The organism is Aliiroseovarius sediminis (assembly GCF_022678485.1).
Lineage (GTDB): Bacteria > Pseudomonadota > Alphaproteobacteria > Rhodobacterales > Rhodobacteraceae > Aliiroseovarius > Aliiroseovarius sediminis.
The window spans coordinates 1-115343 of sequence record NZ_JALBYP010000028.1 but is presented as its reverse complement, the minus strand read 5'-3'; the positions used below and the strand labels follow the sequence as shown (position 1 = coordinate 115343).

Here is a 115343-nt window from a genome sequence, read left to right as displayed (position 1 = left end):
ACCCCGGCCCATGATGGGTTGAAGCTGAGCATTCAGCCCTGAAAAACGTCGCATCTGCCCCCGGGCTTCCATTGATCGTGGGCCGATATCGCGCGGAATCGCACCCTAGCCGATCTTCTCCAGCAAGCGCGTCTGCACGCTGGGGGTTACGAATTTCGAGATATCGCCCCCCAACTTGGCAATCTCTTTCACCAGCTTTGACGCAATTGCCTGATACTTGGCTTCAGCCATCAAAAAGACGGTTTCGACACTGTCGTCCATCGCTCGGTTCATGCCGACCATCTGGTATTCGTACTCGAAATCGGTGACGGCCCGAAGACCGCGAATTATAATCTGTGCACCCACATCATGGGCGCAGTCGATCAGCAGGTTCTCGAAAGGATGGGCGACGATCTCGGTGTCTGTTTCGCGCGACAGGACCGCACATTCCGCTTCGACCATCGCGACCCGCTCCTCAAGCGAAAACATCGGCCCCTTTCCCGTGTTCACGGCTACGCCGATCACCAGCCGATCCACCAGCGCACAGCCGCGCCGAATGATGTCAGTGTGACCCAGCGTGATCGGATCGAAAGTGCCAGGGTAAAGTCCGATGCGCATGATCTAATCTCCTTGCAATGGATGGCACGCAACAATATTGCATCCTCCATTGCAAGTTTTTTCTGCAATGCGGCGTCTTGTAACCTATTGCAGTGGGGCTGCGATCAATAGCCCATGATCATGTTCTTCAAAGCATCCGCTTGCTGAGACAACTCGTCCAGCCGCGCCTTCACCACATCCCCGATCGACACCAAACCGATCATTTTGTCGCCTTCCATCACCGGCATGTGACGGAACCGACGCTCTGTCATGGTTTGTAGAACCTGAATGGCCCGATCACCCGGCAGGCAGGTCACAAGCTCAGCCGTCATCAAATCATCCACGGACTGATCCAGACACCCCGTCCCAATCTGACCCAGCGCGGACACAATATCACGCTCCGACAGAATGCCATCCGGACGCACACCGTCCGCCGACACGACCACGGCACCGATCTTCTTTTCAGAAAGAAGGTTCGCGGCATCGGACACTTTGGTGCCCGGCTTGACCGTCGCAACACCCGCCAGTGGTTTGTCTTTAAGGATCTGGTGAATAAGCATACGGCCCTCCTGCCTGATGAAATGCGTGCATTTTTCTGTCTTTAGCGTCACCCCAAGCGCAACAATATGTCAAGGCCTGTTTGCAAGTGCAGCAACGGAAAACGCGGTTTACGCAAGCGCCTCCAGCCGGGCCACCTCGCCGCGGATGCCACGCGCCAGTGCTTCGGCGACACGGGCAAACCGCTCGACCCGCACATCGCCTTCATGTCGGATCAGATAGAACGCGCGGGTAATCGACAGTTCGTCGATCAGAACACGTTGCAGGTTAGGCGCAAACGGCAATATGAAATCATGGGTGATCCCGACCCCGCCCCGTTCGCGCACCATACCTAACTGCACCGACACAAGGTTCGACGCTAGCGCAACCCGCTCGATCCCCATACCGGTCAGGAAATCCAGCTCGGGATAGAAAATCATGTCCTGAATATAGCCCACTATGGGATGCACCCCCAGATCTTCAAGCGTGTTCAGCGGTGGCGCATCGGCAAGATATTCTTTCGCTGCCGCCAGATGCAGATGATAATCCGTCACCTTCTGAACCGTTATCCGCCCGGTCTGCGGCGGCGACACGGTAATCGCCATGTCCGCCTCGCGCTTGGACAGGTTGATCACACGCGGCAGGGCAACAATTTGCAGTTCAAGATCGGGGTGTTGCTTTTGAATGGCGGCACAAACTTGAGGCAGAATATAGCTTGCACAGCCATCCGTCGCCCCGATACGAACCTGCCCCGACAACCGCCCCGATTGGCCCGACAATTCATCAACCCCGGACAGGACCGCCTGCTCGGCCCGCTCAACATGGGCCAGAAGCCGCGACCCCACTTCAGTCAGCGCATAGCCTTGCGGCGACTTGGTGAACAAGGGCTGGCCCAGATCTCCCTCAAGCTTGGCCACCCGACGGCCCACGGTCGCCGCATCCCGCCGCAACACCCTGCCCGCCCGCGACAGGCTTTCCGCCCGCGCCACCGCCAGAAAAATCCGTAAATCATCCCAATCCATCGTCGATCCACCTTTCAAGCACTGCCCTGATCGCGTTTCTTCTGGCCAGAAATATCCCCGCCGGAGGCATCCAGCCTCACAGCCCTCACCACCCTTTGCAAATTTGCAAACCCTTTTTGGCAAACTGCCCCTTTTACTGGCATAAATGCAAGGCTATCCTCGTCGCGAACAGATGGGAGATCTATCATGAAAACACTTGGACATTGGATCAACGGCCAGATCGTTGACGGAACCTCGGGTCGCACTGCAGACGTCTTCAACCCCGCCACCGGGGAAGTGCAGGCAAAGGTCGCACTGGCCTCGCAAGCCGAGATGGACGACGCGGTAGCCAAAGCCGCCGAGGCGCAGAAAGCCTGGGGCGCAACCAACCCGCAAAAACGCGGTCGTGTGATGATGGCGCTTGTCGGCCTGATCAACCGCGACATGGACAAATTGGCCGAGGCATTGTCGGCAGAACACGGCAAGACCATCCCCGACGCCAAAGGCGACGTGCAGCGTGGACTTGAAGTGATCGAATACTGCATCGGCGCAGCCCAGATGCTGAAGGGTGAATTCACCGATTCAGCTGGCCCCGGCATCGACATGTATTCCATGCGCCAGCCGTTGGGTGTCGTCGCCTCGATCACGCCGTTCAACTTCCCGGCCATGATCCCGCTTTGGGGCATGGGGCCTGCGCTGGCCTCAGGCAACGCGATGATCCTGAAACCGTCCGAACGCGATCCCTCGGTCCCGCTCATGCTGGCTGAACTGTGCAAGGAAGCCGGCCTGCCGGACGGTATCCTTCAGGTCGTGAACGGAGACAAAGAAGCCGTAGACGCAATCTTGGACAACGAAACAATCCAAGCCGTGGCATTCGTCGGGTCGACGCCGATTGCGCATTACATTTATTCGCGCGCCACAGCGAACGGCAAGCGCGCGCAGTGTTTCGGTGGCGCAAAGAACCACATGATCATCATGCCCGACGCGGATATGGAAAAAGCCGCGGACGCGCTGGTGGGGGCAGGCTTCGGTGCCGCCGGCGAACGCTGCATGGCGATCTCGGTCGCGGTGCCAGTGGGGGACGAGACCGCAGACCGCCTGCGCGACGCCCTTGTGCCGCGGATCGAGAAGCTGAAAGTCGCGCCCTATACCGCAGGCGATGATGTGGATTACGGCCCGGTCGTGACCGCTGCCGCCAAGGAAAACATCCTGCGCCTGATCAACTCGGGCGTTGAACAGGGCGCAGATCTTGTCGTCGACAACCGCGATTTCAGCCTGCAGGGTTATGAAGATGGCTTTTTTGTCGGGCCGCACCTGTTTGACAACGTGACCACCGATATGGACATCTACAAGACCGAAATTTTCGGACCCGTCCTGTCCATGGTGCGCGCCCAGAATTACGAAGAGGCGATCGGCCACGCGATGGATCACGAATACGGCAACGGCACCGCGATCTTTACCCGCGATGGCGACACCGCGCGCGACTTTGCCAACCGGATCAACATCGGCATGGTGGGCATCAACGTCCCGATTCCGGTGCCGCTGGCCTATCACACCTTCGGCGGCTGGAAGAAATCCGGCTTTGGCGATTTGAACCAGCATGGCCCGGACGCGTTCAAATTCTATACGCGCACCAAGACCGTGACCTCGCGCTGGCCGTCGGGCATCCGCGAAGGGGGCGAGTTCCACTTCCGCGCCATCGACTGATCGGCCACATCTAATGAACAACAAATGCCCCGGTTTCTTGACCGGGGCATTTTCTTTTGTGGGGGTTCAATCTTCGGCCTATCCCAGCCGCCGCCCCTCGCCCAACGACGCGATGAACGTGTCCACGTCATCGGCGCAGACGCCAAGAAATGCCAATGCCTCGGCGGCTTCGCGGAACACCTCGATCTCGGTCGTAATGCTGTCCTGCGCGATCTGCTCGAACACTCGCGCTTGAACGAAAGTGAGTGGGCCGGGTGCCAACAAAGCCATCTTGCGGGCCGGGGCATAGTCTGGGTTCAGCTTACTATGCAGGTTCACATATTCATGTGCGCCATCAGCCGGGCGGTCGATTGTGTGCATGGCCCGCAAATCGACCAGCACCAACCGTTCGTGGCGCGCACCAATAGAAATGATCCATTCGGCCCAGCTCGCGACATCAATATGCTCGCTACAGCGAACAAACAGCAGCTCGTGATCTTCATAGTAGGTCGCAGTACTCATGTTTATTTAATCCCGGCGCGGATGCTCCCATACCAACAAATCTACACCTTGACCCAAGGTCAAGCAACAATACTGGTTTCGATTTGTCAGCCTCTCATCGAACCAAAACCGGCGCCATGCTTGTCGCATTCGCCTTTTGGTGCAAAACTGATCGCCAAAGACACAGGCGAAAGGACACCCGGATGGCCCCCAAGGAACCGCCTTTTTCGATTGGTGTCGAAGAGGAGTATCTGCTGGTTGACTGTGAAACCTGTGCCCTTGCGCAGGCCCCCGCCGGGCTGATGGACGATTGCACAGCCGAGCTTGAGGGTCAGGTTAGCCCGGAGTTCCTGCAATGTCAGATCGAGATCGGGACCCGCGTCTGCGCCAATGTCTCTGAGGCACGCGAGGATTTGAAATATCTGCGCGCGACCGTCGCAAAACACGCCAAGACCTATGGGCTGGCCCCCATCGCCGCGTCCTGTCACCCGTTTGCGAACTGGAAAGAACAGCATCACGTGGACAAGGATCGCTATAACGACCTCAGGCGCGATCTGGCGGGAGTAGTGCGGCGAATGTTGATCTGCGGGATGCATGTCCATGTGGGCATCCCCGACCCGGACACACGGATCGATCTTGTCAGCCAGCTCAGCTATTTTCTGCCTCATCTTCTGGCTCTGTCTGGCAGTTCGCCATTCTGGCAAGGTGATGACACCGGCCTTGCATCCTATCGGTTGACCGTTTTCGACAACCTGCCCCGCACCGGTCTGCCCCCGCATCTGTCCGGCTGGTCCGAATTCGAAAAGTCCGTCCAGGCGCTGGTTGATATCGGCGTGATCGAGGACAGTTCAAAAATTTGGTGGGACCTGCGCCCCTCATCAAGATTTCCCACGATTGAATCGCGCATTTGCGACGTTCAACCCCGTTTGGAACATACGCTCAGCCTGACCGCACTGACGCAATGCTTGGCCCGGATGTTGTGGCGTCTGAAGGCCCGCAACCAACGCTGGCGGCTATATGATAACTTTCTTGTGGCCGAAAACCGTTGGCGCGCGCAGCGCTATGGCGTCAATAACGGGCTAATCGACTTCGGCATCGGCGAAATTGTCGATTTTCCACAACTTCTGTCGGATATATTCCTGTTGATTGAACAAGACGCCGACGCCCTTGGCTGCACGATCGAGGTCGAAGCCGCGCGCAGCATCCTTGAAACCGGCACTTCCGCTGATCGGCAGCGGGCCGTGTATCACGACAGCATCCAAGCCGAAAAACCGAAAGATCAGGCACTTCAGGACGTTGTGCGGCATTTGATCGACGAATTCCACGCCGATCTCTGACCCAAACCAGTCGCAATTGACGTAACGGCAGATTACGACGCGACGGAATGCTCTACCCCGTTGAAAAACTTCTGTAAGAATCGCGCCATAACGTATCCACAATCACGTGGACGGGAGAGATACATGGATTTCGCGCTTTCCGAGGAACAGACCCTCATCTTCGATATGGCTAAGGGCTTTGGCGAGGAGCACATCGCCCCCAACGCCGAGAAATGGGAGGCTGAGGGCACAATCCCGAAAGACTTGTGGCCGAAAGTGGGCGAACTGGGTCTGGGCGGCATCTATGTCTCGGAAAAATATGGCGGATCGGGCCTGACCCGGCTGGATGCAACGTTGGTGTTTGAGGCACTGGCGATGGCCGACCCAGCCGTCGGGTCGTTTCTCTCGATCCACAATATGTGCGGCGGCATGATCGACAAGTTCGGCAAGGAAGAAGACAAGCAAAAATGGCTGCCCGCCCTGTGCTCCATGGAAAAGGTGTTCTCTTACTGCCTGACCGAACCGGGGTCAGGCTCGGACGCGGCGGCGCTCAAGACCCGCGCTGACAAGCACAACGACGGCTATGTTCTGAACGGCAACAAGGCGTTCATTTCGGGCGGCAATTACTCGGACGTTTACGTTACCATGTGCCGCACGGGCGAAGACGGCCCCAAGGGCATTTCCACCGTGGTAGTCGAAGCCGGCACGCCGGGGCTGAGCTTTGGCGCGAACGAGCGCAAGATGGGTTGGCGCGCGCAGCCCACGTCGCAGGTGCAGTTCGACGATTGCAAAATTCCGCTGGAAAACCTGATGGGTGAAGAAGGCAAAGGCTTCGTCTATGCGATGGCCGGGCTTGACGGCGGGCGGCTGAATATCTCGGCGGGTGCGCTTGGTGGCGCGCAGAAGGCGCTGGATTTGACCCTGCAATATATGGGCGAACGCAAGGCGTTTGGCAAAACCATCGACCAATTTCAGGCGCTTCAGTTCAAACTGGCAGAGTATGAGACCAAGCTGCAATCCGCACGCACATTCCTGCGTCAAGCAGCTTGGAAGCTGGACCAAGGCGCGCCCGATGCACCCAAGTTCTGCGCAATGGCCAAGCTGATGGTGACGGATGTTTCGTTCGAGGTCGCAAATGGCTGCCTGCAACTGCATGGCGGCTATGGCTATCTGGCGGATTACGGCATCGAAAAGATCGTGCGGGACCTGCGTGTGCACCAAATCCTTGAAGGCACGAACGAGATCATGCGCCTGATCGTCGCCCGTCAACTTTTGGCAGAACGAGACCGCGGCTAATGTCTGACATATCGATCCGGAAAGAGGGCAAAGCCGGGCGGATTACCCTGACCCGCCCTGACGCGCTGAACGCGCTGACCTATGATATGTGTCTGGCCATCGACGCTGCTCTGATCGACTGGGTGGACGACGACGAGGTTGCATTGATCCTGATCGACGCCGAGGGCGACCGCGCCTTCTGCGCCGGTGGCGACATCCGCGAGATTTACGAAATCGGAAAGTCCGGCGACCCAACCCGCGCCCGGAATTTCTGGCGCGACGAATATCGAATGAACGCGCGGCTGTTCGAATATCCAAAGCCCATCGTCAGCTTCATGCAGGGCTTCACGATGGGCGGCGGTGTCGGCGTGGGCTGTCATGCATCCCACCGGATCATGGCGCGGTCGTCGCGCATGGCAATGCCTGAATGCGGTATCGGGCTGGTGCCGGATGTGGGCGGCTCGCTGATCCTGGCGCACGCGCCGGGGCAACTGGGCACCTATATCGGCATGACAGGCGCGCGCATGGCGCCTGGCGATGCGATCCACGCAGGCTTTGCGGATTATGTGATCCCGCAAGCCAAATGGCCAGCATTGAAGGCGGACTTGACGCGCAGTGGCGATCCCAACTCAATCAATGAGGCCGCAATCCCGGCCATTCCGGGCAACCTCTCTGCGATGCAACCCATGATCGACGCCCATTTTGGTGGTGGTAGCCTTGGCGAAATACTGCATTCGTTGCGCAACGAAGACAGCGTATTCACCACCAACGCGCTTGAAGTCCTGGGCCGCAACTCCCCCCTGTCTATGGCCTGCACAATCGACATCGTCCGCCAGCTATCCACCACCTATGACGTGCGTGCGTCGCTGGAATTGGAATACCGCTTTGTTTACCGTGCGCTCGAACACTCGGACTTGCTGGAGGGCATACGGGCCGCGGTCATCGACAAGGATCGCACCCCCCACTGGAAACATGATCTGGACGCACTGCCCGCAGACGCGGTCAAGGCCATGCTCGCCCCGCTGGGCGACAACGAATTGACATTTTTAGGAGACGAGCCATGAAAATCGGATTTATCGGACTGGGCAACATGGGTGGCCCGATGGCCGCGAACCTTGCCAAAGCGGGTCACGAGGTCACAGGCTTCGACATGGCGCCAGTCGAAATCGCGGGCGTCAGCATGGCCGCATCGGGCGCTGAAGCCGCCAAGGGGCAAGACGTGGTGATCACCATGCTGCCCAATGGCCAGATCCTGCGCGCCGTCGCAAACGAGATCGTGCCTGCGATGAACAAGGGCACCGCTTTCGTCGACTGCTCGACCGTGGATGTGGAAAGCGCCCGCGACGTGGCCCAACAGGCCGTAGATGCGGGGCTTTTGCCTGTCGATGCGCCGGTGTCGGGCGGTGTTGGTGGCGCGTCAGGCGGCACGCTGACTTTCATGGCAGGTGGATCTGCCGACGCATTCGCCAAGGCCGCCCCCCTGTTCGACATCATGGGCCAGAAGGCCGTGCATTGCGGTGAAAGCGGTGCAGGTCAAGCCGCAAAGATCTGCAACAACATGATCCTTGGTATCACCATGATCGGCACCTGCGAAGCCTTCGCGCTTGCCGACAAGCTGGGGCTGGATCGACAAAAGATGTTTGACGTCGTGTCCACCTCGTCCGGTTACAGCTGGTCGATGAACGCCTATTGCCCCGCTCCCGGAGTTGGGCCGCAATCGCCCGCTGATAACGAGTACAAGCCCGGTTTCGCGGCCGAATTGATGCTGAAAGACCTGCGCCTGAGCCAACAGGCCGCCGAGGCCGCCGATGCAGACACGCCGCTGGGCAAAGCCGCGACCGCGCTTTACACCCAATTCGTGGACGAAGAAGGCGGCGAAGGCATGGATTTTTCGGCCATGTTGCCACGGTTTGAAAAACGCAGTCGCCGCTAGGGCCAAAACACTCTAACCTGCCGGTATGAGCTGGACCAATAACACCGCCGAAATCGCCGGGCTGGATGCGCCTGCCCGCGCGTTGCTTGGCACCTTGACCCCGGTCGAGGTGCCTAAAGGTGCTGTGCTCTTCTGCCCTGGCGAAGCGGTCAAAGGCTATGTCGTCATGCTGTCGGGCCAGGTGGATGTAAACCTTGTTGGCCCAACTGGGCGCGATATCCTGCTGTATCGCGTTGAGCCGGGGCAAAGTTGCATCCAGTCGACACTGGGCCTGCTGGGTGGCGATGATTACACCGCCGAGGCAACCGCAGAAACCGCCGCGCGGCTGGTTCTGATCCCGCGCGATGTGTTTTTCGCGCTGATCGACAGCTCCCCAGCGTTTCGGCGGCTAGTGTTCTCGGCCTTTGCCGAACGTATGCAAGCCATGATGCAGTTGATTGAAAACGTATCCTTCATGTCGGTCGAGTCACGTCTGGCCGCACTGATCCTTGACCGTTCCGACTCCGACGGGTGCCTGCACATGACGCAGGCTGAAATGGCCACCGCCATCGGCACCGCGCGCGAGGTCGTGTCGCGGAGGCTTGAAAAGCTGGCGCGATCGGGCTGCATCGCCCAAGAACGCGGCGTGGTGACGATCCTTGACCGCAAAGCATTGAACCAGGTCGTGCGCGGCGCGGCATTTTGACCCTTTTTCTGTGTGACCTCGTCACACGCCTTTGTCCGCACCCCATGTTACATGTGGGACAAGCAGAAAAGGAGAACACCATGTTCAAGCAAAACACGGGTAATATTGATCGCATCATTCGCGTCGTCGTCGGCCTTGCCCTTCTGGGCTGGTATTTCTTTGCGGGCGGCCCGATCTGGGCTCTGATCGGGATTATTCCGCTGGTCACGGGCGCTTTGGGATATTGCGGCCTGTATACGCTGTTGGGAATCAACACCTGCAAACTGAAAAGCTGAGTTCAATGTTTCGCAACCTTTGGCCGCTAGACCGAAGGCGTAACGAGTGAAACGGTAAACGCCGGGCGATTTACGCCCGGCGTTATATTTTGAAGGGTGGGCCGCAGATGCAGCCCGCCCTTTACTTCGTGATGATCTCTGGCCCCATCAACATGGTCGGCAACCATGTGGACAGGAAGGGGATATAAGTCACCATGATCAGGAACACGAACAGCACGGCAAGGAACGGAGCCGCTGCGCGCACAACCCGCATCATCGGCATCCCGGCCACACCCGAGGTCACGAACAGGTTCAATCCGACCGGCGGCGTGATCATCCCAATCTCCATGTTCACCACCATGATGATACCAAGGTGGATGGGATCGACGCCCAGTTCGATCGCAATCGGGAACACCAAGGGCGCAACGATCACGATCAGGCCCGATGGCTCCATGAACTGCCCGCCGATCAACAGGATGATGTTCACGATGATCAGGAACATGATCTTGCCAAAGCCCGCCGACAGCATCGCACCTGCGATCTGTTGCGGGATTTGCTCATCCGTCAGCACGTGTTTCAGGATCAGGGCGTTGGCGATGATGAACATCAGTGTGATGGTCAGCTTTCCCGCATCAAACAGGGTCTTGCGGGTGTCAGCATGGAAAAACGCCGTGATCAGCGCGTGTGGCTTTTGCAGCAGGTTTTTCTTTCCCTCGCCCTTGTCCGCCAGCGGCCCCATGTCGCGATAGATGAACGTGGCGACAAGAAACGCATAGACAGAGGCAACCGCAGCGGCCTCGGTCGGGGTGAACAGCGCGCCGGTGACACCGGGAATGCCGTAGATACCAACCATGATGATCACGATCAGCAAAAGCCCCCAAAGCGCGTCCGAGAAGCTGGCGATGATCTCTTTCCAGCCCGCGAAATCACCCTTTGGCATGTCCTTGATCGTGGCAATCACATAGATCGCGATCATCAGCATGACACCGGCCATGATGCCGGGGATGACACCAGCCAAGAACATGCGGCCGACCGAAACTTCCACCGCCGAGGCATAGACCACCATCACGATTGAGGGCGGGATCAGGATACCCAACGTGCCAGCATTACAGATGACGCCCGCCGCGAAATCCTTGGTGTAACCGACCTGACGCATCGCCGCGATGACGATTGTTCCGATGGCGACCACCGTTGCAGGGCTTGACCCGGACAGGGCGGCGAACAGCATACAGGCAAACACACCCGCAATCGCCAAGCCACCGCGAAAGTGCCCCACACAGGCAATCGAGAAGCGGATGATCCGCTGCGCCACGCCGCCCGTCGACATGAAGCTTGAGGCAAGGATGAAGAACGGGATCGCAAGCAGCGTATAATGCCCGGCCTCGGCCTGATAAAAACTCTGCGCGACCGAGGCGAGCGAGGTGTCTGAAAAGACCAGCAGGAAGATGATCGAGCTCATGCCAAGGGCAACTGCGATCGGCACACCGATCATCAGAAGCCCGATGACCATGGCGAAAAGGAATACGACGTCCATGGGTTAAGTCTCCGACCGGGTGTCTTGCAGGTGGTCAATCTCGTCTTCTACCTCGTGGCTGACGATCAGGCTGTCTTGCTGCCCACGCCAGATACGGAAGGTTGCCTGAATAAAGCGAAACAGAAGCAGGGCCATGCCCACAGGCAGGATGGCATAGGGGATCACGCGGGGGAATTTATCGTAAGCCTCGCCTTCGTTGATCCAGCCTTCCAAGAAGCGCAGGAAATCAAGCATCGGCACCTGATCGGTGATGTACCACGCCTGTGACCGCGTTTTCTCGAAGCCCGTCGGAAACCAACGCCCCGATGTGCGATCAAGCGCAGCGTAGGGCGCCCAGTAATCCCATGCCCCTTTTAGTAAAAGGAAAGCATAGGCGATGCACACCACCGCTGCGACCAGCGCCAGAAACCTGCGTGCGGGGGTGGGCAGAATGTTGGTCAAGGCATCAACACCCAGATGGGCCGTAACCTTAACGCCGTAACTCACGCCAAAAAGCACAAGCCAGGCAAACAGGATCAGTGTGACTTCCAACCCCCAGATCAGCGATGAATTGAAAACATATCGCATGACCACGTTCACGAAGGTGATCATCGTCATGAGGCCAAGAATGATGGCGATTGCCGTCTCTTCGAAGCCTTTGGTCGTTTGGTTGTGTGTGCTCATGACTGTCCCCTCCGCATGAGGCCGGGCGCGGGTTCGGCCTTGTCCAGGGCCCGTCGCATCAATGGGATAGGTCCGGGGCCCAACGCGCAGGCCAGGCCCCGAAACGATCTGCTTAGTGCTGCGCGTTGATATCTTGCGCAGCCGCGATGTTCTCGGCGCCCACGTCACCTTCGAACTCTTCCCAGACCGGCTTCATTGCATCCACCCATGCCTGACGCTGCTCGTCAGTCAGCTCGCGGATTTCGCCGCCTGCGTCCAGAACGGCCTGACGGGCTTCACCGTCCACCTCTCCCACGGCGGCGTTGCGGGTTTCCGTCACTTCACGCAGGATCGTTGCAAGCTGGTCGCGCACCGCACCGTCCAACCCTTCCCACCAGTCCACGTTTGTCACAACCATGTAGTCGAGCAGACCGTGGTTGGTTTCGGTGGTGCCATCCTGCACTTCAAAGAACTTCTTGCCATAGATGTTTGACCAAGTGTTCTCCTGCCCGTCCACAACGCCGGTTTGCAGCGCGCCGTAAACCTCGGAAAAGGCCATGGGCTGCGGGCTTGCGCCCAGCGCTTTCATCTGCGCCACCAGCACGTCCGAGGGCTGCACGCGGAATTTCAGACCAGCCGCATCGGACGGCAAAAGCAGCGGTTTGTTGGCCGAAAACTGCTTCAGACCATTGTGCCAGAATTCCAACCCTTTCAGCCCGCGGCGTTCCATCGTCGCTTTCATCGCCTCACCGATTTCAGATTGCTGGAACGCATCGACCGCTTCCATGTTCTTGAACATGAAGGGCAGATCGAAGATGCGGAAAACCTTGGTGAACGCTTCGAATTTCGACAAGCTGGGCGCAGCCAGTTGCACATCGCCTTGCAGCATCGCTTCGAGCACCTGGTCGTCATTGTAAAGGGTCGAGTTCGGATAAACCTCCATACAGGCCGTGCCGTTCATCTCGTCGTTGACGCGTTCAGCCAGAAGCGAGGCAGCGATGCCTTTTGGGTGCTTGTCCGCGTTGGTCACGTGGCTGAACTTGATGACAAGTTCGCCTTCATCACAGGCGGCAGTCGCAGTGGTTACAGATGCCGCCAGCGCGATAGCAGATGCGGCCATGGTCAGGAATTTCATAGAGTGTCCTCCCAGACAGATAAGCTTGGGCGACCCGGGCGGGTGCCTTGCGGTATTGGGCACGAATTAGCCGATGCCTCCAAGAAAAACGATCACGGAGGCGTGACTTTTATTCTTTTATATTTATTTACAATAGATTGAGAGAAGAACGTGAAGCTGCGCATCAACAACCCGAAAGATCAATGGGCGAAATATCACACAGTATATTCCAGCGTTGTGCGAAAATCCGCACACCCTTGGGCCCCTCAGTCGCGGTAAGTTTCTGGCCGAATCCCATGCCGCGCCATCTTGTCATAGAAGGTCTTGCGCGGCAGTTGCAGCTCGCGCGCCGCCGCCGTCGCCCCGCCCCGGTGCCGCCTGAGCGCGTCGATCAGAAGCGAGCGTTCGACCTGCGCCAGCTGCTCGCTCAGGCCGGGGCGTGCGCCTGACATAGCCCCGTCCACATCCCCCAGACCCAGCCCCATAGAAAAGCGCATGGCCGCATTCATCAGCGCCCGCGCGTTACCCGGCCAGTCCTGCGCCATCAGCTGCGCGATCACGTCCTGTCCGATCTCAGGCGGGCTAAGCGCCGCCTGTTCGCTGGCGATCGAGACATAATGCCGAAAGAGGGCCGGTATATCCTCCTTCCGCTCGCGAATGGCAGGAATACGGATACGCAAGACGTCCAGTTTATAAAACAGATCCGGGTTGAAGCGGCCCACCGCAACGTCTTCGTCAAGGTCGCGATAGGTGCCAGCAACCACGCGTGTTTTGGGTGCGCGGTCCAGAAGCTCCAACAGCAGATATTGCGTGCGGCCTTCCAGCGCGGCGACCTCGTCCAGAAACAGTGTGCCGCCCTCGGCCCGCGCAAAAGCTGCCGTCAGAGCGTCGGCGGTCAGCCCGGCGGCAGGCAGCTTGACGAAGGGGCGCGTCGCATCGCCAGATAACAGATGCACCACCTCCGCGACCTTTGAAGTCCCAGATCCCGGCTCACCACAGATCAACACCTCGGCTTGTGCACGGGCCGCGGCGCGGACGCGATTGCGCAAATCCTCGGCCAAGGCGCTGTCACCAAAAAGCAGACGCGCCGCCGCATCGCCGGTTTCCGCGCGCGCCTTCAGTGCCCGGTTCTCAAGCACCAGCGCACGGGTGCGCAAGGCCCGCCCCACCACGGCCAAAAGCGCGGCCGGCTCGCATGGCTTTTCAAGAAAGTCGAACGCACCTTCGTTGATCCCCCGCACAGCCGTCGGAATATCGCCTTCGCCGGTCAGCAGGATCACTGGCAGTTCCGGATCCACCGCCTGCGTCCATGACAGCAGCGCAAAACCATCTTTCCCCGGCATACGAATGTCAGACAAGATGACCCCGTCAAAGCCTCGTGTGATGTGGTCTTTAGCTTCGATATAGCTGCCGGTCGGGATGGCGGTCAGGCCGTCCAGTTCAAGCGTCTGGCTAAGTGCTTCGCGCACGATTGGGTCATCATCGACCAGAAGGACCGAATTTGTCATGCAACCTCCTGTCGGTGGGCGCGGTCAAGTTCCACGGTGAACACCGCGCCGCCGTCCGGGTGGTTACGACCCCGGATTGCGCCACCGAAGCTTTGCACCAAGCCATAGGAAATCGACAGGCCAAGCCCCATCCCTTCGGTCGCGCTGACCTGTTTTGTCGTGTAGAACGGGTCGAATAAACGGTCGGGCTGGTCGATGCCCGGTCCGGTGTCGCGCACCGACAGGATCACGCGATCCGTTGACGGCACTAACGAAATCTCGATCTTTCTGTGAACCCGATCCGCCATCGCGTCCATCCCGTTGGACATGAGGTTCATCACCACCTGCTGCAATCGCACCTCGCCGCCTCGCACCCAAGCTGCCACATGCGGTTGCGCCCATTCCACATTGACCCGGTCGGCCTTGATGCGGGGGGCCAGCATCTCAAGCGCCTGATCGACCACCTGCACCAAGTCAACATCGGTGATCGGTTCACTTTCCTGCCGCGCAAAGGCGCGTAAGTTCTTGATGATGCGGTCCATCCGGCCCGCCTGTTGCGAAATGCGGCCAAGGTTCTGACCGGCCTTATCGGCCTGCCCACGCTGCAGAAACACAGTGCCATTGTCGGCAAAGGACCGGATTGCCATCAGGGGTTGGTTCAGTTCGTGACTGATGCCTGCCGACATTTCGCCCAATGCCGCCAGCTTGCCCGCCTGCACCAGATCGGCCTGCGCCTGTTTCAACGCCGCTTCGGCCTCGCGCCGTTCGCGGTTTTCACGCAGAAGGTCGGCGTTGGCGGTGGACAGCGCCTTGGTGCGTTCCGCCACTCGCGATTCCAGCCGGGCATTTGCCGCCGCCTTCAGGCGCAACTGCTTGTTCAAGGCGCGGCGCCGTTCGCCAACCGCCAACAACAGCGCCCCGATGCCAAGGCAGATCGCCGCGGCAATCCCGGCCAACAGCGCGGCCGTGCGTTCGGCGGGGGCCGTGTCCAGCAATATCTCTCCGGTCAAACCGATCACCGGCAAGTCGCGAGTCAGATGAAGCGCGCGGTCGGGCAGATAGGGGCCTGCGTCCATCGTCCAGACCTCGTGCCCGGTCCAATGGCTGGCCGAGCTTTTTAAGAAGCCTTCGCGTGGGCGGTCGGCGTTCACCAGTTCGGACCGATTGGCCGCAAAGATACGTTTGCCGTTCAAGGTGAAAAACAGCGCTGCAGCGGTCGAGGGCCAGTTCTCCTCGAAATCCAGCAAATCGGTACGCGCGACCACTGCGCCCAACGTCCGGTCTGCGGCGCCGTGCATGGGCGCCGCGAATGAGAAGATGCGCTGCGTCGGGCGCCTTGGCACCGGCTGAAACCGCGCCTCGGCCCCCAACGCGCCGGTCAATGCGCGGTGAATCAGTGGTGCGCGCGGGTCAAGCTGCGCCTTGGCCTCGCCGGAAGCCGCCAGTACCTTGCCATCCGGAGCCACCAATGACAGATGATGCGCCCCCGTCATGTCGGCCATGGCTTGCAGCAGCCTGTCCGCATTCCCGCTACCATCGGCCTTGCCACCCAGACGGTCGCGCAGAACGGGATGTTCGGCCAGCACCACCGCCAGCTCGCGATACCGAAACAGATGCCGCGTCAACTGGTCGGACGCCAGCGCCAGCTCGGACGCGGCCTGTTCGGACAATGGCGACAGAGCGGCGCGCCAAGCCATCGCCCAAACGCCCGCGCTGATCGCAACGGTGGCAAGAAGAAAGGGAAAGACCCATTTCGTGCGCAGGTATCGAAACATGGCCGAAGAATAGAAAGCTGCGCTTGCAAAGGCCAGCGGCTTTGACGACCATGCGCGGATGTTGCACCTGACCCAGTCCCCTACAGACCCCGACTTCATCCAGAATCCCTATGCGTTCTATGATCACGCCCGCACGGGGGGCGATATCTTCTGGTGGGACGATTACGACCTGCCAATGGCCGTCAGCTTTCGGGCCGTGAACGCACTTTTGCGTGACCGCAGGTTCGGCCGCGAGCCCGTTGAACAACTTAAGTTTGCCGACCACCTCGCCCCCTTTTATGCCGTCGAGGCACATTCCATGCTGGAACTGGAAGCGCCCCGCCACACGCGCCTGCGCAAACTGGTGCTGCGTGCTTTTACCAGCCGTCGCATCGCCGGGCTGGGGCCAGAGATTGACACGTTGTCTCACCAATTGATCGACGGCTTTCCAGGCGGCGAATTCGACCTGCTGCCCGCCTTTGCGACGCGCATTCCAGTCATCATCATCTGCCGCCTGCTGGGCGTGCCCGAAGATATGGCGGATGATCTGCTCAGATGGTCTAACGCCATGGTCTCGATGTATCAGGCCCGGCGCACCCGCGCGGTCGAGGATGAGGCAATTGCTGCAACGGAAGCCTTCGTGGCCTTCATGCGCGACTATGTGGATCAGCGTCGCAATGACCCGCGCGACGACCTGATCACCGAACTGATCGCAGCAGAAGCAGAGGGTGAGAAACTGTCCAGCGACGAGCTGATATCGACCTGTATTCTGTTGCTGAATGCAGGGCACGAGGCAACAGTGCACGCTATGGCGATTGCAGTGAAAACACTGTTAGAGCAGCAGACACCCGCATCAGCCCTAGCCCCAGAAGCGCGCGATGCCACCATAGAGGAAACCCTGCGCTTCGACCCGCCACTGCATATGTTCACACGATATGTTTACGAAGACACAGTGCTTTACGGGCAAAAATTGAAGCGTGGCGACAAGATCGGGTTGCTTCTTGGCGGGGCCAATCGCGACCCGGATATTTGGGACGATCCCGACATCTTCGATCCCAAGCGACCGAGCAAACCCAACACGTCGTTTGGCGCAGGCGCACATTTCTGCATCGGCGCGCCACTTGCGCGTCTTGAACTGACCCGCGCGCTACCCATCCTGTTTGAGCGTTGCCCGAACCTGCGTCTAACCGCCCCGCCGAAATTCGGAAATGTCTACCACTTCCACGGTTTGGAAACGCTTATGGTCAGCGCGTGATCAGATCGGAAGCTCGGTTGAAAACTTGATTTCTTCCATCGACAATAGCGCCGTGACGTTGAATATCTTCACCTCGGAGATCAGCGCCTGATAAAACTCGTCATAGGCGCGGGCGTTCTCGACGCGGACTTTCAGGATATAGTCAATCTCGCCTGCCAGCCGGTGCGCCTCCATCACTTCCGGTCGAGCCATGAGGGCGTTCAAAAAGTTCTTTTGCCAATCGGCGTCGTGTTCCGAGGTGCGAATCAGGACAAAGAAACACGCCTCGAACCCAAGGCTTTCGGCATCCATCACCATCGTGTTCTTGCCGATCACGCCACCTTCGCGCAACTTGCGAATCCGGTTCCAGACAGGGGTCTTGGATGACCCGACTTTCTTGGCGATCACGTCCAACGATTGCCCCGCATCGCGTTGAAGCTCGCGCAGGATTTTCCGGTCAATCTCGTCCAGCCGAACAGACATTTCGCTTTTCCCCTTCTTTTGGTCCATACGTTTCGCAACCCAGAAAAACCAAAACAATATTCCTTATCTGGCGCGGCATATCGCTGTTGGATAGAAAATTGTCCTATAAACAGCCAGAACGCAACAAGAAAGGACCGGCCATGCCCCGCCCCTTCACCCCCAAAGTGGTAACCGCAAACGACCTTGTCGAAGGTGATGTGATTTATCTGGCCCAAAATGGTGCCTGGGTGCGTGACATGTGTATGGCATGGTTGATCGACGATGAGGCCGAGGCTGCCACGCAGCTTGCACTGGCCGAGATCCAGCCTGAAATCGCCGTTGGTGCTTATCTGGCCGACGCCAAGGCTGGCCCAAATGGTCCCGTCCCCACCCATTTCCGCGAAGCGTTCCGCGCCAAAGGGCCATCGAACCGCTTCCACGGCAAGCAGATTGCTCATGCGCAGCTGGAGGCCGCCGCCCATGTATGATTACAACAATTTCGACGAAAGCTTCGTGCGCAACCGTGTCAGCCAATTTCGCGCGCAAGTCGCGCGCCGCATCTCGGGCGCGCTGACCGAGGATGAATTCAAACCGCTGCGCCTGATGAACGGCGTTTATCTGCAACTGCACGCCTATATGCTGCGGGTCGCGATCCCATATGGCTCGCTGAACCCCAACCAGATGCGTCAGCTTGCGATGATCTCCGAACGGTGGGACAAGGGTTATGGCCATTGGACGACGCGTCAGAACATCCAATACAACTGGCCCCGCCTGGCCGATATTCCCGACATGCTGGACGCGCTGGCTGACGTTGGGATGCACGCCATCCAGACCTCGGGCAACACGATCCGCAACGTAACGGCAGACCATTTCGCAGGGGCCGCAGCGGACGAAATCGAAGACCCCCGCCCGACCGCCGAGCTTCTGCGCCAGTGGTCGACCGACCACCCGGAATTCCAGTTCCTGCCACGCAAGTTCAAGCTGGCGGTGACGGGATCAAAAGCCGACCGCGCCGTGACCAAGGCGCATGACATCGGCATCCGCATCGTGAAAAATGACGCGGGCGAGGTTGGCTATCAGATCATCGTCGGTGGCGGCCTTGGCCGCACACCGGTCGTCGGTCAGGTGTTGAAAGACTTCCTGCCCCGCGCCGACCTGCTGCCCTATGTCGAGGCAATCGTCAGCGTCTACAACTCGCTGGGCCGTCGCGACAACAAATTCAAAGCGCGCATCAAGATCACCACGATGGAAAACGGGATCGACAAGATCAACGAGCTGGTCGAAACGCGGTTTGCGCAGTTGCGTCCCCTCTTCTCGGGCGCCGATCAGGAGCATTTCAACGATATTGCTGCGAATTTCCAAGCGCCCGCGTTCAAGACGGCACCGCTCGACACCTACCACGCCGCCCGCGATGCCGATCCCTTGTTCCGGTCGTGGAGCGATACCAATGTCGACGACCACCGCGCCGACGGCTACGGGATCGTCACGATCTCGATGAAGGCGCATGGGGCGACGCCAGGCGATGCCTCGGCCGACCAAATGCGCGTGATTGCCGATCTGGCCGAGCACTTTGGACATGGTGATATTCGCATCAGCCACGAACAGAACGTGATCCTGCCGCATGTGCATCGCGCCGACCTGCCCGCCGTTTTCGCCGCCCTGCGTGAACACGGCATGGCAACCGCGAACGCCGGTTTGATCTCGGACATCATCGCCTGCCCCGGCATGGATTACTGCGCGCTGGCGACCGCCCGCTCGATCCCCGTAGCGCAAGAGATCGCCGAACGTTTCGACGAATTGAAGATCGAACACGATATCGGCCACCTGCAAATCAAGATCTCAGGCTGCATCAACGCCTGCGGGCATCACCATCTGGGGCATATCGGCATTCTTGGGCTCGACCGTGCTGGCGTCGAAAACTACCAGATCACTCTTGGTGGTGACGCCGGCCCCGACACCGTAATCGGCAAACGCGCCGGGCCGGGATTTGCCTATGACCAGATTGTGCCCGCCATCGAGCGCCTTGTGCTGGCCTATCTGGACCTGCGCGACGACGACGGTGAGACCTTCATCGACGCCTTCCGCCGTCTGGGCGAAGCGCCGTTCAAGGCCGCGCTCTATCCCATTGAAGATCAGTTAGGGGAGGCCAAGACCAATGCCGCTTGAAGCCCCCCTTCCCGCCCCCGCCCAGCGGGTCGACGGACTGAATGCGCGCTACAAGCACCATTCGGCCACTTCCGTCATTGAACGCGCCTTAACCGACAGCACTATCGGCGCGCTCGCCATGGTATCGAGCTTCGGTGCGGAAAGCGTCGTGCTGCTGCATATGGTGTCGCGCATCGACCGCACCGTTCCGGTGATCTTTCTGGATACGCAAATGCTGTTTCAGGAAACGCTGGAGTATCAGGTCGAGGTTTCAGAAAAGCTTGGCCTGACTGACGTGCGCGTCGTGCATCCGGATGCAAACGAGCTGTTCAAACGCGATCCCGACAACATCCTGCATCTGGCCGATACCGATGCCTGTTGCGAGCTGCGCAAGGTCGAGCCGCTGGACAACGCCCTGACGGGTTTTGACGGCTGGATCACCGGTCGCAAACGCTTTCAGGGCGGCAAACGCGTCGACCTGCAATTCTTTGAGGCCGAAGATGACCGCCTGAAGGTCAATCCGCTGGCCCATTGGGCGTCCCAAGACGTACGCGATTATATGATCAACAACCGCCTGCCGCGTCATCCGTTGGTTGGGCGTGGGTTCCCCTCGATCGGCTGTGCGCCGTGCACGTCCCCGGTGAAGCCGGGCGAAGACCCGCGCGCCGGGCGCTGGCGCGGGGCAGAGAAAACGGAATGCGGCATTCACTTTGTCGACGGGAAAATGGTGCGAGTAGGAGCAAGCGCATGACTGTAATCGTAACCGACGCGGGCTTTGCCCATGATGATTGGGAACACGGCTTCGCCGCGCCCGAGGACCGCGCCGCCAATGACACGCGCGGGCTGCATCTTGCGTCTGACATTGACCCCGCTACGCTAGCGCAACTGATGGTCGGCGTTGACATGATCCGCATCGACTTTCCATCTTTTGCGGATGGGCGTGGCTTCACGCTGGGTCGCCAATTGCGCCTGCTGGGATACTCGGGACGTCTGCGCGCGCACGGCCATGTGATCTCGGACCAATACACCATGGCGCGCCGGTCAGGCTTTGACGAGGTCGAGATCAGCGAAGATTTGTCCCAACGCCAACCCGAAGAAGACTGGCTGGCACGTGCAGATTGGCGGGCCTACGACTATCGGTCGCGACTGACTGGCTAGACCCTTCCCCTCAACCTCTTTATATACGCAGACAGAAAAAGGGCGGGGCCGTTTGCCCCGTTGAAGCACATGAATGAAGTGACGCCGAAAATGGATGCAGAAACAAAAGTGAAACCCGTGCCCACCCTGCCCGATGCGCAGACCGTAACCGAAGTCGAGCATTACACCGACCGACTGTTCCGGTTTCGCTGTACGCGGCCGCAAACCCTGCGTTTCCGGTCTGGCGAGTTTGTAATGATCGGGTTGATGGGCGATCCGGACCCTAAAACCGGAAAGCAAAAACCGCTTCTGCGCGCCTATTCGATCGCTTCGCCCAGCTGGGACGAGGAATTGGAGTTCTACTCGATCAAGGTGCCGGACGGCCCACTGACCTCGAAACTTCAGCACATCGAAGAAGGCGACCAGATCATCCTGCGTCCCAAGCCCGTGGGTACGCTGGTGCATGACGCGCTGATCCCCGGCAAACGCATCTGGTTCTTCGCGACCGGCACCGGGTTTGCGCCCTTCGCATCCCTGCTGCGCGAGCCGCAAACCTATGAGGATTACGACGAGGTGATCATCACCCATACCTGCCGCGAAGTGGGCGAACTGACCTATGGTCGCAATCTGATCGAGGCGTTGAAAGATGATGAGCTTCTGAACGAGGTGATAGGCGACGGTTTCTGGAAGAAGATCAAATACTACCCGACCACGACGCGCGAAGAGAGCCCCAAAATGGGCCGAATCACCGACCTGATCCGCTCGGGCGAGGTGTTCGAAGAACTGGGCATCGAACCGCTCTGCCCCGAAAACGACCGCGCGATGATTTGCGGCAACCTGCCCTTCAACCTGGAGCTCAAGGAGTTGCTGGAAGAAGCAGGGCTTGAGGAAGGTGCGAACTCGAAACCCGCTCAATATGTGGTTGAAAAGGCGTTTCTGGAGTGACCTCAGAGGGTCATCGACCGGAACAAGTGGATCTTGAAAAGGAGGCGGCCAGCCTCCTTTTTTCATAGCGCGTTGCGTAAGTGGATAAACACCAACGCCGCACGGTTTCCCGCGCGGCGTTTGTCTTTTTGATATGACCGGTGGCTTATTGGCCCAGCGCAGCCTTGACCTGATTGATCGCAGCTTCGATCAGTGCAGGGTTCTGGGCCGCTGCTTCCACCGCAGCTTTCAGGCCCGTCTTCTCGGCCTCGCCCAAGGACGAGCTTTCAATCATGTCGATAACCTTGCTGGCGTCGAAGCCTTCTTTGGTCAGGGCTTCGGCCTCGGCTTGCGTATCGGCAACGGCGGCCGCGTCAGCGTCTGGCGCTGCTTCGGTGGTTGCATCGGCATTCGCGTCAGCGCCCGCGTCCGGTACGACCGCGCCGTTGGCTCCGTTCACCACATCCTTGATCGAGTCCGCCGCCCCATCGATGGCGTCTGATACGGCTTCACCGGCTTGATCAAGACCTTCACCGACCGCGTCCACGGTGTCTTGCGCTGCATCCTCGGCAGCCTGTGCAGCCGCTTCGGCTTCGGCCGCAGCTTTATCTGCCGCCTCTTTCGCGGCGGCTTCGGCTTCGGCCGCCTGTTCGGCTGCGGCGTCAGCAGCCGCTTCGGCTTCTGCCTCGACCTCGGCAGCTTGTTCGGCGGCGGAGTCCTCGGCCGCGTTTGTCTGTTCTGTGATCGCATCGCCTTGCGGGGCGACCGCTGGCTGGGTGCTGTTATACCAGAAATACCCCCCCACAACCGCGACGAGCAGGATCACCAGTGCAATAGTGCTATTCTTCATGTCGACATCCTCAACTTGTCCATACATGCGCCACGCAGACCTGCGCGGCATCCAGAAATGATGTGAGGGTTGTGCCCGCACAGCACAAGGGGACACCCCCGCGATGCGCGTCAAGCCGCCAATCCGCTTGAAAACCCTTCGAAAAAACCCCGGCCATCGGCGAACATGCGCGCAATCGCGGCTGGACCTACCTGTCGGGCGCGCCGCACGTGCCGGTTACAACGCAATCGCCGGGCAAAAAACGCTTTATCGGGTTGAATCAGCCGGGGTTGGGCCTTACGCTCTGCCCGAAATATTATCGAAACGTCAGAAGGAATGACACAATAGCCCGCAGACCTCACAACGCGCCGCCAACCCGTGACACCGGCCCGCGCGTCAATGAACGTATCAAAGCCCCCGAAATCCGCCTGATTGGCGCCGATGGTGAAAATGTCGGCGTTGTTACACCAGCGCAAGCCGTGGTTATGGCACAAGAAGCTGGCCTTGATCTGGTCGAGATTTCGCCCAATGCTTCGCCGCCCGTGTGCAAGATCATGGATTTCGGCAAATTCAAATATGAACAGCAGAAACGCGAAAGCGAAGCGCGCAAGAAGCAAAAGACCATCGACGTAAAAGAGGTCAAGTTTCGCCCCAACACCGACACGCATGATTACGACGTAAAAATGCGCAACGTGGTCAAGTTTCTTGAGGCGGGCGACAAGGTCAAGGTGACGCTGCGGTTCCGTGGCCGCGAAATGGCGCACCAAAACCTTGGTCGCGAACTGCTGCAACGTGTTGCCGCTGACACGAAAGAGATTGGCAAAGTCGAAAACATGCCGAAGATGGAAGGCCGTCAGATGGTTATGATGATTGGCCCCGTTACCAAGTAAGTATATGACGAATGAAACACCCGGAACGCCTCGCATTAGCGGGGCGTTTTGCTTTTTCGGGTCGGAAGGTTACGTGCCCTGCCCGCGCCGTGCTACGATATAGCGGCGCAGCTCGCGATCGGGGAAATGGCCACTTTCGATAATGTCGAACCCGTGCTCGGTGATCATCTGCTCTAACTGCCGGGTCGTCATGAAGGACACGGACGGCGCCTTGCCGATCAGTTGCAGAAGCGGCAGAACCGCGCGCGCCACGTAGTAAACCCACGGTCCGCGCCCGACCGGCTTGCACAGGGTTTTCGAGATGAAGATGCCGCCGGGTTTCAATATCTCATGCAGGCGATCCAGCGTCGCAGGCAGATCACCGACCAGATGCAGAAGGTTATGGGCCAGAACAGCATCGAAGGGCCCGGTCAGCGCCCCGACTTTTGCGTCATCCACGTGAAACTCGACATTCTTGATGCCTTGCGTCTTTGCCCGCTCCTGTCCGATCCGGATCATTTGCGGCGCGACATCGGTGATCGTCACATGACCGACCGAGGGCGCCAATTCCAACGCGGTCGTGGCGGTGCCCGCGCCGACCTCCAGCACGCGGTCTTGCGGACCAAGGTAGGACCGCGTGCGCGCCATCGTTTGATGATATCCATCCGGGTTTCGGATCGAGGATTTCGCATATTTCTCGGCAATCCGGTCCCAGAATTTAGCAGGGTTTGTCATGCGCTGTCTCCTTCACGCCTTGTTAGGGCGATATATAGACAGGCGCTAAGACAATGGAAATCGTCAATAAGTGCGCCGATATTGCGACCGCCGTGGACTTGCGCTTGCCGGTCATGTGTCGCACACACGCCGGGCTTACCCCTTGGTACGTCCCACTCAAGAGCTGCATTCATGGAAACGCTGTCCTTTCTGTTCCTGCCCCTATCGCTGTTGGCAACCGGCGTGATGGCCGCGTCGGCGGGTATTCAAGCCCACCGGGTGCATATGGACCCGTTCGGCGCCACGGTGCTGGCCATTGCAACCTCAATGGGCGGAGGGACGCTCCGCGACCTGTTCTTGGGCCTGACGCCAGTTTTCTGGATCATTGACACCCGCTATCTGGCCGTCGCGGTGCCGGTGGCGTTGGTCAGCTTTGCCTTTGCCACACGCATGTCGTCGGGCAACGGTCGCAGGTTGCAGACCCTGATGCGGTTTGACGCGATCGGACTTGCGTTGTTTACGTTGACCGGCGTGCAGGTTGCACTGGATGCAGGCATTGCACCCGTGATGGCAATCGTGATTGGTTGTGTGACGGGGACGGCGGGTGGCATGATCCGCGACCTTCTGTGCAACATGACCCCCAGCCTGTTGAAAGAGGATCTTTATGCCACGCTATCTCTGATCGGGGGTGGCGTGTATCTGGCACTGCTAACCTATCTGGGCGACGCATTGGCGGCAGGGGTCGGGTTTGCTTTCATCCTGACCGCGCGCCTCATAGTCTTGCAGGTCAAGCCCCCGCGGGACGTGTTCTAGCGGCGACTGTCACGCAACGTCTTTCCCCGACGCACCGCGATCAGTTCCGACAGAATCGAGACCGCAATCTCGGCCGGACCCTCGGCACCGATATCCAATCCCACAGGGCCGTGAAGTCGCGCCAGTTCAGTGTCCGGCACACCCGCCGCGCGCAACCTCTCCAGCCGCGCGGCATGAGTTCGGCGCGAGCCGAGGCAACCGATGTATATGGCCCCAGCAGCAAGTCCCCGTTCGATGGCCGGGTCGTCGATCCGGGGATTGTGCCCAAGCGTGACGATGGCCGTGCGCGCATCAACGCCCAGCGCATCCAAAGCATCATCGGAATCATCACAGATCACCTTGCACATCGGGAACCTGTCCGGCGTCGCAAAGCTGGGTCGTGGGTCGATGACGACAGGATCAAACCCCGCGGCCTGCGCCATCGGGGCCAGCACTTGCGCAATGTGAACTGCGCCCACAAGAAAAAGACGCGGGGCGGGCAGATGCAGTGCTATGAACCAATCTTCTGCAAGGCCGGTTGCTGCGTCCGCGATAGCTTCAGGATGGCTGTCTTGTGTCAACAACCGCCTTGTCCAGTTGCCAAGATGCACCTGATAGGCGACCGGCACACGTGCGGCGCGGTGCGCAACAAGCTCCGACAACATCGCGGCAGACAGACCCAAATTGCTTTCATGCGCCTCCATCACAGGTTCGACCAGAACCCGGATCGTGCCGCCACAGGCCAATCCGGCAGCGAACGCGTCGCCATCCGTCACACCAAAGCGCAAAAGCCGTGGCGTGGCCGTGTCCAGAACGTCCATCGCCTCGGACACCACGGCACCTTCGACACATCCGCCCGACACCGAACCTGCAATCCCGCCATCACCCGCAATCACCATCTGACTGCCCATTGGATTGGGCGCACTACCCCAAGTCTGAACGACCGTGGCCAACGCCACGCGCCTGCCAGCGCTGTGCCACGCCAGCGCCGTCTCGGGACCGAAGGTTGAACTTGCCATGTGTTTCGCTCTCTCTGTTTGGGACGGATGAATAAGCCAATGTCGGCGCACCGCCAATGGCCAGACACAAAAAAGGGCCGCCCGACAAGTCAGACGACCCAATCATGGAGTATACCGCTTACTGCACAAAATAGGATGGCACGTGATTCCATCACGCGGTTGGGCGCTAAATGCCATCTGCACAGCCTGCACCGCAAGTATTTATAGCATTCCGTCGCGTAAGATATCATGTCGCGCGCACGCTCCGTATGGCCACGACACCCAAGGCGGCGTTGACGGGTTTTGCCGTGTCTGTCACAGTCGGATGCATATGACAAAGCGGCGAAGGGCGCAGGCTAACCCCATGTCCAAGAACGATAAACCACGTCTGCGCAACATGCCAGACCACGGGACCACGGCCTGAGCCATGCGCGTCACTGCCGTCACATGCGTCAAAAACGAAGCGGCCTTCGTGTTGGAGTGGATCGCCCATCACAAGGCGGTCGGGTTCACCGATTTTCTGGTCTTCTCTAACGATTGCACCGATGGCACGGACCTGATGCTGGACCGATTGCAGCGGATGGGCGTCGTCACCCACCTGCGCAATGATGGCCCTTATGGGCAGGGTGGCGTTCAGTGGACCGGCTTCAAGATCGCGGACAAACACCCTGTCGTGCAAAACGCAGATTGGTTGATGACGCTGGACGTGGACGAATTCGTTAACATCCATACGGGGGATCATACGCTCGATGCGCTTCTGACCGCGCTGCCCGATGCCGACGCCATTACGATGACCTGGCGGCTGTTTGGCAATAACGGCGTGGTCGACTATCTTGACCGCCCGATCACCGATCAGTTCACCCGCGCCGCGCCCGAGGTCATGACCTGGCCCTGGCGGGCCTTCATGTTCAAGACGCTGTATCGCAATGCGGGAGCCTATGAAAAGCTCGGCGTCCACCGCCCCCGTGCGCCGGTCGACGGGACGGTCGAGGCGACGCGTTGGTTCGACGGGCATGGCCGCGCGCTGGACAAAAGCTTTCAGCGCGGGCGCATCTTCTCGCCGTTTGATCGCCCGAATTACGGGCTGGTGCAATTGAACCATTACCCTTTGGGCGCAATGGAAAGCTTCGTGTTGAAATGTGACCGAGGGCGGGTCAACCGATCGGGTCGGCCCATCGACATGGGTTACTGGTGCGACCGCAACTGGTCCGAGGTCGAGGATTTGACCATCCGGCAAACCCGCGACCCACGCGCGCAGATCCTGGCGCAGTTGATGGCCGACCCTACTCTTGCCGCGCTGCATAACAAAGCCGTCACTTGGCGCCGCGCAAGGTTTCACGACCTTATGCAGGACGAAGGGAACCGCGCGCTGTTCGGTCGCTTGATGATGACACCGCCTGCCCGCCCGCTCTTCACTACGCAGGCACATAAAATATACAAATACGCGCAAGCTACGCGAAATCGTGCCGATTAGAGGCTAGCGGGAAATGGTATTTCGGAAAGGGTTGAACTCTGTCCGTTTTTGCCGCAAAGCCCACCAAACTCCGCATGTTTTATGGCCGAGTGAAAGAGCCCTGCACGAAAAAGAAAGCCGAGGTTTGGGTAATGCAGGACGACCTGCCCGAAAACGACACACCCCCTAAACATTCGGACATATCGCCGCCTAGCTGGTTGCGTCACCTGGAAGACGCAGGCGAGGCGCGCGGGTATTTCGAACCGCTCGGCCCCGATCATTACGCAACGCTGACCGACGCAGGGCGCACCCTTGTTGTCACATTCGAGACAATGGACGACCTCCGCCACTCATCACCTTTACACGAACCTTTGGGCTGGAAGCTGGTGCAAGAAAATGGTTGGTCCAACCTGTGCCTGCTGGCCGACGGGCCGACATGGTTTCGCGACCCGGCGGTATACAGCTATTTCGACCGGCTGGTAGAAGATGGGTTTTTTGAGGAATTTGAAAAGGTTGTGTTTTACGGTGCGGGCATGTGTGGCTACGCGGCGGCGGCCTTTTCCGTCGTCGCACCCGACGTTACTGTGATCGCCGTGCAGCCGCAGGCAACCCTTGATCCGGCGCGAACGCCTTTCGAGGATCGTTTTCCTGCGGCAATGCACCGTGACTTCACCAGCCGCTATGCCTATGCGCCGGATATGGTCGAGCCCGCACAGGATGTTTTTATCCTGCTTGATCCAACAATCCCGCAAGATGTAGCCCACGCTGCGCTGTTTCAGGGCGACCACATTCACCGCATCATCAGCCGGCATTTCGGCGCAAAACTAGGCCGTGCGATGGTCAACATGTGTGTGACGCAAACGCTGGTGGATCAGGCAGGAAGCGACGGGCTGACCGAACTGGACTGCTATCGCGCGCTCAGGCTGCGTCGGCAACATATGCCCTATCTGCGCGCACTTCTGTCCACCGCCGAGGCACGTGGACAGCCCCATCTGGTACAATGTCTCGCCACTTGGGTCATCGCAACCCGCCGCGCACCACGTTTCAAACGGGCGCTTCGACGGGCCAGACGGGTGCTGTCCAAGACGGGTCGCTGAAAGCCATACCCCACCCCTCGTCGACGCGGTCGGGTCGGGCTAGCCGAAGATCCAGGGGAATGGGTGTCGAATCATCTAGCACCGGCGGCAGGGCTGCGCTATGCCCTGTGCCGATGACACAGACACTGACCCTTCGCCGCCCCGATGACTGGCATTTGCACTTGCGCGATGGCGCGATGCTACAAGCCGTCCTGCCCGAAACCGCGCGCCATTTCGCCCGCGCCATCATCATGCCGAACCTCGTGCCGCCGGTGGTGACACGCGCCGACGCGACCGCCTATCGCGGCCGCATCATGGCCGCCCTGCCCGCAGACATGCGTTTCGAGCCGTTGATGACGCTGTATCTGACCGAAGATACAGATCCCGCCGACCTTGCCGCCGCCGCCGAAAGCGGTCTGGTCAAAGCAGTGAAGCTATATCCGGCGGGCGCCACGACCAACTCAGCCTCGGGCGTCAAGGATTTCGACAAGGTCCGCCCGGTGCTTGAGAAGATGGCTGAGATTGGCTTACCCCTGTGCGTGCATGGCGAGGTCACCGACGCAGACATCGACATTTTCGACCGCGAGGCGGTGTTCATCGACCGCGTACTTGACCCGATCCGCCGCGCAAACCCGGCCCTGAAAGTGGTGATGGAACATATCACCACCAAGGACGGCGTCGAATACGCCCGCGCCGGAGGGGACACGCTGGGCGCCACGATCACCACGCATCACCTGATCATCAACCGCAACCACATGCTGGTGGGCGGCATCAAGCCACACTATTACTGCCTGCCCGTGGCCAAACGCGAGGTTCACCGCCTTGCCTTGCGCGATGCCGCAACCTCTGGCGATGCAACGTTTTTTCTTGGAACCGACAGCGCACCGCATATCGACCCGCTGAAGGAAAATGCCTGCGGCTGCGCGGGATGTTTTTCGGCGACCAACACCCTGTCCTGCCTTGCTGAAGTTTTCGAACAAGACGGCGCGCTGGACAAGCTGGAAGCTTTCACTTCCCTCAACGGTCCCGCCTTCTATGGTCTGCCAGAGAACGAAGATACGATCATCCTGACCAAAGGCGACCCCGTGACCTATCCCGCCAAGATCGACACAGACGATGGCCCCGTCACCGTGTTCGACCCCGGTTTCGCGCTGCACTGGCAGGTTCAGGCTTAACGACATCAAGGACACCGCCATATGATCCCTTCGACCTTTCCCACCAAAGCCGAGATCGCGCGTCTGACCGCACGGATGCTGCTGGAAATCGGCGCTGTGAACTTTAATACGGACGAGCCCTATACATTGGCCTCGGGCCTGCCTAGCCCGTCTTATATCGACTGCCGCAAACTGATCAGCTTCCCACGCATCCGGTCGACCCTGATGGATTTCATGGCGGTCGAGATCATGCGCGAAGCGGGGTTCGAAGCCTTCGACAACATCGCCGGAGGCGAAACCGCCGGTATCCCCTTTGCCGCGATGGTGGCCGAACGTCTGGCCCTGCCCATGACCTATGTGCGCAAGAAGCCGAAGGGTTACGGCAAGAATGCCCGCATCGAAGGCGCGATGACCGAAGGACAGCGCGTGCTGTTGGTCGAAGATCTGACCACTGACGGCGGATCGAAGCTCAGCTTTGTAGATGCGATTCGGGAAACCGGCGCGTCCTGTGGCGCTACCGCCGTGATCTTCTATTACGACATTTTCCCCGAGACGGAAAAAACCCTTGGCGATCATGGCGTTCAACTGATCCACCTGTGCACATGGTGGGACGTTCTGGCCGAAGCGAAGGCCCAGGGCGTGTTTTCGTCCGACACTTTGGACGAGGTCGAACGTTTCCTGAACGCCCCCCGCGCCTGGCAAGATGCGCGGATGAAAGACTGACAAAACGCAACATCTGGAAGTTTCGCTGCACCACTCCGCCATATATGGTAGAGTCGCGTTATCCACAGGATTCCCACAGGAACATACATTTTGCGTGATCCAACCGGGCGGCGTAGAACCATGTTTACAAAAAAGGGACCCAACAAAGCGGTGGCGAGCAGATGAACGAGATTAGCGGCTTTCAGCAAGGTGGCACATCGGGAAAACCCGCGGATGGGGATGCCGTGCAAGACGCGCTGCCCCATCACATCGAAGCCGAACAACAGCTTCTGGGCGCGATCCTGACCAATAACGACGTCTATGACCGCGTTGCCTCGATCATCAATGCGGGTCATTTTTACGAGCCCGTCCACGCCCGCATCTGGGAAATCGCCGCCAGCCGCATCTCGAAGAATGCGCTGGCCAGTCCTGTGACGCTGAAAGCGTTCATGGAAGATGACGAGGGCCTGAAAGAACTTGGCGGCCCCGCCTATCTGGCGCGCCTTGCGGGCGCTGCAATTTCAAGCTTCGCGGCGCGCGACTATGCGCAGATGATCTATGACCTCGCCATCCGTCGTCAGTTGATTCAGTTGGGTCAAGACATCTCGACCAAGGCGCAGAAGGTCGACATCTCGTCCGAGCCGAAAGAACAGATCGTCGAGGCCGAACAAGCGCTTTATAAACTTGGTGAAGCCGGTCAGACAGACAGCGGATTTCAAAGCTTTCTCAAGGCCGTAACCGATGCAGTTCAAGTCGCCAACGCCGCTTATCAACGCGAAGGCGGGCTGGCGGGCGTGTCAACGGGACTGGCCGATCTTGACGACAAACTGGGCGGGCTGCATCCGTCGGACCTTCTGATCTTGGCCGGGCGTCCTTCGATGGGGAAGACGTCGCTTGCGACCAACATCGCGTTCAATGTGGCCAAGGCTTTCAAGAAAGGCACCCGCCCCGATGGCAGCGAAGGCGCGATCGACGGCGGAGTGGTCGGCTTCTTCTCGCTCGAGATGTCGGCCGAACAACTGGCCGGCCGTATCCTGGCCGAAGCGTCCGAGATCTCATCCCACAAGATCCGTCAAGGCGACATGGACGAAGGCGAATTCCGCCGCTTTGTCGATGCCGCCAAGGAACTGGAAAGTTGCCCGCTGTTCATCGACGACACGCCCGCGCTGCCGATCAGCCAATTGGCCGCCCGCGCACGGCGGTTGAAACGTACCCATGGGCTCGACCTGCTGATCATCGACTACCTGCAACTGTGCCGCGGCACCGCCGAGAACCGGGTGAACGAGATTGCGGAAATTTCGATGGGCATGAAAGCCATCGCCAAGGAACTGAACATCCCGGTCATTGCCCTGTCGCAGCTCAGCCGTCAGGTGGAAAGCCGCGACGACAAACGCCCGCAATTGTCCGACCTGCGCGAAAGCGGCTCGATCGAGCAAGACGCCGACGTGGTCATGTTCGTCTTCCGCGAGGAGTATTACAAAGAACGCGAAAAACCCGGCGATCACGAACTTGACCGCATGGCCGCTTGGCAGGACGAAATGTCCAACCTGCACGGCAAGGCCGAAGTCATCATCGGCAAACAACGCCACGGCCCAATCGGCACGGTCGAACTGTCCTTCGAGGCGCAATTCACGCGCTTCGGAAATCTCGTCCAGAAATGGCAACAAGGCTCTGGCGGCGGGTTCTGATAACGATCACCGGGGTGAACCCCATCATCCTGCAGTGTCAGACCTTCCAACTTCCATTCATTTCTGTATCGAAGCACTGGGTGGACACTTGCGCGCAAGTTGGCAGAACGGGGCATAGCTTGAACTTGGAGATCTTTGGCTTTGCGTTAATCTATCCGCCGAACAGGTAACGCCCTGCACGGGCCATGTCCACATCACCCTATCCTGCTGCCTGACCATTTCGAAAAGGCTCGCCGCCCGGATCAGCCAATCCGTCCCCTTTTTGACGAGAAACACCTCCGAAGGCGTTTCCCTTTATTTCCTCGACCCGGACGGCCACACGCGCGAACTGCATCACAGCGTTCTCAACATCCGCTTTGGCCATTATCGCGCCAACCTGAAAACGGCGCTCAACGTCACGATTGAGCCCGTTTTCTTCTGGCCTAAAATATCCTGGGGTGAATGCGCGTAGCGCAGAGGGGCAACGCCCCTTTACCCTTTGCCCCTTTCCCCACTTCCCCTTTCTCTTGTTCGCTGCATCGCGGCAGTCTATGAAAGCGGCGACTGTTCTCATTGATAAAAGGTCCGCCGATGATCCCTCGCTATTCCCGCCCCGACATGGTCGCCATCTGGTCCCCCGAAACCAAGTTCAAAATCTGGTATCAGATCGAGGCGCACGCTTGCGACGCAATGGCCAATCTGGGTGTGATCCCGCGTGAAAACGCCGAAGCGGTCTGGAAAGCCAAAGATGTCGAATTCGACGTCGCTCGCATCGATGAGATCGAAGCCGAAACCAAACATGACGTCATCGCCTTTCTGACGCACTTGGCAGAACACGTCGGCAGCGAGGAAGCCCGTTTCGTGCATCAAGGCATGACCTCGTCCGATGTTCTGGACACCTGTTTCAATGTGCAACTCGTCCGCGCGTCCGACATTCTGATCGAAGACATGAAAGCCCTGCTCACTGCGCTGAAAAAGCGCGCGTATGAGCATAAGAACACAATCCGCATTGGCCGCAGCCATGGCATTCACGCCGAACCCACGACGATGGGCCTGACGTTTGCCCGTTTCTATGCCGAGATGGATCGCAACCTGAACCGTCTGGAAAAAGCGCGGTACGAAATCGCAACAGGTGCAATTTCAGGAGCGGTCGGGACGTTTGCCAATATCGACCCAGCAGTCGAAGAACATGTGTGCAAGCAAATGGGGCTGGAACCGGAACCAATCAGCACACAAGTCATTCCGCGCGACCGTCATGCGGCCTTCTTTGCTGCGCTAGGTGTTGTGGCAAGCTCGATCGAAAATATCGCCACCGAAATCCGCCATATGCAGCGCACCGAGGTGCTGGAGGCCGCCGAATTCTTCTCGATGGGGCAAAAAGGCTCGTCTGCCATGCCGCATAAGAAAAACCCTGTCCTGACCGAGAACCTTACTGGTTTGGCGCGTCTGGTGCGCATGACCGTGGTGCCCGCAATGGAAAACGTGACGCTTTGGCACGAACGTGACATTTCGCACAGCTCGGTCGAACGCAACATCGGCCCCGACGCCACGATCACGCTTGATTTTGCACTGGCGCGTCTGACCGGGGTGGTCGACAAGCTGTTGGTTTATCCTGAAAACATGATGGCCAACATGAACAAGTTCCCCGGTCTGGTCATGTCGCAGCGCGTGCTGCTGGCGCTGACCCAAGCCGGCGTCAGCCGCGAAGACGCTTATCGTATGGTGCAACGCAACGCGCTGAAGGTCTGGGAAACGGGCTGCGATTTCAAAGCGGAGCTTCTGGCTGATGAAGATGTGGTGAAAGCCCTGAGCGCAGACGGGATCGAAGAAAAATTTGATCTTGGCTATCACACGAAGCATGTGGACACCATCTTCAAACGGGTCTTTGGCAACGACTGATCCCCGCGCGCTGGCCTCAATTTGGGGCTACGCGCGACCTGTGCTATAGTTCGGGCTCGGAAAGGAGGCCCCGAATGCAATTCAAGACCCTTATATGCGCGCTAGTGCTGGCCGTTACACCGACGCTGTCGGTCGCCATGGGCTGCGACCGTGGCAAACATACCGCAGCAAGCTGCGAGGCTGGTCAAGTCTGGGACGCCGGAGCGCAAGCCTGCGTTGACATCGTTTCCAGCTAAAATCGATCGGGCGGTAAGCTCGCCTTAACTCAACCGTGGCAATCTGGACAAAACCAGATGGAAGAGGCTGCGCGTTGACCGCATCGGATATAGCAAATACCAGCGTCATGCCGACAGATGTGGGCATGGCCGCTGAAGGGCATACCCCAAGCGTTAGGCGCGCGCCGCCAGATCGGTCGCGTCGCTTGTCTGCAGGTCTGTCGCGCAAACAGAAAGCCGCGATCATCGTGCGACTGCTTTTGGCCGAAGGAGCAGTGCTGTCACTTCAGGATCTGCCCGAGGGATTGCAGACGGAACTAATCCGCCAAATGTCTGATTTGCGCTACATTGACCGCGCGACACTGAAATCCGTGATCGACGAATTTGTACATGAAATCGAAGATATCGGGCTGGCTTTTCCCGGCGGCATTGAAGACACCCTGTCAATTCTGGACGGCTCGATCAGTCCGGCAACGGCAGCGCGGGTGCGCAAACTCGCAGGGGTCAACCTGTGCGGTGATCCATGGGCCAAGATCGCCGCTCTTGATGCACCGCTTCTACTGTCCACATTGGAAGAAGAAAGTACCGAGGTTGCGGCGGTTCTATTGTCCAAACTGAAGGTCACGGTCGCCGCCGATCTATTGGGGCAGTTGCCGGGTCCGCGGGCGCGAAAATTGGCCTATGCGGTGTCGCAAACCGATGGAATATCTCCTGAAATTGTTGAAAAGATTGGCAGATCATTGGCCGATCAACTGGGCACCCGGCCGCCGAAGGCGTTTGACGAGGACCCCGTACAACGTGTGGGGGCGATCCTGAATGCCTCGCCTGCGACCACGCGCGACGATGTACTGGATGGTCTTCATCAAGATGACACTGCCTTTGCCACGGCCGTGCGCAAAGCGATCTTCACGTTTGCCGATCTGCCCGCTCGGGTGCAGCCTACGGACATCCCCAAGATCACCAAGGATATCGATCAAGCGGTGCTGGTCACCGCACTGACCGCCGCGACCGACCAACTGGAAGATGTGGTCGAGTTCATACTTGGAGCAATGTCCAAGCGTCTGGCCGAACAGATCCGTGAAGAAATGAGCGAACGCGGAAGGGTAAAGGCGAAGGATGGCGAAGCCGCCATGACCGACATCGTGAACCAGGTCCGCGCGCTTGAGGTAACGGGCGAACTGACCCTGATCGAGGAAGAGGAGCAATAGTCCTGCCCCGCAGTCTTGCGGGCATCCACAGCTGCGGTTATGTCTGTGCCGATATGGAAGGCCCCGCGCGCAATGCCCGATCACCGCGCTTTTGGAGACAGGCAAGATGGTGCAAGAGAAACGAGGTGTAGGGCCATATCTGACCCACGTGGCGCTGTCTGCCGTCCTGAACCTGCCTCGCCTGTTGCCCTATCACTGGCGCTTACCTGCCGTCGGCTGGCTCGCGGCGCATGTGGTTGGTCCGATCGCGGGGTATGACAAGCGCATCCGCAACAATCTGGCACTAGCCTGTCCTGAGATGCCCACCGCCGATGTCGAAAAACTGGTGTCAGCGGTTCTGACCAATGCCGGGCGCTTTCTGGCCGAGATGTGGTCAGGTGATGCTTTTTTTAAGCGGTTGGAAAACACAAAATTGTCTGGTCCAGGCTTGGCCGCATTGGAACAGGCAAAGGCAGACGGCCGACCAACGATCGTGATCTCGGGGCATTTCGGAAATTACGACGCTGCCCGCGCTGTTGCATTACAAGCTGGGTACAATACGGGCGCGCTGTATCGCCCGATGTCCAACGCCTATTTCAACGAAAGTTACAAAGCCCGAATGGAAGGGTTTGAAGGCAAAGCCTTTGAACAATCCCGCCGTGGTATGGCCCAGATGGTCAAACACCTGCGCAAAGGCGGGCTTCTGGCTATTCTTCCAGATCAGCGCGAAGATCAGGGGGCGAAGCTCAGCTTTTTCGGGCGCCCCGCCATGACGACGCTCGCGGTTGCCGAAATGGCATTGAAATACGACGCGCTGTTCATACCGGCCTTTGCCATCCGGCAGCAGAACGGTTTGGATTTCGACATCATGATCGAAGAACCGATCGCCCACAGCGATGCGGAAACGATGATGCAGGAATTCAACGATCGGCTTGAGGCCCGCGTGCGTGCGAACATGGATCAGTTCTTGTGGATACATAACCGCTGGCAGCTACCCGACGCGCGCTGATCACGTTCGAGGATTTCATAACAGGACGGCGTGGGTCATTCCAGCCTGATCGCAGCCAGAATCTCGCCGGGGTATCCACCGGATTTGGCGGCCTGCACGATGACAGCCGCCGCCTGCCCCTTGGGCGCGATGGGGTCGGGCAGTTCATACTCGACCGCTTCGGCCCCGTCCCAAATGCCGAAGGCGACGATCTCGGTGACAACGTTGGTTGATGTGATCGACAAGCCCGCATTCTCACCCCTGCCGATATCGACCTGTGCAATCGGCATGAACCGCACAAGCTGCACAAGGATCTTGCCCGGCAGATCCCGGCGCGTCATCCCCGCGACACGCAATAAGGGGGTGCCACTTTCGGTCTGGTCAGTGCGCAGCACCACGCCCGGCGTTTTTTCCTGATGGCGGTGAATGACATCCATCACCTTGACCACATGGCTACCAACCGCCTGGTCAACCCCGCCAATCACCATTTGCGGCGTGTAGATCGAGCGTGTGCCGAAGCTGTAAGCATAGGCCTTTTGCCGCTTGGTATGGGCAGGTTGGGCAAACGTGTCTTTCCAGCCGATATAATCCCAATAATCCACGTGCAGGGCCAATGGCAGAATATCGTCGTATTCAGACAGCTTTCCCAACAGAGCATCGGCAGGCGGGCAGGACGAACACCCTTGCGAGGTGAACAATTCGACCACCGTTAGCGGTCGGTCTTGTGCGGTGGCGGGGAAGGTGCCAAGCCATATTGCGCAGACTAGGAACAGGGTCAGAACAGCTCGCATCGGGTCTCTTTTCCGTCGGGATCACACCCTAGATAGCGCGCCCACCCTAGCGCCGCCAATCAACGTTTTGCGAGGGGTATGTTACAGTATTCCCGTATATGTCGGGATTGGGGTCGATTTCTGGTGTGCCATCGTATACAACGACTTGGAATCCCCTTGCACCGCGCCCGCTTTTGGGGGCAAATGCAAGCAGCCCAACCCTGTATCCTCACCATAAGGGAGCCATTTTATGACCATCATCGTTGGACAAGATACCGCCAAGGCGCGCAAGACGCTAAAGGCCGGAGGCACCTCGATTGCCTACTACTCTATTCCCGCTGCCGAAGCCGCAGGCCTTGGCGATTTTTCCCGACTGCCGGTCGCGCTGAAAGTCGTTCTGGAAAACATGCTGCGGTTCGAAGACGGCGGTCGCACCGTCAGTATTGATGACATAAAGGCCTTTTCTGAATGGGCCGATAAAGGCGGCAAGAACCCCCGCGAAATCGCCTATCGTCCGGCCCGCGTATTGATGCAGGATTTCACCGGCGTTCCCGCCGTCGTTGACCTTGCCGCGATGCGTGATGGCATCAAGGAACTGGGCGGTGATGCGCAAAAGATCAACCCGCTGAACCCTGTCGATCTGGTCATCGACCACTCGGTCATGATCGACGAATTCGGCAACCCACGCGCGTTCCAGATGAACGTGGATCGCGAATATGAACGTAACATGGAACGCTATCAGTTTCTGAAATGGGGTCAGTCGGCCTTTAACAACTTCCGTGTGGTACCGCCCGGCACCGGCATCTGCCACCAGGTGAATCTGGAATATCTGGCGCAAACCGTCTGGAGCGATGAAGACCAGAATGGCGAACAGGTCGCATACCCCGACACGCTTGTCGGCACCGACAGCCACACCACCATGGTCAACGGCTTGGCCGTTCTTGGCTGGGGCGTTGGCGGGATCGAGGCCGAAGCCGCGATGCTTGGCCAACCCATTTCCATGCTGATCCCCGAGGTTATCGGGTTTGAGCTGACCGGGGAGATGGTCGAAGGCACGACTGGCACCGACCTTGTGCTGCGGGTCGTCGAGATGCTGCGCGCAAAAGGTGTTGTGGGCAAATTTGTCGAATTCTATGGCGAAGGTCTGGACAAACTGCCGCTGGCTGATCGGGCGACGATTGCCAACATGGCACCTGAATATGGCGCAACATGTGGTTTCTTCCCCATTGACGATGAAACACTGCGCTATCTGCGCACCACTGGGCGCGACGATGATCGCATTGCGCTGGTTGAAGCCTATGCCAAGGAAAACGGTTTCTGGCGCGACGCCAACTACAATCCGGTTTATACCGACACGCTGTCCCTTGACATGGGCACCGTCGTTCCAGCGATCTCGGGACCCAAACGCCCGCAGGATCATATCCCGCTCGACGAGGCCGCAAAGACCTTTGCCGAATACATTGAGGGCGAACGCGCAGGCATCCCTGCAAATAAAAAGCAGAAGGGTCGCTGGGAAGCCGAAGGTGGTCAGCCCGCGCCGCGCGCGATCCCCGGCGATGCCGGCCATCACCGTCGTGGCTTTGTCTGCCAAACCGATGAAAATCAGAATTATCAGTTGCATGACGGTTCCATCGTCATCGCGTCGATTACGTCGTGTACCAATACGTCGAACCCATATGTAATGATCGGCGCTGGTCTGGTTGCACGCAAAGCCCGTGCACTTGGCCTGAACCGCAAACCATGGGTGAAAACATCGTTGGCGCCAGGGTCGCAGGTTGTGTCCGCTTACCTTGAAGCCGCCGGTCTGCAAGAAGATCTGGACGCAATCGGTTTCAACCTTGTCGGCTATGGCTGCACCACTTGCATCGGTAACTCTGGTCCGTTGGAGCCTGAAATCAGCAAGGCGATCAACGATTGCGACCTGATTGCGACCTCAGTCCTGTCGGGCAACCGCAACTTCGAGGGGCGGATCTCGCCCGATGTGCGCGCCAACTATCTGGCATCACCCCCCTTGGTCGTCGCATATGCGCTGGCAGGTGACATGAATATCGACATCGCCAATGATCCGATCGCGCAGGACAAGGACGGCAACGACGTCTATCTGAAAGACCTGTGGCCAAGCACGCAAGAAATTGCGGATTTGGTCGAAAAAACCGTCACCCGCGAGGCGTTCCAGTCGAAATATGCCGACGTCTTCAAGGGCGACGACAAATGGCAAGCGGTCGAAACCACGGGCGACGAAACCTATGATTGGCCGGCCACGTCGACCTATATCCAGAACCCGCCCTATTTCCAGGGCATGTCGAAGGATGCCGGCGTGATCTCGGACATCGAAGGTGCGAAGGTGCTGGCGGTGCTGGGTGACATGATCACCACCGACCACATCTCGCCTGCTGGGTCGTTCCCGGTATCGTCGCCTGCCGGTCAGTATCTGACGGAACGTCAGGTCGCCCCGCGCGAATTCAACTCGTATGGGTCGCGTCGCGGCAACCACGAGATCATGATGCGCGGAACCTTCGCCAACATCCGCATCAAGAACGAGATGCTGGACGGAGTCGAAGGCGGCTATACTAAGGGGCCGGATGGCAAACAAACGTCGATCTTTGACGCCTCGATGGCCTATCAGGACGCAGGCACGCCACTGGTCGTCTTTGGTGGCGAACAGTATGGTGCCGGATCGTCACGTGACTGGGCAGCCAAGGGTACAAGCCTGCTGGGCGTGAAAGCCGTAATCGCCGAATCGTTTGAACGTATCCACCGCTCCAACTTGGTTGGCATGGGCGTGATCCCGTTCGAATTCACCGGCGGTGACACGCGCAAATCCTTGAGCCTGACCGGGGATGAGATCGTATCGATCACAGGGCTTGAGGGCGAGCTGAAACCCCTGTCAAACGTACCGTGTGACATCACATATGCCGATGGCAGCACCAAGACCATCGAGCTGAAATGCCGGATCGATACCGAGGTCGAAATCGACTACGTCAAGAACGGCGGCGTCCTTCACTACGTGTTGCGCAACCTTGCCAAGTCGTAAGGTTTTCGGAAGGTAACGAATTGAACGCGCCCCCTTCGCGGGGCGCGTTCTTTTGTTTGGCACGGTGAATTCTGAACGCCTTGGCTGACTCCACATCGGACAAGCCATATCCCATGGCGGGCACGCTTCAATTCGGGCAAGTTTCCGCCCATGGGCGCCCACATCCACGGCATCTTTGCCAGGCCACTGGCCAATACGGAAGCGATCTGCTTCACTGTGTCATACATATTATTTTGGTTTTTTCAGGAAGAGTTATTCGGGCAGTACCGAACGATACTTGCGAACGCATACAGCAAAAGAAATTCGATGTATAAATATCTGCGCCATATCCCACAGCCGATCCTTGAAGCCATCGCATTCAGCGTGTTCATCCTGCTGCTTGCGATCTCGGGCTAGCGGCTGGCAGCTTCTTCGATCGCGGGGCGAATTACGCTTTCCAGAATACTTTCGGTGATGGGGCCGGCAAAGCGTTTCACCACGGTGCCATCTGCGGCAATGATGAAAGTTTCAGGCACGCCATACAATCCCCATTCCAACCCCGTGCGCCCGTCCGCATCTGCCATCAACTTGGCATAAGGGTCGCCCAGTTGGGCAAGGAAGCGGCGCGCGTTGGCCGGGTCATCCTTGTAGTTGATGCCGTTGATCACCACACCTTCGTCCGCCAACGTTTCTAGCTGCGGGTGTTCAGCACGGCACGGGCCGCACCAGCTGGCCCAGAAGTTCACCAGCTTCACACCGCCCGAGGTCAGGTCTTCTTGGGTGAACCCCTCGCCCCCCTCAAAAGCGGTAAGTTGCAGCGCGGGTGCCATATTTCCTTCACGGGTTGACGGCAGGGTATTGCGATCGCTCTGGTTCATGCCCCACAGAAACATCACCGCCAGACCGATGAACAGCACCGGTGGCAACAGCATCAGCCACGAAATCCCTTTTTTCTTTTCTTCAGCCATTGCCCGACGCCCTTTTCTCAGCCGTATGAAGTGCTTTCTTCACTTGGACCGAACGGCGCCAAGTGACAAGGATTAAGGCGATCAAAAGTGCGAGAGTAGCGCCCCAAGATGACAGGATCGCGTCTGCGTATTTGCCAAGCTCAAGCATCTTTCATCCTTTCACGGATTTCCAAACGGTGCAGGCGGACCAAGCGCAGTTCAGTGCGGGTGCGGATCAGAACAAGCGCGATGAACAGCAGGACAAAGCCCGCGAGGCACAGCAGTAACGGCAGGTAATAGACATCCGCCACGTGTTCTTCCTTATCCATAGACAGGGATGCGCCCTGGTGCAGGCCTTGGTTCCAGAAGTTTACCGCATAGCGACTAAGCAAGGCAAAGACCGACCCCACAATACACAGGACCGATGTCAGATCGGCAGCGGTATCCGGGTTCTCGATCGCGGCCCACAGCGCCATGTAGCCCAGATAGAACAGGAACAGGATCAGGAAACTGGTCAGCCGCGGGTCCCACGCCCAATAGGTGCCCCACATCGGTTCGCCCCAGATGGCGCCGGTGATCAGCGCGATCACAGTCATGGTGACACCAATCAAAGCCGCCGCTTTGGCGGCGCGCACCGAGACATGGTGACGGCGCACGATCCAGATCAGCGATGTGACAAGCATCATGACCCAGATGTTGATGGCCATCATCGCGGACGGGACATGAACATAGATGATCTTGACTGAATTGCCGAAATTTACGGCTTCTGGTGTAAAGAAGAAACCCCAGATCAGGCCCGGTATCAACGTCAACGCGGTCAGACCGATGACCCAGGGCAGAACCTTGCCGCTGAGCGCCATGAACCTGACCGGGTTTGCGAATTCCCAAAGTGACATTTGCTTCCTCTATTCGGTGGCGTTTGGGTGAAGGTTGTTTTTCGCGACCATAGCGCCTGTTTCCTGATCGCGACTTGACCTATCTCAGGTTAATACGCAAAGCCGACGCCGCCGCGAAGGGTAATAATGCGACCGAGCCCGCGGTGATCCCCGCCATGATCAGAAGGGGCGTGAGCGCCGACAGGCCAGCGGTGCCGCGGGTTGCGGCCTCGGCTCCGAAGATCAGTGTCGGGATGTAGAGTGGCAGGACAAGCAGCGACAACAGCAGTCCACCACGTTTCAGCCCGACCGTCAGTGCCGCCCCAAATGCGCCGATCATCGACAGCGCAGGCGTGCCGATCAGAAGGGTTACGAAAATCCAGTAATGTCCCGGCGATTGCAGGTTCATCAACGCCCCAAAGGCGGGCGCGGCCAAGGTTAGGGGCAGTCCCGTGACCAGCCAATGGGCCAGCGCCTTGATCGCGACGGTGCCTTCCATCGGGATCGGCGCGGTGGCCAACAGGTCCAGGGATCCATCCTCGAAATCCAACTGAAAAATACGGTCCAGTGACAGAAGGCAAGCCAGCAGCGCGCCGACCCACAGAATGCCGGGGGCGATGCGCGACAGGATAGCGGCCTCGGGTCCTACGCCGAACGGGACAAGGGTCGAGACGATCAGGAAAAACGCAAGCCCAAGGCCAAAGCCGCCGCCCGCACGCATCGCAAGCCGCATGTCGCGCACCAGAAGGGCAATCATGTAAATGCCTCGTCGAAATCGGCATAGCCATCGCGATTCTGGCCGCTGCGTCCACGCACACCGTCGGCGCGAAACGGGCCGATGTCGAACGTGTCAGCTTGAAGCCCCAGGTCGATATGGGTGGCGATCAGGGCCGCCCCGCCGCCTGCGACATGCGCGCGGACCGCGTCGGCAAATAGCCCGACGGATGCCACGTCAAGTGACACGGTCGGTTCGTCCAACAGCCAGATCGGGCGGCCTGTGACCAGAAGTCGCGCCAGCCCCAGCCGCCGCTTTTGTCCCGCCGACAGGTTGCCTGCGGGCCGGTGGGTCAGCCCCTGAAGATTGAAGTCAGCCACAGCGGCGGAAATGCTGTCGATCCCATGAACCGAGGCCCAGAAGCGCAGGTTTTCCGCGACCGTCAAGGTGGCCTTCAAACCGTCCGCATGGGCGCCATAAGTGATCTGTTCAGGATCTGCCGACACGCGCCCGGCCAAGGGCGGTTGCAGCCCGGCAAGTGTGCGCAACAGCGTCGTTTTTCCCGATCCGTTCGGCCCGCGCAGGATCATGACCTGCCCGGCCCCCAGCGTGAAGTTCACCCCTTCGAGCACCGGAACACCGCCGCGTGCGACGGATAGGTTGTCGACCTTCATTTCCATGTCAGAAGCCTTAGACCGGAAGGGCGGCCAGCGCAATGCGCCGCCCCTCGGACAATAGCACATTATAGGTGCGGCAGGCTGGCGCAGAGGCCATTGCCTCGACCCCGATTCCGGCGTCTTCCATCGCCTCTCGAAGTGCTGCGGGCGGATGGGCGGGGTCGGCCCCGGTGCCGTAAAACAACACGTCAATCTTGCCGACAAGCGCCAAAAGTGGCGCAATGTCATCGGGGTCGTCCCAACTGATTGCCGTATCCTCAGTCACGATCATGGCGCCCTTGATGACCCGACCCGCGACCCGGAAGAACCCCGGGCCATAGCTGTCGACCGGCTGGGCGCTGTCGTATTTAACCTCGTGGAACTGCATATCGAACCTCGTGGATTTGCTTGGTGTCAGGCGTTGACCTCGGCGAATTGGTTGCCTGCGTTGGCGTCAGGCTTCGACCAGTCGCGCTTCACGCCCAGTTTCAGCAGGATTGTCGATGCAATGAAAATCGAGGAATAGGTCCCGACGATCACGCCCCAGATCATCGCGAAAACAAAGCCGCGGATCACGTCACCGCCCAGCACGTAAAGCGCGATCAGCGCGACAAGCGTGGTGATCGAGGTCATCAAGGTGCGCGAGAGCGTTTCGTTGATCGACAGGTTCAGAACCTCCTTCAACTCCATCTTCTTATAGCGGCGCAGGTTTTCACGCACGCGGTCAAAGACAACCACAGTGTCATTCAGCGAATAGCCGACGATGGTCAGAAGGGCTGCTATGATCGCCAAGTCGAACTTGATGCCCAGCAGGCTAAATATCCCGATGGTCAGCACCACGTCATGCACCAGCGCGGCCACCGCCCCAAGACTGAACTGCCATTCAAACCTGAGCCAAATATAAACCAGCACCGCCGCAATCGCTGCGACAACGGATAGCACAGCGGTTGTGATCAGCTCGCCCGAAACTTTCGGCCCAACACTTTCAACGCTGGGGAACGTTATCGCCGGATCGACTTGCATCAATGCCTGTTCGATCATCTCAATGGTCTCAGGCGTAATGGCCTCTTCACCCTCCTGTGCCTCAATGCGGACTTGTGCCACGTGCTGATCCTCGCGGAAGTTCACGTCAAACACTTGAGCAATCGAGATATCGCCAAGACCCAGCGGCGCCAATGCGTCGCGGTATTCGCCCACATCCACCGCCTGCGTGCTTTCCGTACGGATCGTCGTGCCGCCCCGGAAGTCGATGCCGAAATTCAGGCCAATGACCAGAAACAGAATGACCGAGGCCACCATCATCGCACCCGACGCCCCCAGCGCCACAATCGAGCGGCGAAAGAAATCAAAGACGCGATTCTTTGGCGCCAATTGCAGGCCCTTGATTTCAAGCTTGCGGGGGCGTTTACGTTCAAACCACATGACCAGCATCAGGCGGGTCAGGAAGATCGCGGTAAAGACCGACGTGATGATCCCCAACGCCAACGTAACCGAGAACCCGCGCACCGGACCAGAGCCCATGATGAACAGGATAACGGCCGTGATGAAGGTCGTGATGTTGGCATCCAAAATGGCCGACAGCGCCTTTTCATAGCCAAGTTCAATCGCACGCGCCGGACCGCGCCCGGATTTCAGCTCTTCCCGGATACGTTCAAACACCAGCACGTTCGCGTCTACGGCCATCCCGATGGTCAAGACGATGCCGGCAATCCCCGGCAGGGTCAGCGTGGCCCCGATCATCGACAGAAGACCGAAGATCATACCGACGTTTAATATTAAGGCTACGTTGGCAATAACCCCGAACCAGCCATATGAAACGACCATAAAGACCAGCACGCCTACAAACGCCACCACCGACGCGATCTTACCCGCGTCGATGCTGTCCTGGCCAAGTTGCGGGCCGATAGTGCGTTCTTCCACATAGGTCAGTTCCGCCGGAAGTGCACCGGCCCGCAGAAGCACCGCCAAATTGGTCGATTCCTCGATCGAAAAGTTGCCGGTGATGATGCCCGACCCGCCACAAATCTGTTCGTTGATCCGGGGGGCAGAAATCACCTCCTCGTCCAACACAATCGCAAACGGCGCGCCGACATTGGCACCGGTATAGTCGCAGAACGTACGTGCCCCCGACACGTTGAACCGGAAATTCACCGCAGGCTGACCGTTCTGGTCAAAAGCGGGCTGAGCGTCATTCAACTGCTCGCCCGACACGACGGGAGTTTTTTCCAGCACATAGAACACGCCGGTTTCATCCAGTGATGGATAAATCACGTTGCGCGGCCCGGGTGCCGTGTTCGCATCGGTCGTACGGCTGACGACCGGATGGAATGTCAGCTTGGCAGTTTTACCAATGATTTCCTTAAGTTCCGAGGCACTTCCAATCCCCGGCACCTGAATCAAGATGCGGTTGTCGCCTTGCCGCTGAATAGTGGGTTCGCGGGTGCCAACCTCGTCGACTCGGCGGCGGATGATCTCAAGGGTCTGTTGAATGGTGCGGTTGTCAGTGGCGACTTGCTCGGCCTGCGACAGGGCGACGACCAACTCGCCTTCGCGCCCGGCCTTGACCTCGATATCGGTCGAGCCGACGCCCGACAGGCTGACCACGGGCTGGGCCAGTTTCTTGACCGCTTCAATCGCTTTGGGCAGCCCCTCGGGTTGCGAGACCTTGACGCGAAGTTCGTCCTCCGGCCCGTCCTGACGGCGGATCGTGCCGACGGTCGCACGTTCATCGCGCAGGATATCGCGGACCTCGGGCCACAAACTGTCCATCCGTGCGGCATAGACATCGGCAACCTGAACTTCGGCCAAAAGATGTGCGCCGCCGCGCAAGTCCAGCCCCAGATTGACCAGCGAATTGGGCGCCCAGTCCGGCCAGGCCGATCGGTCCGCCTCAAGCTCGGCAGTGGCACCCGTCGTTTCGATCATTGAGACCGCATCGTTATGCTGCTCAACGCGGCTGTAAAAGCCGTTGGGCGCTGCAAAATACAAGCCAAGGGCCGTCAGCCCCCAGATCACAAGACGTTTCCAAGTCGCGATTTGAAGCATAAGCCCCTGCCTTATAAGGTTTGATATATTGTCTGTTCGGCGGCCCTAACCGCCTCGGATCAGCTTTCGACCGGTTCGGTCTTGCCCATCACTTTGACGATAGTTGACCGAACGACACGCACTTTGACGCCAGTTGAAATTTCGACCTCAACCTCATTGTCGTCCTTGATCTTCAGGACCTTGCCGATCAGACCGCCCTGCGTGATCACCTGATCCCCTTTTCGCAACGCGCCCAGCATTGCCTGATGTTCTTTCACCTTCTTCTGCTGCGGACGGATCATGAAAAAGTACATGATCGCAAACACCAACAGCATCGGCACCAGCATTGAATTTAAAAGCCCCCCGGTGGGCGCGCCCGCGGCCTGTGCAAAAGCAGGAGTGGCAAACATGTAGATATCCCTTTTCAAGCGGGCCTCGGCCCCAAAATCGTTGGCGCACACTATATGCGGGTCGGGGGGTTGTCCAGCAAGCGAAAGCGATCATTCCCCCTTCCCCCGCGCGCACCCTTCTGGCATATGCCGGTTAAGCAAAATAAAGGAGCGATCCATGCATGATATCCGTCTGATCCGCGACGATCCCGAAGCTTTCGACGCGGGCATGGCCCGCCGTGGCCTGTCGCCGATGTCGGGCGAAATCCTTGCATTGGACGAAGCCAGGCGCGCCTCGATTCTAGCAGCTGAAACCGCGCAGGCGGACGCCAACAAGGCGGCGAAATTGGTTGGCGCGGCGAAAGCATCGGGCGATGAAGCGGAGTTTGAACGCCTGCGCGCGCTGGTGGCCGACAAAAAATCCGAAATCGCCAAGCTGAATGACGAAGCCAAGGCGCTGGACACGAAGTTGACCGACCTGCTGATGGGTCTGCCCAGCATTCCCGGTGATGATGTCCCCGATGGCAATGACGAAAACGACAACGTCGAAATCAACCGCTGGGGCACGCCCGCCACCTTCGACTTCGAACCGCTGGAGCATTACGAATTGCCCGCGGTCAAATCCGGCATGGACTTCGAGACCGCCGCCAAATTGTCGGGATCGCGTTTCATGGTGTTGTCGGGCGCAGTGGCCCGCCTGCACCGCGCATTGGCCCAGTTCATGCTGGACGTGCACACAGAAGAAAACAACCTGACCGAGACATGGACGCCCGTGCTGGTCAAGGAAGAGATGATGTATGGCACGGGCCAACTGCCGAAATTCGGCGACGACAGCTATCAGACCACCAACGGCTGGTGGCTGGTGCCCACCGCCGAAGTCACCCTGACCAACATCGTGAACGGCGTCACGGTCGAAGACAGCTACCTGCCCCGCCGCTATGTCGCCCATACCCAGTGCTTCCGGTCTGAAGCCGGTTCCGCGGGGCGCGACACCACAGGCATGCTGCGTCAGCACCAGTTTGAGAAGGTCGAAATGGTGTCGATCACCCGCCCCGACACCTCGCAGGCAGAACACCAGCGGATGACACGCTGCGCCGAGGACATCCTGGAACGCCTCGGTCTTCCCTATCGCACCGTCGTGCTGTGCACCGGCGATCTGGGCTTCGGCATGAAACGCACCCACGATATCGAGGTCTGGCTGCCGGGCCAGAACCAGTACCGCGAAATCAGCTCAGTTTCGCTTGCAGGTGACTTCCAAGCCCGTCGTATGAATGCCCGATACAAACCCGCAGATGGCGGAAAGCCACAATTTGTGCATACATTGAACGGCTCAGGCCTCGCCGTCGGCCGCGCGCTCATCGCAGTGCTGGAAAACGGCCAACAGCAAGATGGATCGGTGAACCTGCCGGATGCCCTGCATCCCTACCTGCGCGGCAAAACACGGATCACAGCAGACGGCAACCTCGTCTGAATTCATGTTTCTTCTGGCTGAAAATATCCTGGGGTGAATGCGCGCACGCGCAGAGGGGCAAAGCCCCTGCCCCTTACCCCAGTGCCACGCCTTTGCGCCCGGCCAGATCAACGAAATACTGCCACGCTACTCGACCCGACCGCGCCCCGCGTGTCGCTTGCCATTCAATAGCTTCGGCGCGCAACGTGTCATCATCAATCGTGACACCATAGGCATCGCAATATCCCCGAATCATGGCGAGGTATTCATCCTGATCGCAGGGATGGAAGCCCAACCACAACCCAAACCGGTCGGACAGCGACACTTTCTCTTCCACCGCCTCGGAGGGGTTGATCGCGGATGATCGTTCGTTCTCGATCATGTCGCGGGGCATCAGGTGGCGGCGGTTCGACGTGGCATAAAACACCACATTATCCGGCCGCCCCTCGATCCCGCCATCCAGAACCGCCTTCAGGCTTTTGTAATGCTGGTCGTCATGGCTGAAGCTCAGATCATCGCAGAACAGCAGGAACCGGTGCGGGGCATCGCGCAACAGACCTAGCAAACGACTGATCGAGGGCAGATCTTCGCGCTGCACCTCGACGATCTTCAGCGCCTCGCCCCGTTTCAGAACCTCGGCATGAACCGCTTTGACCAGCGACGATTTCCCCATCCCGCGCGCGCCCCACAGAAGCGCGTTGTTGGCGGGCAGGCCGCGGGCAAATTGCAGCGTATTTTCAAGCAACGTGTCGCGCGAACGATTGACGCCGATCAGAAGCTCGATGGCGACGCGATTGACCCTGGTCACAGGCTCCAATCGGTCAGGCGCCGTGTGCCAGACGAAGGCATCTGCGGTCGAAAAGTCGGGGGCGGACAGTGGCGGCGGCGACATGCGGTCCAGCGCGTCCGCGATACGGCTCAACGCGTCGATGTCGTTCATGATCCCTTCTCCGCCTCGCCCGGATCGTCTTCGTCCACGTCAAATTCGGCCATCAACTCGTCTTCGTCCGCCTCGTCCTCGTCATCCTCGAACCACAAGCCTTGCTCGCGGAGTTCGGCTTCGCGCTTCTTCTCGACCCGTTTCACCAACTGAATCGAGATCTCATAAAGCCCGTAAACAACCACGAACAGGATCGCCTGCGTGATGACGTCCGGCGGCGTGACCAGCGCGGCCAGAACCAGGATCGCCACGACCGCATATTTACGCATGTCAGAAAGTCCCTGCGCGCTGACCAATCCCGCCTTGCCCATTAGGGTCAGAAGAACGGGAAGCTGAAAACACAGTCCGAAGGCCACGATGAATTTGATTGTCAGACGCAGATATTCCTGAACCGACCCCTGAAAATCAATCGAGGCCGCAACATCCGTTTCACCCACTGTTCCCGCTTGCTGGAAGCCCAGGAAAAAGTCGAACGCCAGCGGCATAACGACATAAAAAGCAAAAGACGCGCCCAGAAAAAACATCGCGGGCGATGCGATCATGAAGGGCAAGAAGGCGCTTTTCTCGGACTTGTACAGTCCCGGCGCCACGAACCGCCACAGCTGATAACTGATGTAAGGGAAGGCCAGCACAAGCCCCCCAAACAACGAGATAGAGATTGCGACAAAGAAACCTTCCTGCAGCTTGATCAAGATCAGCCCGCATTGGTCTTGGCCGCGTTCAGCCATGGTCGTGCAGAGCGGTTCGGTCAAAAAGTTGAAGATCGGGTTCCAAACGGTGAAGCAGATCACCATCGCGACGACAAAGGCCAGCGCAGAATGGATCAGACGCGTGCGCAATTCAGTAAGATGCTCGATCAGCGGGGCCGAGCTGTCCTCAATCTGTTCAGTGTCGCTCATCCGTCAGACGTGTCCGTAGGTTTGGCCTTGGCCTTCGCCTTGGATGCGGCCGTCGGCTTGTTGGGGTCCGCCTTTTTCGCGGCGGGTTTCTTGGGGGCAGCTTTGCGAGTCCCAGCGGGTTTCGATACCTCAGGTTTGGTTGCCGGTTGGTTTGCCGGGGCGGCGGCATCGTCCGGTTGCCCAATGGTCCGTTCGGTCGGTCGCTTCGACGGCGGGGTTTTTACCTTCAACATATCCGCCTGGCGCGCCGCGTCCGCGTCTTTCTTCGCGGTCTCGGGATCAGACTTGCGCGACTTCAGGGTGGGATCGTCATCGGTCTTGTCGCGTAATGACTTGGCGGGGTCCCATTTTTCAAACCCGTCGGCGGCTTTGTTCAACGCGTCCAATCCCATCGCTTTTGATGAGGTTGCGGATTTGAACGTATCGGCGATGTCCTTGGCGCCGGATTCATCCGCCGCATCATTCATCGCCTGACTGAACTCACGCCCCATCTGGCGCGCACGCGCAGTGAACCGGCCCAGCGTGCGAAACATGCCAGGCAGGTCTTTTGGACCAACCACGATCAAGGCAACGACCCCGATCAACAGAAGCTCGGAAAACCCGATATCAAACATGGGCTGCGCCCCCTAACGGTCGCGGCTTACGCGTTTTCCTTGTCTTTCTCTGGGGTGACGTCCTTTGCGACGTCTGCGGCTTCATCTTCGATCTCTTTTTTGCCGTCATCAACGCCTTTTTTGAACGCGGTGATGCCTTTGCCGACTTCGCCCATCAGCGACGAAATCTTGCCCCGGCCAAACAGCACAAGAACGACGATCGCGATCAGCAGAAGGCCCGGAAGGCCGATATTGTTGAGCATTGTATTCTCCCTCGACAGAGGGGCACTGAACCCCCCGTGATCTGTAACGCCCACGACATTTATTGCTTCGCGCGGCAAGTTCAAAGCCCCAAAGCGCAAATCTGTCGGGAAAATGATACGCAAAATGCCCGCGCACCGACCGATCAGCCGGGATGCCCCTGCGATTCGGGTGAAAATCTGCCGTTTCGACTGTCACGCGGATGATCCTTTGAGTTCGAACACGACCCTTCACCAGCGGTTCGCGCACGCGGGACCTTCATCAGGACGGCCCCTCATCCACACCCGGTACGTCACCGTGGCGAAACACGAAACACCGGTCGCGCCGGATCGCAATCCAAAGCGGAGTGTCTTTCGCCGGCAGGAATACGGACGAAACCGAGGCGGTCAGGATCGAGCCATTCCCCTCCATCCGGAAATCGACAAGGCTTTCCTTGCCGATGAAGCGCGCCCGATCAACCCGCGCGCGCGCCCAAACACCGTGGTCTGGCGTGGGGCTCGGCCCCCGGCCACTGCGGTCGAAGTCGATCCTAAGATGTTGCGGTCGGATCACAATGTCCACCTTCGCGCCATCTGGCACACCTGGCGCCAGAAACTGCCCGAACGCCGTTTCGGTCAAAGCGCCCTGCACCACCCCGGTGATCACATTCACGTCCGAAAAAAAAGCGGCCGCCTTCAGATCAACCGGCGCGTTATAGAGGTTATAGGGTGCACCGCGCTGCACGATCCGCCCGTCGCGCATCAGGGCAATTTCGTCGGCCATGCGCATCGCCTCTTCCGGTTCGTGTGTGACCAGCAAGACGGCGGCGCCTTCGTCCTTCAAAATACCAAGGGTTTCGTCGCGGATCCCGTCGCGCAGACGATTATCAAGGCCCGAGAATGGCTCGTCCATCAGCATGATCGACGGGCGCGGCGCAAGTGCGCGGGCCAACGCCACGCGCTGTTGTTCGCCGCCCGACAGCTCGTGCGGATAACTGTCGATGAACCGTGCCAGCCCCACCTTTTCCAGCAATTCGCGCACCCGAAGCCGCTTTTCTGTGCGCGTGCCTTTCAGGCCAAATGCCACGTTGTCAGCGACCGACAGATGCGGAAACAGTGCGAAATCCTGAAACATCAGCCCGATATGGCGCTTTTCAGGCGGTTGGAACACGTTGGGGCCAGCGACTTGCTGCCCGTCGATCCACACCTCGCCCGAGGTTTGCCGGTCCACGCCCGCGATAATGCGAAGCGTCGTGGACTTGCCGCAGCCCGACGGCCCCAACAGCCCCGTCACCTGCCCTGCTTGCAATGCAAGCGACACGCCACTGACCACTGGTCGACCGCCAAAACTGCGGTGAAGGTCGCGGATTTCCAGCCGGGCTTTGTTCATTGAGGCGCCATCCATGATCGCGGGCCGGTTCCTTGTTTGTCTCGCGGACGGTGGTGATATCTGATGAATTCCATCAGGCTTTCAGGGGGCATATCAGCCCCCTATAAGACCCGCAAGCCCCACGCCGGATTTGTCGCAGATGCGACACGACACCATTCCCCGCGTCGTTTTCAGCCAAGTCTTACCGGGCAAAACCCCGATGCTGGTCTAAACCTCCGAGGCTTTGATGCGTTTTCTAATCTCTTTCGCGCCGCTGTTGCTCTCTGTGATCCTGCTGCAACTTAGCTCGGGCGGGGTTGGACCGCTGGACGCGGTGTCGGGGTTGGAGCTTGGCTTCACCAAGGCCGAGATCGGGCTGCTTGGATCTGCACATTTCGTTGGCTTTTTCATCGGGTGCTGGTGGGCACCGCGCCTGATGGGCACCGTCGGTCATGCGCGTGCCTTTGCAGGCTTCACGGCGATGGGTGCGATTGGCCTGTTGGCGCATATGCTGTGGATCGCGCCGGTGCCATGGGCGGTCATGCGCATTGCCACGGGCCTTAGCGTCGCCGGTGCATATACGGTGATCGAGGCATGGATGAACGCCAGCATCACCAACGAAACCCGAGGCCGCGCCATGGGCGGCTATCGCGTTGTCGATCTGGGCGGGTCGCTGGCTGCGCAGCTATTGATCGGCGTGTTGGAGCCTGCGCATTACGTGTCCTACAATATGCTTGCCCTGACCTGTTGTGCGGCCATCCTGCCGTTGGCACTGACCCGCGCATCCCAACCCGAAACGCCCAGCGCGCCGCGCCTGCGCCCCGCGCTGGCCTGGACACGTTCGCCCCTAGCGGTGGCGGGGGTGATCGTGGCGGGCATCACCTCGGCCGCGTTTCGGATGATTGGTCCGGTTTACGGCCAAGAGGTCGGTCTGGCCACGGGTCAACTGGCTTGGTTCCTGGCCAGTTTCGTGCTGGGCGGCGCGTTGGCACAGTTGCCCGTGGGCTGGCTGGCCGACCGATATGACCGCAGGGGTGTGTTGATCGGCCTGTCAGCAGCGGCCATCCTGAGCTGCGGCGTCACCGTCATGGCGTCTGGCATGGGGCAAAGCGCTGCCTTCGTGACGGCCGGACTGTTTGGATTTACAACCTTCCCGATCTTTTCTGTCTCGGCCGCCCATGCCAACGATTTCGCCACCCGCGCGGAACGGGTCGAATTGTCGGCGGCGTTGATGTTCTTCTATGCCGTCGGCGCCATCGCCTCGCCTTTGGTAGCGTCCGGATTGATCGAACAGTTTGGCCCCCCTGCCCTGTTCGCCTTCATTGCGGCCGGACATCTTGGCCTGATCATCTTCGGGCTGGCGCGCAGCCACCAGCGCCCGACCCGCGAGGTTCGCACGCCCTACACCTATACACCGCGCACGTCGTTTTCGATGGGCCGGTTGTTTGGAAAATTGCGTGATCGCAACTAGGCGACCACCGCCCGAACCGCATCTGGCCTGCCCCTCTGGCATTGCAGTTTCGCATGGCGTATACGGCGCTCAAACTCACAAGAATACCGCAGAACCGGAGCCTACATGAACCGCGTCCTTATCACCTCGGCAATTCCCTATATCAACGGGATCAAACACCTCGGCAATCTGGTTGGCTCGCAACTGCCTGCTGACCTTTATGCGCGCTATAACCGCGGCCGGGGCCGCGAGGTCATGTTCATCTGCGCCACCGACGAACACGGCACGCCCGCCGAATTGGCTGCCGCCAAGGCGGGCAAACCCGTGGCCGAATTTTGCGCCGAAATGCACGCAGTGCAAAGGGAAATCGCAGACGGTTTCCGGCTGTCATTTGACAATTTTGGCCGCTCGTCGTCCGCGCGAAACCACAAGTTGACACAGCATTTCGCGGGTAGGCTGGCCGAGAACGGTTTGATCGAGGAAGTATCAGAAAAGCAGGTTTATTCAAACGCCGATGGCCGCTTTCTGCCGGATCGCTATATCGAGGGTACTTGCCCCAATTGCGGCTATGATGGCGCGCGCGGCGATCAATGTGAGAACTGCACCAAGCAGCTTGATCCCACCGATTTGATCGACCCACGCTCGGCCATTTCCGGGTCAACTGACCTTGAGGTGCGCGAGACCAAGCACCTGTATCTGCGCCAGTCCAAGCTGAAAGACAAGCTGGATGCGTGGATCGACACCAAGACAGATTGGCCGGTGCTGACCACCTCGATCGCCAAAAAATGGCTGCATGACGGTGACGGGCTACAAGACCGGGGCATCACGCGCGATCTCGACTGGGGCGTGCCCGTGAAGAAGGGCGACGAAGATTGGCCGGGCATGGAGGGCAAGGTCTTCTATGTCTGGTTCGACGCGCCCATCGAATACATCGCCGCCACCGCCGAACTGGCCGACAAGCTGGGCGAAGATGACGACTTCTGGCAACGCTGGTGGCGCACCGATAAAGGTGCAGATGACGTGCGCTATGTGCAGTTTATGGGCAAGGACAACGTGCCGTTTCATACGCTGTCGTTCCCCGCGACAATCATGGGATCGGGCGAGCCTTGGAAGCTGGTCGATTACATCAAGTCGTTCAACTATCTGAACTATGATGGCGGCCAGTTCTCGACCTCAAAAGGGCGCGGTGTCTTCATGGACCAAGCCCTGTCGATCCTGCCCGCCGATTATTGGCGCTGGTGGCTCTTGAGCCACGCGCCGGAAAACTCGGACAGCGAGTTTACGTGGGAAAACTTCCAAGTCAGCATCAACAAAGACCTTGCCGACGTGCTGGGCAACTTCGTCAGCCGCGTGACCAAGTTTTGCCGCTCGAAATTCTCGGAAGCCGTGCCGGACGGTGGCACCTATGGCGACCTGGAAAACGCCCTGATCGTCGATCTGACCGCCAAAACCCGCGCCTATGAAGGTTACATGGAGGCGATGGACATCCGCAAAGCCGCACAAGAACTTCGGGGCATTTGGGTTGCGGGCAACGAGTATCTGCAAACTGCGGCCCCGTGGACGACGTTCAAGACCGACCCGGATCAGGCCGCCGCCCAAATCCGTCTGGCCCTGAACCTGATCCGGTTCTACGCGGTGCTGTCGGCGCCCTTCATTCCCGATGCGTCCGACACAATGCTCAAGGCGATGGGCGCGGAAGATCACGGCTGGCCGAACGATGTGCCCGCTGCACTTGACGTGCTGAAACCCGGTCACGCCTTCACCGTGCCGGAAAACGTCTTTGCCAAAATCTCGGACGAAGACCGGGAAAGCTGGCAGGACCGCTTTGCGGGCACGCGCGATTGATCGCTTTCGGCGCGTGCGAACACAGTTCACATCGGGCGGCTGCTTCCCTCATATGGCTTAGCCGCCTGCGATCCACACTACATCTTGCTTTTTGTTTTATTTCCCGGCGAAACGGGCTATCTTCACCAAAAGGCAATGAAAACCGGATGGCACAACCGGACAGATGGGCATCAAGGGCAGCAAGACGTTGACGATATCCAAGGGTAAGCCCGCGCCAATGCGGCTGTCGCTGGGCGACAAGCGGTCCGTTCGAACGCAGTTCGGCGCGTTGCCCTTTCGCATCAAGAACGGCAAGGTCGAAATTCTGCTGATCACCTCTCGCGGCACCGGTCGCTGGATCATTCCGAAAGGCTGGCCGATGGACGGTGAAACACCTGCCGGGTCAGCCGCCACGGAGGCGTTTGAAGAAGCTGGTGTGGAAGGCACGATCAGCCATGATGTGCTTGGCTTCTATTCCTACACCAAGAACCACGACGGCCAGCGCCTGCCCTGTGTCGTGGCAGTTTTCCCCCTGAAGGTGAAAAAACAGCTCAAATCGTTTCCCGAAAAGGGTCAAAGACGGCGCAAATGGGTGTCGCAGAAGAAAGCTGCACAGTTGGTGTGGGAGCCTGAGTTGCGGCGTATTATCAAAGGGTTCGACCGGTCGGCACTGACGTGACGCTTAACCCGACGCAGCACGAAATCACGGCCAAAGGTTGCACCCTTCATTCGGCATCGCCATATCTTAAAGGCAATGTGTTTAGGGAAAAGACATGATCCGATACGCCTTGAAATGCGACCAGAACCACACGTTTGAAAGCTGGTTCCAAAACGCGGCAGCCTATGATGGGTTGCGCGCGGCGCGGCATGTATCTTGCCCGGACTGTGGATCGACCGAGGTTGAAAAAAGCCTAATGGCCCCAAAAGTGCGCCCCGCACGCAAGGCCGCAGAGAAACCGGAGACCTCAGACCACCCCCCGTCACAGCCGGTCGCCACCCGGCTTGCCGCGCAAAATCCTGAACTTGAAGCAGAAATTTCCAGACTCCGCACCAAGATCGAAGCCGAGAGCGATTACGTCGGCGACAGTTTCGCGCGGGAAGCGCGTGCCATGCATCTTGGCGACGTTCCCCAACGATCCATCTATGGCGAAGCGAAACTGGCCGACGCGAAGGAATTGCTGGAAGACGGCGTACCGTTGATGCCCCTGCCCTTCACACCGACACGCAAGTCAAACTAAAGCCCCCGCCAATTTCCTTGTCCATCCACAGACTTGCGCTTTTGCCGCCCACGCCCTAAACACGCGCGAACACTGCTCAACAGACGAGATTTGGGGCCAAGATGCCAATTCTGGTGATGAAATTCGGCGGCACCTCGGTCGCCACACTGGACCGGATTCACCGGGCCTCGAAACGGGTCGCGCGCGAGGTGGCCAATGGCTATAATGTGATCGTGATCGTGTCGGCCATGTCAGGGCGCACGAATGAATTGGTCGGATGGGTTGAAGAAACCTCGCCAATGTTCGACGCCCGGGAATACGATGCGGTCGTCAGCTCGGGCGAGAACGTGACCGCCGGGCTGATGGCGCTGCGCCTGCAGGAAATGGACGTGCCGGCGCGCAGTTGGCAAGGCTGGCAGGTGCCGGTCAACACGACCAGCGCCCATTCCGCCGCGCGGATCGAGGATATTCAGACCGACAATATCAACGCCAAGTTTGGCGAAGGTATGAACGTGGCCGTCATTGCAGGCTTTCAGGGTCTCAGCCCGGAAGGCCGCATCACCACGCTGGGGCGCGGCGGGTCAGACACGACCGCTGTGGCGTTTGCCGCCGCGTTCGGCGCAGAGCGTTGCGACATCTACACGGATGTGGATGGGGTCTATACGACTGACCCGCGTATTTCGAACAAGGCGCGCAAGCTGGACAAGATCGCATTCGAAGAGATGTTGGAGCTTGCGTCCCTGGGCGCAAAAGTCTTGCAGACCCGATCGGTGGAACTGGCGATGCGCAACAAGGTAAAGCTGCGCGTTCTGTCAAGCTTCGAGGAATACGACCCAAACGCTGGCACACTGGTCTGCGACGAGGAGGATATCATGGAAAGTAAAGTGGTTGCAGGTGTCGCCTATCAACGCGACGAGGCCAAGATGACGTTGATTTCGGTGGCCGATCGCCCCGGCATTGCTTCGGCCATCTTTACGCCCTTGGCGGATGCGGGGGTGAATGTGGATATGATCGTCCAGAACATCTCGGAAGAGGGGCGCACGGACATGACTTTTTCCTGTCCCGTCGAACAGGTGGCGCGGGCCGAAAAGGCAATGGCAAGCGCAAAAGAAGCCGGGCACATCAATTTTCACGATATTGTCGCGGACAAGGATGTGGCCAAAATCTCAGTTGTTGGAATCGGGATGCGCAGCCATACCGGCATTGCCGCCAAGATGTTTCAGGTTTTGTCTGGCGAAGGCATCAACATCAAGGTCATCACCACATCCGAGATCAAGATTTCAGTGCTGATCGACCGCAAATACATGGAACTTGCTGTGCAAGCCCTGCACGACGCCTTCGAGCTGGAAAAAGCGTAAGCGACCCGGCCGCCCGGCACTAGGCTCTGGCGGCAACATAGCCCGCCCCAAATCAAATAGGTCCGTCCGCCGTATCCGTGGGCTGCTGTCTTTTTGACCCCGGTCACAACCACAGGCCACCGAACACAGGGATTTGCGCAGAATGCCGCCGGGCAACAATTTTTCGCCCGAGAAGTGGCAAGGAGTTTCTGGAAAATCCGAAACGCGCCCTTTACGGTGTATCTCGTCCAAGTGGTTCCACGGATTGCCCAATCGCGGGCATCCTGACAACGCCTACAGGAACAGGGAACGGTAAGAATGGCAGAAAGCCAACAAAGTGACAGTCGCAAACTGCTGGTCAAGTTGCGCGAAACGCTCGCCTCTGCTTCTCAGGGGCAGGAACGTCTGGACAGAATCACCACGTTGATTGCCGAAAGTCTTGGAGCTGAGGTCTGCTCGATCTATCTGTTTCGCGACGCCGAAACGCTGGAACTTTGCGCAACCGAAGGGCTGAATCCGGCCGCCGTTCACCAAACCCGCCTGCGCATAGGTCAAGGGCTGGTTGGGCGTGTTGCGCGCCGAGGCCGCCCGATCAATACCACAAACGCCCCGTTGGAACGCGGGTTCCGATACATGCCCGAAACGGGGGAAGAGATTTATTCCAGCTTCCTGGGGGTACCCATTCAACGGTTGGGCGAAAATCTGGGTGTTCTGGTCGTCCAATCCCGCGATGAACGTGTATATTCTGCCGACGAGCTTTACGGGCTTGAAGTTGTCGCCATGGTACTGGCCGAAATGACCGAGCTTGGCGCGTTTTTGGGTGAAAGCGAAGCGATGGGTGCTTTGCATCAGCGTCCCTTTACCTTCAATGGCGGCGTCGGGCAGGAAGGGGCAGCCGAGGGGCATGTCTGGCTGCACGACCCCCGCGTGATCGTGACCAACCCGGTCGCCGACGATCCCGAAGTTGAATTGCAACGCCTGCATGACGGCGTTGAAAAGTTGCGTGTCTCGGTGGATGAGCTTTTGGCCAACACTCTGCCCAAGGACAAGGACCAAATGCAGGTGCTTGAGGCCTATCGCATGTTTGCCAATTCCAAAGGTTGGATGCGCCGGATGGAGGGCAACATTCAGCGCGGTCTGTCCGCCGAAGCCGCCGTTGAAAAAGAACAATCCGCCGCCCGCGCGCGGTTAAGCCAAGTCCCCGATCCCTATCTGCGCGAACGGCTGCATGATTTGGACGATCTGTCCAATCGCCTTCTACGCATTCTGACTGGTCAGGGTCGCAAAAGTGATGGGGAAATGCCCGAAAACCCTATTCTTATCGCCACCAATATCGGCCCAGGCGAGCTTTTGGAATACGGGCGGGGCTTGCGCGGTATCGTGCTTGAGGAAGGCTCGATCGCCAGCCATGCCGCCATCGTCGCCCGCGCCCTTGCGATCCCGCTGATCGTGCAAGCTGGCAATATTTCGACCGAGGCTTTGAACGGCGACCATATCCTTGTGGACGGGGAACACGGCGTCATCCACCTGCGCCCCGAAGAACGTATCGTCAACGCATTTCGCGACAAAATGGCGATGGAAGCCGCCCAGCAGGAACGTTACCGCAGCCTGCGCGACAAGCCTGCTGAAGGGTTGTGCGGGACCGAGGTCAAGCTGCACATGAATGCGGGTCTGATGGCCGATCTGCCATCGCTTGAAAACTCAGGCGCGGCGGGCGTGGGGCTGTTTCGGACCGAGCTTCAGTTCCTGACCGCCGAACGCGTGCCACGACGGGGTGAACTGGCGGCCACTTATGCCCGTGTGCTGGATGCGGCCAAAGGCAAGCGTGTGGTGTTCCGCACACTTGATATCGGATCGGACAAGGTGCTGCCTTACATGAACCCGCTGGACGAACCAAACCCCGCCCTTGGCTGGCGGGCGATCCGGGTCGGGCTGGACAAACCCGGCATCATGCGCATGCAATTGCAAGCACTGATCCGCGCGGCCGCAGGTCGCAACCTGAGTGTGATGTTTCCCTTCATCGCGCAAACGGACGAGTTTCGCGACGCACGTGAAATGGTCTTGGCCGAGTTGAAACGCGAACGCGCGCTTGGCCACATTCTGCCAGAAAACATCGAGATTGGCGCGATGCTGGAAACCCCCTCGATGGTGTTCGCGCCACAGCAGTTCTTCGAAATGGCAGACTTTATCTCGATCGGTGGCAACGATCTGAAGCAGTTTTTCTATGCAGCTGATCGTGAAAATGAACGTGTACGGCGGCGGTATGACACGCTTAACGTATCATATCTGAACCTGATCGAGGAAATTGTGACCCGTTGCAACGCCGCTCGCACGCCACTGAGTTTTTGTGGGGAAGACGCAGGCCGCCCCATCGAGGCGGTGTGTTTTGCCGCGCTGGGAATGCGCCATCTGTCGATGCGACCTGCCTCAATTGGCCCCGTCAAACACCTGATAAGGCGAACAAACATCATGGAACTGAGCGACGTGATAGGCGAAGCGCGCTTGTCGGGTGCGCAATCCGTACGTCCTGCTGTGCTGGAATATCTGACCCGCAAGAAGGCTTCCTGACCCGGCGATACCCCCTGTTCTGGTACAAATTCAAAAGAATTTTAAGTGATTATCACTTTTTTCATGAATTTGGAACAAAGATAGAACGAAATAAGGAGGTCACTTATGCCGATCAGTATCATCATCACTGGGATTTTCACCGGAACCCTTGCCGCGGCCTTTGCCATCAGTCTGGACAGCGGGGTGTTTTGGGCGATGCTTTCATACGCCTCTGCCGGCGCGCTGGCTTTGTTAGGTGCGGGTCTTGTCACAGCGGTCCGTCGCAATGTCTGGTGCCAGCTTGGCGGTTGGGGTTCGTCACGGCGCTCAAACTGGGACACACGTCTGGACCGGATGGCGCATCAGCCCCGGCGCACCGCGACCGTCGGCGTGTTCACGGCGTACAAGCGCGGGTCTGGCACGACGTTGTAACGGGTGTAACCCGGCCCTGAACCCCGCTCCAGGCACCGTCTTGCAGCCGATACGCCAGCACGCGGTCAGGATTTGTCGGCGGTGGCATTTCGACGCTATCCAGCCGGGAAAAGCCGAAGCGCGCGTAGTAGGGAGCATCACCCACTAACATCACCCGCGCCACGCCCCCCTCACGGGCCACCGACAGGCTTTCGCGGATCAAGAAACCGCCTAACCCCTCGCCTTGACGGGTGGGATGAACCGCAACCGGACCAAGCAAGAGCGCATCGTAGCGTGCGTCATCGTCGACAACCATCACCGGCCAATAACGGATAGCGCCCGACAGAATGCCCCCGTCGTCACGTGCAACCAAGGACATATGGGGAACCGGGGGGATACCATCGCGCAGGCGGTAAGATGACAGCGCCTCGCGCCCTGGTGTAAAACACAGGTCGTACAAAGCCTCGACCTCCCACCAGTCGTCTTTGGTTTCTTCGGTCAGGTGATACACTTGCGACCCCTCGCCTTTTGCAGTCGTTTGCTGCTATCACGGCGAAGCGCGGAAAAGGAAGGGAGAAGCGGGTGTTCTACGAACCGAAATCGGGGCATGGGCTACCTCATAACCCCTTTGCAGCACTGATTGTGCCCCGCCCCATTGCATGGATCGCCAGTCGCGACACCGATGGCACCGACAATCTGGCACCCTATTCCTTTTTCAATGCGGTCGCTTACGACCCACCCCAAGTCATGTTTGCATCGACCTCGGCCAAGGGCGACCGCGATCTGGGTAAGGACACGATGGCCAATATTGATGCCACAGGTGTGTTCTGCATTCATATGGTCGGGGCGGAACTGACGGATGCGATGAATACAAGTTCGGCCAGTTTCCCGCGCGAAATCGACGAAATCGACAAGGCCGGGCTTGAGCGGGTCGAATGCACAACGATTGCCGCCGCGCGCCTGCCCGCTGCCCCTGCCGCGCTAGAATGCCAACTGACCCAGATCACCCGTCTGCCGGGGGACGAGAACCTGGTCTGCTTTGGCGAAGTAACGGGCATCCACATGCGCGACGATTGTCTTGTTGATGGTGCTTTCGACATCACCCGGGCGCGTCCGCTGGCGCGACTTGGATATCGTGACTACACCGTGGTTCGGGACAAGTTCAGCTTGAACCGACCCAGCGATTAGACCCAAACGCCAGGATCTAGTATAGTCATGACCAGACTTCGGAGGGTGACATGAACAAAACGGTTTGATTTCCACGTTTTTCTTCAAACCGGAGGTATCATGCCGTTCTTCCTGCCCGACACAACCCGCATCCATCCCGTGACCTTGCCCGACGGCACCACCCATGAAGGTACGGTTTTTCTGTCCAATGTAATCGACCAGCCCAATATCGAGGTGGGCGATTTCACCTATGCCTCGGATTTCGACCCGCCGCAGCTTGACGGCTGGGCCGCGCGGCTGGCACCCTATCACTTCCCGATGTCCGAAGGGCGGCTGACCATAGGCAAATTTTGCCAGATCGCCCACGGGGTGCGGTTCATAACCGCGGCTGCCAATCATGCCTATGCCGGTTTGACCAGCTTTCCTTTCGGCATTTTTACTCTGGATCATGAAGTTATCAGCCAGCCTGACAGCCGCGACACAAAAATCGGCCATCATGTTTGGTTGGGGTATGGCGCGGTGATCTGTCCTGCCGTCACCATCGGTAATGGTGTCATTGTCGGCGCAGGGGCCGTGGTGCGCGACGACGTGCCGGATTATGCCATTGTCGCGGGCAACCCGGCGCAAGTCATAAGGATGCGCTTGCCGCCCCTAGATATCGCCCGGATAAACGATCTGGCGTGGTGGGATTGGCCGATTGATCAGATCGCCCGCACGCGCGACGCGCTGGAGGCGGGCGATCTTGATGCGCTAGAGGCGCTGGCCCCTAGCCCTTAATGGCTGCCCAAAATGCCCGTGCGCACGGAATAGTCTGCCGCGACCTCGTAGTCGGGGTCATCATCGCTGTCGACCATCAGGTGGCCGGCTTTGGTCAGCAAGCGGTGGCAATCGCGGCTCAGGTGGCGCAGTTGGACCTTCTTGCCAACGGCCTCATATTTGGCGGCGACTGCCTCGATCGCTTGCAGCGCGGATTGATCGACAACACGCGAGCGAGTGAACTCGATCACCACCAAGTCGGGGTCGTTTTCCACGTCGAACAGTTCGACAAAACCATCTGTCGAACCAAAGAACAGGGGCCCTTCGACGTCATAAAACTTGGTCCCATCTTCTTCACGCGTCGCGGCCTGGATACGCGCCGCCGCGTTCCAAGCATAAGCCAGCGCCGAGACGATCACACCCACGACCACTGCCACGGCAAGGTCTTCATAGACCGTCACCGCAGTCACCAGCAGGATGACGAATGCATCGGTCTTTGGCACGCGGCGCAGGATGGTCAGCGAGTTCCACGCAAATGTGCCAATCACCACCATGAACATCACGCCGACAAGGGCCGCGAGCGGAATCATCTCGATCCACGAGGATGCGACCACGATGAACAAAAGCAAAAACAGCGCAGCCGCGATCCCCGCAACCCGCGTGCGCCCACCGGATTTAACGTTGATCATCGACTGACCGATCATCGCGCAGCCCCCCATGCCGCCGAAAAAGCCGGTGACGACATTTGCGGTGCCCTGCGCAATACACTCTTGCGAGGCCCCGCTGCGATGGCCTGTCATCTCGCCCACGAGGTTCAAGGTCAGAAGGCTTTCAATCAGGCCGATCGCCGCCAGAATGATCGCATAAGGCAGGATGATCCAAAGGGTCTCAAGATTGAACGGGGCCAACATGGCCGGGGGGTAAATTCCTTCGCCCTGACCGAATGGATTATGAAAGCTGGGCAGGCCGCCTTTGATCGACGCCAGATCGCCCACCGTCGGCACATTGATCCCGAACGCAATGACGATCCCGGCAACAACCCCGATGCCCGCGAGGGGGGCCGGGATCGCTCGGGTCAGCTTTGGAAGTCCCCAAATGATAAGCATGGTCAAGCCAACCAGACCCAACATGCTGAACAGCGGCAAACCGGTCAGCCATTCCTGAGTATTGTCGGGGTTCTTGAACTGCGTCAGTTGCGCCAGAAAAATCACGATCGCCAACCCGTTCACAAAGCCCAGCATCACTGGGTGTGGTACCAGCCGAATAAATTTCCCCCAGTGCATGACACCGGCAAACACCTGTAACAGCCCCATCAGAATGACAGTTGCAAACAGGTATTCGACTCCGTGTTGAGCGACCAGCGCCACCATGACCACAGCCAACGCGCCTGTTGCGCCCGAAATCATACCCGGACGCCCCCCGATCAACGCAGTAATCAGCCCAACAATGAAGGCGGCATAAAGGCCTACCAGCGGGTGAACGCCAGCCACGAACGCAAACGCGACGGCTTCGGGCACCAGCGCAAGAGCAACGGTCAGACCGGACAACAGCTCGATCTTGATGCGGTTGGGGGTCAGTGCCTCAGCTTGCGACAGGCGCAGATCGGGGCGTTCAATACGTTTGGCAAAACTTGCCAGTAGGGCTCGGGCCAAAGGGTTACCTCTTGTGGGGTTTTCTGTTCGCAAGGGCGCGTCTTACATGGTTTTGATCGGTTTGCCCAATGATTCTAGCGGGCAATCGCTTTGCGTGTTGCACATGGCGCACAATTAAAACGCAACGTAAGATGCGCATAAACAACTAACGGAGGCGTCCATGGACACGGTCATCGGAATCATTGGTGGATCAGGCATTTACGACATCGACGGGCTAAGCGATGCAACCTGGGTCGACGTGGAAAGCCCTTGGGGGGCACCTTCGGATCATGTGCTGATCGGCAAGGTAAGCGGCGTGAAAATGGCGTTTCTGCCTCGCCATGGGCGCGGGCATGTGCATGCCCCCAGCGATATACCGTATCGCGCCAATATCGACGTGCTGAAACGGCTGGGTGTCACGGATGTGATCAGCGTGTCGGCCTGCGGGTCGTTCCAGGAAAAGATGGCGCCGGGCGATTTTGTCATTGTGGATCAATTCATTGACCGTACGGTTGCCAGACCGAAAAGCTTCTTTGGGTCGGGCTGTGTGGCGCATGTGGGCTTTGCCCATCCGACCTGCCCGCGCCTGTCAGAAGCCTGCGCAAAATCGGCGCGTGCGGCGGGTGTTACCGTGCATGATGGCGGCACCTACCTGGCAATGGAAGGCCCGCAGTTTTCGACCCTTGCCGAAAGCCGGATGTATCGTGATCAATGGGGCGCGCATGTGATCGGCATGACGAATATGCCTGAAGCCAAGCTCGCCCGCGAAGCGGAACTTTGCTATGCCTCGGTCGCGATGGTCACGGATTACGATTGCTGGCACCCCGACCATAACGAGGTGGACGTGGCGCAGGTCATCGCAACCCTCACCGGCAACGGTGACAAGGCCAAACGAATGGTGGCGGGTCTGCCGGGGCTTCTGGGCCGCACGCGCGCCCCCTGTCCCCACGGCTGCGATCGGGCGCTGGACATGGCGATCATGACCGCGCCCGACCAGCGCGACCCGGCGCTTCTGACCAAGCTGGACGTCATTGCTGCGCGCGTTCTGTGACCATGCGCCGCTTGCACAAGGGATCGGTTTGCGCCAAACCAAAGCCGAGTATTTCTGCGAAAGGTGTTCCATGAACAAGCGCAAGACTGTCAAGGATTACATCCGCACCATCGTTGACTTCCCGCACGAAGGCATACTGTTTCGTGATGTCACCACGATCTTCGCCGACCCGCGCGGGTTTCGCATGGCGGTCGATCAGATGCTGCACCCCTATGCCGGGATGCAGATCGACAAGGTCGTCGGATTGGAGGCAAGGGGCTTCATTCTGGGCGGTGCGATTGCGCACCAACTGACCCTTGGCTTCGTGCCGATCCGCAAAAAGGGAAAATTGCCCGGTGCGACCCTATCGCAAGCCTATACGCTGGAATATGGAGAGGCGGTCGTGGAAATCCACGACGACGCGATCCATCCCGGCGAGAAAATTCTTTTGGTCGATGACCTGCTGGCCACCGGCGGCACCGCCGAGGCAGGTATAAAGCTGATCGAGCGTTTGGGCGGCGAAATCGTTGGCTGCGCCTTCATCGTCGACCTGCCTGAACTGGGCGGCCGCAAACTGCTTGAAGACATGGGAATGGATGTTCACGTCCTTTGCGAATTCGAAGGGTTGTGAACCTATCGAAACCGCCGCGCGCTAAACCTGTTCTTACCTGACACGATCAGACGCTTATTGCTGGAATGACTTTTTCGGACAGCGCCCCGCCCCATTATGGCGAAGAGTTTTCTTTTCCGAAGCTCGCTTGTTCCTAATCACTTTTTGGTCGAAAAAATCACACCGGGGTTCATGATCCCAACCGGGTCCAGCGCATCCTTGATCCTGCGCATCGCCACCAGCCGCGCGGGATCGCCATAGCGTTGCAGCTCGTGCGGTTTCAGCCGGCCAATGCCATGCTCGGCACTAAACGATCCTTCGAACTGCTGCACCAAACCATAGACAACATCGCGGACCCGCTGCCGCATGTCGGCAAAATCGGATGCCACCTGACCTTCGGGCGGAAACACGTTGTAATGCAGATTGCCGTCGCCCAGATGCCCGAAAGCGTTGACCCGAAAGGGACCAAGGCGCGCAAGAGCAGAATCAGCCTCTCGCAAAAAGTCGGAAATGGCAGACAGGGGCAGCGAGATATCATGCGAGCTGATCGCGCCGATGGCGCGGTTTGCCAGCGGTATTTCCTCGCGCAGTTTCCACAGGGCAGCGCGTTGGACTCCGCTTTGTGCAATCACACCATCGTCACTCAGCCCAGCCCGCTCGGCCTCGGCAAACAAAAGGGCCAGTTCTTCCTCGGGGTCTTGGGTCGGGCCAAGGCCAAGGCCGATCAGAACCGACCAGTCAGGGTGCGACGCGAACGGTTGCGGCCCGCCCAGTTCTGCTGTCGCCAGAAAGTCGAAGCCTGTGCCCTTTATCAGTTCGAACGCACTGATCCCCTGCCCAAGCCGCGATTGAGCCATCGCCAGAAGGTCCAGAGCCGCCGATGGATCGCGCACGGTCAAAAGCGCGGTGCCGTGTTGGGCTGGTTTAGGGAAAAGCCGCAGGCTCGCGGCGGTGATGACGCCCAGCGTCCCCTCGGCCCCGCACAGAAGCCCGCGCAGGTCGAAACCCGTGTTGTCCTTGCGCAGCCGTTTCAACCCGTGATGGATGGACCCATCGGGTAACACGGCCTCAATCCCAAGGCAAAGGTCACGCGCGACCCCATATCGCAGCACATTGACCCCACCCGCGTTGGCAGACAGGCACCCGCCGATCCGGCACGAGCCTTCAGAAGCAAGCGACAGAGGGAACAGCCGGTCCGCTCCGTCCGCCGCGGCCTGAATATCGGCCAGCACCGCGCCGGCCTCAGCCACCAGAACATTCTCGGAGGGATGGATGGCGCGAATTTGGGTCATCCGCTCAAGGCTCAGGATAACGGGGGCCGCGCCGGGCATGACCTGCCCACCCACCAACCCGGTGCCGCCACCATAGGGCACCACCGGCACGCGGGAAGTTGCACATTCTTGAATGATTTTCGACACTTGATCGGTCGTGGACGGCGCAAGAACCAGCCCTCCCACCCCATAAAACAACCCGCGCGGTTCTTCCTGATAGGCTGGGGTCAGAGGGCGAAATACCTGATCCGGCAACGCGGTGCGCAGCCTTTTCTCAAACCCGTCATCCACTGATTTCAGATCGCCCATCGCCGCCTCGCTTGCGAACCTTATCCGGCTTGCGTGCGCCCGCGCCGGTCCGATCGAAGGTTGGCATATAGCACATGATTGCGCCAGCGCCCGTTGATCTGCAGATAGCTTTGCGCAACGCCCTCATACTTATAACCGACCTTTTCCAACACCCCGCGCGAGGCGACGTTTTCGGGCAAACATCCAGCTTCCAGCCGCGACAGATCCAGTTCGTTGAAGGCATAATGCACCATCGCCTCGAGCCCTTCGCGCATGTAGCCTTGACGCGCGAAGCATTCCCCGACCCAATACCCTGTGGTGCCCGCTTGCGCAGGGCCACGGCGGATGTGATCCAACGTCACCGCCCCGATCAACACGTTGTCACCGCGTCGAAACATGAACAGGGGCAGCGCTGTGCCCCCCTGAATCGACCGGTTGGCCCAATAGACGCGGTTGGTGAAGCTTTTGCGGCTTAGGTGGTCTTCGGCCCAAGTGGGTTCCCATGGCGTCAGAAACTCCCGCCCGGCGATGCGCAACGCGGTCCAGGCGCGATAGTCGCTATGGACGGGCGGACGCAGGGTCAGCCGCTCTGTCTCGATCCTGACTTTCTTGGACCGGCCTATTATCATGCAGCCCGCCTGTCGTTCAACGCCTCAAGGCTCAGCGCTTTCTCCGCCGGGCCATAGACCGCCATTGCAATATCCCCGGCAATCAGCCCGGTGCCAAAATCACGCAATTCGTCCAGCGTCACGGCGTCGATCTTTTCGACGGTCTCAGAGACGGGCGGCACGCGATTCCAGATCGCAACCAGTCGGGCCATGCGTTCGGCCCGCGACGATGGGCTTTCCAGCCCCATCAGAAGACCCGCCTTCATTTGAACGCGTGCCCGTTCCAATTCACGATCTGACATGTCGCTGGCAGCGCGCTTCATCTCATCGATGCATAGCGTAGATAGGTCAGCTATATCCTCGCCCGAGGTGCCCGCATAGATCGTCATCATCCCCGTGTCGTCATAGGCGCCAAGCTGCGAGAAGATCGAATAGCACAGCCCGCGCTTTTCGCGCACTTCCTGAAATAGGCGCGACGACATACCCCCACCCAAAGCCGAGCTGTAAAGCTGGGCCGCATAGAACGCATCGTCGCGATAGCTGGGGGCGGGAAGGCCAAGGGTGAAATGCACCTGTTCAAGCCCGGGACGCTGTTCGATCCGCGCGCCACTGGCCCAGCGTGCGCCGTCGATCACGCGCGGTTTAGCAGGGGTCAGATGCCCAAACGCAGCCTCGGCCAGACGCAGGATTTGGTCGTGATCCACCGCCCCTGCGGCAGATAGAATCAACTGGTCGGGGCCGTAATGCTGATCGACGAAAGATGACAGGTCGGCGCGGCCAAAAGACTGCACCCGTTCAGCCGGGCCAAGAATGGTGCGCCCCATGGGTTGATCGGGGAAGGCAACTTCTTGCAGCCAGTCAAACACCACGTCGTCGGGCGTATCCAGTGCCTGCCCTATTTCCTGAAGGATCACGCCGCGCTCAACCTCGATCTCGTTCTCGTCAAAGACCGGGTTCAACACAATGTCCGAGATGACATCAAGCGCCAGCGCCACATCGTCCTTCAGAACGCGCACGTAATAAGCTGTCACCTCGCGCGAGGTATAGGCGTTGATATAGCCGCCCACATCCTCGATGGCTTCGGCAATCTCAAGCGCGGAGCGTTTCTTGGTACCTTTGAACGCCATATGCTCAAGAAAATGTGCGATACCGTTCTGGGCGGGGGTTTCGTGCCGCCCACCCGCCGTGACCCACACCCCGATCGAGGCGCTTTCCAACCCCGGCATCGCTTCGGTCACCACGCGCACGCCATTTGGCAGTCTGTCCAGTTTCACGTTCATATAGTCTTACCGTCCTGTCCGTTCGCGGATCAACGCTTCCAGCGCGCCCAGATCATTGGCCACCCGCGTCATGCGCTCGTCGCGGTCAAACAGCCCAGACATATGCGCAGGCAAAGGGGCGTCCTGCCCGCAGGCATCTTTCACCGCTGCGGGGAATTTCGCGGGGTGGGCCGTGGCCAGCGTGATCATCGGACTGTCGCCCAGATGCTCATTCGCGACCTTCACGCCGACTGCGGAATGGGGGCACAGCACTTCGCCGGTACGGGCGAACGAGGATTTGATCTGCGCCATGGTGTCATTCTCGGACGCACGGCCGCTTTGGAAGGTTTCGCGCAGGAACTCCATCGCGCCTTGGCTGATCTTGAACCCACCGTTTGAAAGGTCGGCCATCTGATCCGCGACCACCTTGCCGTCGCGCCCATAGGCGTCAAACAGCACACGCTCGAAATTCGACGAGACCTGAATGTCCATCGACGGGCTGATCGAGGGCGTGACCCCAGCCTTGGTGTAGGCACCCGTTTCCATCGTGCGATGCAAAATGTCGTTTTGGTTCGTCGCGATCACCAGTTGGTCAATCGGCAGCCCCATCTTCTTGGCGATGTAGCCCGCGAATATGTCACCGAAATTGCCGGTGGGCACGGTGAAGCTGACCTTGCGGTGCGGCGCGCCCAGGGCAACCGCCGACGTGAAATAATACACGACCTGCGCCAGCACCCGCGCCCAGTTGATTGAGTTCACGCCTGCCAGTTTAACCGCGTCGCGAAATTCGAAATCGTTGAACATGTCTTTCAGGCGAGCTTGGCAATCGTCGAAATCTCCGTCCATCGCCAGCGCGTGCACATTTGCCTCGGTCGGCGTGGTCATCTGGCGGCGCTGCACATCGGACACCCGGCCATGTGGGAACAGGATGAACACATCGACCGCATCCAGCCCTTTGAACGCTTCAATGGCCGCCGACCCGGTATCGCCCGAGGTCGCGCCCACGATTGTCACTTTCTCGCCCCGACGACTCAGTGCCACTTGGAAAAGCTGACCGATCAGCTGCATCGCGAAGTCTTTGAACGCCAGCGTGGGGCCGTGGAACAGTTCCAGCAGAAAGTGGTTCGGCCCCAGTTGCACCAGTGGAGCGCGCGCGTCGTGATTGAACCCCGCATAGGCCTTGGCAATGATCTCGGCGAATTCCTCGTCCGTAAACGTGTCGCCCACGAAGGGGCGCATCACGCGGAAGGCGACTTCCTCATAGGGCAGCGCGGCCAGGGCCGCGATGTCGCCAGCGCTCATGGTTGGCACGGTTTCCGGCACGTAAAGGCCGCCGTCGCGGGCCAGCCCCGTCAGCATAGCATCTTCAAAGCTCAGCACCGGGGCGTCACCACGGGTAGAGATATAGCGCATTTCAGTCGTTCCTTGGGGTGCGAGTGTCACGTGTTCGCCGCTTCATACGCCAAAGCGCAAAGACTGTCATCACCACCCATGTGGCGGCCAGCAAAAACCACGTCATCGCGTATTCAAGATGGTCATTGGGGATGCCAGCGCTGGTCACCGGCATAGGGGTGATCGTGGGGTCAGACGGCGTGATCTGGCGGGCAGTGATCAGAACAGGGCGCGTCCCCAATGCATCTGCCATCTGATCGATGTCGCGGGCAAACCACATATTATCTGCCGGTTGATTGTCCGGGGTCGCGCTGTTGCGATCATCAGGCCAGTGCAGGTTGCCCAACACCGTCACATCGACCGGCGGCGCAGCGGGCAGCGGGGCAGCGACCGGGATGAAACCGCGATCAACAAGCACCGCGCCGTCCACCATCACAAGGGGCGAGATCAGGCGATATCCCGCGCCCGCGTCCCGGCTGCTGACCAGGACCCTGAGCTTCTCTGCCCCTATCCTGCCCGCGAGCTTGACGGGCAGGTATTGATCGCGCTGCGGGTCAGGCTGGTCGGGCAATACAACGGGCGGGGCGGCGATACGGCGGTCAATCTTGGCCAGCACGTCCTGTTTCCACTGCAAGCGGTCCAGTTGCCATACACCCAGACCGATGAACACCGCAAGAACGGCAACGCTGAAGGTGGCAGTCAGGATCAAGCGAAGGGGCATGCTGGTGTTCCGGCGGGGCGATAGACAAGAAAGGGACGCAAAGGTTTCCCCCGCGCCCCTGATTAGAACCATTTTCCGGTCAGGTTCAACTGCCCCAAACGTAGATCGCAGCGAACAAGAACAGCCACACAACATCAACGAAGTGCCAATACCAAGCCGCTGCCTCGAACCCGACATGGCTTTCGGGGGTAAAGTGGCCCTGCATTGCGCGTATCAGGCAGACGAACAGGAATATGGTCCCGACGATCACGTGAAAGCCGTGAAACCCTGTCGCCATGAAGAAGTTCACGCCATAAATATTGCCTGCGAAATCGAACGAGGCGTGGCTATATTCATAGGCTTGAAACACCGTGAAAATCGCACCTAGCAGCACAGCCAGCGCCAGCCCGGTGACCAAATCCTTACGATTGTTTTCGTGCGCGATCGCGTGGTGAGCCCACGTGACAGCCGCACCCGACAAAAGCAGGATCAACGTATTGATGAGGGGCAGATGCCACGGGTCAAAAGTTTCGATCCCCGCGGGTGGCCAGACGCCGTCGATGGCGGGCGACCCTTCCGTCATGGGATAAAGCGCGTGTTTGAAGAAGCTCCAGAACCAAGCGACGAAGAACATCACCTCGGACATAATGAACAAGATGATGCCATAACGCAGGCCGATTTTCACGACTGAGGTGTGATCGCCAGTTTCGCCTTCATGGACCACATCGGACCACCACGCATACATCACGTAGAAAACACCTGCGACACCCAGGAAAAAGATCCAGGGCAGACCGTTGGCCATCCACTGAACTGCCCCAAACAACATGATAAAGCCTGCCACAGCCCCAAGAAGCGGATTAATCGAGGGGGGCAGAATATGATAGTCGTGGTTCTTTGCTTGTGCCATTTGCGTATCGTCCCTGTTCTTCTTCTGACCGTCAGTTTTTCACCGCAGCCGGGGTTGGCGCGATCTGCGTAACCTCGTCCGGCAGGTCTGTTTCGTGGAATGTGTAAGACAGCGTGATGGCCTTGAGGTATTTCGCCTCGCGGTCATCAAGGATTTCCGGATCAACATAGAAAGTGACAGGCATGGACACGCGCTCACCCGGTTGAAGCACCTGCTGTTCAAAGCAAAAGCAGTCGATCTTCGTGAAATACCCACCGGCCGAAAACGGCGCGACATTATAGCTGGCCGTGCCTGCAATGACGCGGTCAGTGGGGTTATAGGCTTCATAAAAAGCCAGACCTGTTTCACCCAACTTCACTTCCATTTCGTGCTGCGCGGGTTTGAATTCCCACTCCATTCCGCGTTCTTTCGACGCGTCGAAGCGCACGAAAACGGTCTGGTCCAGCACCGTGTCCGATCCGCGCGCCGCGACCGAGGTTTCGCCACCAAACCCCGTGACCCGGCAGAACCAGTCATAAAACGGCACCGCCGCCCACGACAGTGATCCCATCAGGACCACTACGCCGACCATCTGGGCGGCTGTTTTCTGTGGACGCGTCAGATTCATTGGTTCGCCTCCGATGCTGCTGGTTCGGGCGTATAGATATCACTGACCTTGGCCACCGTCAGCCCATAGACGAGTCCGACAAAGCAGATCAGCGCGATGCCGACGCCGACATTCCGGCTGAGCCGACGTTTATGCAATTCATGATCGACCTTGATCGCCATCAGCCCCAACCCCCCAGACCAAACGGTTTCAGCGATGCTTCGACCAAAAGCGCGCCGTAATGAAGGAAAAGATAGATCAGCGATAGTTTGAACAACCCACGCTCGGCTTTGTGCTTGTCGGCGTCCGAAGCGGCATCATCGCGGCGGAACACATCCCATGCGCCCTTGATGAACATCCCGTTCAGCACGACCGCAACCGCCATATAAACCGGCCCGCCGATCGAAGTGACGCCAAGCGCAATCGCCACAACTGCCAACACCAAGGAATAGCCCAATATGTGTGCGCGCGTCGTCTTGCGCCCATGGGTCACGGTCAGCATTGGCACGCCAGCATTAGCGTAATCGCCCTTGGTAAACAGTGCCAATGCCCAAAAATGCGGCGGGGTCCAGGCAAACGTTAGCGCGAACATCAAAATACTTTCGATCGAAACGCCGCCAGTTGCCACGGCCCACCCGATCATGGGCGGAAACGCCCCGGCCGCGCCGCCGATAACAATATTGTGCGGGGTCCAGCGCTTCAGCCAGATCGTATAGACCACCGCGTAAAAGAAGATTGTGAAGGCCAACAGCGCCGCCGCAACTATATTCGCCGCAAGGCCCAGCATCACGACCGCCATGACCGACAGGGTCATACCAAGGGCAAAGGCGTCGCCTTCGGTCACTTTGCCGGCGGGAATAGGGCGCGACTGCGTGCGGCGCATCTTGCGATCGATGTCGGCGTCCCACCACATATTCAGCGCCCCTGACGCTCCTCCGCCCACGGCAATGAACAGGATCGCGGCCAGTCCGACCACGGGGTTCACACCTACAGGCGCAACCAGCAACCCGACCAAGGCCGTGAACACAACCAACGACATCACACGCGGTTTGAGCAGCGCAAAATAGTCGCCAAATCCGGCGTCGCGGGTGTCGGTGGTGGTTTGGATACTGGCGTCGCTCATGTTTTTCTACGTGTCTGGCTAGGATTTCTGGCTTGCAAAAACGGCCCTAAGGGGCGGTGGGCGGATCGGGGGCGCGGGCAATCCACCCAGCCGCCCGGTCTGTTCACTCGGCGTTGGCGACCTGCACGGTCGGCAGCGATTGCGGGTTGCCCGCGTATTCCTCGACCGCGCCCTTCAACCATGCGTCGTATTCGGCTTGAGTGACGGCTTTGACTGTGATCGGCATGTACGCGTGATCCTTGCCGCAAAGCTCGGAGCACTGGCCGAAATAGACACCTTCCATGCCTTCATCGACTTCAAACCAAAGCTCGGCCAGACGACCTGGCACGGCGTCCTGCTTCACACCGAAGGCGGGCACAGTCCACGAGTGGATCACATCCGACCCCGTCACCTGAACCACGACTTTCTTGCCGGTGGGCACCACCATCGCCGTGTCGGTCGCCAACAGGTATTCGCTTTGGCTATACCCGGCTTCCTCCAGCTCATCCTTGGCCAGCAGGAAACTGTCGAAACCAAATTCATGCTCAGGATATTGATAGCCCCAATACCACTGATATCCGGTCGCTTTGATCACAACGTCCCCTTTGGGGATGACCTGTTGCTGAAACAAAACCGGCAGCGAGAACGCGCCGATAAAGACCAGAATGACGACGGGAACCAACGTCCAGATGATCTCGATCGTGGAGTTGTGGGTGAAGGTCGCAGGCTCGGGGTTCGAGCGACGATTGAAACGCACGATCACGATGATCAACAGCAAGGTCACAAAAATCGTGATCCCGAAGATGATGACGTTGATCATGCCATCCAGCCAATGCGTCGATTGCGCGACACTGGTCGCCGAGGGTTGGAACCCCATCGAGCCATCGACCGGCGCGCCAATAATTTTCAGTTTGTCCTGCGCCATTGCCTGACCTGCGGTCAGAATGGCGGTTGCAGTGGCAAAAAGGCTGCTGACACGCATCATATTCGTCTTTCTCTTCCCTGTGCGACGCGACGCGCGGGCAGACCCGTGGTCCGTCGCCGCGATCGCTTGCTCATCCCTGTCCCGTGCTTTGGCGCGGGAATCCTTGTTTCTCTTTGATGAGAAACCATATTACAAAGCTGGGAACAAGGCAAAACCTTCTCAGGTTAAGCAACAAAACCCGCACTAAACGCAAAATTCGAGGCTCCAATGACCGACACCGCACCGTTTCGCCCGTTTGAAACCCATCTGGATGCCGACCGCGCCCGCAAGGTTCTGGCCCGCGTCATCGACGGTGCCGATGACGGGGAACTATTTCTGGAGCGCATGCGGTCCGAGGCGCTGGTGTTTGATGATGGAAGACTCAGAACCGCCAGCTATGATGCGTCCGAAGGCTTCGGGCTGCGCGCCATAAAAGGCGAGACCGCAGGTTATGCCCATTCCTCGGAAATCAGCGAGGCTGCGTTGCAGCGCGCTGCTGCCACGGCCCGGCTGGCCGTGGGGGATGGGGGCGGCACATGGGCCGACGCGCCCGCCCGCACCAACCAACGGCTGTATACCGACGCAGACCCGATGGCAGACGCCGGTTTTGGCCTGAAGGTCGAAGTTCTGCGCGACATCGACGCCTTCACCCGCGACCTTGATCCGCGCGTGGTGCAGGTGTCCGCCACCATCGCCGCCAGTTTGCAAGAGGTCCACATCCTGCGCCCGGATGGAGCATTGGTGTCCGACACCCGCCCGATGGCACGGCTGAACGTCTCGGTCATCGTGGAACAGGATGGGCGGCGCGAAAGCGGCTCGTCCGGCGGTGGCGGGCGCGTGGGGCTGACCGGATTGATGGCCCCCGAGACATGGCAGGCCTCAGCCAGCGAAGCGTTGCGCATCGCTCTGGTCAATCTTGAGGCGGTCCCGGCACCTGCAGGCATGATGGATGTGGTGCTTGGCAATGGCTGGCCCGGCATCTTGCTGCACGAGGCCGTGGGCCACGGGCTTGAAGGCGATTTCAACCGCAAGGGCACGTCTGCTTTCTCGGGTCTTGTTGGCACGCAAGTTGCCGCGAAGGGTGTCACGGTTGTCGATGACGGCACAATCCCCGACCGGCGCGGGTCGCTGACCGTCGATGACGAAGGCACCCCCACGGGACGCGCGGTGTTGATCGAGGATGGTGTGCTGGTCGGCTATATGCAGGACCGTCAGAATGCCCGCCTGATGGGTGTCGCACCGACCGGCAATGGTCGGCGGCAAAGCTATGCCCATGCGCCGATGCCGCGTATGACCAACACGATCATGGAAAGCGGCACAGCCACACCGGAAGAAGTGCTGGGAGAGCTGAAAGACGGTATCTACGCGGTTGGTTTCGGCGGCGGGCAAGTCGACATCACCAACGGCAAGTTCGTGTTCAGCTGCACCGAGGCTTACCGCGTTGAGGACGGCAAGGTGGGCGCGCCGGTCAAGGGCGCGACCCTGATCGGTGACGGCCCCGCCGCGATGAAGCAGATCCGCGCCATCGGCAACGACATGGCGATGGACCCCGGCATTGGCACCTGCGGCAAGGCGGGGCAATCGGTGCCTGTGGGCGTGGGCCAGCCGTCGCTGTTGATCGGCGGGCTTACGGTCGGGGGATCGGCCGCTTGATCTTTGCAGCAGCGCACGCGCCCTGTCACGCCCCACCTGACCGCGCGCATCGCGGTAGGAGCGTAAGTTATTGATTTATTTTCCACAAGTTCGACTCATTTGGCGGTGACTGGAGCGGGTTTTGATTTTTTCGTGGACTGGTTGACGCGTGTTCACCACCCGTTAACCATTTGCATCACATGTTTGACCTGCAAGAGACGGAATCAATCATGCCCCTGGAAATGTCACCTTCCCTGATACACCCCACCCCCTCCCCTCAGTCTGAGGAAGATGAACTGGCGTGGATCCGTCTCTTGCGTTCGCGCCGGGTGGGCGTTGCGACGTTCTTTCGTTTGCTGGCCGAGCACGGATCGGCGCAAGAAGCCCTTCGCGCGCTACCGGATGTGGCCGCCGCGGCTGGCGTCAAGGATTACACCACCTGCGCCGAAGACGTGGCCCGCGACGAACAACGCCGCGCGCGTTTCGCCGGGGCCAAGATGGTGGCGTGGGGGACCCCCGACTATCCTGAACTTCTTTCCGAAATCCCCGACCCGCCGCCGTTTTTCTGGGCAATGGGCGATGTCTCGTTGTTGCACCGCCCGATGGTGGCGCTGATTGGGGCACGGAATGCATCTTCGATCGGGTTGCGGATGGCGCGCAAGCTGTCTCGCGAGTTGGGCGAGGCTGGGTTCACCATCGTCTCCGGCTTGGCGCGGGGTGTGGACACGGTTGCCCATGAGGTTGCACTTGAAGCCGGAAAGACCGTTGCCGTCATGGCTGGCGGCGTCGATGTGATTTATCCCAAGGACAACACCGTTCTGGGGGAACAGATCGCGCGGCAAGGTCTGCGGCTGTCCGAACAGCCCCCCGGACTGACCCCGCAAGCTCGCCACTTTCCACGCCGCAACCGTTTGATCTCGGGTCTGGCGCGCGCTGTCGTCGTGGTCGAAGCTGCCGCCAAGTCAGGGTCGCTGATCACCGCACGCAACGCACTGGATCAAGGTCGCGATGTGCTAGCAGTACCCGGCCACCCCTTTGACGCGCGCGCATCGGGCTGCAATTTCCTGATCCGCGATGGCGCTGCCTTGGTCCGCGGGGCACAAGATGTCATCGAAGCAATCGGCCCAGCAGTCAGCGCGCCGCAGAAAACTGTCCCCGCCCCCGCTCCCGATGCAAAGGTATCCAACCCTCGCGACACCCGAACTCTGACCGAGACATCGAAACTGCACAGTCAGATCCTTGCCCGATTGGGTCCAAGCCCCCTGGCCGAGGATCAATTGATCCGCGATTTGGGTGATCTGACCGGCGCAGGCTCGGGCGACATCCTGCCCGAACTGGTCAATTTGGAACTTGAGGGGCGAATCATGCGCCAACCCGGTGGTCTGTTGTCCAAAGCTCGGTGAGCCATAGGTGAACCATAATGACGTTCACATGCGGGATAGGATAATGAATCGCCCCGTTTTGTCTGCGCATATCCGAAGATGTTACCCTAGCGGATTGATCTCAATCCTTACCCAATCCTTACAAATTCTATTGCGCTGCAATGCAGCACACCCTACCACTTTCACCAAATGCGGCCCGGCCGGCCAAAAAAGCGGGAGAGTGAGATGAAAGACTTTCAGAAAATTCTGATTGCCAACCGGGGCGAGATTGCCATCCGCGTGATGCGCGCCGCCAACGAGATGGGCAAGAAGACAGTCGCGGTCTACGCCGAAGAAGACAAGCTGGGCTTGCATCGTTTCAAATCAGACGAGGCTTACCGCATCGGCGAAGGCCTGGGGCCGGTCGCAGCTTATCTGTCCATTGACGAGATCATCCGTGTTGCCAAGGAATGCGGCGCCGATGCGATCCATCCCGGCTATGGGCTTCTATCCGAAAACCCCGACTTCGTGGATGCCTGCGACGCCAACGGGATCACCTTCATCGGCCCTAAGGCCGCCACCATGCGCGCGCTGGGTGATAAGGCCTCGGCCCGAAAAGTAGCGATCGAGGCCGGCGTGCCCGTGATCCCCGCCACTGAGGTGCTGGGCGACGATATGGATGCGATCCGCAAGGAAGCGGAAAGCGTCGGCTATCCTCTGATGCTGAAAGCCAGCTGGGGCGGCGGCGGGCGCGGGATGCGTCCGATCCACGGCCCGGACGAGCTGGAAGAAAAGGTATTGGAAGGCCGCCGCGAGGCCGAAGCCGCTTTCGGCAATGGCGAGGGCTATCTGGAAAAGATGATCACCCGCGCCCGCCATGTCGAGGTGCAAATCCTGGGCGACAGCCACGGCAATATCTACCACCTGTATGAACGTGACTGCTCGGTCCAGCGCCGCAACCAGAAAGTCGTGGAGCGCGCGCCCGCCCCCTATCTGTCCGAGGCGCAACGCGAAGAGATCTGCGAGCTGGGTCGGAAAATCTGTGCCCATGTGAATTACGAATGCGCCGGCACGGTCGAATTCCTGATGGATATGGAAACCGGCAAGTTCTATTTCATCGAGGTGAACCCCCGCGTGCAGGTCGAACACACCGTGACCGAAGAAGTGACCGGCATCGACATCGTGCAGGCCCAAATTCTGATCGCCGAGGGCAAATCGCTGGCCGAGGCAACTGGCAAGGCCAGCCAGTATGACATTCGTTTGAACGGCCACGCCCTGCAAACCCGCGTGACCACCGAAGACCCGCAAAACAACTTCATCCCCGATTACGGCCGCATCACCGCCTATCGTTCGGCCACCGGCATGGGCATCCGGCTGGACGGCGGCACGGCTTATGCGGGTGGGGTGATCACGCGCTATTATGACAGTCTTCTGACCAAGGTCACCGCATGGGCGCAAACGCCCGAGAAAGCCATCGCCCGGATGGACCGCGCCTTGCGCGAATTCCGAGTGCGCGGCGTTTCGACCAACATCGCTTTTGTCGAAAACCTGCTGAAACACCCCACTTTCTTGAACAACCAATATACGACCACGTTCATTGACGAGACGCCGGAGTTGTTCCAGTTCACGAAACGTCGCGACCGGGGCACGAAGGTTCTGACCTATATCGCGGACATCACGGTGAACGGACACCCCGAGACACAGGGGCGTGCCGCGCCATCCAGCGACCTGAAGCCGCCAAAGGCCCCGGCCCCACGCACAGAACCAGCGGCGGGCACCCGCAACCTGCTTGAGGCCGAAGGTCCACAAGCGGTCGCCGACTGGATGAAGGCGCAGAAGAAGCTGCTGATCACCGATACGACGATGCGCGACGGGCACCAGTCACTATTGGCCACGCGGATGCGCTCGATCGACATGATCGAAGCCGCGCCAGCCTATGCCGCGAACTTGCCCCAGTTGTTCAGCATCGAATGTTGGGGCGGGGCGACCTTTGACGTGGCCTATCGGTTCTTGCAGGAATGTCCATGGCAACGGTTGCGCGATCTGCGCGCGGCGATGCCGAACCTGATGACGCAGATGCTTCTGCGCGCCTCGAACGGGGTTGGATATACGAATTATCCCGACAATGTCGTGCAGGCGTTTGTCAAGCAGGCCGCGTTGACGGGTGTGGACGTGTTCCGTGTGTTCGACTCACTCAATTGGGTCGAAAACATGCGCGTCGCGATGGATGCCGTGATCGAAACCGGTAAGGTCTGCGAGGGCACAATCTGCTACACCGGCGACATTCTGGACCCGGACCGTGCCAAGTATGACCTGCACTACTATGTCGGCATGGCGAAAGAGCTTGAAGCCGCTGGCGCCCATGTTCTTGGCCTGAAAGATATGGCGGGACTTCTGAAACCCGCCGGCGCGCGCGTCTTGATCAAGGCGTTGAAGGACGAAGTCGGCCTTCCTATACACTTCCACACCCATGACACATCGGGCATTGCGGGTGCGACGATCCTGGCGGCAGCCGATGCCGGGGTCGATGCCGTGGACGCGGCCATGGACGCGTTCAGCGGCGGCACATCGCAAGCCTGTCTGGGGTCCATCGTCGAGGCCTTGCATAACACCGATCGTGACACCGGCTTGGACATTTCGGCGATTCGCGACATCTCGTATTATTGGGAAGGCGTTCGCGCCCAATATGCCGCGTTCGAAAGCGGTCTGGCCGCCCCTGCGTCAGAGGTATATCTGCACGAGATGCCCGGCGGGCAGTTCACCAACCTCAAGGCGCAAGCGCGCTCGCTTGGGTTGGAAGACCGCTGGCACGAGGTCGCACAGACCTATGCCGACGTGAACCATATGTTCGGGGATATCGTGAAGGTCACGCCATCTTCGAAAGTGGTGGGCGACATGGCGTTGATGATGGTCAGCCAGGGCCTGACCCGCGCTGAAGTCGAAGACCCGAAGACCGAGGTCGCCTTTCCCGACAGCGTCGTGGACATGATGCGCGGCAATCTGGGGCAGCCCCCCGGCGGGTTCCCGGACGCCATCGTGAAGAAGGTTCTGAAAGACGAAAAGCCCAACACCGAACGCCCCGGCAAACATCTGGAGCCGGTCGACCTGGAAGCCACCCGCGCCAGCCTGTCGAAAGAGCTTGCGGGCCTGACCATCGACGATGAAGACCTGAACGGATATCTGATGTATCCCAAGGTGTTTCTGGATTACATGGGGCGCCACCGCCAATACGGCCCCGTGCGCACCTTGCCCACCCGCACGTTTTTCTATGGGATGGAGCCGGCCGAGGAAATCTCGACCGAGATCGACCCCGGCAAGACGCTTGAGATCCGCCTGCAAACGGTCGGCGAAACCAACGAGGATGGGATCGTCAGAGTGTTCTTCGAACTGAACGGCCAGCCGCGCGTCATCCGGGTGCCGAATCGGCTGTTCAAGGCCACCGCGGTCAAACGCCCCAAGGCCGAGGACGGCAATCTGAACCACGTGGGCGCGCCGATGCCGGGCGTTGTGGCAACCATCGCCGCGATCGAAGGCCAGCAGGTGCGCGAGGGGGATTTGCTGTTGACCATCGAAGCGATGAAGATGGAAACGGGCATCCATGCCGACCGCGACGCCGTGGTCAAAGCCGTGCATGTGCAGCCGGGCAGTCAGATCGACGCCAAAGATTTGCTGGTGGAGTTGGAGTAAACCTGTCCGCCGCCCAAAGGTCGGCTTTTGACGTATTCTGTTACCGTCTCGGCCACAGATCGGTTGGGATAGTGGCAATTCGGGGAAAAATCAGCCCGTTTCGCCATTTTCCCCTTGCAGCCATGCGTGGGATTTCATATCTCACGGCTCACCGAAGGAAGCGGGCGTAGCTCAGGGGTAGAGCATAACCTTGCCAAGGTTAGGGTCGGGCGTTCGAATCGCCTCGCCCGCTCCAATCGGTTCCCCGGTTCGGCCAATGGCTGAACAAACCCATCAGGATGCGGGCGTAGCTCAGGGGTAGAGCATAACCTTGCCAAGGTTAGGGTCGGGCGTTCGAATCGCCTCGCCCGCTCCAATGGGATTTCTCAGACAGATGTAAAGTCGCAGATCGCCCAACATCGGTGCGTCTTGTTGCGTTCCGAGCAAAGAAAAAAGGGACGCGCATCGCACGTCCCCTTTCCACCACGTCCCTTCCCCCTCAGAAAGGTAGTGTTAACTTAGGCGCTTAACGACTGGCGGTTGGCCAGTTCGTGGATCATCGATTGGATTTGATTGCGCACCTTCACATCCTCGATTGAAGACAATGCTTGCGCTGCTTTTGCTGTGCGCTCATCCATCGCTTCATCCGCGGACGTGCCGGCATCCGCCAGCCCTTCGAAGAAATAGCCCGGTTGAACGTTCAATAACTGTGCAATCTCGAACATCTTGCTGGCGGAAACGCGATTATATCCCGTCTCATATTTCTGAAGTTGTTGAAACGACAGCCCCAACTGCTCGGCCACTTTGACTTGAGTGAGGCCGCGTAACAAACGAACCTCTCTTATTTTCTTTCCCACATGGACATCGACTGGATGGACCATTTCTTACACCCTATAGTTGCTTCCCGTAAAAAGAGAATGACAGATTTACGCGCGCCACCCAAGTACTGAGTCTCGCGCAACTCAAATGTGAATTGTGACCCGGTATGAAGGGCTGCCTCGGTAATTTCAGTAAAGCTTTATTTAAAAACGATTTTTTGCAGGCCAAGCAACGTGGATGTTGTGAAATTCCATTGCGGAAACAATTTGGTGAACACCAATTGGGTACACAGACGACCCATGGCAAAAGCCGCGCCCCTTTATTCGCAATGCTGAGCCCGCCCCCTGATCAAAACCGTTCGGAATTGGAAACCGAAGGGCTGCATCCGCTATCGCTCTGCCCGCGTGATTGCCACACCCCGGCGGGGACGATATTTGTCGCCTTCCCCGCGCCGAACTGCCCGCCTATAAGGGGCGCAGATAAAAAGAGGACGATCCGATGCGGTGCGCAAAAATTACCCGCAAGACTGCGGAAACCGAGATTTCGGTCGAGGTAAACCTTGACGGAACCGGCGCTTACGACAACCAGACTGGCGTGGGGTTCTTTGATCACATGCTGGACCAACTTTCCCGTCATTCACTGATCGACATCACGGTGCGCGCCAAGGGCGATCTGCACATCGACGACCACCACACAGTCGAAGACACCGGCATCGCGCTGGGCCAAGCCCTGTCCGAGGCTTTGGGCGACAAAAAGGGCATCCGTCGCTACGGCGAATGTCACCTGCCGATGGATGACGCGCAGGTGCGCGCGGCGCTCGATTTGTCCGGCCGCCCCTATCTGGTGTGGAACATGGACTTCGCTGCCTCAAAGATCGGCACGTTCGACACCGAGCTGGTGCGCGAGTTCTTTCAGGCGCTGGCGACCCATGGTGGCATCACGCTGCATGTTGATCAATTGCATGGCTTCAACGCCCACCATGTCGCTGAGGCAGGCTTCAAGGCCGTCGCCCGTGCGTTGCGTTTGGCCGTTGAAACCGACCCGCGCAAAGCGGACGCTATCCCATCGACCAAAGGCGCGCTTTAAGCCACCATATCCCCGGAGCATCCCATGCTGACCGTGATCATCGACTATGACAGCGGCAACCTGCACTCGGCCGAAAAAGCGTTTCAACGCATGGCGGCCGAGACAGACGCAGGTGAAGTTATCATCACCACCAAGCCCGAAGACGTGGCACGCGCCGACCGCATCGTGCTGCCCGGCGATGGCGCGTTCCCGGCGTGCCGTCAGCAATTGTCGGACCATCGCGGCATCTATGAGGCGCTGGAAGAGGCCGTGATACGGCAAGCTCGTCCCTTCATGGGAATTTGCGTCGGCATGCAAATGCTGGCCACGGTCAGTCACGAATATCAGGACACGAATGGGTTTGACTGGATCAAGGGCCATGTGCGCAAGATCACTCCGGCAGACCCAACGCTGAAAGTGCCACATATGGGCTGGAATGATCTGGTAATCGACCACGTGCACCCGGTATTGGAGGGCGTCCAGACAGGGGACCACGCTTATTTCGTGCACTCGTACCATTTCGTGGTGGACGATGCGGCACACCGTCTGGCCCATTGTGATTATGCGGGCGAAATCACGGCCATCATTGGCCGGGACAACCTGATTGGCATGCAATTTCACCCGGAAAAAAGTCAGGCAGCCGGACTACGAATGATTGCGAACTTTTTAAGTTGGACTCCATAAAAAAGGGCGCTGCGACAGCGCCCTTCTTGTCCCGGTTCAAACGGCTCACTTCACACGGGTCCAGTTCTGCTTCTTGCAGATCGGCCCCACACATCCCGACACTTTCAACGACTCGCCGGACATCTGCATCTTCGAGCGATAGACCTTGCCGGTCGAGGGCTGCCAGATCTTGCCACCGGAATACTTGCCGCCACCGTTGGGTTGCATGTCCCAGACCAGCTTCTTGCCAATATTCTCAGACTTGTATTCGCCACTGGCATTAAACGTCCGCGAAATCACACCGCACAGCGCGGTTCCACATTGCGAAACGGTCACGTGGGCATATGCCCCGTCATCCACCTGCGTTTTCCAGACCCCTTCGACTGCATCTGCCAAAGCAGGGGCCGCCATTCCAACACTCAGCGCAAGCGCCATAACCATACGTTTCATTCAATCCTCCCTGAATTTGCGATTATCCTGACCCCGAGAAACCGTTTATGGCAAGTGTGACGTGACGGGAGGGGCGGCTTGGCAAGCCGGGACTTCCGTGCAAAAAGCACCTAACGCACCAACTATCGGAGCTCACCATGATCCTTTACCCCGCTATCGACCTGAAAGACGGCCAATGCGTGCGCCTGCTCCGCGGCGAGATGGAGGCGGCCACGGTGTTCAACGACGACCCGGCGGCTCAGGCGCGGGCTTTTCAGGATGCAGGCTGCGAGTGGATTCACCTTGTCGACTTGAACGGCGCTTTCGCAGGTGAACCAGTGAACGGCGCGGCGGTCGAAGCCATCCTCGCCGCCATCGACGTCCCCGCCCAACTGGGCGGTGGTATCCGCGACATGGCGACCATCGAAGGGTGGATTGAAAAGGGACTTGCCCGCGTGATCCTTGGCACAGTCGCTGTCGAAAACCCGGACCTCGTGCGCGAAGCTGCGCGCGCCTTCCCCGGCAAGGTTGCTGTGGGGATCGACGCGCGCAACGGTCGCGTTGCCACCAAAGGTTGGGCCGAGGAAACCGACGTGATGGTCACCGATCTTGCCAAATCCTTCGAAGATGCAGGCGTCGCGGCCATCATCTATACCGACATCAACCGCGACGGCGCGATGCAGGGCCCGAACATCGAGGCCACTGCCGCCCTCGCCCGCGCGGTTTCAATCCCGGTGATCGCAAGCGGTGGCGTCAGCTCTCTGGCTGACCTCATTGCCTTGCGCGATTGTGGCGCATCCCTGAACGGTGCAATCTCGGGTCGGGCGCTTTATGACGGCGCGATTGACTTGAAAGACGCCTTGGCGGCGCTCTAACCCCCCGCAGCAGCCGCGGTCAGCTTGTCCAGCGCGCCGGTCATCATGCCGACATAGGGCGCGTCATCTGCGATGCTGAATTCCCCCAGCATGTCAGCGGGCGCTTCATAGGCGAGCCAGACCGCGCCATCGCTATCCTCATAAACCAACACGCGGAGCGGCAGCATCAACCCGGCCAGCGGGTCGTCTTGCATCGCCGGCGTGCCAAGTTTGGGGTTTCCGAAAACCAGAAGCTGCGAGGCCCCAAGCTCCATATCCACCGACGCAGCGCCGCCAGCATGATCAACCCGCGCGAATACGGTTGCACCTGCGTTTCCGACGGCGGCCTCTAAAGCGTCCATTGTGTCAGGAACGGTGCCGGATGCGGGCACTTTCACAATCTCTGCCATCGCCGGCAGGGCAAGCGCCGACACAAGTGTTGCAAGGGTGAGTTTCATCATGGAGCAATTCCTTTAAATCAGGTTCGATGCGACAATGCTCTGGCCAGTTGGGGCTTGAACAAATAAAACAAACCGTGATCAGCCAAGGACCGCGCAAAATATGCTGAAGACCCGCATCATACCTTGCCTCGACGTGGCCGAGGGCCGCACGGTGAAAGGTGTCAACTTCGTCGATCTGATCGACGCGGGCGACCCTGTGGAACAGGCGCGCGCCTATGATGCCGCCGGGGCCGATGAACTCTGCTTCCTCGACATCAAGGCCACGCATGAAAACCGCGGAACGATGTATGATCTGGCAACCCGCACGGCGGAACAATGCTTCATGCCGCTGACGATCGGCGGCGGCGTGCGCAGCCCGGACGACGTGCGCGATCTGCTATTGGCAGGTGCCGACAAGGTCAGCTTCAACTCTGCCGCCGTGGCCGACCCGGACGTGATCGCGCGGGCGGCTGACCGGTTCGGCAGCCAGTGCATCGTGGTCGCTATCGACGCCAAGACCGTGGCACCCGGCACCTGGGAGATTTTTACACATGGCGGGCGCAAACCCACCGGCGTTGATGCCGTCCAATTCGCTCGCTTGATGGAAGCCAAGGGCGCGGGCGAGATCCTTCTGACCTCAATGGACCGGGACGGCACCCGTGCAGGTTTCAACCTGCCCCTGACCCGCGCTATTTCGGACGCTGTGCGCGTGCCCGTCATCGCAAGCGGAGGCGTCGGCACACTCGATCACCTGGTCGAAGGCGTGACCGAAGGCGGGGCAAGCGCAGTGCTGGCAGCTTCCATTTTCCATTTCGGCGATTACACAATCCGCGAGGCAAAGGCACACATGGCCGCCGCCGGCATCCCGATGAGGTTGACATGACCATTCTCACCCACCTCGCCGCCACGATCCAGGCACGCAAGGGCGCCGACCCCGACACCTCGTGGACCGCAAAACTGCTGTCCAAAGGGCCGGAAAAATGTGCCGAGAAATTTGGTGAGGAAGCCATCGAAGCCATTATCGCCGCCGTCAAGAACGACCGCGAAAACCTGACTGCCGAGGCCGCTGACGCGCTTTATCACCTACTGGTCATGCTTGCCTCTCGCGACATACCCCTCGCCGACGTACTAGCCGAACTTGAACGGCGCGATGGCACCTCAGGCATCGCTGAAAAAGCCGGCCGCGCAGACTGACCCTTGTTTCTTCTGGCCAAAAATATCCCGGGGTGAGCGGCCTCGCCGCGAGGGGCAGCGCCCCCCAAGGCTCACGACGTGAGCCTAACCAGTCACGTCACTCAGAACCGCATCCCCAAACAGGCGCGGAAATTCGATCTTGGGGCAACGGTCTTCCACGACCGTGATGCCTTTGGCCTCGGCCTTCGCCCTGGCTTCTGCGTTTTCGACGCCCAACTGCATCCACACAGTTTTCAAATTTGGCAACGCGTCCAACGCCTCATCTACAATGGGGGCAATGGCATCGGACCGGCGAAACAGGTCAATCATGTCAGTCTGGGGCGGCAACTCGCTAACCGAAGCGACAACGGTTTCACCAAACATCTCTTGCCCGGCCAGCCCCGGATTGACACCTATCACGCGGTATCCCTTGCGTTTCAGAAACCCTGCTACCTCGTGACTGGCGCGTTCGGGTTTGTGGGATAGTCCCACCAGGCCAATCACGCGGGTCGAAGACAGAATGGATTTAAGGCGGGTGTCTGTATCGTCATGTGTCATGCAGCACAGATAACGCGGCACACTGACGTTTCCAACCACCTTGCAGAAAAATGCGCCCGAAACCATAAGGTCGGGCGCAAGTTGGTGGAACGAGGGACAGTGAAATGAGACGTCGGGCGTTCCACAGCCCGCTCTCGTTATCTTATGTGGGGATTAATCCTGGCAAAGTAAGGGATGCTCAAGCAGTTGTGATCACGCGGGGCATCACGCACCCGCCTAGCCGCTTAGCACATCCGGCCAGAACGTATCTGCCTGCGCAATATGGCCCGCAATATCTGCCAGCCACAAATCACGGTTTTGCAAGCTGGCGTTCAGAAAAAGCTTTCCCTCGTGGATGGTCCACGCCGCGGGCACAGTAGGGACAATCTGCCCTTGGCTCAGCGCATAGGCGCAATAGCCGCCATATTGCGGGGCATAACGCGCCGGATCATCGGCAAAAAGATCGCGGTTATCCTCGTTGGAAAACAGCACCGTGACCCCGTTATGATCAAACTCCAGATCCTGACGCCCCGGCACCGGTACGCCAGCGGTGAAATAGGCGACGGGGTCATACCCGTTCCAAGCGACACCGTCCTTGATGTAAACAGCCGCCGTGGCAGCCTGCGCGCGCGGCACGCCCAGACCTGCGGCAACTGGTGCAGCAAGCAGACCAGACACGACAAACCGCCGTGAAAATTTGTTCAGGAACCGACCCTTGGTCATGTGGCACCCCTCCACATTTCAATTGGCCCCTATTGGCAGGAAAACACAGGCCCCATCAAGTGGAAGTGATCACCGGCTGGCACGTGTGCAAGAAAGCGCCACTGCGGCTGCATTCGATACGTTCAGCGACCCGAAATCCCGCGCGAACGGGATTTTCACCAGTTGATCGCAGGTCGCTTTGGTCTTTTTGCGCAGGCCCGGCCCCTCGGCCCCCAGCACAAGCGCCACGGGCCGGTCGGGTCGGGCTTGCAGGGTGGCATCAAGCGTTTCCTCCGCTTCGCCGTCCAGTCCAAGGATGATAAATCCCATCTCGCGCAGCTCGACCATCGTGTCGGCCAAGTTTCGGATGCGCAGATAAGGCTGACGCTCCAGTGCGCCAGACGCCGTCTTGGCCAGTGCGCCCGTTTCCGGTGCCGATCCGCGCGCCGTGCCGATCACGGCACTCGCGCCAAAAACTTCGGCTGATCGCAGGATTGCGCCCACATTGTGGGGGTCTGTCACCCGGTCCAACAGCACGACAATCGGCAACCCACCTTCGCCTCCCATCACACGTTCGGCAAAATTGCCCCAAGCCAGTGGCTTGACCTCAAGCGCAGCCCCCTGGTGAACAGAATTGGGGTCCAGTGGGGCCGGAAACTTCCGCGCATCTGCCATTTCAGGCGTCATACCGGATGCATCAATGGCGTCACCCAGCTTGTCCGCCGCGTTTTTCGTCACCACCAGACGCAGCCGCTCGCGGTTCGGGTTCATCAACGCATCGCGCACCGCGTGAAGTCCAAACAGCCACACTGTTTCTGCTGCTGTATCCCGCCGCGCCTTTTCTTTCTGAACCACCCATTTCGGCTTTTTCGTCATGCCGTATGCCCTTCTTTTCGCAAGGCTCGGACAATGGGGCGATTGCACGGGCGAGACAAGGGCATTTGGTCGAATTTTCGTGTTGACCCTTGGCTTCGGTCGGGCTAATCAGCCCCACATTCGGCGTTATACACGCCGGGTAAGTGGGCGACAGGCCGCAAGGTGTGGCAGGGGACTGTAACTCCCTCGCGGAGACGCACGCTTGGTTCGATTCCAAGGTCGCCCACCACTTTCCCCAATTCCCGATAGCGAGTGTTTGCGCATTTCATCAGTGTGAAACACGATCACTTATCAACGCCACGCTCGCGCCTCACGACAGTGTATGATCACTGCATACGTAATAACATCACAACAAATTGAAATTTAACCGAAAACTCAGCTTTTACGGCCCGCCACTGTTCATCCGGAGGATTTGTGGTAACGGTAGGAAGTTCCGATAGCGAGGTTGGGGCATGAACACAGCGTCCGAGCAAGAAAAATTCCTCCGGGTTTCCCTTCGGCATCTGGCGGCATTGCGTGACCCGCAACACGATGGCAATACGCCTGTGCCAGAAGGTTGGTTTGATTTTCCGGATCGACAATTGGCCGATTTAGGTGCCATGACTTTCCTTCTTTCCTTGTCAGAATATCACAAACCGTTGCCGTTCGCGCAGGTGCTATACAGTCTGGAACCGCCATTGCGCCTTGGACAGTATCGGATTTTTCGGTCCAACGGCTATCCAAGAGCATTTGTGACGTGGGCGGGCTTGGGCGATGCCGAGGAAAGGCAACTCGCGGTAGAGCACAAGCCGTTGCAGCCGACGCAATGGAATTCAGGAAGTTCAATGTGGGTCGTCGATCTTGCAGCCCCGTTCGGCCATTTGAAACAGGTCGTTAGAATGCTTGCCGAGAATCGTAAAACAGATCGGGTGCGCACGCTTTGGCACAATAAGGCAAAGACCGGTGTGCGCGTGATCGAGTGGTCACGCCCCGATTGGGCAGGTCCGATCTCGGTAAAATCCTATGGTCGCAACCAGTTCAAGCACCATCTCGCGCAGGAGCATTAGATATGGGCAATCCAATAATCGGAGGCGATCTGACCGGACAGATCGACGTGGGTGATGCAGACGTATTCGGGGATCTGGATGACGTCGGGGATACCGCCGACCAACCCGACAGTTTCACTGTGTCGGATCAAGCAGTTTATGGCTTAGCGTCAATCAACGAGGAAACAGGTGAGTGGACTTATTCTCTCGATAGCACCAATCCAGCCGTTCAAGCTCTGGACGTTGGGGAGACCCTGACCGATACGTTCGAGGTCCGACTTGCTTCAGGTCGACGGACTACTACCGACACGGTCACGATAACGATTACCGGGGTGCCTTGCTTCGCCGCCGGTACATTGATTGACACACCCCACGGACCACGCAAGATTGAAAGTCTAAAGGCCGGCGATATGGTCACGACAGCGACAGGGGTGCAGCCTATCCTTTGGATCGGCTCGCGCGATATAGACAGCGAACAACTTGATGCCGATCCCAAACTACGCCCCGTTCGGATCACCGCGGGCGCGCTTGGTGCCGGATTACCCTTGCGTGATTTGCTGGTGTCGCGACAGCACCGGATGCTTGTCCGTTCGGATTTGGCACGGCAGATGTTTTCGGAAAAAGAAGTTCTAATATCAGCGATAAAGCTTGCGGATCTGCCCAACGTTTTTGTCGACGATAAGGTGCAGTCGGTCACATATTTTCATCTGCTTTTCCAACAACACGAAATCATCTTTGCCGAAGGCGCCCCTTCGGAAAGCCTTCTAACGGGCCCCGAGGCATTGAAAATGGTTGGTCCGGAAAACCGCACGGAAATCTGTGCGATCCTGCCCGACACAACAAAGCCAGCCCGCCAAATTCCGTCTGGCAAAGCGCAAAAACAGCTGGTGGAACGCCATGCGCGAACCCAAGACCCCATCATCAATGGCGTTTGAAGAGTTTTTAGCCGCAAACAACGCGACAGTTGCCGATCGTGATCGCTTGCCCGGCTTACCCGTCGAGGGTCCGTAAAAGATCACTGGACCAAGAACAATCCTGCTCCAGTGAAATCTTAGACCAGTCTTTTCCAAAACCTGCGTCAGTTGCTTCCTATTATGTTCGCCCCGGTCCTGACCGGATCGCGAGGCGAAAACTCACGCGACAGCGGTCGACGGTTTGCTTATCCGAACCGGTATCCCTTGCCGCACAGCAGCGCCGCTGATTGGTTCCAGCCAGGTGCCCGCAACGCGGCGGGTGGGGTCTGCGATACCCAGTTGGTTCAGGGTGACACCTGCCCCAACCCACTGATTTCCGCCATAGGGTTCACCATCAATGCGGTGCGACCCCGCGCCAAGCTCGCGGTGGCCGAAGCCATGCTCGATCCCCAGCGCACCGCGCATCACCCCGTCACTAACCAAAGCAACGCCGATCACACTGCCACCGGGGCTTTCAATCTCGATCATGTCGCCGTGGCTGACGCCAGCTTGGCGCGCGTCAATCGTGTTGATCATCACCGGGTTGTTGGGCTTGATCATACGCAACCGGTCAAGTCCGGCGGAATATGCGCTGAACAGGTTGGATTTGAACGAAAACGCCAGAAGTGGCCAATCGTCTTCCTTGAACACCTCACGCATCGGTGTGCCGTCGGACAAGGCAGCGCGGCGAAGCTCGGGCACACCACGATGGCGATTGCCGGTTTCACTGTCGATCGCCATACCGACATTTTCGTTATGGAGGCACAAGGTGCGGTTCCAACGGTTGCCCAGCTTCTCGCCATCATAGGCTTGCGAGAATTTCTGGAAGCGTCCACCGCGGGAATATAGGTGCGCCACCGCCCCGCGTTCTTCCTCGGGCAGGGTAGCTTCGATATCGGGCATCAGGCGTTCCAGACCACCAAGCGCGACATCATCATCGCTGGCGTCGGGCAGCTTGTCGCCGGTAAAGGCGATGTTGGCACCCGCTCGCAGGAAGAAATCCTCGGGCCGGTTCAAATCATGCGCTGTGCCGTCCGCAGCCTTGATCGCACCTGCGCCAAAGCCGGCAAGTCCCAAGCGTTTTGCTGTGGCGATGAAGAACGTCTCCATGCTGACTGGATCACCTTCGGCGGTCTTGGCCTGACGGGGTTCGACCACCGGCCAACAGGCCGTCGTTGTTTTGGTCAACACACCTGACCATGCATCGACAAAGCCCCAGACCTCGTACATCACCGAGTCGGGGAAGATATAGTCGGCCAGCCGGTTGGTTTCCGTAATGAATCCGTCGATCGCCACATAAAGCCCAAGGCTTTTAGGATCAGCCATCTTGTCACCGATCAGCGATTGAATGCCGGGCTGAGCGTAAAGCGGGTTGGCCATCACGCCGATCAACGCCTTGATCGAATAGGGATAACCATCCAACGCCGAGGCCAGATGTTCCGACAGAACCGGCGGGGCAAGTTTTCGCCATGGCGCTTTTGCCGGATAGGGGTTTTCGCCCGCCGCCTTGCGACGCTTGTATTCCGACGATTTCTCGTAAGGGAAGCGCGAGCGTGACAGGAACACACCCTTGGGTTTGCGCATACCATCGAATTTCGCCAGATCATAGCGCGGCCCCGCACCGAACCCGTTGAACTTGCCGCCGCCATGGGCTGACCCACCTGTGCGGTTCATTGATCCGGCCAGCAGGTTCAGCGTTTGATATCCAAATGCGGCATGAAAGCCTGTTGCCGACATCATACCGCCATGACTGTCGGTGACAGCACGGCGCCCAGCGGCTTTGAAACGCTGCGCGATGTCAATGATGCGGTCCTCAGGAATGCCGCATTCCGCCGCGTAATCGGCAATGTCGTGTTCCTGTGCGGCTTCGCGCAACAAAAACAGGCTAGAGGCCACAGCGACGTCCCCGCCATCCGGCAAGGTCACCGCTTGGGACACAAACAGATCGCCATGCGCCGCATCGTCCGCTGGCTTCAACGTGCCATCCGACATGACCATCGGGCCATCGTCGTCTGACCCTGCTTCCGCAAGACCAAGGTCTGATTTGCGCAAGAAACGCCCCTGCTCCGCGTGGCCTTCTTCGGTAATGACCAGATGCGAGGCGTTGGTGTGGCCAACGTCATCCGCCGCATCCGCCGCTGCCTGTGATGGCAAAGACAGGAAATCGGCGGCGTAGCCATCATTTTCCAGCAGCCAACGGATCAGTGCCATGGCGAATGCCGTGTCAGTGCCAGGACGCACCGGCACCCAGTTCGACCCCTGCGCCGAATTCACAACCGACGCGTTCAGCGCCGGATCGACCACGACATATTCCAGCCCCTTGGTACGGGCATCGGCAATCATCCGGCCCTGCCGTTTGAACGGGCTGCCCGCCTGGCTGGGTGCCGTGCCAACGAACAGCGCGAATTCGGCATTGGCGAAATCGGGCTTGGTGTGGGCATTTGTCATCAGGTCATTCATCACCGCGCCCGCACCCATGCGAAAGGCAAGGCCGCAATAGCTTCCGTGGTGGCCATAGTTGCGGGTGCCGAACGCGTTGAAAGCAAAGCGTTTCAGAATGGCCGAACGGCCATAATCGGTGGATTCCATCACCAGAAGTTGGTTGGTCTTCGGTCCCAGTTCGGGCGCATCGGGGTCAAGCGGCGTGTCATAATCGTTGATCGCACGCAGCCCATCGACATGGCCTTCGTTGAACAGATCGCCGCCTTCGCAAATCTCCTCGATCGCTTGCTCAAAGGGGATCGTTTCCCATTCGCCTGACCCACGCGGGCCAACCCGCTTCATCACGTTCAGAACCCGATGAGGGCTGTCGATCTGGGCGATCATCGCATTGCCCCGCGCACAGGCGGTCGAGCGGTTTTCCTGCCCCTTGTCGCCCAAGGCCGAAACACAGCGCAGTGCCTCACGCACCGGGGCAGTATGGTCAAGATGTTCGTCCGACGACAGCGGGTGATAGGGGTTGCCTCTGACGTTCAATACATTTTCGGTGTTGTTGTCGATCCGCACCCGCACCCCGCATTTGGTAGTGCAACCATAACAAACCGTGAAGGCCATGCGCTGATCTTCGTTCAAATCGAGCTCACCCGTGGCCATGTCCACCCTATATTCAGGTGCGGGCGCATCGCCAAAGATGGGATGCGCGGGCTTTTCGCCCGAACTGCCCGACAGTCCGTGCGCCATCTTTGCAAGCGGTTCGGAATATCCGGCGGCAAAGGTTGCGGCCCCAGCGGCGGCAACACCGCCCTGAAGCAATCTGCGACGTGACTTATCCATGAGAAGGCACTCCCTTCATGTCAGAGGAAAGAGGTTGTGCGGGCGCGCCACCAAGGGCCGCGCGCCACGGCACGAAAATGTCGATCAGCATCAGCACGGCCAGCCAAAGACCGAAGCTGCCAATGATCCCCAGAAGCCCGCCGGACCCAAGGGCCAGTTGGTATTCGCTGAACCCCGCGGTCTGGCGCTGCACCGTCTGCACGTTCATCAGAACCGCCCAGCGAAACATCCACGCGGTATGCAAGGCCAAGAGCCCGAAGACCCAGCCCAGCCCGCGAATTTGCGGACGCAGAAGCAGGACCAGAACACCGATGAACAGCACAACACCCGATGCGACCGCACGGAAGGTCATCGCGCGCCAGTCGGGATTTTCCTGCACCGACTGCAACGCGGCTGCGACCGATGCGTCGCTTTGGCTCAGCCCAACGGCAAACCATCCGGCTGCTGTCAGCCCGGCCAGAATACAGGCGACCAGAAGGACACCCAGAAGCTGGCGCGAGGTGGCGCGGTTGCGCGGGTTGGCTGGGGTTGCCTCAACCGTGCGCAGCTCGGCAGCCCGCGTGCCGGTAAACCGATCCAGCACCAGCAACAGGCCCACCGATCCGATCAATCCGGTCGCAACAAACATAACGGGCAGGAATTGCGTGTTCCACAAGGGGCGGCCCTTAATCACCGCAATCTCGTTCCCCGTATAGACGGCCACGACCAGTGATGCGGCCAATGCCCCCAGCCCGGTTGCAACAATCAGCCAGCGCGGGCTGTCCCAATGGCCCAAAGTGGCAACCCGCGCGACCCAACCGACAAGACCCGGCGCGCCGCGCTGTTCATTCATCGGTTCGCGCCAAACCAACCAAGCCAGAGCAACGGTCAGCAAAACAAAGACGGGCAGGAAGATTGCCCCAATCGACATCCATGACCACGGCGTGAAATAGGCATAGAAATGCCAGAAGCGTAGCGGTTGGTGCAGGTCCGCCAGAAGCGACACAGGTGCCACGATGGCGGTCGTCACGGCGGACAGCAGTGCAAGACGGGCAACGGGTTTCCACCGCTCAAGCCCAAACACAGCCCCGGGGATGGCCAACCAGACAGATGTATAAGACAGCGCAACCAAAAAGAAATATTGGACCGCCCAAGGATACCACGCGATATCATAACGTGGTGCGATAAGCTCAATGCTCTGCATATTCATACCCCAGTTCTGTTCCCGCGTCGTCGCGCACATCCCAAAGGCCCGGCGCGGCTTGCGGTCGGTCGATGAAGCGTTCGTCCATGCCCAGATAGAAGACATGCGGGCTGGTATTCTTGTCGGGCTGCAAGACTTTCAGCTCGTCATGAAACTCGTCGATCATTTTCGCGATCTGGCTATTCGGATCGTTGATGTCGCCGATAATCCGCGCGCCGCCCACGCAAGACTCGACACAGGCGGGCAGTAACCCGGCCTCAAGCCGGTGGGCGCAGAAGGTGCATTTATCCGCCGTTTGTGTGCGTTCGTTGATAAAACGGGCGTCGTAGGGGCAGGCTTGCACACAATAAGCACAGCCCACGCAGCGGTCGGAATCGACCACGACGATGCCATCCTCGCGCTGGAATGTTGCCTGCACGGGGCAAACTGGCACGCAAGGTGGGTTGTCACAGTGGTTGCACAGCCGCGGCAGCATGAATTGCGCCAAGGCGCCGGTGTCTTCGTTTTCGACCTCGTATTGCGACACGATCGTGCGGAACTTGCCCAGCGGGGCTTCGTTTTCGATATGGCACGACACTGTGCAAGCCTGACAGCCGATGCAGCGGCGCAGGTCAATCAGCATGGCGTAACGTTTCGTGGCGTCACCACCGCGGCGCGGGGGCTGGTCATTGATGCCAGCGTTCGCAACGCTGGCCAGGGGCACGAAAGCCGCCCCAGCCGTGATGCGGGCGGCCTGTGTCATGAATAGGCGTCTGGCGAGGTCCATGGACGTTCCCTCTCTAAAATATTGCCACGACAGGACGCCGTGACCAAATCCAACGGGCTGTATAGGAAATGGAAACAGGTGAAGCTTTGATCTAGAACAACAGTCATTACATTCGATCCGCACCGTTTTTTTGGATGGCGCAGGAAAGGTGTTTGAAACCCACGGCCGTTGGCTGATCCGGTTGATTTTGCGCCGCCCTTCCGTCACGCTTGCGGTATCAACCGCAGTTGCCGGTCCGCAATCAGCCCCGGCATGTCAGGAGTTTTCGATGCGCGGACGGTTTTCGAGCCCCTTTTTCCTTCTCTCAATCGCAGGATGCATGATCATGACAAATCCCCTTGTTCCCGGCGGGGTTTCAGCTGCACAGGCCGAGCCGTCACTGATCCATGCGGCGGAAAGCGGCGACAACACCAAGGTCGAAAATGCGATCGCAAGCGACGCGAAAATCGACGCGCGAGATGCACAAGGGCGCACGGCGCTTCTGGCAGCCACCCATGCGAACCAAGTCAAGACAGCACGGCTTCTGATCGACGCGGGCGCCGATGTGAACGCGAAGGACGAGATTGAAGACAGCCCCTATCTTTATGCCGGCGCGCGCGGGTATCTGGAAATTCTAAAAATGACCCTCGCCCATGGCGCTGACCTTGCCGCCACCAATCGCTATGGCGGCACGGCACTGATCCCGGCGGCGGAACGGGGCCATGTGGACACTGTGCAAACTTTAATCAAGGCAGGCGTCGACATAGATCATGTCAACAAACTGGGCTGGACGGCCTTACTCGAGGCCATCATCCTTAGTGACGGTGGCCCACGTCATGTCGAGGTGGTGAAACTGCTGCTTGATGCCGGGGGGGACGTGAACCTTGCCGACAAGGACGGAGTCACGCCACTGCAACATGCAAGGCAGCGCGGATATGACGACATTGCAAGATTGCTGGAAAAGGCAGGTGCACGATGACTGACAAGAAGTTCATGAACGAAGCCATTGAACTGGCACGCGACAACGTGGCCAAAGGGGGCCAACCTTTCGGAGCTGTGCTGGTCAAGGACGGGAAGGTTCTGGCCCGCGCCGTCAACCGGATGGAGGCCGACCACGACCCCACCGCACATGCCGAACTTCTGGCGCTTCGCAAAGCAGGCGCAGCGGTGGGAAGCACCCGCCTTGATGGCGCGACCGTCTATGCCAGCGGCCAGCCCTGCCCCATGTGTCTTGCCGCTATGCGGATCGCCGGTGTGACCCGGATCGCCTATGCCTATTCCAACGAAGATGGTGCGCCTTTTGGGCTGAAAGCCTCGACGGTCGCTGCGGAACTGGCGCCGCCACTTGAAGGGCAGACATGGGCTTCGATCCAGCACTTGCCGCCCGAGGACAGGCCCGAGCCGGAACTTTACCGCATCTGGGCGGCGAAATCTGCAAAGCAGGTATAACCCGAAAAGCAAAACGACAAGCCCGCACCCCGCCAGCGCTATGACCAAATCCACAGCAATCAACAGCCGGCGCACCCATACTGCCTAGTCTGCGTTCATGTGCGCGGAACGCACGAGTGCGGCAAAGGTCCGAAAAAATGGACACGGCTTGTTACCGGATTTCGACCTCTGCCTGGTCTGATCTGCCATCTGCATCAATCACTGTCAGTGATGAAAATCCGATGCCCGCCGCGTTGTTGATAGCAAGCTGATTGCGATGTGTTCGCGCAATCGGCTGACCATTGACCAACCAGACAAACGGGGGCCGACCATCACGCACCTTCACTGTCGACAAGGTGCCCTCTAACACTGCGCCATTCGGAGGAAAGGCAATATTTGGCGCAAGGCCGCGCGCATCGTTCTGCTTGCCAAAATGCCGCAGGTGGCTGGGCAATTGTGCTGTCGGCAGCAACAACGTTTCGTGCGGCGGCGGCCCGATCGGGATCGCTTCAGGGCTGATCCTTGCAAAGGCTTCAAACATGACAGGTGCCGCCAGATCACCGCCAAATGCACCTGGAACGGGCGTGCCGTCTGCTCGCCCCATCCAGACACCAATCACGTGCTGCCCATCAAATCCGATCGCCCAGGAATCGCGATGGCCATAGGATGTGCCGGTTTTGAACGCGATCCCCGCACCTCGTACGCCGCGCGGTCTGGGTGCCTCGGCCAGTATACTGCCAATCTGCCAGGCCGCTGCCCGGTCCATCACAGATTGAGGAGCGAAGCCTGCGCTTGGCTCTGACGACGAGCGCAGATCAACTGCCACGCCCCCATTGCCGATTGCTGCATAAAGTTGAACCAATTCCTGCAAGCTAAGACCGACACCGCCCAGTGCGATCGCCAGCCCCGGCGCACCACCCGGCACGCGAGGGTCAGCACCAGCACGTCGCAGCCCAGCCAGTAAATGATGCGGTCCAAGCGCCCGAGTGACGGCAACGGCTGGAATATTCAACGAATGTTGCAGCGCCGTCCGCACCCGCAATTCGCCCCGGAACAGACCATCAAAATTCTGCGGCATATAGCCATCAAAATCCGTAGGTCGGTCGGCAATCATCGTTTCTGGATGGATCAAACCCCGATCAAAGCCAAGCCCATAGATCAGCGGCTTCAACGTCGACCCCGGTGACCGCACCGCTTGTGTCAGATCAATGAACCCGCCTTGTGCGTCAGCGTTGTAAGCTGCGGACCCAACACTGGCTAAAATATGACCCGTTTGATGGTCGGCCACCATAATCGCGATTTGCACATCATCCGACCTGCCATATATGGCATCAACCGCCAAACGCTCTAACGCTGTCTGCAAGTTTAGATCCAGCGTTGTATCGTGGCGTGTCAGGTTTGGGTTTTGCGCAATCACGCGATCGGCCAAATGGGGGGCAAAAGCCGGCAAAACATGCCGCGTGGGGCGCACCGCAAGGCGCGTTGCGTTTGCCCTTGTTGCGGCATCAATCACGCCAACGTCGGCAAGCCGACCCAAGGCTGCATCGCGGGCGCGCTTTGCAACGCTTGGCGCACGATCGGGCCTGCGCGTCTCAGGCGATTGCGGCAGAACCACCAACAGCGCGGCCTGCGCCGGGGTCAATCGGCGCGGCGGACGGTCAAAATAAGCATAGGACGCGGCACGCACGCCTTCGATATTCCCCCCGAACGGTGCATGGTTCAGGTAAAGCGTCAGGATATCCTCCTTGCTCAACTTCTGTTCCAACGCCAAGGCCAGCCTGAACTGCCGTAGCTTACCTTCCCAACGGCCCGTCCCGCCATCTTCAAGCAATCGCGCAACCTGCATCGTGAGGGTCGAACCGCCAGAAACAACACGCCCATTCCAGAGCGCTTGTCCCGCAGCGCGCAACAGGGCAAGCGGGTCAACTCCACTATGATTGGCAAAACGCTTGTCCTCGTAACGGATCAACATCTGCAGATATGTGGGGTCGACCTCATCCAACCGCACAGGCAAACGCCAGCGCCCCGCATTATTCGTATAGGCCCGTAACAGGTCGCCGTTGCGGTCGCGCACCTCGGTGCTGAGGTCAGCCGATAACAGCGGCAAAGCCGTCGCATCGACCCAGGCGGCTAATCGGTCTTGGGCAATCACAAGGGTCCAAAGGACCAGACCTATGGCGAACACAAAGCGGGTCACTTGCGAACCGTAACTTGCCCTGTGTCTGTATGGGCGCGCATCTGCGGTCGATACATGTCTTCAACAGATGCAGCTGGATGATGGAACTGTCCGGGCGACACGGCACGCACGATGTAAGCCAACTGGAACGGTTTATCCGACCGCCAGTTCACGGCAGCAAGAAACCGATCCGAGAGGAATTCGGCATTTTGCGCCTGCACCGGATCAAGCCAATCCAGCGCGCTGATATCCCCACCGGTCAACAAGTTGGGGTTGTCGATCTCGAACCCCGCCGGCAATGGATCATTCACCATCAACCGCGCCTCTTGTCGCCCAAAAGGACGCACGGTCAGCACTGTCACCAGCCTGGTCCCCACCGCCACATCACCCAGATTGACAGGCTCACCTTCCGTAGTGGTATAAATACGCTTGATCGCGTATCCGTTGCCTCCCGCTGGTTCTGGCACGCTAGGCACGCCAAGGGTGGTGACTGTAATTTCCGTTGGCTGCGTTCCAGTGTTGGTAATCGCGACGGGGGCGGCGTTTGTCTGCGCCTCGCGCAGTTCTACAACGGGCCCCTCGGGCTGCGAACCGTCAATCGTCAGACTGGTTGTGCGCATATCATCGAGTAATGCGTTGGCTGCAAGCAAAGTCCATGCCGCCTCTTGGGTCGACGCGCGGCTGGCATCCGTTCCGATCCGGCGCACCAACTGATCGCGATCAATCGCTTCGCTTCCTGCTTCGACCGCCATGGCAAGAACAGCCGCCGTATCACGACGATAGGTGCCATAATCACGGCGCCAGATCGGCTGTTCATCACGCGCGGACCGGTCGGAGAGCATACGCCCTGCCCGGCTGAACATCGCATCCGCTCGCGGCTGGTCACCATATTGGGCAAGTGCAGCACCCAGTTGCGCCAAGGCCAAAGGCGACGAAAACGACCCGGCCTTTTGATCTGCATAATACCTTAGATCACCCACTGCCGCCTTACCCTCGCGGGCCAGCACGAACAGCGCATAGGCCAGATCGGCTCCGTCTTTATCAAAGTCCGGGTAATAGTTCACGGCGTTCCGCAGGTTCGTCACCGCATTGTCATAGGCCACGTCTGGTACCGTATATCCTGATGAACGCGCGCGGGTCAGAAAGTCGGTGATATAGGCATCAAGCCACAAATCACCCGAGCTTGGCCGCCACATGCCAAAAGCCCCGTTTGCGGTCTGCTTGGACGTCACCGCTGCGATGGCTTGGCTGATGCGCTCGGCGATCTGGTCACGAGTCGCCAACCCCATCGCTTCGGCCAGGCCATCAAGATACAGCAGCGGTAATGCTCGTGACGCAATCTGTTCGGTGCATCCATATGGATAGCGGTCCAGCACAGTCAGCAGCCCCGGCGCATCAAACCGCGCCAACGGCCCCACAGATAGGGTAGCCCTGCCCGTACCCGCAACCAAACCAGCAAACACATCGTCATCGAAGCGGAACGTGCGACCGGCCTCTAACATAAACCGGCTGATCCGGCTGATTTCAGGGTCATTGACGACAACTGGCATGTTAAGCGTTTTGGCCAAACTGCGGCCATCCGGCGTTATCAGTGTAACATTAATGCTGTGATGTCCGACATCCTGCGCCACGAACGGGATCTCAAACACCTGTTTTCCACCTTCAGCCAATGTAAACGATGACGGTGCTTGCGACGCCAATCCAAGCCCATCGGTGGCAACCTTCAAACCCACTTCACCGGTTGGGCCATCAGTGTGGACAACCTCAAGCAACAATCGACTGTGATCGCCCGGGGCCAGAAAGCGCGGCACGCTGGCTGTCAGAACAACAGGGTCGCGCACGATGACGTCTTGCCCTTCCTGTCCAACGCCTGTTTCAGACCAAGCGACCGCCATCAGACGAATGGTGCCGTTAAAGGCAGGTAGGTCAAACTGCACCTGCGCCTGCCCGTTGGCATCAACTTGCACCGGCCCCGTGAAATAGGTGACCAGCTCTTCGGTTGGTGGCGGGCTTTTCATATTGGCGGTTGGCATCGCATCGCCACCAGAACGCACAGTGCCCATCGCGCCGTTCAACCCGTCAATCAGACGGCCATACACATCACGTATCTCGACCCCCAGCTTGCGTTGACCAAAATAATGACCTTGCGGGTTGGGGTCCTCAAAACCAGTCAGGTTCAGAATGCCCAGATCGACCGCAGCGAGCGTCACATATGCGGTTTCACCGGGCCGCACCCCGTCAACCTGAATGCTGACATCCAAAGGGCCACGGGGGCGCATCTTCTCGGGCGCGGTCAAAGATACCGTCAAAGCCTTGTCTGCCGGATCAACTTTAGCATATCCAAGTCCAAGCATACGTGCCGGATTGCGTTTTTCCGCAACCGACATAGGACGAATGACCGATGCACTGACATAGGCACCCGCGCCCCATTCGTCGGTCACAGGAAGCTTGATCAGGTTTTCGCCCTCAACAACCGGCACAGTTTTCATCGTGATCAAACGATCCGCCATCACAGTGACGACGGCTTGCCCCGCATATCGGGGAACAATGCGGAAGGTCGCCGTATCACCCACAGCATAGCTTTCGGCGTCCAGTGAAGCTTCCAGCAGATCAGGCGTGTCGTCCGCCGACGCTGGCGCATACCAACCGGCATAAAAATCGTTCGACGCGACGGCATAATCGTCGCCGATTGCTTCTACAACAATCTCGTGCTGCCCCCATTCGACTTGGGTGGCGACACGAACGGGCGCGGTTCCAAGCGTTGCCTCGCCTGTCGCGATCCGCGTGCGGGTCGTGGTAGGCTCCCATTTCCAGCGATCATTCAAACGATACCACTCGTATCTGGTGCGAAGTTTGTTGATGGTCCATCGCACCGGCACATCCGCCGCTGTCAGATCGGGATTCAGCGCGATCAGTTCGAACGGGGCTTGCGTGTTTTCACCTATCACACCGTCAAACAGAGGCTTGATCCCGATCATTGGCCGATCCGGCAAAACAGGCGCTGTCACCTGACGTTCGACCGGTCTGCCCGAACCTTCTTTGACGCGGGCCGTCACCCGCAACTCCAGCGGCTGCGAAGCGGATTGGTCCGGTATATCGACGGCCACGGTGGCAAAGCCATCTGTATCCGTGGTCGCGCTGTTCAGATAGGTCACCTGTCCGTCGAAACGCGCATCATACTGGCCAAACCGATATCCCGGGAATGCCTCCAGACCGTCGGCTGCGCGCAACAATGCCTCGCCTTCAACATTCAGGTCGGCACCCACCGCACCAAACAGATAACGGGCATCCACACGCAACATCGGCACATCACCAAGGCGGATGCTATCGGGCAAAGACAGATCAAAATCTATCCGCTCCGGCAGAAAATCCTCGACCAACACCTTTGTTCGGGCCAGCGGCGGCGCATCTGCATCGGCCATCACTGTAATTCGCCACGTCCCGCGCGGCGCAGTCTGTGCAATCGGCATCTCAAAAACATGCCCGCCGGCACGGTCTTCGGTCGATGTTTCACGGCTGTATTCGACTCCATCGGGTCGGGTAAGCACGGCTGTCAGCGGAATTTTCGTTAGGCCCAGCGCTGTCTGATCGCGCATCAGAGCGGTCAAATGAATCGTGTCACCAGCGCGATAAGCGCCGCGATCAGTGGCGACAAACACATCAATCGGCGGGCTGGCTTCGCGCCCCTCAACGCCGCGATCTGACAGATCGAAGGCTGGGTCAGTCAATGACAAGAAGGTCATATCATCGCCTGTTGCCACAGTGACCATCGCAGGTGCATTGCCGCCCGTGCCACGGGTCAGTCCGCTTGCAAATCGGGCCACGCCATCAGCATCCGTCTGAGCCTCGGCCAGGACCGTGTTGCTGCGGGACACCAAAGTCACACTTGCATCCACCATCGCCATCGCATCGCCCAAACCGCGTGCGGCGACGGTCAAACCGTCATTGCCCAAATAAGTCGCAACCCCGATATCGGACAACACAAACCACTGCGTCGCGGATGGGATTTCGCGACTGCCATCGGCGCTCGCGGCGGTAAGCGCATAAAGCCCCGCAGGCTCGTTACGCAGCACATCGCCCAATGGCAAGCGGGTCAGCATGTCCCGGTTCAGATCTTGACCAACCTCGGCTGTGCCAGACCACACACTTGTGCCAATCTCAGGTGATACATAATCGGCACTGTATCGCGACACGGCCTGATCCATCAAACCGGACTGTATGGTGCGCATCAGGTTTCGGTCGTCAATACGGCTGAGTTTCAGATCAACTTGCGCCATGTTCACTGTCTCAAGCGGGATCGCGATATCGCCCAACCGGGGCAACACATAAGCCCGGCTGGTGAAACGAACGGCGGGCGCGCGGTCACGTACATAAAGCGTCAAATCCACCGGGCGGGTCAGCGTTTCATCGCTGGCGGCGGGCAGGCCTTTCCGCAACACAATGCGATAGCTGTTGCCATGTTCAACCCCGTCCACGCAAAGCTGGTCACCGCTGGCAGTCACCACCAACTGCGACTCTGGCAGTTGCACAAAAGGAGTGTAATCGGTGCCCGCCTTGATCAATTCCTCACTGAAAACGGCACAAATACGGGGCGTCGCACTGTCACTTTCCACTTTGGTTTCCACCACGCGAAACCCGTACTTGCCGATCGCTTCGTCCAACTGCATTTGGGTCTGGCGATCAAACTGTACCGATTGTGCCAATCGCAACGCATCAATCATAGCGCGACCGCGCCCATTATCTTCAAGAGCAAACGCAATTTCAATCGCCGCATCCCGCCGGGTCTGTTGGTCGAGTGCGCGCACATATGCCTTCACAAGTGCCGGTAAAGCCATATGAGAAATGCGGCTGTCGCGCATGTCAGCAAGCTGTCCAAATACCAGCCAATCTGCGGCCAAATCAGTTTCAACAGCCCTGATCCATGCGGGCCGCTGTGTGGCGTTGGCACGCTCAAGCGGCTGATGTGATTTACGGGTCAACTGCACGGCAGCGGCGAAATCCTCTTCCAGCAGAAAGTCCAGCTCTGCCAGTCGCACAGGGGCGGCGCTCAAAACAGTAGGATTTGTTGGATAGACCCGCCCGGACACCGCCCCCTTGAATAACACAATACTGGCCACATCTTTTTTAGGAAAACAGGCATTCGATTTTGTATTGAACGTGAACGCCTCGCATTGCGGAATGTTCAAACATGCAGCCTCACATGCCGATAAAGTCGTATCAAAAATCTGCGCCAGATCAGTTCCAACCAAATCAACGCCGTCCTCGTACACAGTGCGTGTCGGCGAGACAGAGTTCTGCGCTGCTGCGCCGTTCGACCATAAGGCGAGAGCCGCAAAACCAAAGAAAATCAAAGAGCGTATCATGCGCAGACCTTTCCTGAAATCACTTCAAGGCTGGCACGACATACGTGTTCAAACAAGACTTACTATCTCGTCATTACAACCGGCGCACCACTTGGACGGGTAAAACCGGGCTGGTCGTCCAAGCCAGGAAACCTATCGCGACGAACCGCTCTCGCAGGTTGTCGGCGACCTCGCGCCAACACGGACAAGCTTGATTTGGGTCCATCTCGGCTCAAAATGCAAACGGCAGCATTGCATCCGATCCCAAGGCCCTGCGCGCGGCCGGTAGGTGCGGCGCAATGAGCGCCATACGTAAGTATTGATGACACGGATCAGCCGTAATCCACAGGGATCATCGCCCGCAGGCTCCAATACTTAGTCCAAGGCGGTGCCGGACAAAAAAGGCTCCCTTATCTTTCTATCCCAAGCGGCCACCTACGCTCAACTACGTCAGGCTATGAGTTTTGTTCGGTTGAAAACCCGTTTAATTACAATTGCAGCACGCGGTTTGTCGTGCCGCGGTGAACCCTTATGTCGCGAGCATCCAGTGGCCGCGGGCGGAGCGGACGAGGCAATTCGATCTGGCAAGTTCGGAAGACAATGAAGATGCCCCGGTCACTCTGAAGCATCCGGAGTCGGCCATGACGCAGCCTATGTAAGACGCTCTGTGTCACCGGTGTTCATTGAGCGACAAACAGCAAAACCGGGAAGGCAACCATTTACACAGAAGCGCCAACAAGTCACTGAAAATATGTTTTTTAATGGTGCCCGGGGGCGGAATCGAACCACCGACACGAGGATTTTCAATCCATCCAGAGGATTCGATTGGCGCAGAATCCAAACATTTACGTTGCAACTACACTAGGCCAACAATGCGCTAAGAACTGTGGGCTGCTTTTCTCGACTGGAGTGACACGCCGCGATAAATTGTATCGTAACCCGGTTGACCTGCCCCCCGAAACTTCCCTCACCTTAATGTAGAGTTTGCTCAACCTTTCGAAGGAGCAAACAGATGCGAAAGAGCCGTTTTGCCGAGGCGCAGATAATCGCAATTGCCAAGGTTCTATGGTGCTTCAGGACGCCTTTGGCGAGTCGGTCGGTGCGGCGCTCGCCCTAAATAGAATAGCCATTTACGGGCCATCTGTTTCGATTGTCTTCGGCGACCGTCCAATGCGGAAGGGCCGCTGTTAGCGGATTTTACGGCGCTTTTGCAAGCTGTGCATTTTCATTTGCGCGGCCCCTCCAAACGGACGGGGCGAAGGGTGCGGCGCCCGTGCTACCAACCCCGCAAAAGACGCGTCAACAGGGGCATGCCGCCACCGCCGCCGGAGCACACTGGCGGCGTCTTTGCTCCCACCAGAAACGACACGGAACCCGAGCTGAGCAAAGCCCTCACGACCGGCCAGAATCACAGGAGCATCCCATGAAACAGCAACGCCGCAAACCGGCCCGGACACTTGCGATGGCGCTTGCGCTGTCGTCTCTGACGACGTTGGCGAAGGCGCAGGAGGGCGACGGGTCCGTCATCAATCCCGCGCTGGCGCAGGAGGCCGTCATGGAAATCCTTCCTGCCATTCCCGCCGAGGTGGGACTGTCGCCAGAAGACTACGTTTTCGGCAATGACTATACTGGCGATTTGCGATCGGTGCATGTGTTCATCGGGCCGGACGGCCATATGATGCCAAGCGAGGCGTGGCGCCTCACCCATCCCGCGCAATGCCGCAAACAGGCGCGCGAGACGTTCGAGCCGGTGCAAATCCTGACATTCGAGATCCAGCGCATCACTGAAACCCTTAATGGCCTGACGCGCCATCAGTATTTCGCCAACGCGCGGCTGTCCGATATTGATGTCGGTCCTGAAAAACGTGTGATGGCACGCAGATCATCCACCGGCGGCTCGACTGTCGGACGGTATCCCACGGGCAGTGGCGGCAAGCTGTCGCTGGCCGATTACGATGCGCTGGTGCCGGCATTCCGGGATGCGATGCAGAGCCTCGGCATTGATTTCGGGGCCCCGGGCGATGGCTGCGGCGATATCCGCCTGACTCATCTTTATGGGACAAAGGTGGATCAGGAGTTCGGATTTCTGGCCGGTTATCAGAACGAATCGGTGCCGAACATGACCTATGAATGGGATTTCGGCGGCGCGGGCGGACAAGGCGACCAGATCGGGCGCCATGTCTACCCCGCCAAGGGCACCTATACCGTGACCGTTCATATCGGCGGCGAAGGCGTGCGCGAAGGCAGCGCCAGCATTGCCGTCGCCGTGGACGGCGGCCCGATCCAGCCCAAGGACGGCACCTGGGCAATCAGCCTCGTCAACCACGAAACAGACGGCTGCGCCCCCAAGATTGTCAGCGGCATCGAAAAGGCCATGGCCAGCATGTTCGGCGATGAAAAGCGCGAGCGCCTGACATTCACCAAGCCGTTCCACCCTGAACCCCTGATGAAACACGCCGACAAACTGGACTGGACGCAGCGCGGCATGAACACCTGGGACACTGTGATCGCCGACAAGTCGGGCAACGCGATGAAACAGAAGGTGGGTCTGGTAGCCGAAGTCCTGTCGGAGACACGGATCAAGGAGGTCATGGACCATGAAATCATCATGTCGGCCAATATTGCCAATCTGCTGGGCGGTTCCGAGCGCTGCGTTGCCGTTGGCACCTATGATCTGACATGGGTCGGCCCGTGATGCGCCGGCGCGTCAACCTCGCTGCTTGTGCTTTGGCCAGCCTCGCGCTGGCGGGAGCGGCGCGGAATGGCGCGTCGGCTTCGACCATCGCCGCCCCATTTGTTTGAACGGGAAAATAGCTTTTTAGTATGAAATGCGTGCGAGCAATTGTAACTCCAGTCAGCCAAAGCAAATGGCTCTCGGCTATTACATGGCTCCAACCGCCATTGGGCCCGCAAGTATGAGTGCGATCAAGTCGGCTTGGCGATTGGTTCCAGTTTTTTGCAAGAGGTTGCGGATATGAAAGGCGATGGTCGTCGATGACACGCCAAGTTCATCTGCGACCTCTGATGGGAGAACTCCGCGCGAGAGCAACCCTGCGACACGGGCTTCTGTAGGTGTAAGGTCGAACAGATCAATCAGTAGCTTTTCGGACACCCTTTTTTCATGTGCTGGAGGCGATAGAAAAAGTGCGAATTGCGGGACATTCGGATCTCGGTTCTCAGCAATATCCAGCGCGGCGATTAGCACCGAGATTGACTGGTCTGCCCGATGTAGCAATACGCCAGTTATATTTTCTGTCTCGGGCGCGACCTCTTTCAACTCCTTGATCGTTCGGTGTAGCGTTGTATTGCTATCAGGGTCTACTGCACGCAATCTGTCGTTTCGTATAGTCAAGAACCACGCGTCCTGCGCCATCTCTTGCGCCGCACGGTTGGCATGAACAACACGACCCTCACCGTTCAGAAGCACAACCCCGAGCGCTATGAGGTCCAACACAGGGTGCCTTACGCCAGTGGACAAATCACCCAAAGCCATCCGAAGGTTGGAAATTTCGCTTTCCTGCTGTCCGCGGATGCGGTCTACCTGACGCAGCCGCGCGGAAATTGTAGCCAGCAAAAGATCATAGTCTACCGGTTTGACAAGGTAGTCATCCGCGCCCTGAAGTTTGCCCTTGATCACCTCCTGCGGCCCGGACACCGCGGTTAGAAACACAAATGGTGTGGTCGCGATGCTTGGCGTTTCTCTGCGCATGGCGGACAACAAGCCATAACCATCAAGCCGTGGCATGGTAATGTCGCAATGAACTTGAGTGGTGTCGTGATGCAAAGAGATCGTCACAGCGGCTTTCTGTGGGGAGTATTTTACCGCGTTGGATAGCAGGTTTTCCAACACCTGCTCCGCATGGGTGGGGTCAAAATGTGCGACAGGGTCAAATCCCAACGCTTGTTGCACTTTGATGGGAGTGTTCGGCGCCGCGGCCTGATGCCGTTCTATGACCATATCCAACAGCTCCAACAAGTTGCATTCCACGCGCTGTGCGCTGATCGGCACGGCTTCAAGTCGAGCGCTGTCCAATGTGCTTTCCACCAGACGCGTCAGCCCCGCGATCGCGTCACGTGCCCTCGTCGCTCGTTCCTTGGTCTCTTCCGTAGTGGCACGCTGTCCCCGCCGGATCAATCGCTGCAAAGCGGAATCTGCCACAGCCAAAGGCGTGCGGAACTGGTGTGAAATCATACCTGCAAAGTTGCGGTAAAGGTCCGCTGCCGACCTTTCTCGCATGAGAGCGTCGTCCAGTTCCTGGGTCCGTTCCGCAACAAGAAGTTCCAGACGTTCGCGCGTTTCAGTCTCTTTTTGCTGTGCCGCGTAGCGGTCGCTGGCGTCATGCATGAAGATGATGGCTCCGACGATTTTTTTGTCGTTGCGCATGGGCGAGATCCGCAGGTCAACATGCAATGGTGGGTCGTGCGGGTCGCGAAAATAGGGCTGCAAAGCAAGGTTTGTGGTCTTGCCGCTCAATGCCGCCGATACCGCCTCGCGCACTTGGGCTACGCCGAAGAAACCACTAATGTAGGTGAGTTCCTTGCCAATTGCCTGTTTTGCTGTGCGACCCGTCATGGTCGCCATCGCCGCATTCCAGATCGTGCATTTCTCTGTGCTGTCAATCGCAAGAATTCCTTCGCCACTGGAGGAAATCAACAGGCTCGAAAAATCTCGCTCGCTGCGCAGCATTCTATTGCGTTGTCGAGATAGGCGCAGAACGAAAAAGAGGGCTATGATTAGGAGTGTGCCCGTCACCATGATGCCAATCATCGAGACGATGATCTGGAGTAATTGCACCCGCGCGGTTTCCAAGCGGCCGCCAAGTTCATCCCATTCTTGGATCATTGTCTGGTTCGCGGCGCGCGGAAAGAAGGTGGCAAAGGGTGCTATCGTTTGGCGCAGCTCTCGGGCATCTTGAGCGGTGAATACCTCTGGCAACGGCTGCACGTCTTGCAACGCACTGTGCAGCTCGGTCACGCGCTGTTGTAGCCCGATTTCAGTCATGAATCGTTGCTGCGGCCCCTCTTGCAAAAGCACGAAGCGGCTTCGCAGCAAATCCAGCCTGAGGGCAACCTCATCAGCATCAGTTTCGCCCAGTTCAGCGCGCATCGTTGTCTCTATTAACCGGCGGGCTGCACTTTCGCTTTGATGCATAACCCAAAGCATGTTCTGCTCTGCGTCAACGCGAATGTCGGCCTCTACTTTGAACATGCGCAACAGCGCAAACCCAAGCAGAACGGCAAAGATCAAAATGGCGATCAAAGGCAGGCTCAGCCAGAGTCGAGAACCTCCCAAGCGGTTCATTTTACTGCGAGTTCCGACAGTTGCCAGACCCAGCGGTAGTCATATCGGATGTCTTGTAGCTCCTTGTGGGCATCGCGCGGATAGACGATCCACAGCGGCCCTTTGTCGGAGCGTTCCAGCGCCTTATCGTCCATACTCTAGGCCATGATCACATCAAACCGCTCAAGGTCGCTCAGGGGAATGTCAACAATGTAGTCGTTCAACGCAGTCGCGACGAGTGTATCACCAGCAGCCTCAAGCTCTACTAGAAAGTCGCGCAGAAGAACCTCAGTGAATTGATGCACACCGTCCGTCACGACCGTTGAGGTCGTGAGAGTTGTTGCGGGCATTTCCTGAATTTGTGCCATTGTGAAAGAGATAGGCGCGTCCGTCACCGCCCCAGTCACCTGCAGTACTGGTTTGCTCTCAGTTCCGGCAGCCCCAGCCAATGGCAGTGCTGATAACGCCAAAATGTGCAGGCAGGTGACGATGAATATGCGCATTGTAATTTCTTCAAAGTGTTGCGCCAGTTGAGCAGGCCGACACATAAGTTTCAAACCATATCAAAATATTTTCCTTCACTCCCCCTCTAAACAGATGGGGCGAATGGAAAAGTCACCCGATAGAGTCGGCCAAGAACCAATGAGTATTTGCCGTCATGTCCAGACCAACACCTATTATAGCCCTCCTTTCTGCCTGCTTGATTTTACAGTCCTGCGGCACGCCCGAGTATCGCACTGAACGCACTCATTGCGAGGCTGAGTGGTTGCTGGAAATGCCCCCCGTCTATCGCCTCGAGCCTGTTACGAAATGCCGTAGTGAAGAGCGTCCAACAGGTGAAACAGTCTGCGAAACATCGGGCACAACGACCGTATGTAAACCAGTCATGAAAACGGTTTCGGTGCCTTACAAAGAGTTGGAGCGGGTCGATATTCGTAAGGCAGAGCGCGACACGCAGATTGCGTCCTGTGCCGCCCGCGCCTGCACCGCGAAATACGGCAACGCCGAATGCGAGATCTAGCACCGCATCAACTGGAAATCGGGACGACACGACGGAAAAGGGAAAATTGGCAATGTGGGACTTCAGCATAGGTGGCGCACTGGGGATGATGGGCCGGACACTACCCTTCATTGTGCTCCGCATGGTCGTTTATTTTGGAATTACCTTAGGCTACATCCTAGTCACAGGCGTTGGCGCGGGTGTCGGTTGGGGCATCGGCGGCTTTGGTGACGAAGGCTTTCGCGCGAGCACGACGATGTGGGGCGGCTTCGCGGGTTTCGGCATTTTCGGCGCGATCATGTATTGGGCGCGTGAATATATTCTCTACATCGTCAAGGCGGGGCATATCGCCGTATTGGTCGAATTGATTGACGGCAAGACGATGCCGCAAGGACGCAGCCAGATCAGCCATGCCACAGCTGTGGTCAAGGAACGCTTCCCGCAGGCCAGTGTCCTCTTCCTGTTGGATCGTTTGATCATTGGGGTCATCCGCGCAATCACAGGGCTCGTGCGCGGCATTTTCACGATCCTGCCTATTCCGGGCGTGCAGCAGCTAAGCAGCATCCTGTCGGCCTTCTTGCGTGTCGCCGTGGGGTTCATTGACGAGGTGATCCTTGCCCATGTCATTCGCACAGGGTCGGACAATACGTGGATGTCGGCGAAAGAGGCGCTTGTGCTCTACGGGCAGAACTACAAACCCATACTGAAAAACGCCGCGTGGCTTGCGCTGATTGTTTATGCTCTGAGCTTTGTGGTGTTCTTGGTCATGCTCGCGCCAGCCGCTTTGGTTGTCTACCTGATGCCCGGCGCATGGGCCGCAGGCGGCGTGTTGTTCGCGCTGCTCTTTGCGTGGAGCGTCAAGGCCGCGCTGTTGGAGCCTTTCGCGATTGCCTGCATGATGCAGGTCTTTTTCAAAGTAACCGACGGGCAGCAACCCAATCCCGAATGGGACGCCAAGCTGGAGCAAATGTCCGGCAAGTTCCGCAAACTGAAGGAGCGCGCTTTGGGAGAAAGCCAGACAGGTGCGGGAGGGGCGTCAGAGGTATGAGAGACGTTTTGACCATTGTGAATGAAGGTGGAAAGTTGTGATGAAAGAGCATTGTTTAGCGGCACTTGCCTTCACTGTTGCCTCAACGATAGCACTGCCAGCCAGCGCAACGGTAGTGTGCGAAGGCACTTATGAACTTTTCAACGGGCAGGACACGCTGACAGCCCTGCCTGGAGAAGCTCCGCCAAATGGCGCAAAGGCCGCTGCGCTCTACAATGCCAACCGTGGCGCATGGTTGGGACAGTTTATGGGCAAGCCGAAAAGTGAGGGGCTGCATGAAGTAAAGGTGAGCCAGTGCGGGCGTCAGTTTGTTCTGACGCAGGGCTCGAAACAGATGCTGTTTCTGCAATCCATCATGGATGAATCACTGTATGTCGCGCAGGATATTGGGACCGATGAGGCGGAACTGACGCTGCGCGTGGTTGATCACAAGATCATGGTCGGCAGTGTTTCTGGAAAGTCGCATGGTTTTGCATTCAACATGCCTATCGCGTTGGACCCGCGCGATGTTTCAATGCCTGATATGAAGGGCTGTTACGACGATCTCGCGCCACGTGCCACGCCAATGGAGGATCGCCTGACTGTCGATCCAACGCTGCGCGGAGAAGCAATCGACATTGTCGCGGCAAAGCTGGGCATTCCGCCGGCGGAAGCGGGCCGCTACATTTCGGCGGCAAAAACCGTGGCCAAAACCCGCCAATCCGATGAGGGCGTAACGGAAATCCTACCGGGTGAGCCGGGCTGTCCTGTCGAGTTAACTGGCGTAAAAACCTGTCGCGTCTATCCACCAGATACAACAACCACCGTCGAGACCAACGTATTGTTGGATAAGGATGGCCGCCTGCTCCCTGTCAAAGCGCATACGCCGGAGGCCCCGCGTGTTGAGGTGGACGATCCGACAGCTTCGGACATCTGCGCGCCAAGCCGGACATACCCTGTTGCGGAACAGCATCTGCGCTTCAAGTTCTTCGCGATTGACGACGCTGGCATTAATGATGTGCAAGCCATGCTCGTGGATGCCAACACCGACATTGCGCAGAGAGCGCATTATGCAACGGGTATGCAAAAGGGCCGCCGCGGAATGTCCGAAGGCGTTGACGAGGCCTATGAGGCCATCGGAGCCCCTGTGACGGGTCGCCACAATTAGATGAATTACGGGAACTGCCCTGAGCACTCACTTCGAGGCGCTCTTGATCTTTGGAAGATGAAGGAACGGACCATGAAACTGGTAGCATCAAAATTGGCAGCAACGGTAGCTGCGGGCGTCATCGCCTGCGCGACGATGGCGCAAGCCGCGGACGACGTGGTGATTATTTATGATGGTTCGGGATCCATGTGGGGTCAGATCGACGGCACCTCCAAGGTGGAAATCGCGCGCGACGTGCTTGCCGATCTGGTGCAGAACTGGGACGCCGAAACCAATCTGGGCCTTGTTGCCTATGGTCACCGCAGTCAGGGAGACTGCACCGATATCGAGACCTTGATCACTCCCGCTCCCGTGGATCGCAGCAGTTTCATTGACACTGTCAACACGATCATGCCCGTCGGAAAGACGCCGATTTCCGCCTCGATCCAACATGCCGCTGATTTGCTTGCCTACCGCGACAACCCCGCGACCGTTGTGCTCATCTCCGATGGGGTCGAGACCTGTAATGCCGACCCTTGTGCCCTATCGGCACAAGTTGCCAAGCAGGGCGTGAAATTCACGGCCCATGTCGTTGGTTTCGATCTGGATGACGCCGCACAGGCGAGCCTGTCGTGCATTGCCGACAATACGGGTGGGATGTTTGTTCCTGCGGGCAATGCGGACGAGCTTTCTAATGCCTTGGCTCAGGTTCAGGACGCGATGGTGGTCGAACCAGAGCCAACACCCGAACCGGAACCCGAACAGGAAATGCCCCAGGTCACCCTGACCGGGCCCGAGCAGGTCACAACAGGTGCCGCTTTCGATTTCAGCTGGCAGGGCACAATCAATGCGCGTGATTTTGTCACTATC

At 58.8% G+C, this 115343-nt stretch carries 109 protein-coding genes, 3 tRNA genes and 1 pseudogene (1 of these 113 running past the window's edge); 59 read left to right on the top strand and 54 right to left on the bottom strand.

Annotated features, from left to right (window positions below):
- Positions 1-42 carry the end of an MBL fold metallo-hydrolase gene (locus tag MN186_RS08855; protein WP_242114021.1) on the top strand. The gene continues 759 nt to the left of window position 1, outside the view, so only the last 42 of its 801 coding nucleotides appear in the window; its start codon lies off the left edge, out of view; it ends in the stop codon at positions 40-42.
- 63 nt (positions 43-105) lie between these two features.
- Here MN186_RS08855 and coaD read toward each other — a convergent pair whose 3' ends face one another.
- The 3 genes from coaD to MN186_RS08840 all read right to left on the bottom strand — a co-directional run bounded on the left by coaD (position 106) and on the right by MN186_RS08840 (position 2135).
- Positions 106-597: a pantetheine-phosphate adenylyltransferase gene (gene coaD / locus MN186_RS08850; RefSeq protein WP_242114020.1), complete on the bottom strand. Its 492-nt coding sequence runs from the start codon at positions 595-597 to the stop codon at positions 106-108.
- A gap of 104 nt (positions 598-701) precedes the next feature.
- A complete protein-coding gene (locus tag MN186_RS08845) occupies positions 702-1136 on the bottom strand; it encodes a CBS domain-containing protein (protein WP_242114019.1) in 435 nt (144 codons plus the stop codon).
- Positions 1137-1244: 108 nt separating this feature from the next.
- A complete protein-coding gene (locus MN186_RS08840; protein WP_242114018.1) occupies positions 1245-2135 on the bottom strand; it encodes a LysR family transcriptional regulator in 891 nt (296 codons plus the stop codon).
- Between the two features lie 186 nt (positions 2136-2321).
- Between MN186_RS08840 and MN186_RS08835 the strand changes: the two genes are divergently transcribed.
- The gene (locus MN186_RS08835; RefSeq protein WP_242114017.1) at positions 2322-3821 is read left to right on the top strand and encodes a CoA-acylating methylmalonate-semialdehyde dehydrogenase; all 1500 of its coding nucleotides are present in this window, start codon (positions 2322-2324) and stop codon (positions 3819-3821) included.
- 78 nt (positions 3822-3899) lie between these two features.
- Here the strand turns inward: MN186_RS08835 and MN186_RS08830 are convergent, their stop codons facing one another.
- Positions 3900-4322, bottom strand: a complete 423-nt coding sequence (locus MN186_RS08830) for a hypothetical protein (protein WP_242114016.1) — start codon at positions 4320-4322, stop codon at positions 3900-3902.
- Positions 4323-4504: 182 nt separating this feature from the next.
- Here MN186_RS08830 and MN186_RS08825 point away from each other — a divergent pair, with 182 nt between their 5' ends.
- From MN186_RS08825 to MN186_RS08800, 6 genes are all read left to right on the top strand, one after another.
- Positions 4505-5638 (top strand): carboxylate-amine ligase, encoded by a 1134-nt coding sequence (locus MN186_RS08825; RefSeq protein ID WP_242114015.1) that lies wholly within the window; start codon positions 4505-4507, stop codon positions 5636-5638.
- Positions 5639-5761: 123 nt separating this feature from the next.
- A complete protein-coding gene (locus tag MN186_RS08820) occupies positions 5762-6913 on the top strand; it encodes an acyl-CoA dehydrogenase family protein (protein ID WP_242114014.1) in 1152 nt (383 codons plus the stop codon).
- Positions 6913-7956 carry an enoyl-CoA hydratase/isomerase family protein gene (locus MN186_RS08815; protein WP_242114013.1) on the top strand — a complete coding sequence of 348 codons (1044 nt, stop codon included), beginning with the start codon at positions 6913-6915 and terminating at the stop codon, positions 7954-7956. Before MN186_RS08820 ends, MN186_RS08815 begins: the two co-directional genes overlap by 1 nt.
- On the top strand, positions 7953-8825 hold the full coding sequence (gene mmsB / locus MN186_RS08810) for a 3-hydroxyisobutyrate dehydrogenase (RefSeq protein ID WP_242114012.1): 873 nt from the start codon (positions 7953-7955) through the stop codon (positions 8823-8825). Before MN186_RS08815 ends, mmsB begins: the two co-directional genes overlap by 4 nt.
- 25 nt (positions 8826-8850) lie before the next feature.
- Entirely contained in the window at positions 8851-9510 is a 660-nt protein-coding gene (locus MN186_RS08805) for a Crp/Fnr family transcriptional regulator (RefSeq protein WP_242114011.1), read from the top strand.
- A gap of 80 nt (positions 9511-9590) precedes the next feature.
- Positions 9591-9785 carry a YgaP family membrane protein gene (locus MN186_RS08800; RefSeq protein WP_242114010.1) on the top strand — a complete coding sequence of 65 codons (195 nt, stop codon included), beginning with the start codon at positions 9591-9593 and terminating at the stop codon, positions 9783-9785.
- A 121-nt stretch (positions 9786-9906) separates the two neighbouring features.
- Here the strand turns inward: MN186_RS08800 and MN186_RS08795 are convergent, their stop codons facing one another.
- The 5 genes from MN186_RS08795 to MN186_RS08775 all read right to left on the bottom strand — a co-directional run bounded on the left by MN186_RS08795 (position 9907) and on the right by MN186_RS08775 (position 16316).
- Complete coding sequence (locus MN186_RS08795; RefSeq protein WP_242114009.1) at positions 9907-11298, bottom strand: TRAP transporter large permease; 1392 nt, start codon at positions 11296-11298, stop codon at positions 9907-9909.
- Between the two features lie 3 nt (positions 11299-11301).
- The gene (locus MN186_RS08790; protein ID WP_242114008.1) at positions 11302-11961 is read right to left on the bottom strand and encodes a TRAP transporter small permease; all 660 of its coding nucleotides are present in this window, start codon (positions 11959-11961) and stop codon (positions 11302-11304) included.
- Positions 11962-12073: 112 nt separating this feature from the next.
- Positions 12074-13075 (bottom strand): DctP family TRAP transporter solute-binding subunit, encoded by a 1002-nt coding sequence (locus MN186_RS08785; RefSeq protein WP_242114007.1) that lies wholly within the window; start codon positions 13073-13075, stop codon positions 12074-12076.
- A gap of 245 nt (positions 13076-13320) precedes the next feature.
- On the bottom strand, positions 13321-14562 hold the full coding sequence (locus MN186_RS08780; RefSeq protein ID WP_242114006.1) for a sigma-54-dependent transcriptional regulator: 1242 nt from the start codon (positions 14560-14562) through the stop codon (positions 13321-13323).
- A complete protein-coding gene (locus MN186_RS08775; protein WP_242114005.1) occupies positions 14559-16316 on the bottom strand; it encodes a sensor histidine kinase in 1758 nt (585 codons plus the stop codon). Before MN186_RS08775 ends, MN186_RS08780 begins: the two co-directional genes overlap by 4 nt.
- Positions 16317-16374: 58 nt before the next feature.
- On the opposite strand from MN186_RS08775, the gene MN186_RS08770 reads away from it, so the two are divergent.
- Positions 16375-17550, top strand: coding sequence for a cytochrome P450 (locus MN186_RS08770; protein WP_242114004.1), 1176 nt, complete (start codon positions 16375-16377; stop codon positions 17548-17550).
- Here the strand turns inward: MN186_RS08770 and MN186_RS08765 are convergent, their stop codons facing one another.
- A complete protein-coding gene (locus MN186_RS08765) occupies positions 17551-18012 on the bottom strand; it encodes an Lrp/AsnC family transcriptional regulator (protein WP_242114003.1) in 462 nt (153 codons plus the stop codon).
- Positions 18013-18152: 140 nt separating this feature from the next.
- Between MN186_RS08765 and MN186_RS08760 the strand changes: the two genes are divergently transcribed.
- From MN186_RS08760 to MN186_RS08740, 5 genes are all read left to right on the top strand, one after another.
- On the top strand, positions 18153-18479 hold the full coding sequence (locus MN186_RS08760; RefSeq protein ID WP_242114002.1) for a DUF2849 domain-containing protein: 327 nt from the start codon (positions 18153-18155) through the stop codon (positions 18477-18479).
- Positions 18472-20157 carry a nitrite/sulfite reductase gene (locus MN186_RS08755; protein WP_242114001.1) on the top strand — a complete coding sequence of 562 codons (1686 nt, stop codon included), beginning with the start codon at positions 18472-18474 and terminating at the stop codon, positions 20155-20157. The genes MN186_RS08760 and MN186_RS08755 overlap by 8 nt, the downstream gene beginning before the upstream one ends.
- The gene (locus tag MN186_RS08750; protein ID WP_242114000.1) at positions 20147-20887 is read left to right on the top strand and encodes a phosphoadenylyl-sulfate reductase; all 741 of its coding nucleotides are present in this window, start codon (positions 20147-20149) and stop codon (positions 20885-20887) included. Before MN186_RS08755 ends, MN186_RS08750 begins: the two co-directional genes overlap by 11 nt.
- On the top strand, positions 20884-21294 hold the full coding sequence (locus MN186_RS08745) for a DUF934 domain-containing protein (protein ID WP_242113999.1): 411 nt from the start codon (positions 20884-20886) through the stop codon (positions 21292-21294). Before MN186_RS08750 ends, MN186_RS08745 begins: the two co-directional genes overlap by 4 nt.
- A 69-nt stretch (positions 21295-21363) precedes the next feature.
- Complete coding sequence (locus MN186_RS08740) at positions 21364-22218, top strand: ferredoxin--NADP reductase (protein ID WP_242113998.1); 855 nt, start codon at positions 21364-21366, stop codon at positions 22216-22218.
- A 145-nt stretch (positions 22219-22363) separates the two neighbouring features.
- On the opposite strand, the gene MN186_RS08735 is transcribed toward MN186_RS08740, so the two are convergent.
- Positions 22364-23047 (bottom strand): hypothetical protein, encoded by a 684-nt coding sequence (locus MN186_RS08735; RefSeq protein ID WP_242113997.1) that lies wholly within the window; start codon positions 23045-23047, stop codon positions 22364-22366.
- Positions 23048-23256: 209 nt separating this feature from the next.
- Here MN186_RS08735 and infC point away from each other — a divergent pair, with 209 nt between their 5' ends.
- Positions 23257-23916, top strand: coding sequence for a translation initiation factor IF-3 (gene infC / locus MN186_RS08730; RefSeq protein ID WP_242113996.1), 660 nt, complete (start codon positions 23257-23259; stop codon positions 23914-23916).
- 69 nt (positions 23917-23985) lie between these two features.
- Here infC and MN186_RS08725 read toward each other — a convergent pair whose 3' ends face one another.
- On the bottom strand, positions 23986-24630 hold the full coding sequence (locus MN186_RS08725; RefSeq protein WP_242113995.1) for a class I SAM-dependent methyltransferase: 645 nt from the start codon (positions 24628-24630) through the stop codon (positions 23986-23988).
- 171 nt (positions 24631-24801) lie between these two features.
- On the opposite strand from MN186_RS08725, the gene MN186_RS08720 reads away from it, so the two are divergent.
- On the top strand, positions 24802-25422 hold the full coding sequence (locus MN186_RS08720; protein ID WP_242113994.1) for a trimeric intracellular cation channel family protein: 621 nt from the start codon (positions 24802-24804) through the stop codon (positions 25420-25422).
- Here the strand turns inward: MN186_RS08720 and MN186_RS08715 are convergent.
- Positions 25419-26420, bottom strand: coding sequence for an XdhC family protein (locus tag MN186_RS08715; protein WP_242113993.1), 1002 nt, complete (start codon positions 26418-26420; stop codon positions 25419-25421). The genes MN186_RS08720 and MN186_RS08715 overlap by 4 nt on opposite strands.
- Before the next feature lie 406 nt (positions 26421-26826).
- Between MN186_RS08715 and MN186_RS08710 the strand changes: the two genes are divergently transcribed.
- The 10 genes from MN186_RS08710 to MN186_RS08665 all read left to right on the top strand — a co-directional run bounded on the left by MN186_RS08710 (position 26827) and on the right by MN186_RS08665 (position 36761).
- On the top strand, positions 26827-27873 hold the full coding sequence (locus tag MN186_RS08710) for a glycosyltransferase family 2 protein (RefSeq protein WP_242113992.1): 1047 nt from the start codon (positions 26827-26829) through the stop codon (positions 27871-27873).
- 74 nt (positions 27874-27947) lie between these two features.
- Positions 27948-28949, top strand: a complete 1002-nt coding sequence (locus tag MN186_RS08705) for a phosphoadenosine phosphosulfate reductase (protein ID WP_242113991.1) — start codon at positions 27948-27950, stop codon at positions 28947-28949.
- A gap of 113 nt (positions 28950-29062) precedes the next feature.
- On the top strand, positions 29063-30103 hold the full coding sequence (gene pyrC, locus MN186_RS08700; RefSeq protein WP_242113990.1) for a dihydroorotase: 1041 nt from the start codon (positions 29063-29065) through the stop codon (positions 30101-30103).
- Positions 30104-30124: 21 nt separating this feature from the next.
- Positions 30125-30805 carry an orotate phosphoribosyltransferase gene (locus MN186_RS08695; protein ID WP_242113989.1) on the top strand — a complete coding sequence of 227 codons (681 nt, stop codon included), beginning with the start codon at positions 30125-30127 and terminating at the stop codon, positions 30803-30805.
- 161 nt (positions 30806-30966) lie between these two features.
- The gene (locus MN186_RS08690) at positions 30967-32472 is read left to right on the top strand and encodes a replicative DNA helicase (protein ID WP_242113988.1); all 1506 of its coding nucleotides are present in this window, start codon (positions 30967-30969) and stop codon (positions 32470-32472) included.
- 262 nt (positions 32473-32734) lie between these two features.
- Complete coding sequence (locus MN186_RS08685) at positions 32735-32923, top strand: VOC family protein (protein WP_242113987.1); 189 nt, start codon at positions 32735-32737, stop codon at positions 32921-32923.
- Between the two features lie 119 nt (positions 32924-33042).
- Positions 33043-34350, top strand: a complete 1308-nt coding sequence (gene purB / locus MN186_RS08680; RefSeq protein WP_242113986.1) for an adenylosuccinate lyase — start codon at positions 33043-33045, stop codon at positions 34348-34350.
- A gap of 74 nt (positions 34351-34424) precedes the next feature.
- Positions 34425-34586 carry a hypothetical protein gene (locus tag MN186_RS08675; protein WP_242113985.1) on the top strand — a complete coding sequence of 54 codons (162 nt, stop codon included), beginning with the start codon at positions 34425-34427 and terminating at the stop codon, positions 34584-34586.
- Between the two features lie 107 nt (positions 34587-34693).
- Positions 34694-35773, top strand: a complete 1080-nt coding sequence (locus MN186_RS08670) for a flagellar motor switch protein FliG (protein ID WP_242113984.1) — start codon at positions 34694-34696, stop codon at positions 35771-35773.
- A 106-nt stretch (positions 35774-35879) separates the two neighbouring features.
- Positions 35880-36761 carry a lysophospholipid acyltransferase family protein gene (locus MN186_RS08665; protein WP_289069579.1) on the top strand — a complete coding sequence of 294 codons (882 nt, stop codon included), beginning with the start codon at positions 35880-35882 and terminating at the stop codon, positions 36759-36761.
- 35 nt (positions 36762-36796) lie between these two features.
- Here MN186_RS08665 and MN186_RS08660 read toward each other — a convergent pair whose 3' ends face one another.
- Complete coding sequence (locus tag MN186_RS08660) at positions 36797-37531, bottom strand: DUF1223 domain-containing protein (protein WP_242113982.1); 735 nt, start codon at positions 37529-37531, stop codon at positions 36797-36799.
- A 229-nt stretch (positions 37532-37760) separates the two neighbouring features.
- Here MN186_RS08660 and acnA point away from each other — a divergent pair, with 229 nt between their 5' ends.
- The gene (gene acnA, locus MN186_RS08655) at positions 37761-40544 is read left to right on the top strand and encodes an aconitate hydratase AcnA (RefSeq protein ID WP_242113981.1); all 2784 of its coding nucleotides are present in this window, start codon (positions 37761-37763) and stop codon (positions 40542-40544) included.
- Between the two features lie 392 nt (positions 40545-40936).
- On the opposite strand, the gene MN186_RS08650 is transcribed toward acnA, so the two are convergent.
- From MN186_RS08650 to yajC, 8 genes are all read right to left on the bottom strand, one after another.
- The gene (locus MN186_RS08650; RefSeq protein ID WP_242113980.1) at positions 40937-41491 is read right to left on the bottom strand and encodes a DsbE family thiol:disulfide interchange protein; all 555 of its coding nucleotides are present in this window, start codon (positions 41489-41491) and stop codon (positions 40937-40939) included.
- The gene (gene ccmD / locus MN186_RS08645) at positions 41484-41639 is read right to left on the bottom strand and encodes a heme exporter protein CcmD (protein ID WP_242113979.1); all 156 of its coding nucleotides are present in this window, start codon (positions 41637-41639) and stop codon (positions 41484-41486) included. Before ccmD ends, MN186_RS08650 begins: the two co-directional genes overlap by 8 nt.
- Positions 41632-42366: a heme ABC transporter permease gene (locus tag MN186_RS08640; protein WP_242113978.1), complete on the bottom strand. Its 735-nt coding sequence runs from the start codon at positions 42364-42366 to the stop codon at positions 41632-41634. The genes ccmD and MN186_RS08640 overlap by 8 nt, the downstream gene beginning before the upstream one ends.
- Before the next feature lie 79 nt (positions 42367-42445).
- Complete coding sequence (gene ccmB, locus MN186_RS08635; protein WP_242113977.1) at positions 42446-43102, bottom strand: heme exporter protein CcmB; 657 nt, start codon at positions 43100-43102, stop codon at positions 42446-42448.
- Positions 43099-43740 carry a heme ABC exporter ATP-binding protein CcmA gene (gene ccmA / locus MN186_RS08630; RefSeq protein ID WP_242113976.1) on the bottom strand — a complete coding sequence of 214 codons (642 nt, stop codon included), beginning with the start codon at positions 43738-43740 and terminating at the stop codon, positions 43099-43101. The genes ccmB and ccmA overlap by 4 nt, the downstream gene beginning before the upstream one ends.
- Before the next feature lie 10 nt (positions 43741-43750).
- Positions 43751-44104 (bottom strand): Mth938-like domain-containing protein, encoded by a 354-nt coding sequence (locus MN186_RS08625; protein ID WP_242113975.1) that lies wholly within the window; start codon positions 44102-44104, stop codon positions 43751-43753.
- 26 nt (positions 44105-44130) lie between these two features.
- A complete protein-coding gene (gene secD, locus MN186_RS08620; RefSeq protein WP_242113974.1) occupies positions 44131-46761 on the bottom strand; it encodes a protein translocase subunit SecD in 2631 nt (876 codons plus the stop codon).
- A 59-nt stretch (positions 46762-46820) separates the two neighbouring features.
- On the bottom strand, positions 46821-47150 hold the full coding sequence (yajC, locus tag MN186_RS08615; RefSeq protein ID WP_242113973.1) for a preprotein translocase subunit YajC: 330 nt from the start codon (positions 47148-47150) through the stop codon (positions 46821-46823).
- A 157-nt stretch (positions 47151-47307) separates the two neighbouring features.
- Between yajC and serS the strand changes: the two genes are divergently transcribed.
- Positions 47308-48600, top strand: a complete 1293-nt coding sequence (gene serS / locus MN186_RS08610) for a serine--tRNA ligase (RefSeq protein ID WP_242113972.1) — start codon at positions 47308-47310, stop codon at positions 48598-48600.
- A 73-nt stretch (positions 48601-48673) separates the two neighbouring features.
- On the opposite strand, the gene MN186_RS08605 is transcribed toward serS, so the two are convergent.
- The 5 genes from MN186_RS08605 to MN186_RS08585 all read right to left on the bottom strand — a co-directional run bounded on the left by MN186_RS08605 (position 48674) and on the right by MN186_RS08585 (position 52655).
- A complete protein-coding gene (locus tag MN186_RS08605; RefSeq protein ID WP_242113971.1) occupies positions 48674-49519 on the bottom strand; it encodes an ATP-binding protein in 846 nt (281 codons plus the stop codon).
- Positions 49516-50418, bottom strand: a complete 903-nt coding sequence (gene tatC / locus MN186_RS08600; RefSeq protein WP_242113970.1) for a twin-arginine translocase subunit TatC — start codon at positions 50416-50418, stop codon at positions 49516-49518. Before tatC ends, MN186_RS08605 begins: the two co-directional genes overlap by 4 nt.
- Positions 50415-51032, bottom strand: coding sequence for a Sec-independent protein translocase protein TatB (tatB, locus tag MN186_RS08595; RefSeq protein ID WP_242113969.1), 618 nt, complete (start codon positions 51030-51032; stop codon positions 50415-50417). Before tatB ends, tatC begins: the two co-directional genes overlap by 4 nt.
- Before the next feature lie 26 nt (positions 51033-51058).
- Complete coding sequence (locus MN186_RS08590) at positions 51059-51274, bottom strand: twin-arginine translocase TatA/TatE family subunit (RefSeq protein WP_242113968.1); 216 nt, start codon at positions 51272-51274, stop codon at positions 51059-51061.
- A gap of 259 nt (positions 51275-51533) precedes the next feature.
- Positions 51534-52655, bottom strand: a complete 1122-nt coding sequence (locus MN186_RS08585; protein ID WP_242113967.1) for an ABC transporter ATP-binding protein — start codon at positions 52653-52655, stop codon at positions 51534-51536.
- A 211-nt stretch (positions 52656-52866) separates the two neighbouring features.
- On the opposite strand from MN186_RS08585, the gene MN186_RS08580 reads away from it, so the two are divergent.
- From MN186_RS08580 to MN186_RS08550, 7 genes are all read left to right on the top strand, one after another.
- Positions 52867-54090, top strand: coding sequence for an MFS transporter (locus MN186_RS08580; RefSeq protein WP_242113966.1), 1224 nt, complete (start codon positions 52867-52869; stop codon positions 54088-54090).
- A gap of 105 nt (positions 54091-54195) precedes the next feature.
- A complete protein-coding gene (gene metG / locus MN186_RS08575; RefSeq protein ID WP_242113965.1) occupies positions 54196-55914 on the top strand; it encodes a methionine--tRNA ligase in 1719 nt (572 codons plus the stop codon).
- A gap of 163 nt (positions 55915-56077) precedes the next feature.
- Positions 56078-56572 (top strand): NUDIX hydrolase, encoded by a 495-nt coding sequence (locus MN186_RS08570; protein ID WP_242113964.1) that lies wholly within the window; start codon positions 56078-56080, stop codon positions 56570-56572.
- A 94-nt stretch (positions 56573-56666) separates the two neighbouring features.
- A complete protein-coding gene (locus MN186_RS08565) occupies positions 56667-57131 on the top strand; it encodes a DUF1178 family protein (protein WP_242113963.1) in 465 nt (154 codons plus the stop codon).
- 101 nt (positions 57132-57232) lie between these two features.
- Positions 57233-58468: an aspartate kinase gene (locus tag MN186_RS08560; protein ID WP_242113962.1), complete on the top strand. Its 1236-nt coding sequence runs from the start codon at positions 57233-57235 to the stop codon at positions 58466-58468.
- A gap of 297 nt (positions 58469-58765) precedes the next feature.
- The gene (ptsP, locus tag MN186_RS08555; RefSeq protein ID WP_242113961.1) at positions 58766-61015 is read left to right on the top strand and encodes a phosphoenolpyruvate--protein phosphotransferase; all 2250 of its coding nucleotides are present in this window, start codon (positions 58766-58768) and stop codon (positions 61013-61015) included.
- Positions 61016-61120: 105 nt separating this feature from the next.
- The gene (locus tag MN186_RS08550) at positions 61121-61426 is read left to right on the top strand and encodes a hypothetical protein (protein ID WP_242113960.1); all 306 of its coding nucleotides are present in this window, start codon (positions 61121-61123) and stop codon (positions 61424-61426) included.
- On the opposite strand, the gene MN186_RS08545 is transcribed toward MN186_RS08550, so the two are convergent.
- A complete protein-coding gene (locus MN186_RS08545; RefSeq protein ID WP_242113959.1) occupies positions 61389-61916 on the bottom strand; it encodes a GNAT family N-acetyltransferase in 528 nt (175 codons plus the stop codon). The two genes, MN186_RS08550 and MN186_RS08545, sit on opposite strands and share 38 nt — an antisense overlap.
- A gap of 71 nt (positions 61917-61987) precedes the next feature.
- Between MN186_RS08545 and MN186_RS08540 the strand changes: the two genes are divergently transcribed.
- Both MN186_RS08540 and MN186_RS08535 read left to right on the top strand, forming a co-directional pair.
- On the top strand, positions 61988-62593 hold the full coding sequence (locus tag MN186_RS08540; protein WP_242113958.1) for a flavin reductase family protein: 606 nt from the start codon (positions 61988-61990) through the stop codon (positions 62591-62593).
- Positions 62594-62692: 99 nt separating this feature from the next.
- Positions 62693-63349 carry a CatB-related O-acetyltransferase gene (locus MN186_RS08535; RefSeq protein ID WP_242113957.1) on the top strand — a complete coding sequence of 219 codons (657 nt, stop codon included), beginning with the start codon at positions 62693-62695 and terminating at the stop codon, positions 63347-63349.
- On the opposite strand, the gene MN186_RS08530 is transcribed toward MN186_RS08535, so the two are convergent.
- Positions 63346-64980, bottom strand: coding sequence for a SulP family inorganic anion transporter (locus MN186_RS08530; RefSeq protein WP_242113956.1), 1635 nt, complete (start codon positions 64978-64980; stop codon positions 63346-63348). The genes MN186_RS08535 and MN186_RS08530 overlap by 4 nt on opposite strands.
- A 160-nt stretch (positions 64981-65140) precedes the next feature.
- Between MN186_RS08530 and MN186_RS08525 the strand changes: the two genes are divergently transcribed.
- Both MN186_RS08525 and MN186_RS08520 read left to right on the top strand, forming a co-directional pair.
- A complete protein-coding gene (locus MN186_RS08525) occupies positions 65141-66010 on the top strand; it encodes an S-methyl-5'-thioadenosine phosphorylase (RefSeq protein WP_242113955.1) in 870 nt (289 codons plus the stop codon).
- 70 nt (positions 66011-66080) lie between these two features.
- A complete protein-coding gene (locus MN186_RS08520) occupies positions 66081-66620 on the top strand; it encodes an adenine phosphoribosyltransferase (protein WP_242113954.1) in 540 nt (179 codons plus the stop codon).
- 137 nt (positions 66621-66757) lie between these two features.
- Here MN186_RS08520 and MN186_RS08515 read toward each other — a convergent pair whose 3' ends face one another.
- The 10 genes from MN186_RS08515 to coxB all read right to left on the bottom strand — a co-directional run bounded on the left by MN186_RS08515 (position 66758) and on the right by coxB (position 75697).
- Positions 66758-68179, bottom strand: coding sequence for an FAD-binding oxidoreductase (locus MN186_RS08515; RefSeq protein WP_242113953.1), 1422 nt, complete (start codon positions 68177-68179; stop codon positions 66758-66760).
- 20 nt (positions 68180-68199) lie between these two features.
- Positions 68200-68787 (bottom strand): GNAT family N-acetyltransferase, encoded by a 588-nt coding sequence (locus tag MN186_RS08510; protein ID WP_255743988.1) that lies wholly within the window; start codon positions 68785-68787, stop codon positions 68200-68202.
- The gene (locus MN186_RS08505; protein WP_242113952.1) at positions 68784-70046 is read right to left on the bottom strand and encodes a M16 family metallopeptidase; all 1263 of its coding nucleotides are present in this window, start codon (positions 70044-70046) and stop codon (positions 68784-68786) included. Before MN186_RS08505 ends, MN186_RS08510 begins: the two co-directional genes overlap by 4 nt.
- Positions 70047-70052: 6 nt before the next feature.
- Positions 70053-71438, bottom strand: a complete 1386-nt coding sequence (gene thrC / locus MN186_RS08500) for a threonine synthase (RefSeq protein WP_242113951.1) — start codon at positions 71436-71438, stop codon at positions 70053-70055.
- A gap of 1 nt (position 71439) precedes the next feature.
- Positions 71440-72138 (bottom strand): SURF1 family protein, encoded by a 699-nt coding sequence (locus MN186_RS08495; protein ID WP_242113950.1) that lies wholly within the window; start codon positions 72136-72138, stop codon positions 71440-71442.
- Positions 72139-72223: 85 nt separating this feature from the next.
- Positions 72224-73024 (bottom strand): cytochrome c oxidase subunit 3, encoded by an 801-nt coding sequence (locus tag MN186_RS08490; protein WP_242113949.1) that lies wholly within the window; start codon positions 73022-73024, stop codon positions 72224-72226.
- A gap of 31 nt (positions 73025-73055) precedes the next feature.
- Entirely contained in the window at positions 73056-73631 is a 576-nt protein-coding gene (locus MN186_RS08485) for a cytochrome c oxidase assembly protein (protein ID WP_242113948.1), read from the bottom strand.
- Positions 73628-73792: a hypothetical protein gene (locus tag MN186_RS08480; RefSeq protein WP_242113947.1), complete on the bottom strand. Its 165-nt coding sequence runs from the start codon at positions 73790-73792 to the stop codon at positions 73628-73630. Before MN186_RS08480 ends, MN186_RS08485 begins: the two co-directional genes overlap by 4 nt.
- Entirely contained in the window at positions 73792-74733 is a 942-nt protein-coding gene (gene cyoE, locus MN186_RS08475; RefSeq protein WP_242113946.1) for a heme o synthase, read from the bottom strand. The genes MN186_RS08480 and cyoE overlap by 1 nt, the downstream gene beginning before the upstream one ends.
- Positions 74734-74836: 103 nt before the next feature.
- The gene (coxB, locus tag MN186_RS08470) at positions 74837-75697 is read right to left on the bottom strand and encodes a cytochrome c oxidase subunit II (protein WP_420838917.1); all 861 of its coding nucleotides are present in this window, start codon (positions 75695-75697) and stop codon (positions 74837-74839) included.
- Between the two features lie 207 nt (positions 75698-75904).
- Here coxB and tldD point away from each other — a divergent pair, with 207 nt between their 5' ends.
- The 5 genes from tldD to MN186_RS08445 all read left to right on the top strand — a co-directional run bounded on the left by tldD (position 75905) and on the right by MN186_RS08445 (position 82711).
- Positions 75905-77329 (top strand): metalloprotease TldD, encoded by a 1425-nt coding sequence (gene tldD, locus MN186_RS08465; RefSeq protein ID WP_242113944.1) that lies wholly within the window; start codon positions 75905-75907, stop codon positions 77327-77329.
- 209 nt (positions 77330-77538) lie between these two features.
- On the top strand, positions 77539-78711 hold the full coding sequence (gene dprA, locus MN186_RS08460; RefSeq protein WP_242113943.1) for a DNA-processing protein DprA: 1173 nt from the start codon (positions 77539-77541) through the stop codon (positions 78709-78711).
- Between the two features lie 204 nt (positions 78712-78915).
- The gene (locus MN186_RS08455) at positions 78916-82356 is read left to right on the top strand and encodes a pyruvate carboxylase (protein ID WP_242113942.1); all 3441 of its coding nucleotides are present in this window, start codon (positions 78916-78918) and stop codon (positions 82354-82356) included.
- A gap of 160 nt (positions 82357-82516) precedes the next feature.
- Positions 82517-82591: transfer RNA gene (locus tag MN186_RS08450), tRNA-Gly, on the top strand.
- Positions 82592-82636: 45 nt separating this feature from the next.
- Positions 82637-82711, top strand: a tRNA-Gly gene (locus tag MN186_RS08445).
- Between the two features lie 142 nt (positions 82712-82853).
- Here MN186_RS08445 and MN186_RS08440 read toward each other — a convergent pair.
- Positions 82854-83216: a helix-turn-helix domain-containing protein gene (locus tag MN186_RS08440; RefSeq protein WP_242113941.1), complete on the bottom strand. Its 363-nt coding sequence runs from the start codon at positions 83214-83216 to the stop codon at positions 82854-82856.
- Positions 83217-83652: 436 nt separating this feature from the next.
- On the opposite strand from MN186_RS08440, the gene hisB reads away from it, so the two are divergent.
- Entirely contained in the window at positions 83653-84240 is a 588-nt protein-coding gene (hisB, locus tag MN186_RS08435; RefSeq protein WP_242113940.1) for an imidazoleglycerol-phosphate dehydratase HisB, read from the top strand.
- Between the two features lie 24 nt (positions 84241-84264).
- Complete coding sequence (gene hisH, locus MN186_RS08430) at positions 84265-84903, top strand: imidazole glycerol phosphate synthase subunit HisH (protein ID WP_242113939.1); 639 nt, start codon at positions 84265-84267, stop codon at positions 84901-84903.
- Between the two features lie 45 nt (positions 84904-84948).
- On the opposite strand, the gene MN186_RS08425 is transcribed toward hisH, so the two are convergent.
- Positions 84949-85332 (bottom strand): DUF2147 domain-containing protein, encoded by a 384-nt coding sequence (locus MN186_RS08425; RefSeq protein WP_242113938.1) that lies wholly within the window; start codon positions 85330-85332, stop codon positions 84949-84951.
- Positions 85333-85469: 137 nt separating this feature from the next.
- On the opposite strand from MN186_RS08425, the gene hisA reads away from it, so the two are divergent.
- A complete protein-coding gene (gene hisA, locus MN186_RS08420; protein ID WP_242113937.1) occupies positions 85470-86186 on the top strand; it encodes a 1-(5-phosphoribosyl)-5-[(5-phosphoribosylamino)methylideneamino]imidazole-4-carboxamide isomerase in 717 nt (238 codons plus the stop codon).
- Here hisA and MN186_RS08415 read toward each other — a convergent pair.
- Entirely contained in the window at positions 86183-86626 is a 444-nt protein-coding gene (locus tag MN186_RS08415; protein WP_242113936.1) for a DUF302 domain-containing protein, read from the bottom strand. The two genes, hisA and MN186_RS08415, sit on opposite strands and share 4 nt — an antisense overlap.
- Positions 86627-86726: 100 nt before the next feature.
- Between MN186_RS08415 and hisF the strand changes: the two genes are divergently transcribed.
- Entirely contained in the window at positions 86727-87488 is a 762-nt protein-coding gene (gene hisF / locus MN186_RS08410; protein WP_242113935.1) for an imidazole glycerol phosphate synthase subunit HisF, read from the top strand.
- Positions 87485-87799 (top strand): phosphoribosyl-ATP diphosphatase, encoded by a 315-nt coding sequence (locus tag MN186_RS08405; RefSeq protein ID WP_242113934.1) that lies wholly within the window; start codon positions 87485-87487, stop codon positions 87797-87799. The genes hisF and MN186_RS08405 overlap by 4 nt, the downstream gene beginning before the upstream one ends.
- Positions 87800-87883: 84 nt before the next feature.
- Here MN186_RS08405 and MN186_RS08400 read toward each other — a convergent pair whose 3' ends face one another.
- The 3 genes from MN186_RS08400 to rlmB all read right to left on the bottom strand — a co-directional run bounded on the left by MN186_RS08400 (position 87884) and on the right by rlmB (position 89893).
- Positions 87884-88336, bottom strand: coding sequence for a CoA-binding protein (locus MN186_RS08400; RefSeq protein WP_242113933.1), 453 nt, complete (start codon positions 88334-88336; stop codon positions 87884-87886).
- 216 nt (positions 88337-88552) lie between these two features.
- Positions 88553-89038: a YHS domain-containing (seleno)protein gene (locus MN186_RS08395; protein WP_242113932.1), complete on the bottom strand. Its 486-nt coding sequence runs from the start codon at positions 89036-89038 to the stop codon at positions 88553-88555.
- Between the two features lie 69 nt (positions 89039-89107).
- Complete coding sequence (gene rlmB / locus MN186_RS08390; protein ID WP_242113931.1) at positions 89108-89893, bottom strand: 23S rRNA (guanosine(2251)-2'-O)-methyltransferase RlmB; 786 nt, start codon at positions 89891-89893, stop codon at positions 89108-89110.
- 145 nt (positions 89894-90038) lie between these two features.
- Here rlmB and MN186_RS08385 point away from each other — a divergent pair.
- From MN186_RS08385 to MN186_RS08375, 3 genes are all read left to right on the top strand, one after another.
- A tRNA-Tyr gene (locus tag MN186_RS08385) sits at positions 90039-90122 on the top strand.
- 223 nt (positions 90123-90345) lie between these two features.
- Entirely contained in the window at positions 90346-90939 is a 594-nt protein-coding gene (locus tag MN186_RS08380) for a toxin-activating lysine-acyltransferase (RefSeq protein ID WP_242113930.1), read from the top strand.
- A gap of 2 nt (positions 90940-90941) precedes the next feature.
- Positions 90942-91853, top strand: coding sequence for a Hint domain-containing protein (locus MN186_RS08375; protein ID WP_242113929.1), 912 nt, complete (start codon positions 90942-90944; stop codon positions 91851-91853).
- Positions 91854-92051: 198 nt separating this feature from the next.
- On the opposite strand, the gene MN186_RS08370 is transcribed toward MN186_RS08375, so the two are convergent.
- From MN186_RS08370 to ttrB, 3 genes are read right to left on the bottom strand one after another with little or no spacing between them, the layout of a single operon-like run.
- A complete protein-coding gene (locus MN186_RS08370; RefSeq protein ID WP_242113928.1) occupies positions 92052-95144 on the bottom strand; it encodes a molybdopterin dinucleotide binding domain-containing protein in 3093 nt (1030 codons plus the stop codon).
- Positions 95137-96333, bottom strand: a complete 1197-nt coding sequence (nrfD, locus tag MN186_RS08365) for an NrfD/PsrC family molybdoenzyme membrane anchor subunit (protein ID WP_242113927.1) — start codon at positions 96331-96333, stop codon at positions 95137-95139. The genes MN186_RS08370 and nrfD overlap by 8 nt, the downstream gene beginning before the upstream one ends.
- Positions 96314-97093, bottom strand: coding sequence for a tetrathionate reductase subunit TtrB (ttrB, locus tag MN186_RS08360; protein ID WP_242113926.1), 780 nt, complete (start codon positions 97091-97093; stop codon positions 96314-96316). The genes nrfD and ttrB overlap by 20 nt, the downstream gene beginning before the upstream one ends.
- Before the next feature lie 325 nt (positions 97094-97418).
- Between ttrB and MN186_RS08355 the strand changes: the two genes are divergently transcribed.
- Together MN186_RS08355 and MN186_RS08350 are read left to right on the top strand one after the other, a co-directional pair.
- Positions 97419-98051, top strand: coding sequence for an ankyrin repeat domain-containing protein (locus MN186_RS08355; RefSeq protein WP_242113925.1), 633 nt, complete (start codon positions 97419-97421; stop codon positions 98049-98051).
- The gene (locus MN186_RS08350; RefSeq protein ID WP_242113924.1) at positions 98048-98521 is read left to right on the top strand and encodes a nucleoside deaminase; all 474 of its coding nucleotides are present in this window, start codon (positions 98048-98050) and stop codon (positions 98519-98521) included. Before MN186_RS08355 ends, MN186_RS08350 begins: the two co-directional genes overlap by 4 nt.
- 151 nt (positions 98522-98672) lie before the next feature.
- On the opposite strand, the gene pbpC is transcribed toward MN186_RS08350, so the two are convergent.
- The 3 genes and pseudogenes from pbpC to MN186_RS16620 all read right to left on the bottom strand — a co-directional run.
- Positions 98673-100697, bottom strand: a complete 2025-nt coding sequence (gene pbpC, locus MN186_RS08345; RefSeq protein ID WP_242113923.1) for a penicillin-binding protein 1C — start codon at positions 100695-100697, stop codon at positions 98673-98675.
- Positions 100694-105727 carry an alpha-2-macroglobulin family protein gene (locus tag MN186_RS08340; protein WP_420838918.1) on the bottom strand — a complete coding sequence of 1678 codons (5034 nt, stop codon included), beginning with the start codon at positions 105725-105727 and terminating at the stop codon, positions 100694-100696. The genes pbpC and MN186_RS08340 overlap by 4 nt, the downstream gene beginning before the upstream one ends.
- A gap of 69 nt (positions 105728-105796) precedes the next feature.
- A pseudogene (locus MN186_RS16620) lies at positions 105797-106039 on the bottom strand (PAN/Apple domain-containing protein); the annotation flags it as partial.
- 1402 nt (positions 106040-107441) lie between these two features.
- Between MN186_RS16620 and MN186_RS08335 the strand changes: the two are divergent.
- Positions 107442-108713: a PKD domain-containing protein gene (locus tag MN186_RS08335; RefSeq protein WP_242113921.1), complete on the top strand. Its 1272-nt coding sequence runs from the start codon at positions 107442-107444 to the stop codon at positions 108711-108713.
- A 186-nt stretch (positions 108714-108899) separates the two neighbouring features.
- Here MN186_RS08335 and MN186_RS08330 read toward each other — a convergent pair whose 3' ends face one another.
- From MN186_RS08330 to MN186_RS08320, 3 genes are read right to left on the bottom strand one after another with little or no spacing between them, the layout of a single operon-like run.
- Positions 108900-111320 carry a PAS domain-containing protein gene (locus MN186_RS08330; RefSeq protein WP_242113920.1) on the bottom strand — a complete coding sequence of 807 codons (2421 nt, stop codon included), beginning with the start codon at positions 111318-111320 and terminating at the stop codon, positions 108900-108902.
- Entirely contained in the window at positions 111317-111454 is a 138-nt protein-coding gene (locus tag MN186_RS08325; protein ID WP_242113919.1) for a hypothetical protein, read from the bottom strand. Before MN186_RS08325 ends, MN186_RS08330 begins: the two co-directional genes overlap by 4 nt.
- A gap of 3 nt (positions 111455-111457) precedes the next feature.
- A complete protein-coding gene (locus tag MN186_RS08320; RefSeq protein ID WP_242113918.1) occupies positions 111458-111802 on the bottom strand; it encodes a hypothetical protein in 345 nt (114 codons plus the stop codon).
- A gap of 383 nt (positions 111803-112185) precedes the next feature.
- Between MN186_RS08320 and MN186_RS16465 the strand changes: the two genes are divergently transcribed.
- The 4 genes from MN186_RS16465 to MN186_RS08305 all read left to right on the top strand — a co-directional run.
- A complete protein-coding gene (locus MN186_RS16465; protein WP_255743971.1) occupies positions 112186-112320 on the top strand; it encodes a hypothetical protein in 135 nt (44 codons plus the stop codon).
- A 52-nt stretch (positions 112321-112372) separates the two neighbouring features.
- Positions 112373-113347, top strand: a complete 975-nt coding sequence (locus tag MN186_RS08315) for a hypothetical protein (protein ID WP_242113917.1) — start codon at positions 112373-112375, stop codon at positions 113345-113347.
- A gap of 40 nt (positions 113348-113387) precedes the next feature.
- Positions 113388-114494 carry a hypothetical protein gene (locus MN186_RS08310; protein ID WP_242113916.1) on the top strand — a complete coding sequence of 369 codons (1107 nt, stop codon included), beginning with the start codon at positions 113388-113390 and terminating at the stop codon, positions 114492-114494.
- 72 nt (positions 114495-114566) lie between these two features.
- A partial coding sequence (locus MN186_RS08305) for a vWA domain-containing protein (protein WP_242113915.1) occupies positions 114567-115343 on the top strand: 777 nt, incomplete at its 3' end.

Bases quoted from the DNA above. Each gene is read 5' to 3' on its own strand.
- MN186_RS16465 (WP_255743971.1), top strand. From the start codon at position 112,186: ATGAAAACGGTTTCGGTGCCTTACAAAGAGTTGGAGCGGGTCGATATT.
- MN186_RS08580 (WP_242113966.1), top strand. From the start codon at position 52,867: ATGCGTTTTCTAATCTCTTTCGCGCCGCTGTTGCTCTCTGTGATCCTG.
- hisA (WP_242113937.1), top strand. From the start codon at position 85,470: ATGATCCTTTACCCCGCTATCGACCTGAAAGACGGCCAATGCGTGCGC.
- MN186_RS08845 (WP_242114019.1), bottom strand. From the start codon at position 1,136: ATGCTTATTCACCAGATCCTTAAAGACAAACCACTGGCGGGTGTTGCG.
- MN186_RS08670 (WP_242113984.1), top strand. From the start codon at position 34,694: ATGCCGACAGATGTGGGCATGGCCGCTGAAGGGCATACCCCAAGCGTT.
- purB (WP_242113986.1), top strand. From the start codon at position 33,043: ATGATCCCTCGCTATTCCCGCCCCGACATGGTCGCCATCTGGTCCCCC.
- acnA (WP_242113981.1), top strand. From the start codon at position 37,761: ATGACCATCATCGTTGGACAAGATACCGCCAAGGCGCGCAAGACGCTA.
- MN186_RS08825 (WP_242114015.1), top strand. From the start codon at position 4,505: ATGGCCCCCAAGGAACCGCCTTTTTCGATTGGTGTCGAAGAGGAGTAT.
- MN186_RS08320 (WP_242113918.1), bottom strand. From the start codon at position 111,802: ATGCGCATATTCATCGTCACCTGCCTGCACATTTTGGCGTTATCAGCA.
- coaD (WP_242114020.1), bottom strand. From the start codon at position 597: ATGCGCATCGGACTTTACCCTGGCACTTTCGATCCGATCACGCTGGGT.
- MN186_RS08370 (WP_242113928.1), bottom strand. From the start codon at position 95,144: ATGGATAAGTCACGTCGCAGATTGCTTCAGGGCGGTGTTGCCGCCGCT.
- MN186_RS08790 (WP_242114008.1), bottom strand. From the start codon at position 11,961: ATGAGCACACACAACCAAACGACCAAAGGCTTCGAAGAGACGGCAATC.
- MN186_RS08640 (WP_242113978.1), bottom strand. From the start codon at position 42,366: ATGTCACTTTGGGAATTCGCAAACCCGGTCAGGTTCATGGCGCTCAGC.
- MN186_RS08725 (WP_242113995.1), bottom strand. From the start codon at position 24,630: ATGACAAACCCTGCTAAATTCTGGGACCGGATTGCCGAGAAATATGCG.
- tatC (WP_242113970.1), bottom strand. From the start codon at position 50,418: ATGAGCGACACTGAACAGATTGAGGACAGCTCGGCCCCGCTGATCGAG.
- thrC (WP_242113951.1), bottom strand. From the start codon at position 71,438: ATGCGCTATATCTCTACCCGTGGTGACGCCCCGGTGCTGAGCTTTGAA.
- nrfD (WP_242113927.1), bottom strand. From the start codon at position 96,333: ATGAATATGCAGAGCATTGAGCTTATCGCACCACGTTATGATATCGCG.
- MN186_RS08455 (WP_242113942.1), top strand. From the start codon at position 78,916: ATGAAAGACTTTCAGAAAATTCTGATTGCCAACCGGGGCGAGATTGCC.
- MN186_RS08605 (WP_242113971.1), bottom strand. From the start codon at position 49,519: ATGAACGACATCGACGCGTTGAGCCGTATCGCGGACGCGCTGGACCGC.
- MN186_RS08755 (WP_242114001.1), top strand. From the start codon at position 18,472: ATGTATGATTACAACAATTTCGACGAAAGCTTCGTGCGCAACCGTGTC.
- MN186_RS08355 (WP_242113925.1), top strand. From the start codon at position 97,419: ATGACAAATCCCCTTGTTCCCGGCGGGGTTTCAGCTGCACAGGCCGAG.
- MN186_RS08770 (WP_242114004.1), top strand. From the start codon at position 16,375: ATGTTGCACCTGACCCAGTCCCCTACAGACCCCGACTTCATCCAGAAT.
- metG (WP_242113965.1), top strand. From the start codon at position 54,196: ATGAACCGCGTCCTTATCACCTCGGCAATTCCCTATATCAACGGGATC.
- MN186_RS08380 (WP_242113930.1), top strand. From the start codon at position 90,346: ATGAACACAGCGTCCGAGCAAGAAAAATTCCTCCGGGTTTCCCTTCGG.
- MN186_RS08840 (WP_242114018.1), bottom strand. From the start codon at position 2,135: ATGGATTGGGATGATTTACGGATTTTTCTGGCGGTGGCGCGGGCGGAA.
- MN186_RS08650 (WP_242113980.1), bottom strand. From the start codon at position 41,491: ATGGCTGAAGAAAAGAAAAAAGGGATTTCGTGGCTGATGCTGTTGCCA.
- hisB (WP_242113940.1), top strand. From the start codon at position 83,653: ATGCGGTGCGCAAAAATTACCCGCAAGACTGCGGAAACCGAGATTTCG.
- MN186_RS08710 (WP_242113992.1), top strand. From the start codon at position 26,827: ATGCGCGTCACTGCCGTCACATGCGTCAAAAACGAAGCGGCCTTCGTG.
- MN186_RS08405 (WP_242113934.1), top strand. From the start codon at position 87,485: ATGACCATTCTCACCCACCTCGCCGCCACGATCCAGGCACGCAAGGGC.
- MN186_RS08795 (WP_242114009.1), bottom strand. From the start codon at position 11,298: ATGGACGTCGTATTCCTTTTCGCCATGGTCATCGGGCTTCTGATGATC.
- MN186_RS08815 (WP_242114013.1), top strand. From the start codon at position 6,913: ATGTCTGACATATCGATCCGGAAAGAGGGCAAAGCCGGGCGGATTACC.
- MN186_RS08400 (WP_242113933.1), bottom strand. From the start codon at position 88,336: ATGACACATGACGATACAGACACCCGCCTTAAATCCATTCTGTCTTCG.
- hisF (WP_242113935.1), top strand. From the start codon at position 86,727: ATGCTGAAGACCCGCATCATACCTTGCCTCGACGTGGCCGAGGGCCGC.
- MN186_RS08535 (WP_242113957.1), top strand. From the start codon at position 62,693: ATGCCGTTCTTCCTGCCCGACACAACCCGCATCCATCCCGTGACCTTG.
- MN186_RS08485 (WP_242113948.1), bottom strand. From the start codon at position 73,631: ATGAATCTGACGCGTCCACAGAAAACAGCCGCCCAGATGGTCGGCGTA.
- ccmB (WP_242113977.1), bottom strand. From the start codon at position 43,102: ATGATTGCCCTTCTGGTGCGCGACATGCGGCTTGCGATGCGTGCGGGC.
- MN186_RS08505 (WP_242113952.1), bottom strand. From the start codon at position 70,046: ATGAACGTGAAACTGGACAGACTGCCAAATGGCGTGCGCGTGGTGACC.
- ccmA (WP_242113976.1), bottom strand. From the start codon at position 43,740: ATGGAAATGAAGGTCGACAACCTATCCGTCGCACGCGGCGGTGTTCCG.
- MN186_RS08440 (WP_242113941.1), bottom strand. From the start codon at position 83,216: ATGGTCCATCCAGTCGATGTCCATGTGGGAAAGAAAATAAGAGAGGTT.
- ptsP (WP_242113961.1), top strand. From the start codon at position 58,766: ATGGCAGAAAGCCAACAAAGTGACAGTCGCAAACTGCTGGTCAAGTTG.
- MN186_RS08415 (WP_242113936.1), bottom strand. From the start codon at position 86,626: ATGATGAAACTCACCCTTGCAACACTTGTGTCGGCGCTTGCCCTGCCG.
- MN186_RS08325 (WP_242113919.1), bottom strand. From the start codon at position 111,454: ATGGACGATAAGGCGCTGGAACGCTCCGACAAAGGGCCGCTGTGGATC.
- secD (WP_242113974.1), bottom strand. From the start codon at position 46,761: ATGCTTCAAATCGCGACTTGGAAACGTCTTGTGATCTGGGGGCTGACG.
- MN186_RS08330 (WP_242113920.1), bottom strand. From the start codon at position 111,320: ATGAACCGCTTGGGAGGTTCTCGACTCTGGCTGAGCCTGCCTTTGATC.
- MN186_RS08510 (WP_255743988.1), bottom strand. From the start codon at position 68,787: ATGATAATAGGCCGGTCCAAGAAAGTCAGGATCGAGACAGAGCGGCTG.
- MN186_RS08315 (WP_242113917.1), top strand. From the start codon at position 112,373: ATGTGGGACTTCAGCATAGGTGGCGCACTGGGGATGATGGGCCGGACA.
- MN186_RS08830 (WP_242114016.1), bottom strand. From the start codon at position 4,322: ATGAGTACTGCGACCTACTATGAAGATCACGAGCTGCTGTTTGTTCGC.
- tatB (WP_242113969.1), bottom strand. From the start codon at position 51,032: ATGTTTGATATCGGGTTTTCCGAGCTTCTGTTGATCGGGGTCGTTGCC.
- dprA (WP_242113943.1), top strand. From the start codon at position 77,539: ATGCCCCTGGAAATGTCACCTTCCCTGATACACCCCACCCCCTCCCCT.
- MN186_RS08550 (WP_242113960.1), top strand. From the start codon at position 61,121: ATGCCGATCAGTATCATCATCACTGGGATTTTCACCGGAACCCTTGCC.
- MN186_RS08625 (WP_242113975.1), bottom strand. From the start codon at position 44,104: ATGCAGTTCCACGAGGTTAAATACGACAGCGCCCAGCCGGTCGACAGC.
- coxB (WP_420838917.1), bottom strand. From the start codon at position 75,697: ATGATGCGTGTCAGCAGCCTTTTTGCCACTGCAACCGCCATTCTGACC.
- serS (WP_242113972.1), top strand. From the start codon at position 47,308: ATGCATGATATCCGTCTGATCCGCGACGATCCCGAAGCTTTCGACGCG.
- MN186_RS08425 (WP_242113938.1), bottom strand. From the start codon at position 85,332: ATGAAACGTATGGTTATGGCGCTTGCGCTGAGTGTTGGAATGGCGGCC.
- pyrC (WP_242113990.1), top strand. From the start codon at position 29,063: ATGACACAGACACTGACCCTTCGCCGCCCCGATGACTGGCATTTGCAC.
- ccmD (WP_242113979.1), bottom strand. From the start codon at position 41,639: ATGCTTGAGCTTGGCAAATACGCAGACGCGATCCTGTCATCTTGGGGC.
- MN186_RS08480 (WP_242113947.1), bottom strand. From the start codon at position 73,792: ATGGCGATCAAGGTCGATCATGAATTGCATAAACGTCGGCTCAGCCGG.
- MN186_RS08335 (WP_242113921.1), top strand. From the start codon at position 107,442: ATGAAACAGCAACGCCGCAAACCGGCCCGGACACTTGCGATGGCGCTT.
- tldD (WP_242113944.1), top strand. From the start codon at position 75,905: ATGACCGACACCGCACCGTTTCGCCCGTTTGAAACCCATCTGGATGCC.
- MN186_RS08765 (WP_242114003.1), bottom strand. From the start codon at position 18,012: ATGTCTGTTCGGCTGGACGAGATTGACCGGAAAATCCTGCGCGAGCTT.
- MN186_RS08490 (WP_242113949.1), bottom strand. From the start codon at position 73,024: ATGGCACAAGCAAAGAACCACGACTATCATATTCTGCCCCCCTCGATT.
- MN186_RS08350 (WP_242113924.1), top strand. From the start codon at position 98,048: ATGACTGACAAGAAGTTCATGAACGAAGCCATTGAACTGGCACGCGAC.
- MN186_RS08570 (WP_242113964.1), top strand. From the start codon at position 56,078: ATGGGCATCAAGGGCAGCAAGACGTTGACGATATCCAAGGGTAAGCCC.
- MN186_RS08395 (WP_242113932.1), bottom strand. From the start codon at position 89,038: ATGACCAAGGGTCGGTTCCTGAACAAATTTTCACGGCGGTTTGTCGTG.
- MN186_RS08375 (WP_242113929.1), top strand. From the start codon at position 90,942: ATGGGCAATCCAATAATCGGAGGCGATCTGACCGGACAGATCGACGTG.
- mmsB (WP_242114012.1), top strand. From the start codon at position 7,953: ATGAAAATCGGATTTATCGGACTGGGCAACATGGGTGGCCCGATGGCC.
- MN186_RS08585 (WP_242113967.1), bottom strand. From the start codon at position 52,655: ATGGATGGCGCCTCAATGAACAAAGCCCGGCTGGAAATCCGCGACCTT.
- MN186_RS08740 (WP_242113998.1), top strand. From the start codon at position 21,364: ATGAATGAAGTGACGCCGAAAATGGATGCAGAAACAAAAGTGAAACCC.
- cyoE (WP_242113946.1), bottom strand. From the start codon at position 74,733: ATGAGCGACGCCAGTATCCAAACCACCACCGACACCCGCGACGCCGGA.
- MN186_RS08720 (WP_242113994.1), top strand. From the start codon at position 24,802: ATGGAAACGCTGTCCTTTCTGTTCCTGCCCCTATCGCTGTTGGCAACC.
- yajC (WP_242113973.1), bottom strand. From the start codon at position 47,150: ATGTTTGCCACTCCTGCTTTTGCACAGGCCGCGGGCGCGCCCACCGGG.
- MN186_RS08820 (WP_242114014.1), top strand. From the start codon at position 5,762: ATGGATTTCGCGCTTTCCGAGGAACAGACCCTCATCTTCGATATGGCT.
- hisH (WP_242113939.1), top strand. From the start codon at position 84,265: ATGCTGACCGTGATCATCGACTATGACAGCGGCAACCTGCACTCGGCC.
- MN186_RS08590 (WP_242113968.1), bottom strand. From the start codon at position 51,274: ATGCTCAACAATATCGGCCTTCCGGGCCTTCTGCTGATCGCGATCGTC.
- MN186_RS08785 (WP_242114007.1), bottom strand. From the start codon at position 13,075: ATGAAATTCCTGACCATGGCCGCATCTGCTATCGCGCTGGCGGCATCT.
- MN186_RS08660 (WP_242113982.1), bottom strand. From the start codon at position 37,531: ATGCGAGCTGTTCTGACCCTGTTCCTAGTCTGCGCAATATGGCTTGGC.
- MN186_RS08310 (WP_242113916.1), top strand. From the start codon at position 113,388: ATGAAAGAGCATTGTTTAGCGGCACTTGCCTTCACTGTTGCCTCAACG.
- MN186_RS08675 (WP_242113985.1), top strand. From the start codon at position 34,425: ATGCAATTCAAGACCCTTATATGCGCGCTAGTGCTGGCCGTTACACCG.
- MN186_RS08745 (WP_242113999.1), top strand. From the start codon at position 20,884: ATGACTGTAATCGTAACCGACGCGGGCTTTGCCCATGATGATTGGGAA.
- MN186_RS08520 (WP_242113954.1), top strand. From the start codon at position 66,081: ATGAACAAGCGCAAGACTGTCAAGGATTACATCCGCACCATCGTTGAC.
- MN186_RS08735 (WP_242113997.1), bottom strand. From the start codon at position 23,047: ATGAAGAATAGCACTATTGCACTGGTGATCCTGCTCGTCGCGGTTGTG.
- MN186_RS08805 (WP_242114011.1), top strand. From the start codon at position 8,851: ATGAGCTGGACCAATAACACCGCCGAAATCGCCGGGCTGGATGCGCCT.
- MN186_RS08525 (WP_242113955.1), top strand. From the start codon at position 65,141: ATGGACACGGTCATCGGAATCATTGGTGGATCAGGCATTTACGACATC.
- MN186_RS08690 (WP_242113988.1), top strand. From the start codon at position 30,967: ATGAACGAGATTAGCGGCTTTCAGCAAGGTGGCACATCGGGAAAACCC.
- MN186_RS08560 (WP_242113962.1), top strand. From the start codon at position 57,233: ATGCCAATTCTGGTGATGAAATTCGGCGGCACCTCGGTCGCCACACTG.
- MN186_RS08495 (WP_242113950.1), bottom strand. From the start codon at position 72,138: ATGCCCCTTCGCTTGATCCTGACTGCCACCTTCAGCGTTGCCGTTCTT.
- ttrB (WP_242113926.1), bottom strand. From the start codon at position 97,093: ATGGACCTCGCCAGACGCCTATTCATGACACAGGCCGCCCGCATCACG.
- MN186_RS08665 (WP_289069579.1), top strand. From the start codon at position 35,880: ATGGTGCAAGAGAAACGAGGTGTAGGGCCATATCTGACCCACGTGGCG.
- MN186_RS08515 (WP_242113953.1), bottom strand. From the start codon at position 68,179: ATGGGCGATCTGAAATCAGTGGATGACGGGTTTGAGAAAAGGCTGCGC.
- MN186_RS08715 (WP_242113993.1), bottom strand. From the start codon at position 26,420: ATGGCAAGTTCAACCTTCGGTCCCGAGACGGCGCTGGCGTGGCACAGC.
- MN186_RS08775 (WP_242114005.1), bottom strand. From the start codon at position 16,316: ATGTTTCGATACCTGCGCACGAAATGGGTCTTTCCCTTTCTTCTTGCC.
- rlmB (WP_242113931.1), bottom strand. From the start codon at position 89,893: ATGACGAAAAAGCCGAAATGGGTGGTTCAGAAAGAAAAGGCGCGGCGG.
- MN186_RS08750 (WP_242114000.1), top strand. From the start codon at position 20,147: ATGCCGCTTGAAGCCCCCCTTCCCGCCCCCGCCCAGCGGGTCGACGGA.
- MN186_RS08565 (WP_242113963.1), top strand. From the start codon at position 56,667: ATGATCCGATACGCCTTGAAATGCGACCAGAACCACACGTTTGAAAGC.
- MN186_RS08835 (WP_242114017.1), top strand. From the start codon at position 2,322: ATGAAAACACTTGGACATTGGATCAACGGCCAGATCGTTGACGGAACC.
- MN186_RS08705 (WP_242113991.1), top strand. From the start codon at position 27,948: ATGTTTTATGGCCGAGTGAAAGAGCCCTGCACGAAAAAGAAAGCCGAG.
- MN186_RS08695 (WP_242113989.1), top strand. From the start codon at position 30,125: ATGATCCCTTCGACCTTTCCCACCAAAGCCGAGATCGCGCGTCTGACC.
- MN186_RS08800 (WP_242114010.1), top strand. From the start codon at position 9,591: ATGTTCAAGCAAAACACGGGTAATATTGATCGCATCATTCGCGTCGTC.
- MN186_RS08780 (WP_242114006.1), bottom strand. From the start codon at position 14,562: ATGACAAATTCGGTCCTTCTGGTCGATGATGACCCAATCGTGCGCGAA.
- MN186_RS08760 (WP_242114002.1), top strand. From the start codon at position 18,153: ATGCCCCGCCCCTTCACCCCCAAAGTGGTAACCGCAAACGACCTTGTC.